The 84,835-nt window shown below is 65.9% G+C and carries 74 protein-coding genes, 2 pseudogenes and 1 riboswitch; of the genes and pseudogenes, 20 read left to right on the forward strand and 56 right to left on the reverse strand.

Features of this window, described 5'->3' with window-relative positions:
• The 4 genes from LQV16_RS04020 to LQV16_RS04035 form a co-directional block, all read right to left on the reverse strand.
• A partial coding sequence (locus tag LQV16_RS04020) for a site-specific integrase (RefSeq protein ID WP_229992715.1) occupies positions 1 to 214 on the reverse strand: 214 nt, incomplete at its 3' end.
• Between the two features lie 117 nt (positions 215 to 331).
• On the reverse strand, positions 332 to 1,519 hold the full coding sequence (dprA, locus tag LQV16_RS04025; protein ID WP_229992652.1) for a DNA-processing protein DprA: 1,188 nt from the start codon (positions 1,517 to 1,519) through the stop codon (positions 332 to 334).
• Positions 1,520 to 1,566: 47 nt separating this feature from the next.
• On the reverse strand, positions 1,567 to 3,114 hold the full coding sequence (locus LQV16_RS04030) for a YifB family Mg chelatase-like AAA ATPase (protein ID WP_229992653.1): 1,548 nt from the start codon (positions 3,112 to 3,114) through the stop codon (positions 1,567 to 1,569).
• On the reverse strand, positions 3,115 to 3,471 hold the full coding sequence (locus LQV16_RS04035) for a YraN family protein (protein WP_229992654.1): 357 nt from the start codon (positions 3,469 to 3,471) through the stop codon (positions 3,115 to 3,117).
• A gap of 50 nt (positions 3,472 to 3,521) precedes the next feature.
• On the opposite strand from LQV16_RS04035, the gene LQV16_RS04040 reads away from it, so the two are divergent.
• A complete protein-coding gene (locus tag LQV16_RS04040) occupies positions 3,522 to 4,016 on the forward strand; it encodes a hypothetical protein (protein WP_229992655.1) in 495 nt (164 codons plus the stop codon).
• On the forward strand, positions 4,013 to 4,441 hold the full coding sequence (locus LQV16_RS04045) for an HAD domain-containing protein (protein WP_229992656.1): 429 nt from the start codon (positions 4,013 to 4,015) through the stop codon (positions 4,439 to 4,441). Before LQV16_RS04040 ends, LQV16_RS04045 begins: the two co-directional genes overlap by 4 nt.
• A 472-nt stretch (positions 4,442 to 4,913) precedes the next feature.
• Here LQV16_RS04045 and LQV16_RS04050 read toward each other — a convergent pair whose 3' ends face one another.
• The 13 genes from LQV16_RS04050 to LQV16_RS04110 form a co-directional block, all read right to left on the reverse strand.
• Positions 4,914 to 5,240: a DUF2469 domain-containing protein gene (locus LQV16_RS04050; protein ID WP_018773443.1), complete on the reverse strand. Its 327-nt coding sequence runs from the start codon at positions 5,238 to 5,240 to the stop codon at positions 4,914 to 4,916.
• A 96-nt stretch (positions 5,241 to 5,336) separates the two neighbouring features.
• Positions 5,337 to 6,002 carry a ribonuclease HII gene (locus LQV16_RS04055; protein ID WP_229992657.1) on the reverse strand — a complete coding sequence of 222 codons (666 nt, stop codon included), beginning with the start codon at positions 6,000 to 6,002 and terminating at the stop codon, positions 5,337 to 5,339.
• Positions 6,003 to 6,012: 10 nt separating this feature from the next.
• Positions 6,013 to 6,990: a signal peptidase I gene (gene lepB, locus LQV16_RS04060; RefSeq protein WP_229992658.1), complete on the reverse strand. Its 978-nt coding sequence runs from the start codon at positions 6,988 to 6,990 to the stop codon at positions 6,013 to 6,015.
• Positions 6,991 to 7,671, reverse strand: coding sequence for a signal peptidase I (gene lepB / locus LQV16_RS04065; protein WP_229992659.1), 681 nt, complete (start codon positions 7,669 to 7,671; stop codon positions 6,991 to 6,993).
• A gap of 130 nt (positions 7,672 to 7,801) precedes the next feature.
• Positions 7,802 to 8,161, reverse strand: coding sequence for a 50S ribosomal protein L19 (rplS, locus tag LQV16_RS04070; protein WP_090578701.1), 360 nt, complete (start codon positions 8,159 to 8,161; stop codon positions 7,802 to 7,804).
• A 235-nt stretch (positions 8,162 to 8,396) separates the two neighbouring features.
• Entirely contained in the window at positions 8,397 to 9,209 is an 813-nt protein-coding gene (gene trmD / locus LQV16_RS04075) for a tRNA (guanosine(37)-N1)-methyltransferase TrmD (protein WP_229992660.1), read from the reverse strand.
• Positions 9,210 to 9,767, reverse strand: a complete 558-nt coding sequence (gene rimM / locus LQV16_RS04080; protein ID WP_229992661.1) for a ribosome maturation factor RimM — start codon at positions 9,765 to 9,767, stop codon at positions 9,210 to 9,212.
• A gap of 122 nt (positions 9,768 to 9,889) precedes the next feature.
• On the reverse strand, positions 9,890 to 10,132 hold the full coding sequence (locus LQV16_RS04085; RefSeq protein ID WP_079554798.1) for an RNA-binding protein: 243 nt from the start codon (positions 10,130 to 10,132) through the stop codon (positions 9,890 to 9,892).
• A gap of 1 nt (position 10,133) precedes the next feature.
• Positions 10,134 to 10,559 (reverse strand): 30S ribosomal protein S16, encoded by a 426-nt coding sequence (rpsP, locus tag LQV16_RS04090; protein ID WP_026266438.1) that lies wholly within the window; start codon positions 10,557 to 10,559, stop codon positions 10,134 to 10,136.
• A gap of 218 nt (positions 10,560 to 10,777) precedes the next feature.
• Positions 10,778 to 11,215 carry a hypothetical protein gene (locus LQV16_RS04095; RefSeq protein WP_229992662.1) on the reverse strand — a complete coding sequence of 146 codons (438 nt, stop codon included), beginning with the start codon at positions 11,213 to 11,215 and terminating at the stop codon, positions 10,778 to 10,780.
• Positions 11,216 to 11,698: 483 nt separating this feature from the next.
• Positions 11,699 to 12,574: a VOC family protein gene (locus LQV16_RS04100; protein WP_229992663.1), complete on the reverse strand. Its 876-nt coding sequence runs from the start codon at positions 12,572 to 12,574 to the stop codon at positions 11,699 to 11,701.
• 82 nt (positions 12,575 to 12,656) lie between these two features.
• Positions 12,657 to 13,739 (reverse strand): amidohydrolase family protein, encoded by a 1,083-nt coding sequence (locus LQV16_RS04105; protein WP_229992664.1) that lies wholly within the window; start codon positions 13,737 to 13,739, stop codon positions 12,657 to 12,659.
• Positions 13,736 to 14,242: a GNAT family N-acetyltransferase gene (locus tag LQV16_RS04110; protein ID WP_229992665.1), complete on the reverse strand. Its 507-nt coding sequence runs from the start codon at positions 14,240 to 14,242 to the stop codon at positions 13,736 to 13,738. Before LQV16_RS04110 ends, LQV16_RS04105 begins: the two co-directional genes overlap by 4 nt.
• A 74-nt stretch (positions 14,243 to 14,316) precedes the next feature.
• A riboswitch (TPP riboswitch) is annotated at positions 14,317 to 14,425 on the forward strand.
• On the opposite strand from LQV16_RS04110, the gene thiC reads away from it, so the two are divergent.
• A complete protein-coding gene (gene thiC / locus LQV16_RS04115) occupies positions 14,421 to 16,256 on the forward strand; it encodes a phosphomethylpyrimidine synthase ThiC (RefSeq protein ID WP_290369323.1) in 1,836 nt (611 codons plus the stop codon). (Overlaps the previous riboswitch by 5 nt.)
• Here the strand turns inward: thiC and LQV16_RS04120 are convergent.
• The gene (locus LQV16_RS04120; protein WP_229992666.1) at positions 16,253 to 16,987 is read right to left on the reverse strand and encodes an alpha/beta hydrolase; all 735 of its coding nucleotides are present in this window, start codon (positions 16,985 to 16,987) and stop codon (positions 16,253 to 16,255) included. The two genes, thiC and LQV16_RS04120, sit on opposite strands and share 4 nt — an antisense overlap.
• Positions 16,988 to 17,057: 70 nt before the next feature.
• Positions 17,058 to 18,641, reverse strand: coding sequence for a signal recognition particle protein (ffh, locus tag LQV16_RS04125; protein ID WP_229992667.1), 1,584 nt, complete (start codon positions 18,639 to 18,641; stop codon positions 17,058 to 17,060).
• Between the two features lie 152 nt (positions 18,642 to 18,793).
• Between ffh and LQV16_RS04130 the strand changes: the two genes are divergently transcribed.
• On the forward strand, positions 18,794 to 20,182 hold the full coding sequence (locus LQV16_RS04130; protein ID WP_229992668.1) for a glucose-6-phosphate dehydrogenase: 1,389 nt from the start codon (positions 18,794 to 18,796) through the stop codon (positions 20,180 to 20,182).
• A 126-nt stretch (positions 20,183 to 20,308) separates the two neighbouring features.
• Here the strand turns inward: LQV16_RS04130 and LQV16_RS04135 are convergent, their stop codons facing one another.
• Together LQV16_RS04135 and LQV16_RS04140 are read right to left on the reverse strand one after the other, a co-directional pair.
• On the reverse strand, positions 20,309 to 20,647 hold the full coding sequence (locus LQV16_RS04135) for a P-II family nitrogen regulator (RefSeq protein WP_028276847.1): 339 nt from the start codon (positions 20,645 to 20,647) through the stop codon (positions 20,309 to 20,311).
• A complete protein-coding gene (locus tag LQV16_RS04140; RefSeq protein WP_229992669.1) occupies positions 20,644 to 22,011 on the reverse strand; it encodes an ammonium transporter in 1,368 nt (455 codons plus the stop codon). The genes LQV16_RS04135 and LQV16_RS04140 overlap by 4 nt, the downstream gene beginning before the upstream one ends.
• 250 nt (positions 22,012 to 22,261) lie before the next feature.
• Between LQV16_RS04140 and LQV16_RS04145 the strand changes: the two genes are divergently transcribed.
• Together LQV16_RS04145 and LQV16_RS04150 are read left to right on the forward strand one after the other, a co-directional pair.
• Entirely contained in the window at positions 22,262 to 23,512 is a 1,251-nt protein-coding gene (locus LQV16_RS04145) for an MFS transporter (RefSeq protein WP_229992670.1), read from the forward strand.
• A 271-nt stretch (positions 23,513 to 23,783) separates the two neighbouring features.
• Positions 23,784 to 25,388, forward strand: coding sequence for a hypothetical protein (locus LQV16_RS04150; RefSeq protein WP_229992671.1), 1,605 nt, complete (start codon positions 23,784 to 23,786; stop codon positions 25,386 to 25,388).
• Between the two features lie 281 nt (positions 25,389 to 25,669).
• On the opposite strand, the gene LQV16_RS04155 is transcribed toward LQV16_RS04150, so the two are convergent.
• Positions 25,670 to 25,906, reverse strand: coding sequence for a hypothetical protein (locus tag LQV16_RS04155; protein WP_229992672.1), 237 nt, complete (start codon positions 25,904 to 25,906; stop codon positions 25,670 to 25,672).
• A 275-nt stretch (positions 25,907 to 26,181) separates the two neighbouring features.
• On the opposite strand from LQV16_RS04155, the gene LQV16_RS04160 reads away from it, so the two are divergent.
• Positions 26,182 to 27,012 carry an SDR family oxidoreductase gene (locus tag LQV16_RS04160; RefSeq protein ID WP_229992673.1) on the forward strand — a complete coding sequence of 277 codons (831 nt, stop codon included), beginning with the start codon at positions 26,182 to 26,184 and terminating at the stop codon, positions 27,010 to 27,012.
• Between the two features lie 126 nt (positions 27,013 to 27,138).
• On the opposite strand, the gene ftsY is transcribed toward LQV16_RS04160, so the two are convergent.
• From ftsY to coaD, 7 genes are all read right to left on the reverse strand, one after another.
• Positions 27,139 to 28,350, reverse strand: coding sequence for a signal recognition particle-docking protein FtsY (gene ftsY / locus LQV16_RS04165; RefSeq protein ID WP_229992674.1), 1,212 nt, complete (start codon positions 28,348 to 28,350; stop codon positions 27,139 to 27,141).
• Positions 28,351 to 28,436: 86 nt separating this feature from the next.
• Complete coding sequence (gene smc / locus LQV16_RS04170) at positions 28,437 to 32,072, reverse strand: chromosome segregation protein SMC (RefSeq protein WP_229992675.1); 3,636 nt, start codon at positions 32,070 to 32,072, stop codon at positions 28,437 to 28,439.
• A gap of 98 nt (positions 32,073 to 32,170) precedes the next feature.
• A complete protein-coding gene (gene mutM, locus LQV16_RS04175) occupies positions 32,171 to 33,160 on the reverse strand; it encodes a bifunctional DNA-formamidopyrimidine glycosylase/DNA-(apurinic or apyrimidinic site) lyase (RefSeq protein WP_229992676.1) in 990 nt (329 codons plus the stop codon).
• Between the two features lie 9 nt (positions 33,161 to 33,169).
• Entirely contained in the window at positions 33,170 to 33,892 is a 723-nt protein-coding gene (gene rnc, locus LQV16_RS04180; RefSeq protein ID WP_229992677.1) for a ribonuclease III, read from the reverse strand.
• Positions 33,893 to 33,913: 21 nt separating this feature from the next.
• On the reverse strand, positions 33,914 to 34,117 hold the full coding sequence (rpmF, locus tag LQV16_RS04185) for a 50S ribosomal protein L32 (protein ID WP_056738282.1): 204 nt from the start codon (positions 34,115 to 34,117) through the stop codon (positions 33,914 to 33,916).
• 36 nt (positions 34,118 to 34,153) lie between these two features.
• Positions 34,154 to 34,678 (reverse strand): YceD family protein, encoded by a 525-nt coding sequence (locus LQV16_RS04190; protein WP_229992678.1) that lies wholly within the window; start codon positions 34,676 to 34,678, stop codon positions 34,154 to 34,156.
• A 173-nt stretch (positions 34,679 to 34,851) separates the two neighbouring features.
• Positions 34,852 to 35,352 (reverse strand): pantetheine-phosphate adenylyltransferase, encoded by a 501-nt coding sequence (gene coaD / locus LQV16_RS04195; protein ID WP_229992679.1) that lies wholly within the window; start codon positions 35,350 to 35,352, stop codon positions 34,852 to 34,854.
• 48 nt (positions 35,353 to 35,400) lie between these two features.
• Here coaD and LQV16_RS04200 point away from each other — a divergent pair, with 48 nt between their 5' ends.
• Both LQV16_RS04200 and LQV16_RS04205 read left to right on the forward strand, forming a co-directional pair.
• Positions 35,401 to 36,612: an aminotransferase class I/II-fold pyridoxal phosphate-dependent enzyme gene (locus tag LQV16_RS04200; RefSeq protein ID WP_229992680.1), complete on the forward strand. Its 1,212-nt coding sequence runs from the start codon at positions 35,401 to 35,403 to the stop codon at positions 36,610 to 36,612.
• 2 nt (positions 36,613 to 36,614) lie between these two features.
• The gene (locus LQV16_RS04205) at positions 36,615 to 37,400 is read left to right on the forward strand and encodes a fused MFS/spermidine synthase (protein WP_229992681.1); all 786 of its coding nucleotides are present in this window, start codon (positions 36,615 to 36,617) and stop codon (positions 37,398 to 37,400) included.
• Here LQV16_RS04205 and rsmD read toward each other — a convergent pair.
• The 5 genes from rsmD to LQV16_RS04230 form a co-directional block, all read right to left on the reverse strand.
• Entirely contained in the window at positions 37,397 to 38,023 is a 627-nt protein-coding gene (rsmD, locus tag LQV16_RS04210) for a 16S rRNA (guanine(966)-N(2))-methyltransferase RsmD (RefSeq protein WP_229992682.1), read from the reverse strand. The genes LQV16_RS04205 and rsmD overlap by 4 nt on opposite strands.
• A 30-nt stretch (positions 38,024 to 38,053) precedes the next feature.
• Positions 38,054 to 40,282, reverse strand: a complete 2,229-nt coding sequence (locus tag LQV16_RS04215; protein WP_229992683.1) for an ATP-dependent DNA helicase RecG — start codon at positions 40,280 to 40,282, stop codon at positions 38,054 to 38,056.
• The gene (locus tag LQV16_RS04220; RefSeq protein ID WP_229992717.1) at positions 40,272 to 41,336 is read right to left on the reverse strand and encodes a DAK2 domain-containing protein; all 1,065 of its coding nucleotides are present in this window, start codon (positions 41,334 to 41,336) and stop codon (positions 40,272 to 40,274) included. The genes LQV16_RS04215 and LQV16_RS04220 overlap by 11 nt, the downstream gene beginning before the upstream one ends.
• A 22-nt stretch (positions 41,337 to 41,358) precedes the next feature.
• Positions 41,359 to 42,414 (reverse strand): thiamine-phosphate kinase, encoded by a 1,056-nt coding sequence (gene thiL, locus LQV16_RS04225; protein WP_229992684.1) that lies wholly within the window; start codon positions 42,412 to 42,414, stop codon positions 41,359 to 41,361.
• An 81-nt stretch (positions 42,415 to 42,495) separates the two neighbouring features.
• Complete coding sequence (locus tag LQV16_RS04230; protein ID WP_229992685.1) at positions 42,496 to 45,111, reverse strand: hypothetical protein; 2,616 nt, start codon at positions 45,109 to 45,111, stop codon at positions 42,496 to 42,498.
• 210 nt (positions 45,112 to 45,321) lie between these two features.
• Here LQV16_RS04230 and LQV16_RS04235 point away from each other — a divergent pair, with 210 nt between their 5' ends.
• From LQV16_RS04235 to LQV16_RS04260, 6 genes are all read left to right on the forward strand, one after another.
• Positions 45,322 to 45,897, forward strand: coding sequence for a YdcF family protein (locus LQV16_RS04235; RefSeq protein ID WP_229992686.1), 576 nt, complete (start codon positions 45,322 to 45,324; stop codon positions 45,895 to 45,897).
• Positions 45,898 to 45,973: 76 nt separating this feature from the next.
• Positions 45,974 to 46,354: a hypothetical protein gene (locus tag LQV16_RS04240; protein WP_229992687.1), complete on the forward strand. Its 381-nt coding sequence runs from the start codon at positions 45,974 to 45,976 to the stop codon at positions 46,352 to 46,354.
• 50 nt (positions 46,355 to 46,404) lie between these two features.
• The gene (gene wecB, locus LQV16_RS04245) at positions 46,405 to 47,550 is read left to right on the forward strand and encodes a UDP-N-acetylglucosamine 2-epimerase (non-hydrolyzing) (RefSeq protein ID WP_229992688.1); all 1,146 of its coding nucleotides are present in this window, start codon (positions 46,405 to 46,407) and stop codon (positions 47,548 to 47,550) included.
• A gap of 91 nt (positions 47,551 to 47,641) precedes the next feature.
• Positions 47,642 to 48,514, forward strand: a complete 873-nt coding sequence (locus LQV16_RS04250) for a glycosyl hydrolase (RefSeq protein WP_229992689.1) — start codon at positions 47,642 to 47,644, stop codon at positions 48,512 to 48,514.
• 229 nt (positions 48,515 to 48,743) lie between these two features.
• Complete coding sequence (locus LQV16_RS04255) at positions 48,744 to 49,574, forward strand: glycosyl hydrolase (protein ID WP_229992690.1); 831 nt, start codon at positions 48,744 to 48,746, stop codon at positions 49,572 to 49,574.
• 511 nt (positions 49,575 to 50,085) lie between these two features.
• Positions 50,086 to 50,349 carry a transposase gene (locus LQV16_RS04260; protein WP_229992691.1) on the forward strand — a complete coding sequence of 88 codons (264 nt, stop codon included), beginning with the start codon at positions 50,086 to 50,088 and terminating at the stop codon, positions 50,347 to 50,349.
• 113 nt (positions 50,350 to 50,462) lie between these two features.
• On the opposite strand, the gene LQV16_RS04265 is transcribed toward LQV16_RS04260, so the two are convergent.
• Together LQV16_RS04265 and LQV16_RS04270 are read right to left on the reverse strand one after the other, a co-directional pair.
• Positions 50,463 to 51,005, reverse strand: coding sequence for a hypothetical protein (locus LQV16_RS04265; protein ID WP_229992692.1), 543 nt, complete (start codon positions 51,003 to 51,005; stop codon positions 50,463 to 50,465).
• Positions 51,006 to 51,059: 54 nt separating this feature from the next.
• Positions 51,060 to 52,733, reverse strand: coding sequence for a sialate O-acetylesterase (locus LQV16_RS04270; RefSeq protein ID WP_229992693.1), 1,674 nt, complete (start codon positions 52,731 to 52,733; stop codon positions 51,060 to 51,062).
• A 249-nt stretch (positions 52,734 to 52,982) separates the two neighbouring features.
• On the opposite strand from LQV16_RS04270, the pseudogene LQV16_RS04275 reads away from it, so the two are divergent.
• Positions 52,983 to 53,886, forward strand: a pseudogene (locus LQV16_RS04275) (transposase); the annotation flags it as partial.
• A 213-nt stretch (positions 53,887 to 54,099) separates the two neighbouring features.
• Here the strand turns inward: LQV16_RS04275 and LQV16_RS04280 are convergent.
• Together LQV16_RS04280 and LQV16_RS04285 are read right to left on the reverse strand one after the other, a co-directional pair.
• On the reverse strand, positions 54,100 to 55,449 hold the full coding sequence (locus LQV16_RS04280) for a UDP-glucose/GDP-mannose dehydrogenase family protein (protein ID WP_290369324.1): 1,350 nt from the start codon (positions 55,447 to 55,449) through the stop codon (positions 54,100 to 54,102).
• A 424-nt stretch (positions 55,450 to 55,873) separates the two neighbouring features.
• Entirely contained in the window at positions 55,874 to 56,788 is a 915-nt protein-coding gene (locus LQV16_RS04285) for a hypothetical protein (protein WP_229992694.1), read from the reverse strand.
• Positions 56,789 to 57,373: 585 nt separating this feature from the next.
• On the opposite strand from LQV16_RS04285, the pseudogene LQV16_RS04290 reads away from it, so the two are divergent.
• Positions 57,374 to 57,532: pseudogene (locus tag LQV16_RS04290) on the forward strand (IS481 family transposase); the annotation flags it as partial.
• On the opposite strand, the gene LQV16_RS04295 reads toward LQV16_RS04290, so the two are convergent.
• Positions 57,524 to 58,897 carry an ATP-grasp fold amidoligase family protein gene (locus LQV16_RS04295; protein ID WP_229992695.1) on the reverse strand — a complete coding sequence of 458 codons (1,374 nt, stop codon included), beginning with the start codon at positions 58,895 to 58,897 and terminating at the stop codon, positions 57,524 to 57,526. The pseudogene LQV16_RS04290 and the gene LQV16_RS04295 overlap by 9 nt on opposite strands.
• A 266-nt stretch (positions 58,898 to 59,163) precedes the next feature.
• Here LQV16_RS04295 and LQV16_RS04300 point away from each other — a divergent pair, with 266 nt between their 5' ends.
• Positions 59,164 to 60,516: a hypothetical protein gene (locus LQV16_RS04300; protein ID WP_229992696.1), complete on the forward strand. Its 1,353-nt coding sequence runs from the start codon at positions 59,164 to 59,166 to the stop codon at positions 60,514 to 60,516.
• A 91-nt stretch (positions 60,517 to 60,607) separates the two neighbouring features.
• Here LQV16_RS04300 and LQV16_RS04305 read toward each other — a convergent pair whose 3' ends face one another.
• From LQV16_RS04305 to LQV16_RS04365, 13 genes are all read right to left on the reverse strand, one after another.
• Positions 60,608 to 61,723: a hypothetical protein gene (locus LQV16_RS04305; protein WP_229992697.1), complete on the reverse strand. Its 1,116-nt coding sequence runs from the start codon at positions 61,721 to 61,723 to the stop codon at positions 60,608 to 60,610.
• 47 nt (positions 61,724 to 61,770) lie between these two features.
• On the reverse strand, positions 61,771 to 64,785 hold the full coding sequence (locus LQV16_RS04310) for a glycosyltransferase (RefSeq protein WP_229992698.1): 3,015 nt from the start codon (positions 64,783 to 64,785) through the stop codon (positions 61,771 to 61,773).
• 228 nt (positions 64,786 to 65,013) lie between these two features.
• Positions 65,014 to 65,925, reverse strand: coding sequence for a hypothetical protein (locus LQV16_RS04315; RefSeq protein WP_229992699.1), 912 nt, complete (start codon positions 65,923 to 65,925; stop codon positions 65,014 to 65,016).
• On the reverse strand, positions 65,922 to 68,216 hold the full coding sequence (locus tag LQV16_RS04320; protein ID WP_229992700.1) for a glycosyltransferase family A protein: 2,295 nt from the start codon (positions 68,214 to 68,216) through the stop codon (positions 65,922 to 65,924). The genes LQV16_RS04315 and LQV16_RS04320 overlap by 4 nt, the downstream gene beginning before the upstream one ends.
• Positions 68,217 to 68,228: 12 nt before the next feature.
• Positions 68,229 to 70,151: a glycosyltransferase gene (locus tag LQV16_RS04325; protein WP_229992701.1), complete on the reverse strand. Its 1,923-nt coding sequence runs from the start codon at positions 70,149 to 70,151 to the stop codon at positions 68,229 to 68,231.
• 4 nt (positions 70,152 to 70,155) lie between these two features.
• The gene (locus LQV16_RS04330) at positions 70,156 to 70,971 is read right to left on the reverse strand and encodes a hypothetical protein (RefSeq protein ID WP_229992702.1); all 816 of its coding nucleotides are present in this window, start codon (positions 70,969 to 70,971) and stop codon (positions 70,156 to 70,158) included.
• A 13-nt stretch (positions 70,972 to 70,984) separates the two neighbouring features.
• Positions 70,985 to 72,295, reverse strand: a complete 1,311-nt coding sequence (wecC, locus tag LQV16_RS04335) for a UDP-N-acetyl-D-mannosamine dehydrogenase (RefSeq protein ID WP_290369325.1) — start codon at positions 72,293 to 72,295, stop codon at positions 70,985 to 70,987.
• A gap of 6 nt (positions 72,296 to 72,301) precedes the next feature.
• Positions 72,302 to 74,224: a glycosyltransferase gene (locus LQV16_RS04340; RefSeq protein ID WP_229992703.1), complete on the reverse strand. Its 1,923-nt coding sequence runs from the start codon at positions 74,222 to 74,224 to the stop codon at positions 72,302 to 72,304.
• Positions 74,225 to 74,227: 3 nt separating this feature from the next.
• Entirely contained in the window at positions 74,228 to 75,118 is an 891-nt protein-coding gene (locus LQV16_RS04345; RefSeq protein WP_229992704.1) for an ABC transporter ATP-binding protein, read from the reverse strand.
• The gene (locus tag LQV16_RS04350; protein WP_229992705.1) at positions 75,105 to 75,998 is read right to left on the reverse strand and encodes an ABC transporter permease; all 894 of its coding nucleotides are present in this window, start codon (positions 75,996 to 75,998) and stop codon (positions 75,105 to 75,107) included. The genes LQV16_RS04345 and LQV16_RS04350 overlap by 14 nt, the downstream gene beginning before the upstream one ends.
• The gene (locus tag LQV16_RS04355; RefSeq protein WP_229992706.1) at positions 75,995 to 77,734 is read right to left on the reverse strand and encodes a glycosyltransferase; all 1,740 of its coding nucleotides are present in this window, start codon (positions 77,732 to 77,734) and stop codon (positions 75,995 to 75,997) included. The genes LQV16_RS04350 and LQV16_RS04355 overlap by 4 nt, the downstream gene beginning before the upstream one ends.
• Positions 77,731 to 78,990: a glycosyltransferase family 4 protein gene (locus tag LQV16_RS04360; RefSeq protein ID WP_229992707.1), complete on the reverse strand. Its 1,260-nt coding sequence runs from the start codon at positions 78,988 to 78,990 to the stop codon at positions 77,731 to 77,733. Before LQV16_RS04360 ends, LQV16_RS04355 begins: the two co-directional genes overlap by 4 nt.
• 5 nt (positions 78,991 to 78,995) lie before the next feature.
• The gene (locus LQV16_RS04365; protein ID WP_229992708.1) at positions 78,996 to 79,238 is read right to left on the reverse strand and encodes a hypothetical protein; all 243 of its coding nucleotides are present in this window, start codon (positions 79,236 to 79,238) and stop codon (positions 78,996 to 78,998) included.
• Between the two features lie 70 nt (positions 79,239 to 79,308).
• On the opposite strand from LQV16_RS04365, the gene LQV16_RS04370 reads away from it, so the two are divergent.
• Positions 79,309 to 79,548: a hypothetical protein gene (locus LQV16_RS04370; protein ID WP_229992709.1), complete on the forward strand. Its 240-nt coding sequence runs from the start codon at positions 79,309 to 79,311 to the stop codon at positions 79,546 to 79,548.
• A 289-nt stretch (positions 79,549 to 79,837) separates the two neighbouring features.
• Positions 79,838 to 80,338 (forward strand): DUF3515 family protein, encoded by a 501-nt coding sequence (locus LQV16_RS04375; protein WP_229992710.1) that lies wholly within the window; start codon positions 79,838 to 79,840, stop codon positions 80,336 to 80,338.
• Between the two features lie 2 nt (positions 80,339 to 80,340).
• Here the strand turns inward: LQV16_RS04375 and LQV16_RS04380 are convergent, their stop codons facing one another.
• The 4 genes from LQV16_RS04380 to murA are packed head-to-tail and all read right to left on the reverse strand — an operon-like array spanning position 80,341 to position 84,636.
• On the reverse strand, positions 80,341 to 81,486 hold the full coding sequence (locus tag LQV16_RS04380) for a D-alanine--D-alanine ligase family protein (protein ID WP_229992711.1): 1,146 nt from the start codon (positions 81,484 to 81,486) through the stop codon (positions 80,341 to 80,343).
• A 2-nt stretch (positions 81,487 to 81,488) separates the two neighbouring features.
• A complete protein-coding gene (locus LQV16_RS04385) occupies positions 81,489 to 82,556 on the reverse strand; it encodes an NAD(P)H-dependent glycerol-3-phosphate dehydrogenase (protein WP_229992712.1) in 1,068 nt (355 codons plus the stop codon).
• Positions 82,553 to 83,299 carry a lysophospholipid acyltransferase family protein gene (locus LQV16_RS04390; RefSeq protein WP_229992713.1) on the reverse strand — a complete coding sequence of 249 codons (747 nt, stop codon included), beginning with the start codon at positions 83,297 to 83,299 and terminating at the stop codon, positions 82,553 to 82,555. Before LQV16_RS04390 ends, LQV16_RS04385 begins: the two co-directional genes overlap by 4 nt.
• An 11-nt stretch (positions 83,300 to 83,310) precedes the next feature.
• Entirely contained in the window at positions 83,311 to 84,636 is a 1,326-nt protein-coding gene (murA, locus tag LQV16_RS04395) for a UDP-N-acetylglucosamine 1-carboxyvinyltransferase (RefSeq protein WP_229992714.1), read from the reverse strand.
• Positions 84,637 to 84,835: the final 199 nt, after the last annotated feature.

The following is an 84,835-nucleotide window of genomic DNA, read 5'->3' on the forward strand; positions in this document are numbered from 1 at the left end:
GGGCCAGGGTGGCGCGGGACTTGCCGGACTCGCTCTGGGCGCCGAGCCAGCGCCGGAGGGTCCCAAGCTCCAGCCCGGCAAGATCCTGGACCCCCTCGGTCGCGGCGTGCGCCAGCAGGCTTTCGACGTCGGAGAGATAGGCCCGGACGGTATGGGCGGACCGGCCCCGCTCCGCTTCCAGGTAGCGGCCGAAGCGTGCGGCGGCGCCGTCCAGCGAGGTGGGCAGCGCGGCGGGGGGATCCTGTGTAGGCACCCTCCTACTGTGGCAGTATTCCCGGGGCATTCAAGGAGCCGGTCGGCGAGCCGCGCCTTCCCGGCGGCGCTCATCACCTCAGTCCGCTTTCCCGGAGCGTTTCCAGCCGCCGTGCCGGGATTCGGCCAGGCCCAGCAGCCCCAGCCTGCCAAGCCCGGCGCGGACTGAGTCCGGGCCCAGACCGGCCACCGTGGCCAGCTTCTCGACCGAGCTGGTGGTGCGCAGCGGCAGGGCATCGAGCAGGATCAGGTCCTCCAGGGTCAGGCCGTCGTGGGCCTCAGCCCGGCCTGCCTTGTCCGGGGGCACCCCCTCGCCGCTCGGGGAGGCGAGTTCGGCGATTTCCCCGGCATCCGTGACGCACACGGCCCCGCCTTCGCGCAGGAGCCGGTGGCAGCCGGCGGAGTTGGCGCTGTGGATGGATCCGGGCACGGCGCCCACGGCCCGGCCCAGGCTTTCGGCATGGTGGGCGGTGTTGAGGGCGCCGGAGCGCCACCGGGCCTCGACGACGACCGTTACAGAGGCCAATGCCGCAATGAGGCGGTTGCGCTGCAGGAACCGGTAGCGGGTGGGCGCGGACCCGGGCGGGACCTCGGCCAAGACCGCGCCGTGGTCCGCCACGGCCCGGAGTAAGTCCTCGTTGCCGGACGGGTAGAAGCGGTCCACTCCCCCGGCCATGACGGCAATGGTGGGCACGCCGCCCGTGCTTCCGGCCAGGGCCGCCCTGTGGGCGTGGGCGTCAATCCCGTAGGCACCGCCGGAGACGATCGTGAAGCCGCGCTGGGCCAGCGAGTACGCGAGATCGCCCGTCACCGATGCCCCGTAGCTGGTGCTGTCCCGGGAGCCCACCAGAGCAATGGACCGGGCCGCCGGGGGCAGCTCCTGTTCCACTCCGCGCCACCACAGGCACAGGGGTTCCTTGAGTTCGAGGTCCGCCAGCTGCCGCGGCCACAAGTCGTCTGTGGGAATGAGGATCCGTCCGCCGAGCCGCTGCATGGTGGCCAGGTCCCGCTCCGGTGCTAGGTCGGGCACGCGCGGGGCCCAACGCTTCAGCGCCTCCGTGAGCCCTGACCAGCCCCCACCGGAGCCGCTGTCCGACAGGATTCCGGTCATCTCCTGCTCAAGCTCGGGACCGGCTGCGAGCCGGCCGCTGGCAATCCGCAGGGCGTCCTGCGTTCCCGCGGCCCGCACGAGTGCCAGCGCCGCCGCGTCCTGCGGCTCGAATAGTCGGGACAGGGCGGCCCGGGCTGTTCGTTCGTCATCGATCATGGTGGTTCCTTTCGCGTGGCTACGGGTGCTGATTCGCGCCGGCAGGCTCAGGGTGAGGCCGCGGCGGCCTGGCGGAGGCCCAGCGCCCGCCCGACGTCGTCCCCGTCCGGAACGTCGCGCCGGGAGAGGTCCGCAAGGGTCCAGGCGAGGCGCAGCACGCGGTCGTAGCCGCGTGCGGTCAGCACACCGCGCTCCAGCGCGTAGTCCAGGATGCGGGTGGTGGGGGCATCGAGCCGCAGGGCCCCACGGAGCAGCCGCCCCGGCACCTGCGCGTTGGTTTCCATCCCGAACGGCAGCAGCCGGTCCAGCTGACGGCTCCGGGCCGCCCGGACCCGTTCCGCGATGCTGGCGGTTCCCTCCTCGGCTGTAGGCTGGCCGAATCCGGCCAGCGACACCCGCTCGACTTCGAGCTGGATATCGACCCGGTCCAACAGGGGCCCGGACATCCGGGCCTGGTACCGGCGGCGCATGGTGGGGGTGCAGATGCAGTCCACCCCTTTGCCGGTTGCCTTCCCGCACGGACAGGGGTTGGCTGCGAGGACCAGCTGAAATCGGGCGGGATAGGCCGCTGACCCGGCCGAGCGGTGGATGACCAGCTCACCGCTTTCCAGCGGCTGCCGCAGGGCGTCCAGGACGCCGCGGTCATACTCCGGGGCTTCGTCCAGGAAGAGCACTCCGCGGTGTGCACGGGACGCTGCCCCGGGCCGCGGCAGCCCGGACCCGCCACCGATGATGGCCACAGCGGTCGCGGTGTGGTGCGGGTTCTCGTAGGGTGGCCGGCGCAGCAGCTGCACAGAGCCCGACGGCAAAGAACACAGCGAGTGGATGGCGGTGACCTCCATGGCCTCGGTGTCGCCCAGATCCGGGAGCAGGCCGGGCAGCCGCTCGGCGAGCATAGTCTTCCCGGCGCCCGGCGGTCCGGTCAGCAGCAAGTGGTGGGCACCGGCAGCTGCCACTTCCAGGGCGCGCCGCGCCGCGGCCTGGCCGGAGACATCGCACATGTCCGGCGCCAGGGCGGGACCGCTGCCTGTATCGGGGCTGTCGGAGTCCTCGGACCCGGGCTCGAAGTCGAGGGCAAGGTCCTGCGGGTCCGCGCCGCAGTCGAAGGCGAGCCGGGCCAGGGTGGCATAGCCCCGGACCTGCGCGCCGGGGACGAGCTCGGCCTCCGCCACGTTGGCCCGGGCCACGACGACCTCGGGGTAGCCGGCCCGTACCGCGGCCATCACGGCCGGAAGGATGCCCCGCACGGGCCGCAGCCGGCCGTCCAGGCCGAGTTCGGCGATGAAGACGGTGCGCCCCGTGGGCCGGATGTCGTTCGCCGCGAGCAGCACCGCCATGGCGATGGCGAGGTCGAAGCCCGAGCCGCGTTTGGGCAGGGACGCCGGGATGAGGTTGGCCGTAATTTTCCGACGGCTCAGCGGGATCCCCGAGTTCTGGGCCGCGGAGCGGATCCGTTCCTTGGCCTCGTTCAGTGAGGCGTCCGGCAGGCCAAGGATCACAAAGGCCGGCAGGGTCTGGCCGATGTCGGCCTCGACCTCGACGATGTAGCCGTTGAGGCCCACGAGCGCGACCGAATAGGTCCGGCCCAAGCCCATCTACCCCACACCCCTGAGGTGCTCGACGTCGGGCTCGCCGATGCCGTCGTCCAGCACGGCGATCACGTCCACGCGGCACAGTGGGGCGCGCAGCCCCTGGGCACGACACCACGCCGACGCGAGCCGGTGGAGCCTGGCCAGCTTGTCCGCGCCCACGGCTTCAAAGGGGTGGCCGTAGGCGAGGGACTTGCGGGTTTTCACCTCGGCGATGACCACGGCTTCGCCATCAAACGCGACAATGTCGATCTCACCCTCAGGGCAGCGCCAGTTCCGCTCCACGATCTGCATGCCGTGGGCTTGAAGGTAATCCGCCGCGAGGTCCTCCCCGTGGCGGCCGAGCACGTCCTTAGCTCTCATACCTCCAGCATGGCGGGCCGCCAAGGACGGGCAGAGGGCACACTTTTGCTATGTGGAAAAACCCATGGCCCGGTCGCGGCGGAGGAAAGGTCGCAGCGTTACCGGAGTATGAAGCACCGACTTGGAACAAGGAACGTGCACCCGGCTCCCTGGCGAATCAAGACATGGCGTACCAGAGTCTGAACGGCAACGCCAAGGGCTACTCACGACACAGGCGGTTCGCCATCAACCCGGTCGCGGCCTATCCATTCAAGACGATTCAGCACGAGCTGAGCCACATCGTCCACGGTCACACAACTGACGAGAAGCTGGCAGAGTACGGCAATCACCGTGGGATCTTCCAGTTCGAAGCCGAGGGGTCGGCCTACCTAATCATGAACAAGTCAGGGGCGACTGATCAGTTCGACGCCGACGAGAGCCGTCACTACGTCCAGTCTTGGCTACAGGGAAATAAGCCAGACGAGAAGCGTATCCGCAGGGTGTTCAGCACTGCTGATCGCATAATCAAGGCAGGACGAGAAGAACCGCAGGAGAAACAGGAATGAAAGTACTTTTCCTCGATATTGATGGAGTCGTCAACCGCGTGGGTACGCGACAGAGCTTTCACGGCTTCATGGGCATCGATCCGTTCCTGGCGTCCAGGGTCAGCAAGATCATCCTCGACACTGACGCAGCCGTTGTTCTTACGTCCACATGGCGGATCTTCAAAGACGGCCGGGAAGAGGTCGACCGACACGTCTACAAGACCTTTGACGTGACTCCGACGGCAGACACAGGTTTTCGTGGCGAGGAGGTGAAGATGTGGCTGGACCAGCATCCAGAAGTTACGCGGTATGCCATTATCGATGATGACTCAGACTTCTATGCCGATCAGCCCCTGTTCAAGACCGCCTGGCAGACGGGAATCACCGACGAGATTGCGCAGCAGGTAACCGAATATCTAAACAGGGAGGAGAGAGCCAATGAGTGAACGTCTACCAGCCAACGAAGAGAACCTTATGATCAACTTCAGGACGTGCTGGAGCGAGTTAAATAGCCCCTACGTGACTTGCTCAACGTTGGGGACCTGGACAACCCTGACGAGCTGCGAGCTGCGAGCTGCCATACAGCTCTGCGAGCAACAACCGACCGCCATGTACGTCGTCAGCCTCGAGGGCTTCGCGTCACACCTTGAGGACATGCCGCGCTTGTCAGTCCGCGACATCGAGTCAGTCGCTCTGATGAGGACGGAAACGTCTACTTCATCAAAAAAGCTCATGAATAAATAGCAGATTGCTTCATAACGCTGCGCAATTGATGGGGGTTCTGCCACTGCCCACACTCGTCACCCGGGCGGCGGAAGGCGGTATCTATCTGGGCCCGGGTGCATTGCCCTGGACCGCATCGGGAAACCCTGCTGCGGCACCCAGGGGCTAGGAAGCCCGAAAACTAGGAAGCCAGGGTCAGTTGCCCAGGTCTTCGACCTTGGGCAGGGCGAGCTCCTCGCTGCGCGGCAGTTCCTCGACGTTGACGTCCTTGAACGTGATGACGCGGACGCTCTTGACGAAGCGGGCGGAACGGTAGACGTCCCACACCCAGGCGTCCTGCAGGGTCAGATCGAAGTAGACCTCGCCGTCGGCGCTGCGGGCCTGCAGGTCAACATGGTTGGCAAGGTAGAAACGCCGTTCGGTCTCGACCACATAGCTGAACAGCCCGACGACGTCGCGGTATTCGCGGTAGAGCTGTAGCTCCATGTCGGTCTCATAGTTTTCAAGGTCCTCGGCACTCATGGTTCCATCTTGCACCATCCGGCGTCGGCCGCGCGCCACCGCGCGCCCCAGAGAGGCACAGAGAGGCACAGCGTGCCACGGGCCGGCGCCCGCAGGCTAGAGCAGCTGCCAGCTGACCCGGTGGTACGGCGTGGGACCGGCGGTCCGCAGCGCTTCCTTGTGCGCCGCGGTGCCGTAGCCCTTGTTCTCGTCCCAGCCGTAGGCCGGGTATTGGGTGTGCAGCTCGCACATCATCGCATCGCGCTCGACCTTCGCAATGATGCTGGCCGCGGCGACGCTGAGGCACTGCATGTCGGCTTTGACCAGCGTGTGCACCGGGGCGTCGCAGCCGGGTTCGGCGGGGGCGTCGTCAAAGAGTGAGGGCTGGAGATCGGGCGAGAGCCAGTTGTGGCTGCCGTCCAGCAGGACAACCTCGGGCCTGATGCCGGCGGCGAGCACCGCGAACCAGGCCCGGTTCCCGGCCAGCCGGAGGGCGGCGATGATTCCGAGTTCGTCAATCTCGTTCGCGGAGGCATGTCCCACGGCGGAGGCGACGCTCCAGTCCCGGACCAGCGGCACCAGCCGCTCCCGGTCCGCGACCTTGAGCAGCTTGCTGTCCCGGACATCGGCCAGGAGCTTCTGCTGTTGCAGGTCGACGACGGCGATCCCCACGCTGACGGGGCCGGCGAGGGCACCGCGGCCCACCTCGTCGATACCCGCGAGAAGCCGGGCGCCGGAGCTGCGGAAGCGGCGTTCGTAGTCGAGGGTGGGGGCGACTGACATGAAGGGCGGCTTACTTTCCGGTCGGGGCGGGCACGCTGCTGAAGACGCCCGGATAGTTGTCCAGCACCGACATCCTGTTCAGCGGCCACGCTATGACGGCGGCTTTGCCTTCGATGTCGGACTCGTTGACGAAGCCGCCGTTGGTGTCCATATGGGCGCGTGAATCCGCGGAGTGGTTGCGGTTGTCGCCCATGACCCAGACCTTGCCCGCGGGCACGACGACGTCGAAGTCGCGGACCTGGGGAGTCTCGACGGAATTGATGTACTTCTCATCAAGCGGCGCGCCGTTGACGGTGAGCTGTCCGCCGGCGTCGCAGCAGACCACGTGATCCCCGGGGAGCCCGATCACGCGCTTGACCAGGTGCTGTTCCGAGTTGTCCGGAAGCAGACCGACGAACGTCAGCCCGTCCTGAACCCAGGTGAACGGGCCCTTCGTCTTCTGGGCTGCGGGGGCCAGCCAGCCCTGGCTGTCCCGGAACACCACCACGTCCCCGCGTTGGAGCGCCATGGGCTCCGGCACGAGGAGGTTGACGAAGATGCGGTCGTTCACGTCGAGGGTGTTGACCATGGATTCGGACGGGATGTAGAAGGCCCGGAACAGGAAGGTCTTGATCAGGAAGGACAGCACGATCGCCACGATGACCACCGTGGCAACCTCCTTCAGCCACAGGAAGAGCGGGCTGCGCCCTTCACGGGCCCTGGCCTTCCTGGCCCGGCGGGAGGACGCATCTGCGTGGGCGGGACCGGCTGTCCGGTCCCTGTCGCCCCGATCAGCCCGCCGCGCCCCGGCACTGCCGTCCTGCGACGCCGGCGCCGGCACAACAGCCGGCGCCGCGGCCTCCGCACCAGCGTGCTCGTCCGCGACCTGTGCCTGCGGCAGCCGGGTGGTGGGCTGCTCCGCCGGCTCGTCCCCGGGGATCGCCGAGGCGGCAACCCGGGGTCGGTCCTGGCCCTGCGGATCAGGAGTGCGCGGTTCGGTTTCGGGCATCTACTGTCCGTTCGTCGTCGTCGTTGTCGCAGCCGGTTCGGGCCGCGCTACTGCTGCAAATCTATCAAGCGGCCAGATGATCTGTACCGGTCTGCCAATGACGCGTTCGAGCGGCACCATGCCGCCGCCGGGGGCACCGAGGAGGCTCCGGGAATCGGCCGACATGGAGCGGTGGTCCCCCATGAGCCAGAGCCGTCCGGCCGGCACCTCAACAGCGAACTTCATATCGCTCGGGGTGTCCCCCGGATACAAGTACGGTTCCGCAACTTGCTGACCGTTGACTGTGAGCCGGCCGCCGGCATCGCAACAAACCACGCGGTCACCGGGCAGTCCGATGACGCGCTTGACATACGTGGTGTCGCTGCCCGCGAGGCCGAGCCAGCGTCCGGCTTCGGCGAGAGCATCCACCACGGGGCCGTTGCCGCTGTTGAGCGGGGCGAAGGAGCCGCGGCCGTCAAAGACGACGACGTCCCCCCTGTCCAGGGGTTCAGCCTGGAAGCCGGCCCGTGCCACCAGGATCCGGTCCCCGGTGTGAAGGAGCGGTTCCATGGACGCGGACGGGATGAAGAAGATGTCCAGCCACAATGAGCGGACCACGGCGCTGATGGCCACGGCGAGCACCAGGGCCAGCAACGCAAAACGCCAGCCCGGTTTCCTGGGCTGGCGTTTTGGCTGTTCCATGTTCCGTATCCCTTGGCGCTGTAGTGAACTAAATTGCGCTGTTGCGGATAGCTCCGGCGCCGCACTAGCTGACGCACCGGGTACGGTCCGTGGACCCGCGGTGGAAGCCTGTCGTGGAAGTCGAAAGGACTTACTTGGCGGGCTGGAAGTCGCGCTTTTCCTTGATCTTCGCGGCCTTACCACGCAGGTTACGCATGTAGTAAAGCTTGGCGCGGCGCACGTCACCCTTGGAGACGAGCTCGATCTTGTCGATGATCGGGGAGTGCACCGGGAAGGTACGCTCCACGCCGACACCGAAGGAGACCTTGCGGACGGTGAAGGTTTCGCGGACGCCATCGCCGTGGCGGCCCAGGACGAAGCCCTGGAATACCTGGACGCGGGAGTTCTTGCCTTCGATGATGTTCACGTGAACCTTGATGGTGTCACCCGCGCGGAACTCGGGAACATCGGTGCGCAGCGAGGCTGCATCTACGGAATCGAGGATATGCATTGATCCACTCCTGGTGAACGCCACAGGTCACTCACGTTGGGTTACGGCGGCCAAGCCCGGGGGCATGTGCCGCCCGGAAATTTCCGCCGAAAGTTTGTCAATCCGGCCCTGTCAGGAATAGACGGGACCGGGGTGCCGGGCTGTTGGCAGCGCTCCCCCTGTGGCAGGTTCGCAACCCAGCAGGCACAAGGACTAATTTTGCCACATTTTGTGCGGGTTAGCCCAATCCCGGCGGTTAGGCGTCGGGACGGCGCACCAGGTGGCCGTCGACGACGTCGTACCCCAGGTCAGCGAACGCCGTGCGGTCCGCGCGCGGCAGCCTGCCGGCGTCGAACTCCACCAGGAGGTCGGGGCGGCGTTCGGCGGTGCGCCGGTACTGCTCGTGCCGGCGCCACTGGGCGATCTTGCCGTGGTTGCCGCTCAGCAGCACCGCCGGGACGTCCCGGTCCCGCCAGCTGGAGGGCTTGGTGTAGACGGGGTACTCGAGCAGCCCGTCCGAGTGGGACTCCTCGACCAGGGACTCGGGGTTGCCGACGACGCCGGGCAGCAGCCGCCCGATGGCCTCAACCATGGCCAGCACGGCGACTTCGCCGCCGTTGAGGACGTAGTCCCCCAGGCTCATCGGGCGCACCGTGAAGTGGTCCGCGGCCCATTCCAGGACGCGTTCGTCGATGCCTTCATAGCGTCCGCAGGCGAACACCAGCTGCTCTTCCTCGGCCAGTTCGTGCGCGGTGGCCTGGGTGAAGCGCTCCCCCGCCGGCGACGGGACAATCAGGACCGGCTTGCCGGCAGAATCCGGCACGCCGGCGTCTTCGGACCGCCCGGCGGCCACGGCGGTGAGGGCCTGCGCCCACGGCTCGGGCTTCATGACCATGCCGGCGCCGCCGCCGTAGGGGGTGTCATCGACCGTCCGGTGCCGGTCGGTGGTGAACTCACGCAGGTCGTGGACCTTGAGGTCCAGCAGGCCGTCCTGGCGGGCCTTGCCGATCAGCGACAGTTCCAGCGGGGCCAGGTACTCCGGAAAGATGCTGACGACGTCGATTCTCATCTACGCGTTGCCCTGCTCATCGAGGTTGTGCTGGTCGGGGGCCTCGTCGGTGTTGACCTCGAACAGCCCGGGCGGCGGGGTGACGAGGACGTACTTTTCACCCACGTTGACCTCGGGCACAATCTGCTCGACGAACGGGATCAGGACTTCCTTGCCGTCGGTCGTGGTGACCACCAGCAGGTCCTGGACGGGCAGCGTGTGCAGTCCCGAGACCTTGCCGACCACGCTGGCGCCCACCCGGACGTCCAGGCCCACGAGCTCGTGCTCGTACCAGCCCTCGTCGTCGTCGGCGGCGCCGATTTCTTCGGTTTCGATGAACAGCTTCGCGCCGCGCAGGGTCTCGGCCTCGTTGCGGGTTTCGATCTCATCGAAGGCCAGCAACAGGATGTCCTTGTTCCAGCGCGCGCTGAACACCGTCAGCGGCCCGGCGGAGACGGGTTCCACGATGAACTGCGTGCCGGGAACAAAACGGTCGCCGGGCGCGTCGGTGAGCACCTGGACGGTCACTTCGCCGCGGATGCCGTGGGGCTTGCCGATTCGTGCCACCTGGAGCTGCATCTGTTCCTCTGTTCGGGGTTGGTGATTCTGTAAGTCTGTTGCGTAACGACGGGAAAACAGTCCGGCCCCTCCACCATTATCTGGTGAAGGGGCCGGACTCAAGACAAGTAGTGCTGAAAGCGTTACCGGCGGCGGTCGGTGTCGACGACGTCGACCCTGACCTGCTCGCCGTCCGCCAGCGCCGCAACCACAGTGCGCAATGCGCGTGCGGTCCGGCCCTGCCGGCCGATCACCCGTCCGAGGTCGTCCTGATGAACGCGCACCTCAAGGGTTTCCCCGCGGCGGTTGTTCTTCGCACTGACCTTGACGTCCTCGGGGCTGTCAACAATCCCGCGGACCAGGTGTTCGAGCGCTTCTGCCAGCAATTTACTCAGCCTCGGTGGTCTCTGCTTCGGCGGCGTCGGCGGGAGCCTCGGCAGCTTCATCCTTCTTGGCCTTCTTGGTGATGGCTTCCGGGATGATCACGGAACCCTTTTCCGGGGTAACGAAGGCAGCCTTGGGAGCCTTGGTCTTCAAGGTTCCCTCCTGGCCCGGGAGACCCTTGAACTTCTGCCAGTCACCGGTGATCTTCAGGATCGCGGCAACCTGCTCGGACGGCTGTGCGCCGACGCCGAGCCAGTACTGGGCACGGTCCGTGTCGACCTCGATGTACGAGGGCTCTTCGGTCGGGTGGTACTTGCCGATCTCTTCAATAGCACGGCCATCACGCTTGGAGCGTGAGTCCATGACGACGATGCGGTAGTACGGTGCGCGCATCTTACCGAAGCGCTTAAGGCGAATCTTTACGGCCACTTTTGTGGTCACTCCTGTTTCTGAAACGGGGTCGAGCCCGGCGTTCTGCACCCGTGGGGCGGGCCGTACTTGGGGGTTCTAAAGGACAAGATCCAGACGCGGAGAGAGGGGCCACGCAGATCGAGTACCTGTTCATTGTGCCAGAACACCGGCAGGATTTCGACTTGACGCGGGTCCGGCGCGCCAGCACGCCCCCTGGTCGCGGCGATCCAGGCCGGTCAGGACGTCCAGACGTAGAGGCCGGACCTGGTGGCGGGGTCGACTCCAGCGGCGAGCTCGGCGATCCGGCGGACATAGCCCCGCGCCTCGTCCGGGCCGAAGGGCATGTCCTCCTCGGCGGCCCAGTTGGCCGCGACGTCCTCGAGGACGTCGCCCTCCCCTTCGGTTTCATAGCTGAGCAGTTCCGCCAGCGTGCGGACCATCGCGGCGGGGACGCCGAGCAGCGAGTCGCTGGCCACGTCAACCATGGCCAGCTCGTAATCCGCGCCCGGGGCGTGCACGGCCACTCCGGCGAGGTCTCCCAGCCGCTCCACCTCAAAGTCACTAATCTCCGGGATGCGGACTGCCCCCGGCGCGGCCGGCCCGCCGCCTTCGAGTGCGCCGGCGCGCTTGAGGGCTTCTTCGTGGGTGGACACAAAGAGTTCGGTGAATCCCATGCAGCTTGTCCTTAGGGTTCGGCGGTACGCGGACCGCTGTTTTCGGCGTCGCTTCAGCCTAGCGTGCCTTTAGCGCACGGCGACGCTGGTGGACATGCCCTCCGTAACCGTGCCGGATGTCGCCATACTTGGTCCCACCCGTGGGCATGCCCTCCCCGGAGCGTGAGCACTGGACATATGGCAGCTATGTCCGTTCCCGGCTGCGACCGGTGGACATACCCAGCGGTCCTGAGGGCGACCAGTGGACATGTCCTCCTCCAGCCCGGGAAACCCAGCCCATCCGGCTGCGACCGATGGACACGTTCCGAAGTCCCGCCAACGAACAGTGGAAATGCCCTCCCCCGACGGTGAGCAATGGACATAAGGCAGCCATGTCCATTCCCGGCCGCGACCGATGGACATGTTCCGAAGTCCCGCCAACGAACGTTGGGCATGTCCAGTGGGGAGCTATGAAGGCTGGACATGCCCAGCGAACAGCGTGCCTTAGCGCACGGCGACGCGGATCCGGTTGCGCCACGGGTCCTCGAAGCGCAGCTCGGCGCCGGTGTGGTGCGAATCGACGCCGGCGACCTTAAGCCGGTCGGCCAGGCCTGCGACGTCGTCACCGGACGGCACTTCGATGAGGACTTCACCCAGGCCCAACGTGTCGCGCCGGGGACCCGCGCCGCGGCTGTTCCAGACGTTCATGGCCATGTGGTGGTGGTAGCCGCCGGCAGAGACGAACAGTGCCTGGCCGTGCCAGCCCGCGGTCTTCTCGAATCCGAGGGTGCCGACGTAGAACTCTTGCGCGGAATGAACGTCGCCCACTTGCAGGTGGACGTGCCCGACGCCGGCGGCGGCCTCGCGCTGGCCGGTCACGGATTCTTCGGTCAGGAACTGCTGCAGGTAACGCTGCGGCGGCAGGGCCAGGCTGTCCATGACGACGTTCTTGCCCTCCCACGACCAGGCTTCCCGCGGCCGGTCCCAGTACAGCTCGATGCCGTTGCCCTCGGGGTCGTTGAAGTAGAACGCCTCGCTGACAAGGTGGTCCGCGCTGCCCGTGAAGGACTGGGGCTCATACTGGGCCGCGGTGGCCACGGTAGCCGCCAGGGAGTGCTGGTCCTCGAAGAGCAGGGCGGTGTGGAAGAGCCCGGCCTCGCCGCGGGAGGGAATGTTCAGGCCGGGGGCGGGCGCCAGGTGGACCAGCGGCTTGCGCTTGCGTCCGAGGTAGAGGCCGCCGTCCTGTTCGGCCACAATTTCCAGGCCGAGGGCCCGCTGGTAGTAATCGGTCATGAGCTTCATGTCGCCGACCTTGAGCATCACGGTGCCCATGCTGAGTTCGGCCGGAAGGAGATCCTGGGTGCTGGATTCTTGGGTCATCGAAACGCTCCGGTGTCTTGCGGCCACCGGGTATCGGCGACCTTTCGTATAGGGTTAAATTACTTGAAGCTTCAATTTATTCCTAACGGATGAAGTGCCCCCTCAGCACAATGTGCTGTAGGCCCGCGAGGGTGCCGAGGTGCTGCCGGGGGTCTTCGGCGCATACCAGGACGTCGGCGCTGGCCCCTTCGGCGATGCCGTCCGCGCCGAGCCACGTCCTCGCGGACCAGGCCGCCGCGTCGAGGGCGGCTGCTGCGGGCAGGCCGGCGGCGTGCAGGGCATGGATCTCGTCCACGATCCGGCCGTGCCTGATCACGCTGCCGGCGTCGGTGCCGGCATAGATGGCCACCCCGGCCTCGTAGGCTTCGAGGACCCGTTCAGCCCGCCGTTCCCACAGCGAGCGCATGTGGGCGGCGTAGCGGGGGAACTTGGCCTCCGCCCGCGTGGCGATGTCCGGGAACGTGGCGATGTTGATCAGAGTGGGCACGATCGGGACGCCTTGGTCGAGGAAGCGCGGCAGGTGCCGGGGCAGCAGCCCGGTGCCGTGCTCGATGCAGTCGATCCCGGCGTCGAGCATGTCATCCAGGGTGTCTTCGGCGAAGCAGTGCGCGGTGACCCGGGCCCCTTCATCGTGGGCGGCCTGGACGGCGTCCTTGACCGTCCGGGCGGGAAAGCTGGCCGCCAGGTCGCCGGCGTCGCGGTCGATCCAGTCCCCCACGAGCTTGACCCAGCCGTCGCCCGCGCGGGCCTGCTTCCGCACCGCCTCTACGAGATCCTCCGGCTGGACCTCGATGGCCAGGCCCGGCAGGTAGCGCCGGGTCCTGGCGAGGTGCCGGCCGGAGCGGATGATCCGGGGAAGGTCCGCCCGCTGCTGGAGCCAGCGGGTGTCGTGGACCGCGCCGGCATCTCGGACCAGCAGCGTCCCGGCGTCCCGGTCCGCCAGGGCCTGGGATTCGGCGGTGTCCTCGGAAACGTCCCCGCCCGGGCCCAGGCCGATGTGGCAGTGTGCGTCCACGAACCCGGGAATGACCCAGCCGTCCAGCACGGTCTCCGGCGCGGCTGCCGGGCGGCGGAAGGTCAGCAGTCCGTCCACCGACCAAAGTCCGCGGCGTTCCTGGTCCGCGGCCGTGAGGATGGGGCCGCTGAATTCGATGATGCCGGTCATGGCCTAAGCCTAATCCGCATGACGACCCGCCGGCCCAGATCATCCAGCCCCAGCTGCGCTTCGTGCACCCGCAGGGCAGCCAACGCCTGGCCCGGCTGGGCGAATTCCTCGAAACCGCAGCTCGCGTAAAACGGCCCATTGAACGGAATGTCCGCGAAGGTGCTAAGCGTCATCGATAAACAGCCACGACTCCGGGCCGCATCGATGGCCGCCTCCACCACGGACCGGCCGATCCCCCGCCCGCCGAAGTCCGGCTGCACGGAGAGTTGCTCCAGGTGGGCCTGGCCGCCGAGTTCGTCAACGCGGGCAAATCCTACGGGCGGGTTTCCGGCGACAAGTATGAAGCGCGGCTCGACCGGCGTCGTCAACGCCGGAGCCGGGAGCGCCTGGTCCCCCGGCTCCGCTTCGAGGATGCGGTCTGCTGCGGCCTCGAGAACCGGCAGCGCCGGAAGGTCTTCCGGCGTCGCCGTCCTGATCCGGGCCGCGGCCCCGGGCACAGTCACAATGCCAAGCTAACACCGCGGTCCGCCGGCCGCGTCATACTCCACAGCCGTCGACAGGCACGTGGTAGCTTCGTCTACGACCACACGGGTGCCCCCTGCAGGGGCTGAGATCGGGCTGACGCAGCCTGCGACCGTTGAACCTGTCCGGGTAATGCCGGCGAAGGAAGTGAGTATTTTCGTGAATACCCAATTGACCCAGCACAGCCCTGCCCAAATCGAGCCCGTCCAAATTGAGTCAGCCCAAAATGAGCCTGCAGCCGCCACGCAGTCGCTGAAGTCCCACTCGCTGGCCTTCACCACGGACCCGGACCATGGCATCCGCGTCCCGGTGACCGAGATTGCCCTGGAACCCTCACCGGGCGGCGTCGGGAACGCACCCTTCCGGGTCTACCGCACCGCCGGCCCCGGCAGCGATCCGGTCCGCGGGCTGGAGCCCTTCCGGGCATCCTGGATTGAGGCCAGGGCGGACACCGAAACCTACGCCGGCCGGGAACGGGAGCTGCTCGACGACGGCAAGTCGGCGGTGCGCCGGGGTGCGGCGTCGGCCGAGTGGCGGGGCGGCCGGCCGGTGCCGCGGCGCGCCGTTGAGGGCAAGACCGTCACGCAGATGCGCTACGCCCGGGACGGTGTCATCACCCAGGAAATGCGGTTCGTCGCGCTGCGGGAGAACTGCGATGTGGAGCTGGTCCGCAGCGAGGTGGCCGCGGGGCGGGCGATCATTCCCAACAACGTCAACCACCCCGAATCCGAGCCGATGATCATCGGCAAGGCGTTCCTGGTGAAAATCAACGCCAATATCGGCAACTCCGCCGTGACCAGTTCCATCGCCGAGGAGGTGGACAAACTCCAGTGGGCCACCCAGTGGGGCGCGGACACGGTCATGGACCTCTCCACCGGGGACGACATCCACACGACACGCGAATGGATCATCCGCAACTCCCCCGTCCCCATCGGCACGGTCCCGATCTACCAGGCGCTGGAGAAGGTCAACGGTGAGGCGAATGCCCTGACCTGGGAGATCTTCCGGGACACCGTGATCGAGCAGTGCGAGCAGGGCGTGGACTACATGACCATCCACGCCGGGGTGCTGCTGCGCTACGTGCCCCTGACAGCCAACCGGGTCACCGGCATCGTCTCCCGCGGCGGCTCCATCATGGCCGGCTGGTGCCTGGCGCACCACCAGGAGAACTTCCTCTACACCCACTTCGACGAGCTGTGCGAGATCTTCGCGAAGTACGACGTCGCGTTCTCCCTGGGTGACGGGCTGCGGCCCGGCGCGACGGCGGATGCCAACGACGCGGCGCAGTTCGCCGAGCTGGACACGCTGGCCGAGCTCACGCAGCGGGCCTGGGAGTTCGATGTGCAGGTCATGGTGGAGGGCCCGGGACATGTGCCCTTCCACCTCGTCCGGGAAAACGTGGAGCGCCAGCAGGAACTCTGCAAGGGCGCCCCGTTCTATACGCTCGGGCCGCTGGTCACCGATATCGCACCGGGGTATGACCACATCACCTCGGCGATCGGCGCCACGGAGATTGCCCGCTTCGGCACCGCCATGCTCTGCTACGTGACACCCAAGGAACACCTCGGGCTGCCGAACAAGGACGACGTGAAGACGGGCGTGATCACCTACAAGATCGCGGCCCACGCCGCCGACCTCGCCAAGGGCCACCCCGGCGCCCACGAACGCGACGATGCCCTGTCCAAGGCGCGGTTTGAGTTCCGCTGGCGGGACCAGTTCGCGCTGTCCCTGGACCCGGTGACGGCGGAGGCCTTCCACGATGAGACGCTTCCCGCGGAGCCGGCCAAGACAGCCCACTTCTGCTCGATGTGCGGTCCCAAGTTCTGCTCGATGCGGATCAGCCAGGACATCCGGGACGAATACGGTTCAGCTGATTCGCAGGCGGCCCTGGCGCAGATGGCGGCCGGAATGCAGGCGAAGAGCAATGAGTTCCTCGCCTCGGGCGGCAAGGTCTACCTGCCGGAACCGGCCGTAGGCGAACCTGCAGCCTCCTAGGACGCCCGGGCGTGCTGGTGCCGGCTAACCTCGGCGATGTACGAGCGGATGGCCCGGTCCCCCTCGGCTGAATCCTGGGGCCGGTGCCCTCCCGGCGCCGTGCGGTGCAGGGCGCCGGTCTCGCGCAGGTAGCCGGCGATTTCCTCATACAGCGGTTCCCAGCCTCCGGTCAGGACCAGCGTCGGCACGCCCGGCACGATCTGCAGCGGGGCTTCCCACGGCGGCGCCTGCAGGCGGAGCCGGCGCGCCGCCCGGAGGGCCTCCGGCGTCGTGGCCCCCGGGGCGTCGGCCGCAAACGCGCGGCGGATGAACTCCCGCTGGAAGTCGTCGTCGCTGAGGTTGTGCCGGACGTCGAAGAGCGGCTGCATGAGCGCCCGGTGCGCAGCGGTGGCGGGAAGCTCCGCGGTCAGGGACAGGCAGGCCGGTTCCACCAGGGTGAGCGACTGGACGAGGTCGGGCCGCTCGACGGCAGCCATCATCGCGGCGATCGCGCCCTGCGAATGGGCCACCACATGGCCGCCGGCCTCGCCGCGGCCGTCGTCTGCCAGCGACGCGAGCACAATTGCGGCGTCGGCGGCGAAGTTGGATTCGAGGGGTTCCGCGACGGCGTCAAACCCGTGCCGCCGCAGGAACAGGGCGTCGTAGTCCAGCGCCATTCCGTGCTGCTTTGGCCACGCGGCGGCACCGAAGCTGCCATCCCCGTGGACGAAGACTACGCGCTGCTTGAACATTGTCTAACCCTATGGCACTTCAGTGCTGATGCCGCCGGCGACACAGTCCCGGCGGCATTAGCAGCTGCGGCTACTTGCTGCCGCCGAGGAACTTGTCGAAGCCCTTGGGCAAATTCAGCTGGGACGGATCGAAGTCGCCGCCCTGCTGGCCGAACGATGCCCCGGTGGGCAGGGCCTTGGAGCCGGCGGCACGCCGGGCCTCGGCGTCGCGCAGTTCCTGCGCTGCCTTGGCCGGGTTGCCGGAGCGGGCCTTCTTCTTGGGCGCGGGCTTGGCTCCCTTGCGCGCCCCGCCGCCCATGCCGGGCATCCCCGGCATTCCGGGCATCCCGCCGCCGGCGGCCATCTTCTTCATCATCTTCTGGGCCTGGGCAAAGCGCTCCAGCAGTCCGTTGACCTCGGAGACGTGCACGCCGGAACCGCGGGCAATGCGGGCCCGGCGGGAGCCGTTGATGATCTTCGGAGCAACGCGCTCGTGCGGGGTCATGGACCGGACAATGGCCTCAACACGGTCGATCTCGCGCTCGTCGAACTGCTCCAGCTGCTGGCGGATGTTCTGCGCGCCCGGCATCATCATGAGCATTTTCTTCATGGAGCCCATGTTGCGGATCTGCTGCATCTGGGCGAGGAAGTCATCCAGGGTGAAGTCTTCCTGGTCGGCGAACTTCTTCGCCATCCGGGCGGCTTCATCCTTGTCCCAGGACTTCTCGGCCTGCTCGATCAGGGTGAGGACGTCACCCATGTCGAGAATGCGCGAGGCCATGCGGTCCGGGTGGAAGAGCTCGAAGTCGTCCACGCCTTCGCCGGTGGACGCGAACATGACCGGCTTGCCGGTGACCGATGCGACGGAGAGCGCGGCACCGCCGCGGGCGTCGCCGTCGAGCTTGGAGAGCACGATGCCGGTGAAGTTGACGCCCTCGTCGAAGGCCACGGCCGTGTTGACGGCGTCCTGGCCGATCATGGAGTCGATCACGAACAGGACTTCGTTCGGGACGATCGCGCGGCGGATCTGGCGCGCCTGCTCCATCATGTCGGCGTCGACGCCGAGACGGCCGGCGGTGTCCACGATCACGACGTCGTGGAGGGTGCGCTTGGCTTCCTCGACGCCGTCACGGGCGACGGCGACCGGGTCGCCGGCAGGGTGGTCCAGCTCGGTGGACGTGGCGCCTGGGTGCGGGGCGAAAACGGGCACGCCGGCGCGCTGGCCGACCACCTGCAGCTGGGTGACGGCGTTGGGGCGCTGGAGGTCGCAGGCCACCAGCATGGGGCTGTGGCCCTGGGACTTGAGCCACTTGGCGAGCTTGCCGGCCAGGGTGGTCTTGCCGGCGCCCTGCAGGCCGGCCAGCATGATGATGGTGGGTCCGGTCTTGGCGAGGCGGATCCGGCGGGTCTCGCCGCCGAGGATCTCCACGAGCTCCTCGTTGACGATCTTGACGATCTGCTGGCTCGGGTTCAGCGCCCCGGAAACCTCGGCGCCGAGGGCACGCTCGCGCACGCGGCCGGTGAACTCCCGGACCACGGGCACGGCGACATCGGCGTCCAGGAGGGCACGCCGGATCTCGCGGACTGTGGCGTCAACGTCCGCCTCGGTCAGGCGGCCTTTGCCACGCAGATTCTTGAAGGTTGCTGTCAACCGGTCAGAGAGTGAATTGAACACGCGCCGTGCACTTCTTTCAGTGGATCTACAGGTGGCGGCCGGTGCGGCACGCCAGCGTCGCGACTGGTGTTCGCCTGGACGAACCGCCTCGACAACAGGACTCGACTATCTAGGGTACCAAGATGCGCCTTCAAGATGGCATGCTGGCTTAGGTGACCAGCCAAACAACTGTAAAAACCCTGCTCATCCTGGGCGCCTCGGGCGATCTGACGGGCAGGCTCCTGTTGCCAGGGCTGGCCCGCCTGGTGGCCCGGGGCCGCGCCGACGGCCTCACCCTGGCCGGAGCGGGATCGGACCCCTGGACGCCGGAGCAGTGGCTGGGCCGGATCGAGGAGTCCTTTGCGGACGAGAACTCCCGGGCCGATGCCCACGGCAAGCGGGAGCTCAAGCGGATCCGCCAGGAGAGCAGCTACCACCAAATCGATGTCACGGCCAAAGGCCAGCTCGCCGGGCTGCTGGCGCAGATGGAGGGCCCCGTGGCCATCTACTTCGCCCTGCCGCCGCGTGTCAGCCAGCGCGCGTGCGAGGCGCTGGCTCCCGAGGACGTGCCCGCCGGCACCCGGCTGGTCATGGAGAAGCCGTTCGGCTCGGATGAGCAGTCCGCGCAGCATCTGAACAAGACACTGGCCGCGCTGGTCCCGGAGGACCACATCCATCGGGTGGACCACTTCCTCGGCAAGGCAACCGTCCTGAACATCCTTGGCCTGCGCTTCGCGAACACGTTCCTGGAGCCGGTGTGGAACCGGCAGCACGTCGAAAAGATCGAGATCATTTTCGACGAGGACCTCGCTCTCGAAGGACGCGCCCGCTACTACGACGGCGCCGGCGCCCTCCGCGACATGATCCAGAGCCATCTGCTTCAGATCATGGCCCTCATGGCAATCGAGCCGCCCGCGTCCGTGGACGAACGCGACCTCCGCGATGCCGTGGCCACCGTGCTGCGGGCCAGCAGAATCAAGGCCCCGTACCGCCAAAACACCCGCCGGGCACGGTACACCGCCGGTTCGATCAACAGCCGGAAAATCCCGGACTATGCCCGGGAGGAGGGCGTGGACGCGTCCAGGGGCACCGAGACCCTCGCCGAGGTGCAGGTGGAGATCGACAACTGGCGCTGGCAGGGCGTGCCGTTCATCCTGCGCTCGGGCAAGGCGCTGGGCAAAAAACGCAAGGAGGCCGTGGTGACCTTCCGGCCGGTGCCGCACCTGCCGAAGGGGTTCACCGGCGTGGACGCCCCCAACCAGCTGCGGATCGGTTTTGGCCCGGACACCCTGCAGTTCGACGTCGACGTGAACGGCCCGGGCGATGTGCTGAGCCTGGACCGGGCCACGTTGCAGGCGGAGCTGAGCTCTTCCGAGCTCCTCCCCTACGGTGAAGTGCTGGAGGGCGTCCTGACCGGCGATCCGCTGCTCTCGGTGCGGGCGGACACCGCCGAGGACTGCTGGCGCATCCTGGCGCCCGTGCTGAAGTCCTGGACCGCCGGACATGTCCCGCTGGAGGAATATCAGGCCGGAACCCCTGGACCGGAGGGCTGGCCGGCGTAGCACTGGCGCAGCGCCGGCGAGGCAACAGGGACGACAAAAGCGGGCCGGATGCCTCTCAGGCATCCGGCCCGCTGTGTCAGTGCCGCTGTGTCAGTACCGGCTTCGGTAGTGCGGAGCGGGGAGCAGCTAGATCGCTGCCGAACCGCGCTCTCCCGTGCGGACCCTGACAGCCTCGAACACATCCATCGTCCAGACCTTGCCGTCGCCGGCCCGGCCGGTGTTCGAACTGGCGATGATGACATCCAGGATGTCGTCCGCCTGTTCGTCGGTGGCCAGGACTTCTACCCGGATCTTGGGCAGGAGGTCCACGTTGTACTCGGCCCCGCGGTACACCTCGGTGTAGCCGCGCTGCCGGCCGTAGCCGCTGGCCGCGCTGACCGTGAGGCCCTGCACGCCGTAGGCCTCCAGGCCCTCGCGAATAGCCTCAAGCTTTTCCGGACGGACGATTGCCGTGATCAGTTTCATGCCCCCACACTTTCCTTACCCGTTGCGTTCTGCTTGCCGTTGGACGCGGCGTCCACCGGCACTTCGGCGACTGCCTCTTCGCCCATCGGCTTGCCGGTGATCAGTTCGTGCAGCGGCTGGAAACTGCCGCCGTGCCCGCCGACGCCGAACTCGTAGGCGGTCTCTGCGTGCAGGCTCAGGTCCACACCGACGACTTCCTGTTCCTGGGAGACACGGAAGCCCATGAGCTTGTGGACCGGGAAGGCGATGATGAACGTCATCACGGCGGTGAAGACGATGGCCATCAGTGCCGCGAGGCTCTGGGCGACCAGCTGCGTGGTGCCGCCGCCGTAGAACAGGCCCGCAGCGCCCTGGGTCGGGGTGGCGAGGAAGCCGATTGCCACAGTCCCGATAACACCGGCGACGAGGTGGACGCCGACGACGTCGAGCGAGTCGTCGTAGCCGAACTTGAACTTCAGGCCGACGGCGAGCGCGGAGGCCACACCGGCAGCGACGCCGAGGGCGATCGCACCCAACGGGGAGACGTTGGCGCAAGCCGGGGTGATGGCGACCAGGCCGGCCACCACGCCGGAGGCGGCACCGAGGGAGGTCGGGTGGCCGTCGCGGAAGCGTTCCACCGCGAGCCAGCCGAGCATGGCGGCGGCCGGGGCGGCCAGGGTGTTGATCCAGATCAGGCCGGCCTGCTCCACAGTGGCAGCGGCACCGGCGTTGAAGCCGAACCAGCCGAACCACAGGATTGCAGCGCCGAGCATGACGAACGGAATGTTGTGCGGGCGGTGGTTCGGGTCCTTGCCGAAGCCCTTGCGGTTACCGATGATCAGGACCAGGATCAGGCCCGCGACACCGGCGTTGATGTGGACCACGGTGCCGCCGGCGAAGTCGATGACCGGCGCGAACGTCTGGCCGAACCAGCCACTGGCGGAGAAGAGTCCGCCGCCCCAGACCATGAAGGCCAGCGGCGCGTAGACGAGGGTGGCCCAGATGGGGGTGAAGACCACCCAGGCGGAGAACTTGGCGCGGTCGGCGACCGCGCCGGAGATCAGGGCCACCGTGATGATGGCGAAGGTGGCCGCGTAGCCAACCTTGAGCAGATCAGCCGGTTCGGTGAAGCCGTGCAGGCCAAAGTGGCTGAACGGGTTGGCGAAGATCTGGTAGAAGTTGTCTTCGTTGCTGGTGGCCATCGAGGCGCCCCACAGGACCCACATGATGCTCACGGTTCCAATGGCGACGAAGCTCATCATCATCATGTTCAAGGCCGACTTGGCGCGAGTCATGCCGCCGTAGAAGAATGCCAGGCCCGGGGTCATGAACAGCACGAGTGCCGCGGCGACCAGGAGCCAAACGAGACCTGCGGTGAGTTCCATGGTCTACGTCCTCTCTTGCAATAGGTGCGGAGTAGTCCGCCGGTCCCAACGCATTATTTGCGTTCTACATCGAGTTTCGCGGGGCCGTGTTTCGCTGGCGGAGGATTTACATTGCCGGGTTGTTACAAGAACCTCCCGGACGTAAATGGTGCATCTCACACTTGTTACGGTTATGTTTCATCGAATCAATTCCGCGCTTGAAGGACCCCGCCGCCAGCCGGCCCCGCATCTGCCCAAGGACGAACGCATCATGAGCAAAACCTCCCGCCCCGGCGGCGAAGCCGCAGCCAAGGCGCCCGCGCCGGCCCCGGGGCGTTCCCGGCTGCCGCGGGACATCAAGGTGATGCTGGTGGCGGCCTTCCTGATCGCGATCGGCTTTGGCCTCGTCGCACCGGTGCTTCCCCAGTTCGCCACCACGTTCGACGTCGGCGCGACGGCGGCAGCCGTGATCGTGAGCATCTTCGCGTTCATGCGGCTCGTTTTCGCCCCGGCGGGCGGCGCCCTGATCGTGAAGCTGGGCGAACGGCCCGTCTACGTGGCCGGGCTGCTGATCGTGGCTGCGTCGACGGCCGCCTGCGCTTTCGCCCAGGACTACTGGCAATTGCTGGTCTTCCGGGGCCTGGGCGGGGCCGGTTCGGTGATGTTCACTGTGGCGTCCATGGCACTCGTGGTCCGGCTCGCGCCGCCGGAAAGCCGCGGCCGGGTCTCGGGGGCCTATGCCTCCGCCTTCCTGATCGGAAACGTCTGCGGCCCGATCGTCGGCGGGCTGCTCGCCAATTTCGGCCTGCGGGTGCCGTTCCTGGCCTACGCGGCGGCCCTGGTGCTGGCGGCCCTCGTGGTGCAGACCCAGCTCAGCCATGTCCCGGCCGCCGCCCGGCAGCCCGGCGCCACGGCTCCGGCGATGGAACTCCGCGACGCGCTGCGGGACAGCGCCTACCGGGCCGGCCTGTTTTCGAGCTTTGCCAACGGCTGGGCCACCTTCGGGGTGCGGATGGCCACAGTGCCGCTCTTCGCCGTCGTGGCGCTCGGCGCGGGTCCGGAATCGGCCGGTTGGGCCCTGGCGGTTTTCGCGGGCGGAAACGCGGTGGCGCTGACGTTCTCCGGCCGGCTCGCGGACAGCCTTGGCCGCAAGCCGCTCCTACTCGCCGGGCTGCTGGTCACTGGCACTGCCACGGCGGCCATCGGATTCACGCACCAGCTGCCCTGGTTCCTGCTCGCCTCCGCTTGCGCCGGGATCGGTTCCGGCCTGCTGGGACCGGCCCAGCAGGCCGCGATCGCCGATGTGATCGGCAACGAGCGCTCCGGTGGCCGCGTCCTGGCCGTCTTCCAGATGGCCTCAGACAGCGGCGCGATCGTCGGGCCGGTGGTGGCAGGGCTGCTGGCGGACCGCCTGGGCTACGGCTGGGCCTTCGGGGTCACCGGCGGCATGCTGTTGGCCGCCGCCGCAGTGTGGTTGCCGGCCCGCGAAACGTTCGCCCGGCCGGCAGCAAAGAGCGCCTGACCTGCGGCGTTGCCGCCGCCGGTCCGCCGCGCGTGCAGTCCTGTCAATGACCTTGTCCAGGACCCTCCCCGGACTTGGCCCGGGACCGTGACCGGGACCCCGTTCAGGACCTACCGGTCAGCGCAGGCCGTCACCCTTGGCTAAGCTGGGGGCACGTGCCACAATCTTCCGGAGGTAATCCCCCATGGCCAGATTCGACTCTTCCCTAGGAAAAGCCGATAGCCCCGACCCCGCCGATCCAACGAACACGGGGAAAAGAAAGCGCGCACGGATGGTTGCCGGCGCCGGAATCGTCGCCGTCGTCGCAGCAACGGCCGTCCTGATTCCCCTCGCGCTCGGCTCCCCGACGCCGGCCCCGCCGGCCGCTTCCAAGACCGCCCAGTCGGCGGCACCGGCGCCCACCGCGGCTGAGGTGGGCCCCCCTGTCACCTATTACGCGCAGCCGGGCCCGCCGGCCGGGTCACCGCTGGAGAAGGTTGAGCCCCTCAACGTCGACGTCTCCAACGACCTCGTGGGCACCTCCCTGAACAAGGGCCTGACCGGAATCTCCCTCGAGGCCACGGATCTGGCCGATCCGGACCTCAGCAGCGACAACGCGTCGATGGTCAAGCTCCTGAAGGAGATCGACCAGCCCGTCCTGCGCTTCGGCGGCAACGCCGTGGACCGCCGCTTCTTCTGGACCTCCACCGGCGAGGGTGTCCCCTCCGACTACAAGGGAGACAAGACCCACCCGGTCAAGGCCGTGGGCCCGGCAGACCTTGCCCGGCTCAAGACCCTGCTTGAGGCCGGCGACGCCAAGGTCAGCCTCACGGTGGACCTGGGCCACTACAACCCGGCCCGGGCAGCGGACATGGTCAAAAACGCCTCGGAGATCTTCGGCGACCGGCTGCTCAGCATCACGGTGGGCAACGAGCCCAACGGCTTCGTCTTCAACGACGTCAAGACCGGCAGTGGCTACAGCCTGGAGCAGTACGTCCGGGAACTGAAGGACTACGCCAACGCGATCTATGCCGTGGCCCCCAACGTGCCCATCTCCGGCCCGGGCGCCTACGACCAGAAGTGGTGGCAGCCCTTCGTCGATGCGGACATCCCGCAGAAGAAGATCCTGACGTTCCACAACTACCCGCTCTACAGCTGTGACGGCAGTGATCCCAAGGGCTCGCCCACCATTGCCAACCTGATGAGCCAACTGATGCACGACCGTGCCGCCGACTACCAGCAGTCTGCCCTCAAGGTCGGCCAGGCAGCGGGCCTGGAGACCTGGCTCCCGGAGACCGGGATCGCGGCCTGCCCGGGCTCGAACGAGACCTCGCGCACGCATGCCTCGGCGCTGTGGGCGGCTGATTATGCCCTCAACGCCGCCCAGCTGGGCATTACCCGGATCGGTTTCCACAGCTCGCTGCTCACATGCAAGGGCGGCCCGCCCCTGTCCGCCATCTGCAGTGCCGGCGCCTACCCGTCCGGCAACGGCCAGATGTCCGGCCGTGCCAACTTCTTCGGCATCTCCATGGTGGCCGAGCTCGAGGCCGGCAAGTTCATGAAACTGAACAGCGCAGGAGGCGGGCTGGCCTTCAGCTACGCGCTGCAGAACGCGGACGGCAGCACGAGTGTCGTGATCGTGAATGAAAACGACCCCGAAAAGGCCGCGCAGACTCTCGTCACCCTGAACCTGCCGGGCAGGCCGGTAACCGGGACCATGACGCAGCTCAGCGGCCCCAGCTACTCAGCCGAGGACCAGACCGTCATCGACGGCGCCAAGACCGAGCCCAAGCCCCTCGCCCAGCGCGCCACGGTTCCCGGCTTCGCGTACAAGTCCCCGGCGCAGCAGTTCAAGCTGACCGCCGGAACAGTGACGGTCCTGAACTTCAAGTACTAGCCGCTTGACGTACTAGCCCGTCCCAGCGGCAAAAGAGAGTGCCCCGGTCCTGTCCGTCGGTTCCAGCGGTCATTGCAACACCCAGAATTCTTGGGAGTTGCAATGACCGTGTCGTGTTTAACGAAGATTTCTCAAGCCACTGCCTCAGTCGACGACTTCGCGCCGGGAGAGGCGCACCTCCTCAATGTCCAGGTCGGCCTGCACTTGGCGGAGCACGGTGTCGTCGATCCGGCGTTCGTCGCGGAGCCGGACGACGGATGCTCGTTTGCGGGCGAGCAGCCTCAGGCGCAGGGCGGCAGAAAGACCAGCAGCACAACCTCCGGGGGCAGGTGGACTTCCCGGAGCGAGGGGAGGAATCCGGCTTCTGCCGCTGTGGCGTCGCCGTAGGCGGAGCCCTGGGTGAAGATGACCGCATCGATGCCGGCGACCGCGTCCGCGAGAGTCGCCGCCCGGGTCAGCTCGCCCACAACCTTCAGTGCGGCGGCGTCGAACCGGCCTGCGCGGGATGCGCCGCGCACGAGAGCCCGCCGAGTGTTGCCGCGGGGGGACCTGCCAGTACGTGGATCAACGGGCACTTCCTCACCCGGGTGATGCGCGATTAGCTGGATAGAGAGGCGCATGAGAGTGGGCGGGCCAGAACGGCCCTGTACCTCCCGTCGGCTTTCCGACGCTGGTCCCGGACCACACCGGCCCGCCGGCGCCGTCACCCGGGTTCACACGAACCGCTCCCGTTCCCCCACACGAAAATCTGGTGTCTCGACAAGCCGCACACCAGCAGAAGGAAACACAGAATATGAACAAGGAAACTGCAGTCCTCATCGGCACCGGCAGCATTGGTCTCGCGATCGTCCGACGCGCCGGCGTCGGCCGCACCATCCTGCTGGCCGATTACAACGAGACGACCATGACTACTGTCGCCGAGCAGCTCCGAAACGAAGGCTACGACGTGGCTACCCAGGTCACCGACGTCTCCGACCGCGCCGCGGTGGCCGCTCTGGCCGACGCGGCCGCGGCGATGGGACCGGTCACCCGCGTGGTGCACGCAGCCGGCGTCTCACCCGTTCAGGCGACGACTCAGAGGGTCCTGGAAGTCGACCTGCTCGGCACCGCGCTCGTCCTCGAAGAATTCGGCCGCGTCATCGCGTCCGGGGGCTCCGGCGTCGTCATCTCCAGCATGGCCGGTCACATGGGCGACGGATTTCCGCACGAGGTCGAGCGTGCGTGGGCCTTCACCCCGGCGTCGGACCTGCTGGCCCTGGCGTCCTTGGCGCCCGCGGCAGCGGGGACCTCCCGGGATGCGTACATCCTGGCCAAGCGTGCCAATACGGTGCGCGTGCAGGCCGCGGCTGTCACCTGGGGAGAGCGCGGAGCACGCGTTAATTCAATAAGTCCCGGCATTATCTCCACGCCGCTGGCCCAGGAAGAAATGGCCGGTCCTGACGGCGACGGCTACCGCCACATGATCGCGACGTCGGCTGCCGGGCGCATCGGCACCCCCACCGACGTCGCCGAAGCGGGAGCCCTCCTGCTGGGGCCAGAGGGCGGCTTCATTACCGGAGCCGACCTCCTGATCGATGGCGGCGTCATCGCCGCCATGCGCGCGGAAGAGGCGCGGCAGAGTTAAGCGGCAGAGTTAACAGGACGCAGCGGCCCGGAGGATCCGTAGACGAGCACGTCGCCCCGGAACTCAATGCCCGCCCACGCAAAACGCCCGGCTGGGATTCCCCAGCCGGGCGTTGGCGTGATCGTGTCAGTTCAGCAGTGCGTCCACGAATCCTTCGGCGTCGAACGGTGCGAGGTCGTCCGCGCCTTCGCCCAGGCCGATCAGCTTGACCGGGACGCCGAGGGACTTCTGGATGGCGACGACGATCCCGCCCTTGGCGGTGCCGTCCAGCTTGGTCAGGACGATCCCGGTGATGTTCACGACCTCGGAGAACACCCGGGCCTGGTTGAGTCCGTTCTGGCCGGTGGTGGCGTCCAGGACCAGCAGCACCTCGTCCACCTCGGCAAGCTTCTCGATGACCCGCTTGACCTTGCTGAGCTCGTCCATGAGGCCCACCTTGTTCTGCAGGCGCCCCGCGGTGTCGATCATGACGACGTCGACTTCCTGGTCGATGCCGGCCTGGACCGCTTCGTAGGCCACCGAGGCCGGGTCCGCGCCGTGGACGTCGGACTTGACGGTGGGGACCCCGACGCGCTGGCCCCACGTGGCGAGCTGTTCGGAGGCCGCGGCGCGGAAGGTGTCGGCGGCGCCCAGCAGCACGTCCTTGTCCTCGGCCACGAGCACGCGGGCGAGCTTGCCCACGGTGGTGGTCTTGCCGACGCCGTTCACGCCGACCACCAGCACGACGGCGGGCTTGTCGGCGTGGCGCTGGACGTTCAGGCTGCGGTCCATGGTGGGGTCCACGAGCTTGATGAGTTCCTCGCGGAGCAGGGCCTTGACGTGCTCGGGGTCCCGGGTGCCGATCACCTTGACGCGTTCGCGGAGCGCGTCCACGAGCTGCATGGTCGGTTCGGTGCCGAGGTCGGCCAGCAGGAGGGTTTCCTCGACTTCATCCCAGACGTTTTCGTCGATCTTGTCGGCCGAGAGCAGGGCCAGCAGGCCTTTGCCCAGGACGTTGTTGGACTTGACCAGCCGCTCGCGCAGCCGGGCGAGGCGTCCGGCCACCGGCAGCGGGGTTTCCACCGGCACAGTTTCCAGGCCGGCGGCGTTGTCCGGCACCTCGACCGCTGGTTGTTCGAGCTCGACGGCGTCCGGCGAGGTTCTTGCCGGTGCCGGCGCCGACGCGGGACGGTCCTCCACAAGGGTTCCGGCTCCCGGGGCCTGCACGGGGTCGTTTGCGTCACGCGTGCCTGAATAGGTCTCGGCGTTCTTCCGGGTCTTCATGAGCACCGGGATCAGCACACCAATGACCACCAGGACAGCGAGAATGGGCAGAATAATGGGGAGGATGTCGTTCACTCCCCTAGCTTCTCACAAACCCCAAATGGGCCGTGGCCAGCGTTTTCGTTACACCCGGGCCGCCGCCCCGCCCAGATCTCCGCTGTCTAGACCTCCGCGCCCAGCCGCTGGCTGATCACCGTGGAGACGCCGTCGCCGCGCATTGTGACGCCGTAGAGGGCGTCGGCGACTTCCATGGTGCGCTTCTGGTGCGTGATGACAATCAGCTGGCTGGATTCGCGGAGCTCTTCGAAGATGGTGATGAGCCTGCCCAGGTTGGTGTCATCGAGCGCGGCCTCGACCTCGTCCATGACGTAGAAGGGCGAGGGCCGTGCCTTGAAGATCGCCACCAGCAGCGCCACCGCCGTCAGGGAACGCTCGCCGCCGGAGAGCAGCGAGAGCCGCTTGATTTTCTTGCCGGCAGGGCGGGCTTCCACTTCGATCCCGGTGGTGAGCATGTCGGAGGGGTCCGTCAGGACCAGCCGGCCCTCGCCTCCGGGAAACAGCCGGGCGAAAACGCGGACAAACTGCCGCGAGGTGTCTTCGAATGCCTCGGCGAAGACCTTCTGGACGCGGTCGTCGACTTCCTTGATGATGTCCAGCAGGTCCCTGCGGCTGGACTTCAGGTCCTCGAGCTGGGTGCTGAGGAACTGGTGGCGCTCCTCGAGCGCGGCGAACTCCTCGAGCGCCAGCGGGTTGACCTTGCCGAGGGCCGCAAGGTCGCGTTCGGCGCGTTTGAGCCGTTTTTCCTGCTCCGCCCGGACGAAGGGCTTGCCCTCGGAAATCTCGCGGCCGGCCTCGTCCACCGGGGCGCGCAGGGCGGCCCATTTGTCCGCCGAGTCCTCGGCCGGCACCGGAACGGGCCGGTCCGGACCGTAATCGGCCACGAGTTGCTCTGCGGTCAGGCCGAGCTCCTCCACGCTCTTCAGTTCCAGGGCCTCAATCCGAAGCCTCTGCTGGGTGCGGGCGAGCTCGTCGCGGTGCACGGAGTCGGTGAGCTCGGCCAGTTCGCGGGCCAGGGCGTCGTTGCCGCTGCGGACCCCGGCAAGCTCACGGTCCATCGCGTCCCTGCGTTCCTCGGCGCTGTCCCGCTCCCGGCGGGCCAGCTCCACGGAGACGTCGATGAACCCGATGATGTGCTGCACGGCGACGGCGACGGCGGCGGCGCGCCGGGCCTGGAGCCGGCGGCGGCGGGCGCGTTCCGCGGCTTCCTCGCGGGCGCGGCGTTCGGTGGCGGCGGCCCGTTCCAGCGAGGCCGCCCGGTTGCGGGTGGCCGTGAGCTGTTCCTCGGCGCTGCGCAGGGCGAGCCTGGCTTCCATCTCGGCCGTGCGGGCCAGCGAGGCGGCCAGGGCCAGGGCGTCGCGGCGCTCCGGGGAGGGTTCCTGCTCCGCGGGGGCTTCGGTGGCCGCGGCGAGCCGTGCCGCCACCGCTTCCAGGGCATCTTGTTCGCTGACAATCTGGGCCTCGGCCCTGGCCAGGGACGCGGCCAGGCGCTCACTTTCCCCGACGGCGCTGCGCAGCACCGCGTTCAGATGGCCCAGGCGTTCGGCGACGGCCGCGAGTTTCGCGTCGGAGTCGTGGAGTTTTGCGAGGGCCGCGTCCGCCCGGTCCTGGGCTTCGGCGCGCCGGGTCCGGGCGGCGGAGAGGGCGAAGCGGTTGCGTTCGAGCCCGGCGGTGACGGCGGCCAGCCTCGCGGCGGCGTCGTCAACGGCGGCCTGGACTTCCAGCAGCGACGGCGCCGACGCGGAACCGCCGGTCACGGTCAGCACAGTAAAGACGTCCCCGGCCCGGGTCACGGCGGTGAGCCCGGGGCTCGCGGCGATCAGCTGCGCCGCGGCATCCAGATCCTCGACGACGGCGACGCCGGCCAGCAGGGCAGCCAGCGGCAGGCCGGCAGCGTCCGGACCCGCAGCCGAAACCAGCTCCGCGGCCCAGCGCGCGCCCGCGGGAAGCGTGCTCCCGCCGGCTAATGCATCGGCCGACAGCGCACCGGCCAACAGCGGCGAGGGCCCGGCCGGAACGCCGGCGAGCAGCAGCGCGGCGCGGCCGGCGTCGTCCTCGCGCAGCAGCCGCACGGCGGCGGCGGCCGTCTCCTGGTCCCGGACCACCACGGCGTCGGACGCGCTGCCGAGTGCGGCGGCGACGGCGGCCTCGAATCCGGCCTCCACGGTGATCATGGACGCCAAGGGTCCCAGCACTCCGGCGGCCAGGACCCCTGCGGCGGCGCCGAGCACGTGCCCGGAGCCGTCCTTGCGGTTCAGGCCGAGCTGGAGGGCATCGCGGCGGGCCATGAGGGCGCCGCGTTCCCGCTCGCCGTCGCGCTCGGCCGCCTTCAGGGCGTCAATTTCGGCGATGACCGTGTCGAGGGCAACGCTTGCGGCCTCGTAGTCGGCGTCGAGCGATTCCTCGCCGTCCTCGACGCCAGCCACCTGCGTCTCCAGGGCTGTGAACTCACTGTGCGCGTGCCGGCGGCGTTCCTCGCCGGCCTTTTGCGATTCGCGGAGGCGTCCGAGCTCGGACTGGGCCGACTCGACACGGGAGCGTGCCGCGCCGACCTGCCCTGCGAGCTTTGCCAGGCCTTCACGACGGTCCGCGGCGGCCCGGAGCAGGGCCGCGAGCCGCTTGTCCTCGGCGGCGGCGGCCTGTTCGGCCTTATGCTTGGCGGCTGTCGCGGCGGCCAGGGCCTCCGTCCGGTCCAGGATCTGCCGTTCCAGGCCGGCCTGCTCGTCGCGGACGCGGGCGGCCTGCTGCTCCAGCTGGTCCGGATCCCGGCCGGTGTCCGGCACCACGTCCGCTGCGCCGAGCAGCCGGCGGCGCTCCTCGGCGAGCGAGCCGAGCGAGCGGAGCCGTTCGCGCCCGGTGGAGAGCGAGTACCAGTTCTCCCGCGCCGCGTTCAGCGTTGGCGTGGCCTCGGCGGCGAGCCGTTCGAGGACCGCCTGGCGCTGCCGTCCAGCCTCGAGGTCGCGTTCGACGACGCCGCGGCGGGCCTTGAGCGCCGATTCATCCGCGACGTCCTTGGCCAGCGCGGACTGCAGCTGGACGAGGTCGTCCGCCAGGAGGCGTGAGCGGGCGTCGCGGACCTCGAACTGGACGCTCTGGGCGCGCCGGGCAACTTCGGCCTGCTTTCCCAGCGGGGTCAGTTGCCGCCGGATTTCGCCGGTGAGATCGCTGAGCCGGGACAGGTTGGCCTGCATGGCCTCGAGTTTGCGGACCGTCTTTTCCTTGCGGCGGCGGTGTTTGAGGATGCCGGCGGCCTCTTCGATGAAGCCGCGCCGATCCTCGGGGGTGGCGTGCAGGACCTTGTCCAGCTGGCCCTGGCCCACAATCACGTGCATCTCGCGGCCAAGGCCGGAGTCGGAGAGCAGCTCCTGGATATCGAGCAGCCGGCAGCCGGCGCCGTTGATGGCGTATTCCGAGCCGCCGGTCCGGAACAGGGTCCGCGAGATCGTCACCTCGCTGTATTCGATCGGCAGGGCGCCGTCGCTGTTGTCGATGGTCAGCGAGACATGGGCCCGGCCCAGGGGCGGCCGGCCCGAGGTGCCCGCGAAGATCACGTCCTCCATCTTGCCGCCGCGGAGGGTTTTGGCGCCCTGTTCGCCCATGACCCACGCCAGCGCGTCCACGACGTTGGATTTGCCCGAACCGTTGGGGCCCACCACGGCGGTGACGCCCGGTTCGAATTCAAATGTCGTCGCTGAGGCGAACGACTTGAATCCCCGGACGGTCAGACTCTTCAGATGCAAGGTGCTTCGGCTCTCTTCGGTGGCGGCAGCGGGTGCTTTCCAGCCCTAAATCTACCTGTGTTACCGCGGAAGTCCGGGGATTTAGCGGCCGCCCAAGCTTACCAGCGGCCGTTCCGGGGGCGGGGCTGGCAGACGGGACAGGTGTACGAGGAACGGTTCATGAACTGTTCCCGCCTCAGCAGGCTGACCCGGCCGGCGGCCGCGCAGCGCTTGCATTCCTGGCCCTCCCGGCCGTAGGCGTTCAGGGAGCGGTCAAAGTACCCGGAGGCGCCGTTGACGTTGACGTAGAGCGAATCGAAGCTTGTGCCTCCGGCGGCCAGCGCATCCGTCATGACCTCGCGGGCAGCGTCGAGGAGCCGCAGCGCGTCGGCACGGCGCAGGGTGTCGGTGGGCCGGGCATAGTGCAGCTGCGCCTTCCAGAGGGCCTCGTCAGCGTAGATGTTGCCGATCCCGGAGACCAGGCCCTGGTCCAGCAGCGCCCGCTTGAGCCCGGTCTTGCGTGCCCGCAGGCGCCGGTAGAAGGCCTCGAAGGAAAACCAGGGGTCCAGCGGGTCCCGGGCAATGTGCGAGGCTTCCTCGGCGATGAGCGGCAGCGGTGTTTCGGCGAGGCCGCCTGGGCCGCCGTCGTCAGTGGGGATCAGCGAGGTGAGGAACAGGCCGCCGAAGATGCGCTGGTCCACGAACCGGAGCTGTGCGGGCATGCCGTCGGCGGGGCTGAGCCGCAGCCTGACCTTGAGGTGTTTTTCGTCCGGAACGCCGGGGTCCTGCATCAGCAGCTGGCCGGACATGCCCAGGTGGGCCATGAGTGCGACGGCGGGGGCCGGCTCTGCGTCCGGGACCGGCTCCCCAGACAGGACACTGCTCCCGGACGGGGCGGGCGTGTCCGCCAGCGGCATCCAGAGGAATTTGCCGCGGCGGACCACGTCCAGCACCCGGGCACCCTCAAGGTTGCCGGCAAAGTCTTCCGGCCCCAGGGCGTGCCGGCGCAGGGAGCGCGGGTCCAGCACATCGACAGAGGTGATGGTCCGGCCCCGCACCCAGCTCACCAGGCCGCGCCGGACCACCTCGACCTCGGGCAGTTCAGGCAACGCGGCCGCCTAGCTGCCGGTCTGGGGCTGCAGCTGTTGCGGATCAGGCGTGGAGGGGGCGGTCAGCCGGCGCCAGGCATCGGCGGCGGCTTCCTGCTCGGCTTCCTTCTTGGAGTTGCCGGTGCCGGTGCCATAGTCGGTTCCACCGATCCGCAGCACTGCCTCGAATGTCCGGGCATGGTCCGGCCCGGAGCCGTCAACGGCGTAGTTGATGGTTCCGAGCTGCCGGCTGGCCGCCAGCTCCTGGATACTCGTCTTCCAGTCGGTACCGGCGCCGAGGGCGGCGGCGTCCTTCAACAGCGGGCCGACCAGCCGCATGACCAGCTGCCGGGCCGTCTCGATGTCGTTGGAGACGTAGGTGGCGCCGATCAGCGCCTCCATGGTGTCCGCCAGGATGGACGCCTTGTTCTTGCCCTCGGTGAGCTTCTCGCCCTGTCCGAGGTAGATGTATTCGCCCAGCCCGATGCTGCGGCCGATGCCGGCCAGCGCCCGGGTGCTGACGACGGCGGAGCGGCGCTTGGCCAGGTCGCCTTCGGGCAGCGTGGGGTTGTCACGGTACAGCGCGTCCGTCACGGAGAAGCCCAGGATGGAGTCGCCCAGGAACTCGAGCCGTTCGTTGGTGGGAATGCCGCCGTTTTCGTAGGCGTAGGAACGGTGTGTGAGCGCAAGACGAAGCGTCCCGGCGTCAATAGTGACACCGAGACGCTTCAGAAGCTCTTCAGTTGAAGACATCTTTTTCAGCCTGTCGGCGGATTAGACGTCTGCGACCTTGCGGCCCTTGTATTCAAGGAACAGCGCGGTGCCAGCCGAGTCGGTAACGACCTTTGCCTGGTGCGGCAGGCTGTAAACAACCTGGCCGTTCTCTACGGTCTTCACCAGGTGGGGGGCAGTTGCCTTCCACTGGGAGCGGCGGGCGCGGGTATTCGAGCGAGACATTTTCCGCTTCGGGACAGCCACGGCTAACTCATTTCTCTCTAGAAAAACACTTACAAATCAGTTTTGCCGGTCAGGCTTAGCCAAGTCAGCCAGGGCGGCCCAGCGAGGATCTACGACCTCGTGGTGATGCCCCGGCTCGTCTTCCAGGCGTACTCCACATTCGGAGCAAAGGCCCTGGCAGTCTTCCCGGCACACCGGCTGGAACGGCAGTATGGTGACAACTGCGTCCCGCAACACCGGCTCAAGATCGATCAGATCGTGCTCGACTCGACGTTGCTCTTCTTCGTCTTCCTCGTCGGAGAACACAGCGTCCTCGTAGAAGAAAAGTTCTTGCACATCGACCTCTTGGTCATACGCAAGGGGATCCAGGCATCGGCCGCATTCGCCAGTTACTTCAACGAGCGCGGTTCCTGATACCAGAATTCCTTCGTGTACGGCCTCAAGCCGCAGGTCCAGCTCGATATCCGAGCCTTCCTGCACGCCAATGAGCGCCACACCAAGATCACTTGGCGCGGGTACATGTTCCGTCAGCGTTCGCATGCTTCCCGGACTGCGTCCGAGGTCCTTGACGTCGAACGCCAAGGGCGAACTAGCATCTCGTTTAATGAGAACTCCTGTTGAACATATGACCGACGTACTATCTTAGCCTGAACTTCCGGACGGACTCAAACCGGGGCGCGCCGGCGGTTCACACCACAAGCGGCCTTGGATTCGGGCCACGCAACCGGCAGCAGGCCGCCGAGTACCGGTCAAGCTTACACTTTGCGCGCCCGGTTCTGGACCGGCTCGCCCGGAGCCAGCCGTTTCAGCACGGACCGGGGAACAAAGTCCGAGACGTCCCCGCCGAGGGCGAAGACCTCTTTGATGAGGGTGGAGGACAGGTGCAGGTAGTGGCTTTCCGCGGGCAGGAACACCGTCTCGACGCCGGTCAGCTGCCGGTTCATCGTGGCCATCGGCAGTTCGTAGTCGAAGTCCGAGGACGAGCGCAAGCCCTTGACGATCGCGGACACGCCACGCTGGCGGCAGTACTCGGCCAGCAGCCCCTCCCCCACGGGTTCCACGACGATGCCGCGCAGGGACGCAAACGTTTCCTGGGCCATGTCGATCCGCTCCTCCAGGGTGAAGCGGTACTTCTTGGTGTAGTTCGTGGACACGGCCACGATCACCTCGTCGAAGAGGCCCGCGGCACGCGCGATGACTTCCAGGTGTCCATTGTGAATGGGGTCAAAAGAGCCAGGGCAAACAGCGCGTCTCATGCTCCGAACCTACCGTATCCGCGCCGCAGGCCGGGATACCATGGCTGAATGTCCCAGCTCCCTCCCCAGTTCCCGTGGCAGCGCGCCGCGACCGGCGCCAACCTGCTCTCCCCCGACGGTTCGCTGGGCGTCACGATCTTCGAGGAGATGACCACCCTTGCGCTCAGCACGGGCGCCATCAACCTCGGCCAGGGCTTCCCGGACGAGGACGGCCCCGTCGAGATCAAGGAGGCCGCCCAGGCCGCCATCGCCGCCGGCGCCAACCAGTATGCGCCCGGCAAGGGCATCCTGCCGCTGCGGGAGGCGATCGCAGTCCATCAGGAGCGGTTCTACGGGCTCACCCCCGATCCCCAGACCGAGATCATCGTCACCACCGGCGCCACAGAGGCCATCGCCGCCTCGCTGCTCGCGCTGGTCGGTCCGGGAGACGAGGTGCTCACGTTTGAGCCGTTCTACGACTCCTACGGCGCCATCATCGGGCTCGCCGGCGCCACGCACGTTACCGCCCCGCTCCTGGCCCCGGATTTCATGCCGGACCTGGCCGCGCTCGAGGCCGCGTTCAATAACCGCACCAAGGTGGTGCTGGTCAACAATCCGCACAACCCGACCGGCGCGGTGTTCCCCCGCGAGGTGCTTGCGCGCGTCGTCGAACTGGCCGCGAAATACGACGCCGTCATCATCACCGACGAAGTGTACGAGCACCTGACCTTCGGTGTGCAGCACATCCCGCTGGCCACCCTGCCCGGTGCCGCCGAGCGCACGCTGACCATTTCCTCGGCCGGGAAGACGTTCTCCTTCACCGGCTGGAAGATCGGCTGGCTCTCCGGGCCGGAGCACCTCGTGGCCGCCGCCCGGACCGTCAAGCAGTTCCTGAGCTACAGTTCCGGCACGCCCTTCCAGGCCGCGATCGCGGTGGGGCTGGGGCTCCCGGACGAGTTCTACGCCGGCATTGCCGACACGCTCCGGTACAAGCGCGACGTCCTCAGCGAGGGACTCCGCGCAGCCGGCCTGGACGTCCTGACGCCGCAGGGCACTTACTTCGTGAACGTGGACACCTCTCCGCTGGGGATCACCGATTCCGTGGAGCTGGCCCGCAGGCTCCCGGCCCTGGTGGGCGTCGCCGCGATCCCGGTGCCGGTCTTCTGCCACGCCGAGGGCGCCGAGCGCACCCGCAGCCTGCTCCGCTTCGCTTTCTGCAAGCAGCTGCACGTGCTGGAAGAGGCGGCCGAGCGGCTGGCGACCTTGCGCGACAGGCTTTGAGCATGGCCGGGCAGCCACCCGGAGCCTCGCGGTTCCTGCGGACCACCGGGCAGCATGCCACGATCGAACCGGATCCCTTTACCGACGGCGGCGTCGTGCTGAGCATCGGCGGCGCCGAGCAGTCCCACGTCAACCTGGCTGATCCCGCGGACATCTTCTACGAGTACCTGCGCAGGATCGGGCATGTGGTGGACCTCGCCGCCCCGTGGGGCGAGCCCATCAGCGCCCTGCACCTGGGCGCGGGCGCCCTGACGCTGGCCCGCTACATCCAGGCCACCCGGCCCGGCTCGGTCCAGTATGCGGTTGAGCTGGAGCGGGAACTGCTGGACTTCGTGCTGGCGCAGCTGCCCCTGCCGGAGGGAACGCAGCTGCACACGGTGATCGGCGACGCCCGCGACGCCCTCGCCGGGCTTCCGGCGGAACTGCGCTTCGACGTCGTGATCCTGGACATCTTCTCGGGGCCCGAGGCGCCCGAACACATCGCGTGCACCGAGTTCTACCAGGAGGCGGCCGCCCGGCTGACACCGCGCGGGGTCTTGATTGTCAACGTGGGCGACGAACCCGGGCTGACCCTGGTCCGGAGCCAGGCCGCGGCCATGCGCCGGGCCATGGCCGACGTCTCGGCCTTCGCCGAGGCCGGCATGTTCACCGGCCGGTACCCCGGGAACATCATCCTGACCGGGACGCAGGGCCCGTGGCCGTCGGTCTGGACGGCGGCCCTCACGGCGCGCGGTCCGCATCCGGCCAGGCTGCTCGCCGGCGTCGAACTGGACGTGCTGGCCGGTTAGTCCCCGACCTCTAAATCCACGCCGTCCACGGATTCGACCCCGGTTTCCACGGCTTCCACACCGGGCTCGGCGAACCACAGCCGGGTTTCGCCGTACTTCTTCTCGGCAAACCGTTCCATGCCCTCGGGCCATGCCGGCTCGGGGGTCCGGGATGAGCGTTCCACCACCACGACGGCCCCCTCGCCCAGGTGCGGCACCAGCTTGGCCAGCACGGCAGCCAGGGCCGGCTCGTCCAGGGGGTAGGGCGGGTCCAGAAACACCAGGTCCCAGCGCGCGGCCTCAGCGGTCCGGTCCAGGAAGGATTCGACCTTGGAACGGTGCACGGAGACCACCTTGCGGCCCGTGACGGTGTTGACCAGGTCCGCGTTGCGCTGGCAGACGGCGCTGGCCTTGGCATCGAACTCGACCAGATCCACAGAGTCGGCGCCGCGGCTGCCGCTCTCCACACCCAGCGAGCCGGATCCCGCGTACAAATCCAGCACACGCGCACCGGCAATGACATCGAAGGCGTCCAGCCGGGAGAACAGCGCTTCCTTGACCCGGTCCGTCGTGGGCCGCGTCAGGCTCCCGGGGACGCTGGTCAGCGTCGTTCCGCCGGCCGCGCCCGAGATGATACGGCTCATGGGCGCGCCACCGTCGGCGCCTGGATTCTGTTAGCCGCGTTCAAGGAACGCCTCCTTCTCGGGGTTCAAATATTCGTCGATCGCGGCCGCGAGCCCGGGCTGGCCCGCCAGTGAGGGATCGGCGGCCACGATCCGCTGGGCGTCCTGCCGGGCCCGGGCGATCACGTCCTCGTGTTCCAGGACGCGCAGCAGCTTAAGGGTGGAGCGCCCGCCGGACTGCGAGGCACCCAGGATGTCGCCTTCGCGGCGCAGCTTGAGGTCCTCCTGGGACAGTTCGAAGCCGTCGGTGGTGGCCGCCACGGCATCGAGCCGGCGCCGGCTCGGATGGCCCGGCTCCAGGGTGGTGACCAGCAGGCAGGTCCCGGGCAGCCCGCCGCGGCCCACCCGGCCGCGCAGCTGGTGGAGCTGGGAGATGCCAAAGCGGTCCGCGTCCAGAATGACCATGAGCGTGGCGTTGTGCACGTCCACGCCGACTTCAATCACGGTGGTGGAGACGAGCACTTTGGTCTGATTGGCCGTGAAGGAGGCCATGGTCTCGGACTTCAGCACCGGGTCCTGCCGGCCGTGCAGCGGCGCCACAGCCACCCCGGCGAGGGCCGGCTCGTCCTGGAGGTGCTCCACGACACCGGTGACGGAGGCGAGTTCGCGTGAGCCGTTCTCGCCTTCGAGGTCCGCGGCGGACGGTTCGGCCTCGCCCGGGGTGAAGTCGCCGTCGTCGTCCGCGCCGATCTTGGGGCAGACCACGTAGACCTGGTGCCCGGCGTCGATCTCCTCCCGCGAACGGGACCAGATGCGCGTGGCCCACCCCGGGTGTTCCGCGAGTCCCACCACATGCGTGGAGATCGGGGCGCGGCCGGCGGGGAGCTCATCCAGCACGGAGGTTTCGAGGTCTCCGAACACGGTCATGGCCACAGTCCGGGGAATCGGCGTGGCGGTCATGACCAGCAGGTGCGGCGGTTTGCTGGCCTTGGCCCGGAGGGCGTCGCGCTGTTCAACGCCGAAGCGGTGCTGCTCGTCCACCACAATCAGGCCGAGGTCGTAGAAGGACACGTTCTCGCTCAGCAGAGCGTGGGTGCCGATCACGATTCCCGCCGTTCCGGAGGCCGCGTCCAGCATGGCCTGCCTCCGCGCCGCGGTGGGCATGGAACCGGTGAGGAGGGTGACCTGGACCGCGTCCGGGCCGAACCCGCCGAGCATCCCGTCCCGGGAAAGCGGTCCGAGCGTGCGCCGGATGGATTCATAGTGCTGGGCGGCGAGGACCTCCGTGGGGGCCAGCAGGGCAGCCTGTCCCCCGGCGTCCACCACCTGCAGCATGGCGCGCAGGGCCACGATCGTCTTGCCGGAGCCCACCTCGCCCTGGAGCAGCCGGTTCATTGGCGAGTCCTGGGCGAGCTCGTCGGAGAGCGTCTTGCCGACGGCGGCCTGGCCGGCGGTCAGCGTGAACGGCAACTGGCGGTCGAACGCGGGCAGCAGCCCGTCCAGTGCCGGACGGCGGGCCGTTGCTTCCTCGGCGGCGAGTTGGGCACGGCGGCGGGCCAGGGCCGACTGGAGCACCAGGGCTTCCTGGTAGCGGAACCTGTCGCGGGCGCGCTGGAAGTCCGCCGGGGTTTGCGGGGCGTGGATCAGCCGGTACGCGTCGGCGACCGGCAGGAACTTCTCCCGCGCCGCGATCTCCGCCGGCAGCGGGTCACCGAGGGTTTCGAGCTCCACGGTGTCCAGCAGCGTCGAGATGACCTTCTGGATGGACCAGCTGGTGAGCTTGGCCGTGGCCGGGTACACCGGGATCGGCATGGCGGCGAGCTTCTCCGGGTCGATGCCGGGGGTGTCGGGGTCCTCGTCGAGCAGCAGGAAATCGGGGTTGGTCAGGCCGAGGGATCCGCCGTAGCGGGTGACCTTGCCGGAAAACATGGCGCGCCGGCCCGGCTGCAGCTCAGCCTTGGCCCGGAACCCGTTGAAAAAGCTGACCTTGAGCGTGCCCGGCAGCCTGCCGCCGGCGTCGTCGGAGATCACGACGTCGGTGAGGGAGCCGCGCCGGGCGCGCATGGGCCGGGTGCTGTTGGAGACCACCCGGGCGATCAGCGTCACTTCCTCGTCCAGAGGAACCTCGCTGATGGGTGTCAGCTCGCCGCGGCTGAGGTAGCGGCGGGGGAAGTAGTTCAGGAGCCCGCCGACAGTGGTGATGCCGAGGTGTTTTTCGATGACAGCCGCGGAGCGCTTGCCGATGCGGCGTTCCAGGCCCAGTTCAAGTTCAGCGTGCATGTCCGTCGGGGTTTCGGGTTTCGGCGGCAATTGCGGGCGCATCGAAGGCGGCAACAGTGGCGGCCCGCGGGTCCGGATCGCGCGGCACGGCGAGCTCGCTCACGGAAATTTCCGTGGGCTCACCCAGGGAACGGATCAGCGCGACGGCGGGTTCGGCATCCAGGACGTGGACGTGGACGCGCCAGCGGTAGTGCCCGGCGGCGTCCGCAGCGCCGCCGACCTGGCTCATGATCACCGAGTCGCCCATTTCGTCGAGCCGTTGGCGCATCATGGCGGCGTCCAGCGGGGACAGGGAAATGGTGCACATGACTTCGACGCCTTCGTCGCGCGGCATGCCGACGTGGATATGCGGGTCCTGGACGTCGTAGCCGTGCAGGCCGTCCAGCAGTTCGCTCTGGAGCTCCTCGCCCAGCACGGCGGAGCGGAGGCAGTCCAGGATCAGGAGCATGCCCACACCGCCGGCGTCCACGACGTGGGCGGCATGCAGGGCATCGAGCTGGTCCTCCGTGCGCACCACGGCGGCCAGGGCTGCCTCGACGGCAGCATCCAGGGCCAGGCCGAGGGTCTGGTTGCTGTCATCGCCGTCGTGCGCGGAGTCGACGGCGGCCGCGGCCCGGGCGGCGGCTTCCATGACGGAGAGCATGGTGCCCGGCACGGGATCACTCAGCGCGGACCAGGCCCGGATCTGGGCCCGGTTCAGGGCCGCGGCCAGCAGCGGTGAGCTGATCCGGGTGTGCCCGGCCAGCGGTTCGGCGGCGGCGGCGAGGAAGACGGCAAACAGGGTTCCCGAGTTGCCGCGGGCCTGTTCCATGGCCACCTGGCCGGCCTGCGCCAGGACGGCGCCGACGTCGTGCGGGTTCGCGGCGGCGTGCGTGGACTGGCCAGTGGCCGTGCCACTGTCGACGACGGCGTCCGCGGCGTGGGCCGCGGCGCGGACGGTCAGGTAGAGGTTGGTGCCGGTGTCGCCGTCGGCCACGGGAAAGATGTTGATGGCGTTCAGGCGGTCGCTATGGTTGCCGAGCGTGGTTTCCGCCTTGCCCAACCACCGCTTCATCGCTTGCGCGTTGGCGGCAATCTTAGTCTGCAAAGTGATCCCATCCCACAGCGTCAGCGGGCCTGCCCGCGATCGTTACTCCCGTGCTTTCGGTTGGTGCAGGGGCCTCTACCGAGCCTATCGCAGTGAACCCGGGAGGGAGTTGAACCCCTGCGGGGAAAGTGGCCAGCAGTCCGTGGTCTTCGCCGCCGCCGAGGACCCAGGACATCGGGTCTGCTCCCAACAGCTCCGACGCCGGCAGCAGCGCAACGGCCAGCTCCTTCAGGGCGGCGGCTTCCAGGTTCAGCACCGCGTGGCTCGCGGCCGCCATGCGGTTTCCGTCCCGGACCAGGCCGTCCGAAATGTCCATCATGGCCGACGCGCCGGCCTCACGCGCCAACGGGCCGGCCGCGAGCGGCGGCTGCGGGCGGCACTGGGTGTCCATGAGGGAGCGCTGCCCGGCGGTCAGATCCCCCATGGGGACGTCCGACTCCAGCAGCGCCAGCCCGGCTGCGGCCCGGCCCACTGTTCCAGCCAAGGCCACGGTGTCTCCCGGCCGGGCCCCGGAACGCAGCACGGGCGCCATGCCGTCAAGGGTCCCCAGGATGGCCACGCTGACTGCCAGTTCGCGGCCGCGGCCGAGGTCGCCGCCGGCCACGGCGCAGGCCGGAGCGCCCAGCTCCCTGATCCCGGCCATGAGGCCGTCCGCGAAATCCTCCACCCAGGACACAAGGGTCTCAGGCGGCATCGTCAGGCTGACCACAAGTGACGTGGCCCGGGCGCCCATGGCATTGATGTCGCTGAGGTTTTGCGCCGCGGCCTTCCAGCCGACGTCGTACCCGCTGGTGCGGTAGCCGTTGTTCCATTCCAGCCGGAAGTCCTGGTCCGCCACCTGGGTGTCGATGCTCAGCACGGTCCGACCGTCCGGCGCGGCGACAATCGCTGCGTCGTCCCCCGGGCCCAGCAGCAGGTACGTCGCCGCAGCCGGGCCGCCGGTGGGCTCAGCGTTGGTGAGCCGCGGGAAGATGCGCGCCAGCAACTGGGACTCCGAGAGCCCGGCAACGGTCAATGCGGTGTCCGCCCGCAGGGGTTGGGGCACGGCAGTAACAGGGACAGGAGTTGCAGGCACAGGAGAGTCAGGCACAGTTTCAGGCACAGCCCTACGCTACCGCGAGGGGAGTTAGTACGTAGCCTTGAGGCAGCCGAAGTGGGTGTTGCCGGACGACAGCCCTGCTACGCCCAGACCCCACGCGCACACGGTGTATACGCCGCGTCTGGTCACCGGAATGACAATCCGGTAGCCGTGGTTGCCGCTGATCTTCATAACCGAGTTGACGTCCGCCCTGTACCGGCTGGCCACATAGGCGGTGCCTTTCGTGGTGCCGTCGGGGGACGTGACGTAGAGGTGGACGGGAATGTTCGCCCGGGTCATGCCGGGGTCCACTCCCCAGCCGCTGGCCACCAGCGCCGATCCCGTTCCGCCCAGCTGGACCTTGACGGACTCCAGGTAACCGATCGGCGCGGGGGTGGCCGCAACGCGCACGGTGGTGCAGCCCAGGAGGCTGTTGCCCAACGGGAAGATGCTGACGGCAATTCCGTAGGCGCAGATCTTGTAGCTGCCCGGCGTCTTGACGGGCAGCGCCACCCGGTAGCCGTGGTTTCCGGTGGTCCCCATGACCTGATTGACGTCCGCGCGCGCCCGGTTGGCCGTGTAGGCGGAGCTCCTGGTCACTCCGTTAGGGTCGGTGACGTAGAGGTGCACCGGGATGGAGGCTGCCGGCGTTCCGGGGTCCAGGCTCCATCCGCTGACCGTGATGGTCGCCGTCGGCGCGTCCGTCTTGACGACGGTGCTCTCCAGGAAGCCGGCCGGCGCCGGTGTTGCCCGCGGCGTCAGGGATTTGCAGCCCAGGAGGCTGTTGCCCTGGCTCAGCGGGGTGACGGCCAGGCCGTAGGCGCACACTTTGTACTGTCCGCTCATGGTCACGGGGATGTCCGAGGTGAAGCCGTGGTTTCCGGTCACGGACATCACCGTGTTGACGTCAGGGCGGCTCTTGTTGGCGGTGATGGCCTTCGTCGTCGCCTTGCCCGCCGGATCCGTCACGTACAGGTGGACCGGGATGGACGCGGTGGGCGTCCCGGGATCGTAGCTCCAGCCCGTCGCCCGCAGAACTGTCACCCCGCTGACCCTGGTGAGTGCCATCGACTCGAGGTAACCGGCCGTGGGCGCCGACCCGGCCAGGGTCAGGGACCGGCAGCCCAGATCCACGGTTTCGACACTGCCCAGGGCGTACACGCAGACCTTATATACGCCGGCGGTGGTCAGGTTGAAGGAGCGGCTGAACCCGTGGTTGCCGGTCACCTGCATGATCTGGTTGACGTCCGGGCGGGCCTGATTGGCCGCCACGGCGTAGCCCGTGGCACTACCGCCGGGCGGCGTCACATAGATGTGGACCGTGGACGATTCTGAGGACTTGGCGGAGTCGTAGGCCCAGCCGGCGACGTGCAGGCGGGCCGTGGTGCCGGACTTGGTGATGGCCATGGACTCGACGTAACCCTTGGCGGGCGCCCCGGGCGGGCGGATGGTTACGGTGGCCGAGGTGTCGCTGACCGAATCGATGCTCACCTTTGTACCGGCGTGCGTGCTAAACGTCTGCCCGGCCTGCCAGGCCTGGGTGTTGCTGTAGTAGCCGTTGAAAGCGGTTGCGCGGGTATCGGGCGGGAGCAGGATCGAGGAGTTTCCTCCGCCCTGCTGGGTGATCTTCACGCCGCGGTTTCCGGCCTGCGCAATCACCGCGTCATAGCCCACGGCAGTCCGGAGCTCGAGGTAGTACACCTCGCCGGACTTCGGATCCGTGAACTTCACCGCACGGTTCGCGTCGTCGCCGGCCCAGGGTTTGAGCGTCACCCGGCGGGGTCCGGACACGGTGCCGAGGTTGGTGATTTCGTTCCCGTTGCCGAACCGGCCCATCTCCCACAGGCTGGCGCTGATTTCCGGCATCATGTCCCAGTGCGAGATCCCCATCAGGTCCAGGTTGTCGCCGTAGGTCTTGATGCTGCAAGTGGGATCGGCAAACCCGGCGAAGGGTCCGGAGGCCACGTCCATGGCCCCGCTGCCGCACACCAGGCTGTTGGCGTGGTCCATGCCCAGGGCATGCCCGAACTCATGGGTCAGCACGGGGGTGGTCAGCCGGCTGTTCTGCGGCATCAGGATGCGCCCGCCTGTGGTGCCGTTGCTGTAGGTCATGCCGGCGGTGCCGTTGCTCAGGTACGCGCCCGGGATGAAGATCACCAGGGCGGTGTAGGAGCTCTGCGTCCAGCCCAGTTCCTGGGAAACTGTCTCCACGATCTGCGCCGGCGACTGAGTGGACTTCGCGGCGGACCTGTGTAGATGGCGTGAGGAGGTCAGGGCGATGTCCACGCGGCTCGAGGTGGCGTGTGCCCAGTAGCGGTTGGCCGCGCTGAGCGAGGCCTTCGCCGCGGCCATCGGCACTGCCGCGTCCGTCTCGGCTGCCGATTTGTCGGCCAGCTGCACCGTCACGAGGGTGGTCTTCAAGGTCCCCGCCATGGGCGCGCTCACGTAGGTGTATTCGCTCCTGGCCCTGTTGGCCGGCGGCTCGGGCCGGACAAAGTCATCCACCACCTGCCCCTGGGGGCTCGGGTCCGACACCGCCGGGATGGCACCGGCGGACACCTGCGCGGCGGTCGGTACCTCTACAGCGGCCCCAGCGGCCTGGGGCAAGTATGCTGCCAGCATCACGGCGGCAATCACGGTTGCCGCTATGTTCAGTTTTCGCATAAATTGCTCGCTTAGGGTGGGACCTCAGGCGGTGACCTGTTGGTGGGAGCGACGGAAGATGCCTATAGCATAAACGCCAATTCCCGTCTGTCACCCCAATAACTTTGATCCCTTGAATCACAACTGCATCACGCATTGTTATTGCCAAGTTTTTGCGCAGGACCGACACACCATTTCGCCACCTGAAAACCGCGTGCCAAACTCTAAGCCGTGCCTTCTTCCGTCGCCGCGGTGAATACCGCCACCCGCAGGGTGCTCGCCTTCGCCGTCGGCGGCCTCCTGCTGTGGCTCATCATCGCCGTTCAACTCTTCGTCAACGTGGATCCGCTCAGCGTGCACCGGACGGACGCCATCATCATGCTGGGCGGCGCGGCCACCGAACGCCTTCCCGTGGCCCGTCAGATCCAGTCCGAATCTCACATTCCGGTCCTGGTGATCTCGCACACGGACACGTTAGGCAACCGTGCGGCGGATGAGGCATGCAATTCAGCTGCCTTTCCGAACCCAACCGTCATCTGCTTCCGGCCCCCGGACCTGGACACGAGGGGGGAAGCGCGGGCTATCTCCCGGCTGATCGAGGCCAACGGCTGGAAGTCCGTCACGGTTGTGACCTCCAGCTACCACATCACCCGTGCGGGGCGGCTGATCGGACAGTGCACGACGGCGGATGTACAGATGGTTGCCTCGCATCCGGACCTGGATCCAGGCCAATGGATCCGGCGGTTTGTGGTCGAAACCGGAGGCCTATTGGACGTTTCCCTCAGGCCCGAATGCGTCAATCAGTGAGCGGAAATGTAACAATTGAACCTCATCCGGTTGAACTGGTCAGCCGGTTCGGGCATCTGACCGACGCGAGGAGGACATGCTGGAACACTCTCCCGACGGCCCTCCGACGCTGGTGGCCGCACCACGACACCTGCGCCGGCGGCGCATGCACACGGAGATCCCGGACGCCCTCCTGGTGCCCGGAGCGGAGCCGCTTCCGCTCACGGATCCGCCGGCCGAGGCGCCGGCTGCCGACGGCCAGGACGCTGCAACTCAGGCTGCCGACGGCCAGGACGCTGCAACTCAGGCTGCCGACGGCCAGGACGCTGCAAGCCAGGCTGCCGCAATCCAGGAAAAAGAATCCCAGCAGCTCGTCCGTGACATGCAGAAACGGCGCAAACGGCGGGTGGCCCTCCTGTTCGTTCTCTTTGTCGCCATCGCCGTGCCGGCAATCGTGCTGGCCCTGCTGCTCGGCTGAATCCGAGCCATTAACTCTTCCAACCGCTCGCACACCTTTGGGGAATAACCATGCACAGCATCATGCCGATCTTCGGAACCAGACCGGAAGCCATCAAGATGGCGCCGATCGTCAGCGCGCTGCAGGAGTCCCCGCTCTTCCGGTGCATCGTGACGGTCACGGGGCAGCACCGCGAAATGCTGGACCAGGTCAACGAACTGTTCGGCATTGTTCCGGACCATGACCTCAACATCCTGCAGCAGGGGCAATCCCTGTCGGCCATCATGACGCGGACCATTGACGGGCTCGAAAAACTCTTCGCTGTCACCCGTCCGGACGCCGTCGTGGTCCAGGGCGATACCACCACCTCCACGGCCGCCGCCATCGCGGCGTTCTACCACGGCATCCCGGTGGTGCACGTCGAGGCCGGGCTGCGCAGCGGTGACCTGCTCTCGCCGTTCCCCGAGGAAGCCAACCGTAAGATCACAAGCCAGATCACCCGCCTGCACCTGGCACCGACCTCCACCAGCCGGGAAAACCTGCTGCGGGAAGGCATCAGCCCGCAGGACATCGTGGTGACTGGGAACACAGTAATTGATGCCCTCCTCGCCACCGTGGACAAGCGGCTTCCCTTCACGGACCCCCGGCTGGAAGCGCTGGCCGCCAGCGACCGCCGGGTCCTGCTGGTCACCACGCACCGGCGCGAAAACCAGGGCGAATCCATGCGCAGGGTGGGACGGGCGCTCGCGCGGATCGCCGACGCCGAACCGGACCTCGTGATCGTGCTGCCCGCCCACAAGAATCCCGTGGTGCGTGAGGCAGTGCTTCCCGCGCTGGAGGGCAAGCCCAACGTGCTGGTGACGGAGCCGCTGGCCTACGGCGAATTCACCCGGATGCTTTCGCAGGCGCACATCGTCCTGACGGACTCCGGCGGAGTGCAGGAGGAGGCCCCCAGCCTCGGCAAGCCGGTCCTGGTGATGCGGGAGAACACGGAACGGCCCGAGGCCCTTGAAGCCGGCACCGTGAAGCTGATCGGCACCGACGAAGAGCGGATTGTTGCCGAGGTGACCCGCCTCCTGCACGATTCCTCGCACTTCGCGTCCATGGCAAACGCAGTGAATCCCTACGGCGACGGCAAGGCCGCCCCCCGGACGGTGGCAGCCATCGAAGAGCTGCTCGGCGTCGGCTACCGGACGGCGGAGTTCAGCGGGGCGTAGGCGGTGGCCAAATCGTGAAACAATGAAGCTCCCGGGGAGGGAGTGCTCACCCCCGCGCGCAGCCGAGAGAAAAGTGAAAGTGGACGTGAGCATGGACCGCAGGGACTTCTTCCGACTGTCGTTGGCGGCCTCTGCCGCCGCCACGCTGGCCTCTTGTACGCCGGAACCTAACGACGTCGGCCAGCCACCAATCACCAGCCAGCCACCAACCAGCAGCCGTCCCACGCCGGCGGGGGCCCGCAAGGGCGTGGGCCTTGCCGTGGGCAAGAAGTACGGCATCCAGCAGCTCGACGCCTTGGATGTGAACTGGTTCTACACATGGGGCGCCTCATATCCCGCAGCCCGCCCCACGCAGGATTTTGTGCCGATGATCTGGGGCAAGGAAAGTGTCCGCCAGAACGCGGTCGCAGAGGTACAGTACGAACTCGAGCTGACCCGGGCCGCGGAACTGCTTGGCTTCAATGAGCCCGACCATCCCGAGCAGGCAGACATGAAAGTGTCCTCGGCCATCAAGTATTGGCCCGAGCTCGAGGCATCCGGGCTGCGGCTGGGCTCGCCGGCGCCCGTTCAGGCACTGGGCGACTGGCTCAAGGAGTTCATGGATGAAGCGTCCTCGAAGGATCTCAGGGTGGACTTCATCACTATGCACTCCTACCCTTCCCCGGACTCCGAGTCCTTCCTGAACAGCGTCCAGGAGCTCTACGACCGGTACGAAAAGCCCATCTGGATCACCGAATACGCCGTCGCGGACTGGAAAGCCTCCGAAAAGTCGCCCACGCGCTACACCGAAAAAGAGATCATGGCGTTCATGAGCGAAACGGCCGCAGGGCTCCGCCAGATGCCGTTCGTGGAGCGCTTTGCCTGGAAGACCCGGGCCGAAGGGGACCCCATCATGGGCGCCTCGGCCCTGTTCCGCAAGGACGGATCGCTCTCCCCCACAGGCGAGCTCTACAAGTCCCTGTAGGGGGCGCGCCGCGCCCGGGACGCCAACATCCGACGCCGTGGTGAGGCTCACCGTCCACTGAGAAAACCTTGCGTTTTTCCTGCGCTTACCCGGGAGTTTCCTGTGTGTTTTCCGTGCTAGGTTTGCTCGAGCTTGAGTGCCGGGGGAGTTGATGCACGTCGCCCGTGGTGCCGGCTAACAATCTGGTCCCTACCGAGAGCGACTCATGGAACGCCGTAAGTTTCTTACCATGCCCTTGGCAGCTATGGCCGCCCCGGGGGCTCTGCTGGCTGCCAACGCGGCAACCGCCGAAGCGGTTGTGAGCGTCCCTTCCATCACCACGCCCGCCAACACCTTGAAGGGTTTCGGGCATGGCGGCAAGGACGCTTTGGCGCTCCAGCAAATCAAGAGCCTCAACCTGAAATGGCACTACACCTGGGGTTCGCACCCTAACGTGACCACCACCCCTGCCTTCGTGCCCATGATCAAGAGCGCCAAGACGATGCTGGAGCAGGACGCCCTTGGCTATGTCACACGCCAGTTGGCCGAAACGAAGGCCACGCACCTGCTCGGCTTCAACGAACCCGACGTCGTGGCACAGGCGAACATGAGCGTGGACCAGGCCATCAGCCTTTGGCCCAAGCTTCAGGCAACGGGCCTACGGCTCGGCTCCCCTGCCACGACCAGTCCGAGCAGCACCTGGTTGGCGGCTTTCATGGCGAAGGCAAAGACGAGAGGCCTCCGCGTAGACTTCATGACCACCCACATCTATGCCTGGCCCCGGGCGGACGACTTCCTGAACAAGCTCACCATGATGCACGAGAAGTACGGGAAGCCGATCTGGGTCACCGAATACGCGGTGGCGGACTGGGACGCCACCGCGTCCAGGCCCTGCAAGTACTCCCGCGCCCAGACAGAGGACTTCATGCGGGCCACCGTAGCCGGAATGCGTGCGCTCCCCTTCGTGGAACGCTTTGCCTGGAAGACCCGCCCAGCAGGCGACATCAAGATGGGATGCTCCACCCTGTTCAACGCGAACGGCACCCTCACCAGCACCGGACGCCTCTACGCGGCGCTGTAAGGCTCTGTAGAGCCTCCCAACAGCGTTCCGGGCCTTGCGGACCTTGGAGCGGCTGCTCTAGCCAAGGAGGCCCCACCGGAGATTTATCCGGTAGGGCCTCCCTCATGTTCGAAGTTGCCGTGCGGTGGAAATATACGGGCAGACTGCTTCGAAGGCACTGGCCGGCCGTTATCGCGGGGGCGCTCCTGCAGCGCCGGCTTGGTGTAATCCGGTGCCTCCGGCCGGGGGCGGCGTTGGCGGGCCTGAACCCGGTCGATGATGTCCTTATCCGGACAGGCAGGCAAGGGCAGGAGCCTAAGGAGCCGGGGCCATCTGTTTCACAGCGTCCGTGGGTTGCCATTAGCAGCTCCCTTGGCCTGACGCCTTCTCGGGGGTGCGATGGCAGTGTCACATGTGAGGTTTGGGAGGTCGAATCAGGGCCCTACTGGGTTCGTTCTGGCCCGGTATCTGCGTGCTGCGGGCATCAACTGCGTCGTTGCGGCGTCCTCGAAACTGCTGCCCCGGGGACCGCGTGAAAACCGACCGCCGCGACGCCCGCGTGTTGGCCGAAATGCTCGCGGTCGGCTCGGTCACCGAGGTCCGCATCCCGGATCCGGACGAAGAAGCACTGCGGGACCTGTCACGGCTGCGCTCCGGCACGGCCGGGGACCTCGCGCACGCCCGCCAGCACTTTGACGAACCGGCACTGCAGTTCACCTACGACGCCGACGTCGAACAGGCCGGAACTGCTCACCGCGCACCCCAGATTCCCCGTGCCATCACGGAGGACCCCTAGAAACCGCCCAGGGGCCGCGGGCCTGCCGACAGTGAACATTCCCGCCGCCGGCGGGATAGTGGTCAGTGGCCGGAACGTCCCGATCCCCGTCGCTACGGGCAACAGCTGACCAGCTAGCCAGCAATGGATGAGGTGTTACCCAACGCGGGACAGTAGATGCTCAGGGCAAGGTTCTCGATTTCAAGCGAAGACCCCTCGAGCGGGGGCTTGTAGCCGTCGAAGCGCCGCTGGCAAGCCTCCGCAGCCCGACCGTAGAACGTCTCGGCCTGCTCGGGAGGGACGTTAGAGCTCAGGCCCGAGCCGTCCATTTTCTCGTGGAACAGGGCTTCCTTGTCAGCGGAATGCCACTGCTTTGCAAGCTCGATAATCTTCGCTGAGTCCGCGGGCGTCGCCTTCGTGTAGTCTCCGGTGAAGTGGACCTTGCCCTCGGCGAGTTGGTTGGGAATGGCGGTCGGCGGCAGTTGCCCCGGAGGCAGCGCCGCGTCCGGGACCACGGCCGAGTCCGTGGATTCGGCCGCGGTCCCCGGCGGCGGCGCTGACGCCGTCGTGGCAGCCGGGCTTTCCGGGGCCGAATTGGTGCCCTGAGACTGACCGGTGCATCCAGTAAGCCCAAAGAGGCCGATTAATGCTACAGCAGTGAGTAGTGAAACCTTCATGGTTGTTTCCCTGGTTCGTTGATCTGAAAACGCGAAGCGGCGTACGGCCGCGCGCTACCCCGCCACTTTAGTGCCAGTGGACTCTTTGGTGACCGTGGAGTAGCCGGTCTTGGAGCCTGTGACCTTGACGGTGATGGTCCTCCCCGCGTCACCAGTGCGGACCTTATAGGTGGAAGCTGTGGCATCACTGATCAGAACGTGCGAGCGGTACCAACGGTACGTCAGCGTCACCGGCGCAGGTCCCCAGGCGCCGGGCACGGCCGTCAGGGTGGACCCTAGCGCCGCGGTGCCCGTGATCTTGGGAATCGGCGTGGCGAGAGTGCCCTTGGCGATGGTAGCGGTGGCGGGGGACGTCTTGGAGGCCGTGTTGAAGGCAGTCTTGGAGCCAGTGACCTTCACGGTGATGGTCCTGCCCGCATCACCGGAGCGCAGCTTGTACGTGGCACTGCTGGCATCGCTGATCAACGTACCGGACCGGTACCACTTGTAAGTCAAGGTCACCGGCGCCGGGCCCCAGGTTCCGGGCACGGCGGTCAGGGTGGACCCGACCTTCCGGGTGCCGGCAATCGTCGGCGTGGGAGCCGCGAGGGTGCCCTTGACGATCGAAGCCGTGGCGGCAGATGTCTTGGAGACCGTCGGGTAGCCGGACTTGGAACCGGTGACCTTCACGGTGATCGTCGCACCCAGATCACCGGCGACAGGAGTGTAGGCGGCGCCGATGGCGCCGCTAATCGCGGTCCCCGAGCGGTACCACTGGTACGCCAGGGTCACCGGCGCCGGGCGCCAGCCGCCAGGCACCGCTGTCAGAATGGCCCCGACCTTCGCCGAACCTTGGATCGACGGCATCTGAGCGTTCAGGGAGCCGTTGTCGACGACGGCGGCGGCGGTGGCCTGCTGGTATCCGGATAGGTAGTTTTTGCCCAGGAATTCGACGCCGGTCCGGGAAAAGTGGATTATGTCGCCAGTATTCGTGCCGCCAGCCATGGCCGCGGCAAATCCGGTGTACGGAACCCGCGACGGGGTTTCCCGGTGCGATCTGTCGACGTTGAGCCGGACCGGATCTGCTGCGATTCCCTCAGGTGCCATTTGCCCCACCACGACGGGGAGGTTCGGGACCGCCAACTGGGACCGGAAGTAAGCAATGACTGTATCCAGCCTGGCATTGTAGCCGGAAGTGGTCAGCGTCGCGTTGTTTTCCCCCTGGTGCCAGAGGACGCCCTTGAGCTCAACCGTACGACCGGACGCCTTGGCCGCCGCGATGCCTTCGAGGGTCTGTTTTACCGCCAGCGCGGAAAGATCGAGTTCCGGGGCGGAGGCCGCGCCGGGAATCCACGTGAGGGTGGACGCGGCAGTGGTGAATCCCGTGCCGCCGTGCGCCGCCGGGATGAGCAGCACCCCGACGTTGCCGGGCTGGGTCTTCAAGTACTCACGGGCAAGAGTTGTGGCCGGCGAAAGCCCGGTCGCGATGTCGTGCATGTCCAGGGGCACACCCGCCTTCTGAAGCTCGCGGTCACTCGCGCCAAACTCAAAAATCCGAGGGTCCGCGGGGTCATCCGTGCTACCGGCGGGCAGGCCCCGCCCGGACATATTCGACTGCCCCGCCGCCAGGAACACATGCAGGACGGTGAGCGTCTCCGCTGCCCGCGCAGGCGCCACGCCCGCGAGCATCAGGGCAGTAACCGCCAGGCCGACCAGCAGCCCTCGAATCCCGCTCGCCAAATTCCTCATTACGGATCCCCATTCCGTCAATGGGCGGCGCACCACCCGAACCTGCAAAGACGCAGAACCCTTAACCCTAGCCCTAAAACACCCTGCCCTGTCCGCGGTTGACGGTCGAGTCGCCGATTAGTTCCTTTCTGCGGTGTCCCTGAGTCTAGATCGGTGACGGAAACCACCGGCACCTATATGCCCTGCTAGTCATTGCATTGGTGGTCGGCCTGATCTTCGGAGGGCGGCCGCCGCCGAGGTCAATACATCTCGACGGTGACCAGATGGGCGTCGACCAAAAACGAGGTTCTGGCCTTGCGCGGGCATCTGCTGTGTGAGCAAGTGACGCTGGTGGTGATGGAAGCCACCAGCGACTATTGGAAGCAGTTCTATTTCCTGCTGGAGGACGGGCTGAACGTGATGCTTACGAACGCCCAACAGGTAAGGAACATGCCCGGGCGCAAGACCGACGTCTCGGACGCGGCGTGGCTGGCCCAGCTCGGCGCGTTCGGACTCGTGCGTGCCTCGTTCGTGCCGCCCGAGCCCGTCCGTCAGCTCCGGGACCTGACACGCACGCGCACGATGTCCATCCGGCAGCGCGGCAGTGAGATCCAGCGCCTGGAGAAGCTGCTGGAAGACGCCGGGATCAAGCTGTGTTCCGTGGCCACGGATCTGACAGGTGTCTCCTCCAGGGCGATGCTGGGGACCCTCATTGAGGGCCAGGGGATCCGGCCGTACTGGCCGATCTTGCCGTCTACAGCCTGCGAACGAAGATTCCCGCCCTGACCGAAGCACTCAACGGAAGATTCAACGCCCACCATGCGTTCCTGGCCGGACTGCACCTGAACATCATTGACGGACACACCCTGGCCATAGAACAGCTCAGAGCCTGGACTGAAGCAGTCCTGGCACCCTTCGGCCCGGGACCTGCCGGTGTACTTCGGCGCCAAATACCGGCGCCTCGCGGCCAGACGGGGACCCATGAAAGCCCTTGTAGCCGTCGAACATGCAATACTTACCGCGGTCTGGAACATGCTCAGGACCGGGGAACTCTACAGGGCCCCGGACCCGACTACTACACCCGCCTGCAACCGGCCAAAACGCGGGCACGCGCAGCCAGCTCGAATCCATGGGTTTCACGGTCACCATCGAACCCACACAACAAACCGCCTGACCGACCCCTTGGGCGGCCCGATACATACTCGCCCACGCCGTCGCACACCATCCGCGGTCACCTTAATTTTCGTGGGAGCCTTGACACTGCAGTCACCAAAAAGACTCGCCAACACCCCCGTCACCGCGACCGGCGGGCATAGACGAACGTCCCCCGGAACCAAAACTCCAGGAGCCGTTCATCTATGCCTCTTGACAACCGAACCTACATAAATCAGTTGGCGGAAGCGGCCAGGTCCAGCAGTTCGCTCTTGTGGCCGAGCGAGACGATGTCCCAGCCGGCAGCGCTCCACTTGTCGTGGTCCAGGACGTTGCGTCCGTCGAAAATGCGCTTGCGCGAAACCGCAGCAGAGAGTTCCGCAGGATCGACGTTCACGAACTCGGTCCATTCCGTCAGCACCATGACCAGGTCGGCGTCAGCCGCTGCCGTGGCGAGCGAATCGACGTAGTTCAGGCGCGGGTACCGTTTGCCGGCGTTGGCGTTCGCAGCGGGGTCGTAGACGCTGACGTCCGCTCCGCTGTTGAAGAGCCTGGCCGCCACGTCGAGGGCCGGTGAATCGCGGACGTCGTCGCTGTTGGGCTTGAACGCGACGCCGAGGACGGCAATGCGCTTGCCCTCGAGCGAGCCGAGCAACGTTTCGGCAACGTGGACCGCACGGTCACGACGGCGGAGGTTTACTTCGTCGATTTCGTTCAGGAACCGCATGGTGCTGTCCAGGCCGAGCTCGGAGACCCGGGCCTGGAGCGCGCGGATGTCCTTGGGCAGGCAGCCGCCGCCGAAGCCGATGCCGGCGTTGAGGAAGCGGCGGCCGATCCGGGCGTCGAGGCCGATAGCATCCGCCAGGGTGCGGATGTTGCCGCCAACGGTCTCGGTGACCTCGGAGAAGGCGTTGATGAAGGAGATCTTGGTCGCAAGGAACGCGTTTGCAGCGACCTTGACCAGTTCCGCCGTCTCGAAGTCCGTGGCGATGAACGGGGTGTCGCGGCTGATGGCGTCGGCGTAGACCTCACGCAGGGTGGTCTCGGCAGCGTCGGAGTCAGAGCCGATAACCAGGCGGTCCGGACGCAGGGTGTCCTCCACGGCGAAGCCTTCCCGCAGGAACTCGGGGTTCCAGGCGAAGTTGACCTGAACGCCGTCGCGCGATTCTTCGGCGACGAGGCCCTTCAGGCGACGTGCTGAGCCAACCGGAACGGTGGACTTGCCGACGATCAGGGAGTCCTTCGTGGCGGCACGTGCAATCGCTGTCACGGACGCGTCAACGTAGGTCATGTCGGCAGCGTGCTCGCCGGCCCGCTGAGGGGTACCGACGGCAATGAAGTGCACGTCACCGAAGGCGCCGGCTTCTTCGAACGAGGTAGTGAAGCGCAGGCGGCCGGATTCTGTGTGCTTGCGCAGCAGTTCGGGCAGGCCAGGTTCGTGGATGGGTAGTTCGCCTCGGCTGAGGCTATCGATCTTCTCTTTGTCGACGTCGACACCCAGAACTTCGAATCCGAGTTCCGCCATGCATGCCGCATGGGTCGCGCCGAGGTATCCCGTACCGATCACGGTTAGTCGTAGTGTCACTAGTCCCCCAGTAGCCGCAGTTGATTTCTTTGCCTTGGGCGCCAAACAGCGCAACCAAACGCGTCCACTATATAACTGTTGCTCGCGATATCCGATTTCAGTTCGCCACCGTGACCAACGTCATCCCTCTACAACTGGTGTCGCGCACTTGAAGGCCGGATGTCTTGAGTACTGACGCATGATGCTCGCGGGTCTCGATTCCCAAATGGCCGCGGACATTGACTTTCCGACGACAGAGCAAGGCCTGCTGACGACGAGCGGCGCCGGGCTGGGCGGTGGAAGCGCTGGTCCGCTTAGCGGCTCCCAAGCCCGACAGGACGTCAATCCACGTCCACGGTGCCGCTGGATCATCACGGAACGACCAATCACGGAACGATGGACTTCGGGCCCTAATCAGCTTGCTCTGATGTGCTGAGCCCAGAGGCTATACGTAGAGGACGCTACTTATGTCGCAATAGTTCGATCTTCTGTTGATGTTGTGACCCCAGAACCCACCGCCATTCTTGTGGTGGGTCTCGGTAAGTTCGCCGTAGAAGCCCTCTAGCAGATCGTTGAAAGTCGGAATCACGTCGACGGAACGGAGCCCTGCGAAGAAATCAGCCTTTTTCTCCTGAGGATTCAACCAATTACCGCCGCGCCCCTGATCCACCTGTCCCACGGAGAGCTCGTATTGACGCCTCTGCGCGGCCCTCTCCAAGGACATTTCTTGATCCACACTTCTCAGATGGAGCAAACCCAAAGACGTCTCGTACGCAAAGTCCTCGCGAGATCGGTGCAGCCCAGCACCGAATTCACTGCGGGCCTTCCAGATTACGGGCTTTGTGTACCCGGAGGCGAAGAATCCGTAGCCGCGCTGCAATTCAATGTCCTGAGACGGATCAAAAGGCGCCTCTTTCTCCGTGTGCTGGACAATTTCGAAGCCGATTGGCGCGGTTATCCCGTCCAAGGACTGCAGCTTGGGCAACACTTCATCGGCGCCGATCCCCAAGCCGACGAGCAATTCGTCGCAGTCCGTTGCTACGACGATGTCATAGCAGTGCAACAACATCTTGGCAAAGCCGGACATCGCCATCGCCTTGAAGTCGTCGTCAAAGGGCACTGGGGGGATACTGACAAAATTGAGGTTTACACCGTTGTAGCCGGGGCTATTGGCCAGAGACTCCGACAGCGATGGGCTGGAGGCGTGGTCGATCACGTAAAAGGCCGCTTCTGGACAGATGCGAAGCCCGTTTTTTACCCACGCCTCAAGCAGGATGGTCTCATCCCGTGCCATCGTAAGGAAGGCAATGGGAGCCTGGCGGCTTCTCGCCGGCCAAAACTCAAGGCGAAAATCCGCCATTCTAAACTCCACTCGATAGTGATCCAGGCAGATGCTGAATAAGATCAACGACAGTCGCCCTCGCTTCTGAGGGTGTGCGCGGTCGAGGCCCCCAACAGCATAGAACAACTCAAGTGGCTTCCGTACTTTCGCCGTCGCCTCGGGCTGCAGCACCCGTGCGTCGTCGCGCGCCCGCTTTGCAGCGACCGGTGTGAAGGGCTTCCTGGCGCCGTGATGGGCAATCGATTCGTTGAGATAGGCTGAATCGCCCTATTAATGTCCGAGGCTGCGAAGCAGAGGGGTGAGCGGCCACACGGAGCGCGATGCGTTTAGAACCAGGACGACGGCTCAAATCCAGTATGACCAGGATGAAGGAGCCGCAGTGAAGGAATCGGCTCGATTTCGTAGAATCCGACGCACAGTTCGAGGCCGGCGGTACGGCCGTGCTGATCGAGAGGATTCCACCAAGATTAATGGGTCTGAGTCGGGAGTCCATCAAGCGGCGGTCGGTCCCTCTCCTCAAGTACCGAGCAGTGCAACACAAACTAGTCATCGCCAGGATCGCCAGGTGCGCAGCCCAGCCCAGCCCCGCCCAAGCCGGAAGGCTGGGCCTACCGGCAGCCGTTCACATCCAATCAGGCCCGCGCTGATGCCCTGCAGCCATGGCTAGACGTCTACCACATCCACCGGCCCCACAGCAGCCTCGGAGGCAACCCACAAATCAGCAGGTGCAACCAAACTACTGACTGTGTACATCTAGGCTGACGCGTGCGCCGCCTCATATCCGGCCACAACCCGCCGGGCATGTTCGTAACCTCCGTCTGCCAAGGCCTTGAGAGTTTCCAGCGCGGACTGGTCACCCGAACTCAACCGCACCTCCGCCGCCCGCGAGGTGTGCCACGGGTTGCCCGCTGATCGCTCATCATGGAAGGCGGTTGCGGCTTCCTCAAACTCAGCCAATCGCCGCGTTCCATAGAAGTGCTTACCGCCGCGTCGGACGGCGGCCTGAATGTTAAATGCCTGGCTGCCATCGCCGCTGAGGTGGCCGATGACGTAGGCCGCCAGGCTAAAGACGGCCTTTGTAGAATCCTGCACCAGCAGAGCGGGCAGGAGTTGTGCATAGCGGGCATCGCCCTGTGACGCGCCGCCGGAGAGCCTCGCCACGAGGTGCTCGTCGGCCACTATCGTCGCGTTCGGCGACAGATCCTGCCGGAACTTGTCGAGGTCGATATCAAACCCGGACAAGGCTGCAGCACGACCAGTCAACATGGCAGCATCGAGGGCCCGGATGATGCGTTCGCTGTAGCGGAGCATGCCTGTGTCGTCGCCGCCGGAGGCGAAGGTGAACTCGCCGAAGACGGGACCGTTGGGCCCGTCGTAACAATCCACCTTAACAAACCGGGTTTCGAGGTTCAGCGACAATGTCGACGCCATTTCCAGCATCGCCCCCGCGAACCGTGGGAGGACGTGCTGCTCCGGCAGCCATCGATTCTCATCAATCGAATAGTCCTTCCCGAGCTCGAGCGGGATAAATGCCCCGTCGAACAGGGCAACCCGCGGCGGGGACACATTCCGGTCGATTTGGGTGATGTGGCTGACCTGTCCCCGGAAGGCATAGATCTTATAGTCCAACGGAACGGGCTTGCCTGCCGGCAATGACGGAATGCATTCCTCAGCGAGCCAGTAATCAGGCGCGGCACCCACTGCCTTGATGTCGGCGGCAGCGAGGACCTTCATCCTCAACAGGTCGAGGTAGGAGCCTTCGCCGAGCTTCTCAAGCACGTAGACACCGGAAGCCGAATGGCGGTTCGGCTGCTTGATCACGAGCCTGTCCCCGAACAGCTCCCCCGCTGCCAAGGCCTCGGCCGCGCTGCTTGTCCGCGCATACCGCGGGACGGCATATCCGGCCTGCTCAACGTACTTGTAGGCCGTTTCCTTGTCGTCCAGTTCCCACGGTACGGGATCCAGCCCAGGATCGTTTCGCTGGTTGAACCTCTGGCGCATCAGCCCCAGGAACGAAATCCCGTCCATGTGCAGTTCCTTCCCTAACTCTTCGCGCGTGGGCGGACATTGTTTGCCGACCGCCGTTCGGTGGAGTGTCAACCGGCACTCTGCGCTGAGTGCGGTCATCATAATCTCCCCGCGATCTAGCGGTGGCGGAGCACCCAATCGGAGTTCTTGACGGAATTGACCCATCAGAGTGTCGGCGTGATCTCATCGCATATCCTACGCTGGCGGCGGACATGCTGCGTACGCTCCCGGCGGGGACAGCCGGGAAGGCCCTGGAGGCCCAGCATCTGAAGGCATACTGGCCTCGACCACGGCCCGCGACACCCGGCGAGTAGCGCGCCCTTGGTGTGGAAGAATCGAGTCCAGAAAACAGTGATGAGGGAAAAATGCTCAAAGGCTACGTCGATTCAATCTCACCGAACAAGCGGTCGCTCACTGGCTGGGTTCAAGTAGGAGAGGGCGGTGAAGACCCGGATCTCTGGCTCGATCTCGACGGCGAACAGGTTGGAAAAGCTGTCTTCGGTGCCGAACGCGCGGACGTCCGTTCCGCTCTGGGGCTGGCCAACAAGTCCTTCACCCTGACTCTCGAGACACCTGTCCAGAGTCAGAACGTCCTGGCGAAGGCTCACCAAGTAGCTGCGGTGGCCGACGGCGTGAGGAGTTTCATTCCGCTGGGTGGCAGCGCCTACCACCAGATGCTGGCAGATTTCGTCCGGGCCTCGGCCGCCAACGTCAGGGGTGCGCGCGAGGTGATACTTGATGCCCTCGAAGTCAACGAACTCAAGCTCTCAAAGCACTTCGCGGAAGTGAGGGAGTCGTCGGAGGCAGGCGAACTCTCCTACCTTGGATTTCCGGTCGGGTTGCGGTCCAGTGACGACGTCGGACAGATTGGCAAGGACGGCCACCTATTCCTGACGGGCGGCAGCAACGCGCTGCGAGACCAGTACAGGGCGCCCGAAGACGCGGCGGAGGAGGCCCTGCTGGAAAAAAGGGCCACTATGTGGGCCTCGGCGATCCGCACCAACAGCGAGGTGCTGGACGATCTGGGAATCCCGTTCCTTCAGGTCGTCATACCCGAGAAGTTGACGGCCCTGCGGCACCTCGCCCCGCTGGCAATAACTGGCCCGACCCCGCTGTACCGTCGCCTCGATGAACTCATGGCGAATGAGCCCAACTACGTGAGTTTCCTGAGCATGTTCGAGGGCTGGTCGGGTGATATCGGAGCTTGGCAGCGGAACGACACTCATTGTTCCCCGGCCGGCACGTTGGCAATGGCACGTGCACTTCTGGATCGGCTCCCCGGCTGCGATCCAGCCATTCTTGACGGAGTCGAACTGACGGGAACCATATACCGCAACGGCGATCTGGCGCCGAAGTTCTTCGATATCCCGCTCTGGGACAAGCAGCAAATTCCTGCCCCTGGAACACTGGGTGATCCAGAAATCGAACTCGCGTTCTCTCATAGTCCGGGAAATTTCGTCGGCTCGCACAACGTCTGGACTAACGAGAGCGCGCCGATCAAGAAAAAGGTGGTTGTCTTTGGCAACTCATTCTTCGGTAGCGTGACGAGCCCAACCCGGTTGAGCTGGTGGTTCGCCCGTCTCTTCAGCGAATACCACCTGAAGTGGGAAAACACCGTCGACATGGACTACGTGCGGGACGTCCGTCCTGACTATGTCATCGCGCAGTCAATCGAGCGGTTCCTGGTACGGCCACCGAGGATCCCAGGCACGAGCTAGCGGCATAACCGAAGACCCCGGCAGATTCAGTCTGCCGGGGTCTTCGGTTACCGTCGCGAAAGACGTAAGTCCTCTCGTGCTGCCCCAGGGCTTACTTCTGGCTTCCGGCAAGTCGTTGGGTTGCCCGGAGCCAGTTCCGCACGTAGTGTCCGACCAGGTTCTGCTGCCGCGAATGCGCACTCGCCTCTGCTCCTTCCAGCGTCGAAGGCGCCGCCGGGCGTTCGTCCAATGTCAACAACACTTCCTGAAGAGCAGTCGACAGCGTGAATCTCGACAGGTCCCCGGACTTCAACTCGACCGCAAAGTCGGTCGCTGCTTCAATGCCGCTGGCCAGTTCGGTTGCGATATCTTCCGGACTCTTGACTGCGAAGCCCCTGCCCGAAAAGTTATGGAATTCCGCCACGGCAAAGTTTTCAGCATCCAGCCAGCCAGGGCCACCGAACTTGTCGTAGCAATATACCGGCACACCGGCCAGCATCGCGTACTGTACCGTCTTGCCAATTGTCACCACCCCGTCCAGCGCAGCAAGCGTCTCGGGCGTGACGCGGGCGGCGACCGAGTTGGCCACATCGCCACTGCCAATGGGCAAAAAATCCACTCCGGCCGGCGGGTCTTCCAGCACCTTACCCAGCTCGCCAGGGACATGGTTAGAAACGACGCCGATCAACTGCTTCCTGCCCCGGCTCGGCTTGCCCGCCGCTCCGAAGGCATCAGGGGCGGGGTTGGCAAATACCTTCATCCGGGCCGGGTCAAACGCCTCTGCCGCCCCGTCTGCGAGATGCGCCTCCAAGGTCTCTGCAGAGTTGTAGACGTGCAAGCCCGCAAGCTTGGCCTCCACGACTGCTGACCACGACGATTCCAGAGGGTGGGCAGACGACATGTGATTGAACACAAACGCCGTCACGCCCGGATTCTGGAGGAGCCACTGAGGGACGATCTGGTGATGGATCCATGCCAGTTGCGGCGGATCGCTCTCTAGCACCTTTGAAAGCTGGTCGTCGTCGATGTCGAAGTAGGAAATATTGGCGCGGTCGGTCAAATGCGACAGTACCGGCCTGCCAGCGCTCCATGTTCCGATGGTTACCTTGGAGCCCGCAGCAGCAAAATGCTCCGCGAGCTCCAAAGTGACCATTTCCGAACCGCCGTAACTTACCAAGTGAGCTTGGGAAATAAAGACGTGGGAAAGCGGCGATGTGCTGTTATTCATGTGCGGGTCTCTCAGTTGGTTCCCGTTGCCTTGGCGAACAGTCGTATCTACAGGGCAGGCGTGCTGTCGTTGTCGGCACCATCCGACACTGATTTCCGGTGCGCCCGGGCTGCCTCCAGCAGGGTCTCGGCACGCTTGTCAAAGTTGTGTTCGTCGCGGATCATCTGGCTGATAGCAGCCATCTCCGAATCATCGGGGAAGCCGCTCGGATCAGCCAGAATTTCGGCAAGCTGCTCGAGCGAAGCATATGTCCGGACGGCGCCCTTGAAGATCTCGTCGATACCGTCCACGTCGTCACTGATCACCCTCGCACCGGAGGCCACGGCATCGTAGAGGCGGTTGTTGGCGAAGCCCCACCTTGCCATGTCTTCAAAATGATCGTTGAGGACAATTGTGGACGAGTTGTAGACAGCAGCAAGGTCATCGTTGTCGATGAAATCGGCCACCACCAATTCTGCCGGGATGAACTGCTCCCACCGGGGGCCCCACACACTGACATTTTGGCCAAGGCCAACACAATCGGCGACGATCTTGCGCCCAATTGGTTTTCGCGGGCCCCCCACGAAAGTCAGGTCGAACTGGGGGCTTCCCTCAGTCGCCGCCGTCGGGTGGAATCGCTTCGGATTCGTGGCCTGAGGCAGGTAATGGGCTTCGATCCCCCACTCGCTGCGGACATACTCGCACCAGATTCCGGACGCCCCGAAAATGAGGTCGAACTCAAGGAGTTCTTCTTTGGCAATCAAGTCCGGCCGGCTGATCGCCCACAGGATATTTGTCTTTCCTGGCTGAGGATCGCAGCGGTGCAGGCCGCGAATGACCACCACAACATCGTCCAGGTGATTGGAGGGCCGCGCGAGGGCTGCGGCCCTGTCGACCACAACCTCCTGGCCGCGGGCAGTGAGTGCCTCTGCAAGGTCCGCCGCATACGGAACGTCGCCCCAGCGGTCTCCGCCGACACTGAACTCAGCGCCGATCTTGATCGCCCATCGCAGACGCTCCGCCGGATCCGACCCGGAGGTCTGCCTGACGACTACCGGCGCCGCAGGCTGGAGCCTCGGGTTTCGTGGCGCAGTGAACGCAACGACGTCCAGGCCAATGTCACGGTAGTGGGCTTCAACCGGCCGCGCAGGCTCCTTGGATGCACTCAGCCAATCCGCATCCGCGGCGGACAAGGAAGGGTGCTCCGCATAAGCATCCGCCGAATGGTCTACTGCGACCGCTGCGCCCTCCACGACGAACTCCCCTGCCCCGGAGTTGCCGAGCCTCCGCAGAAAATCGGTCACTGCCGCTTCGCCGGCAAAGATCGTATTGAATCGTCCTAGCCGTTCGAACGCCTCCCTTCGCACCACAAAGGCGGCTGGTGCCAACTCGTCAACCACCCTGCCGCCGTGGCGCCGGGCATCGGCAATGTTCAAGCCCCGGAACAAGGGGACGGCGAGGCTGTTGCGGTGCGCAACAGCGCCAGCGGAGACGACGACTCCAGCGGGATCGGTCAACAGGGGCTGTGCCGCAACGACGGATGGATGGTCAAGCTGTTCCAGGAGCTTGTCTAGGGCACCGGCGCGAAATTCGACATTTTCCTTGGCGAACAGTAGGTTCGCTCCGTCAGCGTGGACGGAACCAATGTTGTAGGCGATCGCTTCCGTGTAGCGTCGCGGCAGCTTGATGTATTTTAAGCCGGACAGGCCAGCGAGAGCGGCCCGCAGGCGCAGCGAAGTGCGGAAGCCCTGGACCTCGTCGAGCACAACCAGTTCGACCAAGTCGGCGTCGACAGTTTCCTGGATCCGGCGAACATTCCGGATCGCCTGGTCGATGTTCTCCGTGATGCGCATTATTACCGACAGGGAAGGAACCCTCACCCGTTCCGGAACAGAATCAGGAACAAACCGCCCTTGAACGTTCTTGCCCAGTACCGCGTATTCCCAGTTCCCGGACTCCTTGCGGGTGATTCTGTCATCGTTGTCGTCGTCTACGTAATCGCAACCGATAAAGGGGAAGTACTCGATGCTGGTCGTCTCGGTAATCCGAAGGACGAGGTCATAGTCAACCCAGCGGCGCAGAGAGTTGTCGAAACCGCCCAACTCCCGGATAAAGGACGTCCGCACCACGAGAACATTGAGATCCACGTAGTTGCGCACCAAGAGTTGATCAGCCGTGATGGGTTGGCCGGTGAATTCCAGCCGGCCGTTCAGCATGCGTACGGCAGAGTAGCCCGCCTGGCCGCCGCTGGCAATGAGCCCGGCATGCATGTTCCTAAGAAAATCCGGTCGCCAGGTGTTGTCGGAATCCAGGAAGGCCAAGAAATCTCCCCGGGCCTCCTCGATACCCCGGTTTCGGGCTGCGCAGACTCCCAGGTGATCCGCCTCAATCAAGCGGATTCGGCTGTCCAGAAGTGCGTACGCGCGCACGACGTCCCGCGTCCCATCGGTACTGCCGTCGTCGACTACGATGAGTTCCCACGCCTTGAGGCTCTGCTGGCGTACCGACTCGATGGCATCCAGAATCGCAGTTTCCCGGTTCCAAGCAGGCATGACGATGCTCACTACCGGTGCCGACCCATTTGACGCCAAAGGTACATGTTTGACGCTCTGAAGCCATTCCTTCTCCGTCACTTCGGACCACGTAGGGAGGCGCAGCGGTTTCTTGCCAACCTCGTAAGTCTTGGCCGTCAGGGCGTGGGCAATAACGATCGCCCTTACTGCCGGCCAAGCCGGGGCTGAGCCGGGCAGCTTGTCTGGAACGGGCAGGGCTCGTGCCTTACCGGGACGGTACCGTGACAGCAGCACGGAACCCGCTGTGCCAGATTCGTCGAGTCCAGCGGGGTCAAAAAGCCAAGACCACGGGTGCTCGCGCGACTCCGGGCTCCGCAGGTAGGCCAGCAGGGACTCGACATCGCCGGTCTTGTAACGGTCCCGAACGGGCGCCGGAAACATCCCAAGATCAAACAATGGATGGAAGCTAAGTCCAGCCTTCATGCCATATTGAACGAAGTGACGTGCAGCCGCCGTCTTCGAGACGAAGTCCCTCCCGCACTCTGCGGCGTAGTACTCGGCGTCGAACACTTCCGTTTTGATCAGCCGCAGGCTGCGGGCTGAAATGGGGTCAAGGACTTGGCTCGAGGCGTTCATTAGTCACGTTTCCTTAGTCTGTTGCAAACTTAGCTGGCGTGCCGTCCGGCGGCAGCATCATCAATCTGGCTCCAACTCGCCGCCCGTGATCCGGACAGCGAGCCGTCGTCAGCCGGCCTCATCGACGCTGACCACGGTTATTGCGGGGCTTCTACGCGAATCTCATTTCCCGTCGTCGGCGAGGACCCCGAGCTCCTCACCGAAGAACGCCTTGTGCGCATCCCGGACGTTACTGCGGAAGCGTCCGCGGGACGGCGGTTCGTGCCCTTCCTGAAGCTCCTGCGGCACGAAGTTAATGCGGCCGGATTCGTCCAGTCCGCCCAGGACGGGATCCACGCCGCGCGCTTCGGCGAAGGGGGTGTAGTGCTTCTCGAAGTGCGAGGCATCAAGGGTGTTCTGCACATACCAGACGAAGTTCCGGTCCCGCGTGTTTGAGTAGAGGTGCCGAAGGTCCAGCCGCATGCGGTTGTTCTCTTCCATGCTGTCGTAGCTCTCGAACTCGGGAAAGCAGACCCTGGAGAAGGTCCGAACGGCCTGCCGCTCGTAGTCCCCCACTCGGGTTTGCGGCGAGAAGCAAACAGCCAGGGAACCGCTGATCTGCCGGGAGATGGCCAATGATGCGAAGCCGCCGCCGCTGGAGCCGGTCAGCAGGATTCGCTCGTATCCTGCGACCGCTGCAATCTCTTTGATCAGCTCTGCCACGTCCGAGGTTAGGTCCTGTGCTTCATTGCCGACGTACCACGCCAGCGGAATGCTGCTGCTGAGGTTCAGGCTGGAATCTGCGATAAAGAGCTGGGCGGCGTCAATGGATGCCAGCGACTTCCGCCATTCAAAGCGCGGGAGCTGGTACTTGGACCGCTGCAGTGAGCCGTGGAAAGTGACGATCAGAGTCTTCGACACTCTGGGCGCGTACAGTGCCACGATATCGAGCGGACCGCCGGAAGCAGCCGGGACCACGAATTCATACGGCTCCGCCGCATTGTGGTCAATCTCGCTGGCCGAGGCGATGCGGCGGATCTCTACATTGTTCCGCTCATCCCAAGCCGTTTCCTGGGTGGTGTTTTGCAAATTCACGGAGCCTCTCCTGCTTCAAAAGCGCCCACATTGGAGCCTGTCAGTGCCAGCGGAGCTTCCTCCGCCGGGGTGTCGGGAATTGTCAGCGTGTCCGGCTGCGCCACGTGGTCGCCGATGGACTTTTGTCCGTGCCCGGACTGCGTGATGATCCGCAGTGTCCGTTCATTGAGCGGAATCCACCGTATGGGGCCGCCAAACACGGCCAACAGGTTGCGTTCCACAGTCCCGACCTCGTACTTGTGTTCATCCGTTTCCCAGTTATAGGGCGGCTCGTCTGTCCACACAGACACTCGTTCCGCCGCATGCCCGCTGCGCAACTCGCGGCTGTACTGGAACGCGGTGGGATCGTAGACGTTGACCGCGGCAGACTGCACACGGTCCGTAACCTCCACCCGGACAAGACGCCCGTCATGGAAAGCCTCCATGACCTCGTCAGAGAATGACCGGTCGATGGCGGCCGTGTGAAGAATGCTCGGGTAGTGCATGAGTCCAACCCGCTGCCCCTTTCCGACCGCAGACGCCAGATGTTCCAGCATCAGCACGCCCACGAGGGAATCAGCGCCGAAATCGCCGACAAGCAGGATATCAAGTTCCAGGTCCTGCTGCTTCGCACCCGCCGGCAGGAACCGGGACGGTGCCGGGAACACCCGCTCGGCAAGCGGGAAGTCCAGGTAGCCGGAGTGTTCGCCCGCCTTGATCCTCTTGTGCCAGTGCTCGTAAGAGTCACGGTAGGACACGCGGTCCGGCGACCTGTAGCCGAGGCGGAAATCTTCCATGGAAAGGTTCGAGGCGCCGACGAGGGACAGCGTCAAGGGCGCCTCGCTTACCTCGAAGGGCTCCTCGCTATTGACGAGGGCCTGGTAGCGGAGAATGAACTCCGTGTCGGCGGCTTTGCGGACGGAATCCCAGTGACCCAAGTGCTCCCGGATGGTGGGAGTGTGGAACATTGTGGATACGTGGGCCGGCGTGATGAAGGCTCCGCGCCATCCGCGGTAGTGGAAGAAAAGGTCTTCGTCCGCGCGCGTCCAGGGAGCGGACACGAGTCTTCCGTCGGTCTGCTCCTGTGACCCCCGGACCAAGAGGGCGATCTTCTGCGGGTGCTGCCAGTCGTCGCCGTCGAAAATCGTCATGAACTCGCCCTGGGCCATGGAGTAGCCAATATTGCGCGACGTGTAGGCACCTGCGTTGGGCTCGTTGAGCACCACCTTGATGCGCCCGTCCACTGCCGGCCATTTGTTGAGCCGTTCGGCCGCATCCCCGCCGGAACCGTCGTCAACGATGATGATTTCGATGTTGCGGTAGCTCTGGTCGACGGCCGACTGAATCGCGAGATCCGTGTACTCGTCCGGCTTGTAGACGGGCATGACAATGCTGACGAGAGGTCCGTCCGTGACCGGTGCCGGCGCTTCCGCCTGCAGGCGGAGGAAGGCCGGGGCGGTACCTTCGGCCAGCGAAAGCCGGGACAGCCCCGCCAGCTGGTAGATGTCGTTGATTTCGGCGAGCCACTCGTCGACATCGACTGAATTGTCCTTGAACGGGTTGGCTGCGTTGGCCCGGTAGAGGTGGAGGTCGTTGGAGTTCATTTCGTCGGCCTTGTAGAGGCCCTGAAGCCGAATTACTTCCTCCCCCTGCCCGGTCCGGGCTAAGGCGTCAAGGAAGAACTCCCCGCGCCGCTTTTCCCGGAACGGCTTGGCTCCGAGTCGCTGAAAGACGTACTTGTACAGCGTGGCTGCGTTGAGGATGTCGTCCTGGAGGATGTTCTGCCGGAAGCAGAGGTCGCCCAAGTGCAGCAGCACGGAGCGCGGTGTCTTGTCCAGGACGGGCTTTACGCTGCGACGGGTCTTCCCCCCGATCCGGTACATTTCCAGGGCTACGGCCATGTCCCGCCAGCCCCATTGGCCGGTGGTTGCCGTGGCGACCAAGATATCGCGGCCGTCAACGGAACGCAGCTTGGTGAGGCGCTGGGCAAGCCGCGCCTCCGGGATGCGGGAGCGTGCACCCCACTCGACAAGGGCACCGGGGCGTGTGTCCTGCTGAACCGGAGCGGGCTTTGCCAGTGCGGCAGATGCCCGCTTCGCCGCCCGCCGGGACGCCTTCAGCAGACGGTCCACGTAGAGCGCGCCGACGGCCAGCGCGGCCGCGAAGACCAGCACCAGCAGGCCTAGGAGCCACGGGTTGCGTGCGTATGCAGCCACCACTACCAAGGCAAGGAGGACGGCGAACGCGGCGGCGGCCACCTTTTTCTTCGGGGACAGCCGCGCAATTCTGCGGAGAGCTTGTTGAAATTTCATTCCCTGAGCCTTCTAAGTATGCGAGTGAGTAGTAAGTGCGGATTGAGCCGGGACTGGAACTGGCACCCGGGCGAAGTGGCTGCGCATGGAACCCAGCCGCGCTCCGGAAGGTGAGCTCGGAACAGCGTCGATCTGCGGCGGCGGCTGGAATCCGTCCCACTGTTCGGCCACACTCTGTAAGAAGATGCTGTCTTCCGGATTCCAGGTATGGCCGCCGTGCGAATCCGCCCCGGAGTGGCGGTGCATCATGTAATTCTGCCCGTGGGAGCGGTAGATGAGTCCCCCGGAGGCCTGGACTGCTTGTAGGAGGCAGCGGTCAACGGCGCGATGGACGGGCCGCCATCCTCCCAGCTGACGCAGCTCATCCCTGCCGAGCATTATAGTGCCGCCCGCGACGTGGTCCGAATATTGCTCCCCGAGTGGGGGCCTGCGCGTGGTGATGTCCAGGCTCTCCAGGTAAACGAACTCAACCTGCGCGCCCACCAGGGTGGCGCCGCTGAATTCCTTGGCGTGGACGAGGTCGCGCAGGTGGTGCGGGCCGTACCAGTCGTCGTCGTCCATCTTGCAGACGAGATCGCCGCTGGCGGCGCGCACGCCGGCGTTCAGCACGTCGCCAAAAATCATGTCGGCCGGAACGGTGCGCACCTGCAGCTCGCCGGAAAACGCCTCGACGGCGCGCCGGACCTCGGGCAGGTCGGTGTCGAACCCGTGCAGCACCACCACCACTTCCAGTGCCTCCCAGCTCTGGCGTGTCAGCTGGTCCAGGGCGGATACCAGCTTCTCGGGCCGGCGGGTGGCCAGCACCACGCTCACGGAGGGCACGGGAAGCAGCGGCTTGCCGAGCTGGCCCAGCAGAGTGTTCCAGACGGCCCGCGGGCTGTAGAGGTCCAAGGCCGTCCGTCGAAGCTCGATCGACTTCGATTCCCGCAGCACCCGGGGGTCGCCGGCGTCGAAGGCCTGAATGCGGTCCACCAGCTGCTCGCCGAGCAGGGACCGGACGGGGGCAGGCAACGCCGTCGTCAAGAGGGGCACGCCCGCGACGGCCAGCTGGCTCAGGCGCCGCGCCAGCTGCCAGTCCAGGCCGCCAAAGAGGTCTCCATCAACCTCAACGTAGTTGTGCTCCCGGAGGGCCGCGAGATCGGCTTCGCTCAGCTCTCCCCGGCGGCCGAGCTCGATCGGCCGGAGTGCCCGCGTCGCCTTATCCGGGTACGGCAGGAATCCCAGGGGAGACACGACGGCGGTGTCAACAGGGGGCAGTACCGTCCCCGGCGGAGTCCAGACCGGCGGTGTGACACGTAAGGGCTGGTCCGAGGCTTGCTCGCTGAGCTGCTGGGTGAGCTCGCCGGGTCCGATCAGCACGTCGACGGAATAGATGTCATCCGGCTCGGGCTGCAGGAGCTCTTCGGTCATGAAGCTGCCGAGTGCGTCGCCGGCGAGCCAGGCGGTGGCGGCGGGATCGGTGATGCCGACCCGCAGTCCGCCCAGCACCGGCCGCGGCGCGGCAGGCGAACAGCAGCCCAAGGCGGCGAGGGCCGCAGCATGCACATTCACCCATTTGCCGCCTTCGACCACCACTGCGAAACCGAGCCCCGGCACGGTCATGGCGGATGTGCCGGCCTTGACCTGGAGGCTGCGCGGAGTCCAGACCGGCAGGTCGGCGGCCGGGAAGAGCCCGCGGATGACCAGTACGAAGCGTTGCGCCCGTCCCTCGCTGCGGAACAAGGGAAGCAGCATCCGAGCCTCAGAGAGCGATTGCGTCTGCACAACGTAGTTGTCCCACCACAATTGATCAGCAGGAAGGGCATGATCCCAGTCGGCCCCGCTCCGGGGATCGCGGTGCTCCCAGTCCGTGCGGGCGTAGTCCAGCCCGAGGTCCAACGCCAGCTGCGCCATGGAGTGGTCTGCGGAGCCGACCGCGACGCTCTTGATCTGCATGCTGCTAGCTCCCCGCCCGGCCTGTGCGGGCCTTGAGCCGGCCAAGGATATAGGCCGGGCCCTTGCGGGCAATAGCGCGGGCACGCGAGACGCCGCGGTTCGGGGCAAGCCCCTGCTCCAGGCGGCGGCGCTCGATTTCGGACTTCCTCAGACGGGCCTCCAGCAGGCGGATCTTCTGCTCATAGTCCAGGCGCGTGGCGCTGTCGGCCAGGTCCCGGACCACGATATTCAGGTCAAGGGTTGCCGCGGCGCCCTTGCGCAGGTGCAGTTTGGGCTTGGGCCGCCGGAAATCGTGCAGGCCCAGGGCGCTGCCGGAAACCCAGCGTTCGCCACCGGCGCTGCGCGCGGACTTCTCCGGGTCGCCGGCTTCCGACAGCTCCCGAAGGGTCGCCGTCTGCCACAGTTCGATTGCGCCCGGCTGCCCGTCCACCAGGGCCCTGAGGACCATAGCCTGGGTCTGGCGCAGGGTGTCGATCATGGCTTCCAGTGAGTGCAGGCCCAGGGCCGTTCCGGCGCTGAGCACCAGCGTGTAGGCGGACTCGGCAAGCTGTTGTCCGTCAGCCCGGAGAAACGAAAAGCGGCGGTCGGTGGAGAGCCAGTCTTCCAGCTTGGGCCGGCTGCCGTCCTCGACCAGAATGTCGACGGCGAAGTCCTGGCAAGCAGAGCCGAAAAGCGAGGCGACGGTTCCAGCAACTTCCAGATCCGTAGCCTTCGCGGCCCGGATCAGGATCCGGACAAGCGGGGTCTCGCGCCGCGGCGTGTGCAGGGCCTTGAGTGCAAAGCCGGCATGGCGCAGCTCTTCCTCAATGGACGCTGACACGGCGTGGCTTCCCCTATCCACCGACGCTGGCCCCTACGGGCGTGTGCGGCCGGCTGGCGTCCGCGGGCTCCTGCTGGTTCCAAATGCCCTTGGTATCGATGACGAGTTTTCCTTCGAGGGACAGGGCGTCCAGGGTCAGGAATTCATCGTGGTCCACCAGGAGCATCACGAGGTCCGCAGCGGCGACGGCTTCCTCCATGCCGTGGAGCCTGGCGAGGCCGGATGCTGCCAGCGCCGTCGGGAGTTCCTCGACGTTCGGGTCAACCACCAGGATGGCGCTGTCAGGCAGCTGCCGGACGAGTTCCTGGACGATCGTCACCGACGGCGACTCGCGGACGTCGTCGATGTTGGCCTTGAAGGCCAGGCCGAGGACAGCCACGGTGGCGCCCGGCTGGTCGGCCAGTGTCTGCACTGCCTGCCGGACCACGTGGTACGGCTTGGAGTCGTTGACTTCGCGGGCCGTCCGGATCAGGGCGGAGTGCTCCGGGACGGCGTCGACGATGAACCAGGGATCAACCGCGATGCAGTGTCCGCCCACGCCGGGGCCGGGGCGAAGAACGTTCACGCGCGGGTGATGGTTCGCCAGCTCGATCAGCTTCCAGACGTCGATGCCCAAGTTGTCGCAAATCAGTGAGAGCTCGTTGGCGAAGGCGATGTTGACGTCGCGGAAGGTGTTTTCCACCAGCTTGGTCATTTCAGCGGTGGTGGCATCCGTGAGCAGGATTTCACCCTGGCAGATCACCTCGTACAGCCGCTTGGCCAGCTGGGCGCCCTCTTCGGTGAGGCCTCCTATCACGCGGTCGTTGGTGACCATTTCGACCATGATCCGGCCCGGCAGAACGCGCTCCGGCGAGTGCACAATGTGGACATGGTTTAGTCCGGGACCCGCTTCGAGGGACAGGTCCGGCCGCAGTTCCATGAGGTAGGTGCCGAGGCGTTCGGTGGTGCCTGGAGGCGACGTCGATTCCAGGACCACGAGTTCGCCGCCGCGGAGCTTGGGCGCGAGGGCCTCAAGGGCGCTGCGGAGGTAGGAGAGGTCGGCGCCGTTGCCCTCCGCCAGCGGGGTGGGCACGGCAATGATGAACGCGTCGGCCACAGGCACGGTGGACATGGCGACGAGGTTGCCCAGGCTGACCGCACCTGAGACCACCACACCCATATCGGGTTCCACAAAGGGAACCTCTCCCCGGTTGACGGCGTCGACGGTCGACTGCTTCACATCGACGCCGGCTACGCGCTTGCCTTTGGCGGCAAAGCTGGCCGCGGTGGGCAGGCCGATGTAGCCAAGTCCGATGACGGCAACATCAAAAATCGTCTCGTCCATGTTTCCCTAAACTAAAATATGGTCTTCGGGTGAACCGAAGAACTGAATCTTTGAAGTAGCCAAAAGCTCTTCATTGGTGATGGGCCAGGTGTGCGACGACACGTTGGCGCCGCGCATCTGGCAGTAGTTAAAACGGTCCGCCGAGTAGATCCGGGCTCCCGACTCGACAATGTCGGTCAGGAAGCGCGAGTCCTCTCCACGTTGCAGCTGCTGGAACGGAAAGCGCCTGAACGTGTCAGTGGCGGCGAAAATTGTAGGTCCGGAGACTGCTTCCACGTAACGGTGTTCCAATTGCGGGTTGCGCAGGATCGTAGCACCAGCTCCGGCCAGATGCATGTAATGCGCCCGCTTTCCCACCACCTCGGCCTCGGAATACATCATGGCGTGGACCTGGTCGCCCAGGTACAGGGGGCTGTAGATGTCGTCGTCGTCCCATTTGGTGGCGAACCGGCCGTCGGCACGCGCCACGACGGCGTTGAGGCACTCACCGAGCACCGTTTGCTGCGGCTCATGCAGGACCACGGTGTCCGCGATGCCGGCCAGCTGGGACTTGCGGCGGAACGCGGCTTCGTCTATTTCAAAACCGTGGGCCAGGTACACGAGCTGGACATCGACGCCCTGCTGGGCGGCCACCCCGGCAATGACATGCTCGAGTTGCTGCGGGCGGAAACTTGAAACGAGGACAGAGATCTGGGCGCGGGGTGCCGGGGCGGCCAGCGAGGGCCGTGCCGCAGCGGCGATGGACTGTGCCCGGTGGCTGAATGTATGCTCCGCCCAGATTCTGCGCTGGGCCTTGTGGACGAGGCGCTGGGCATAGTCCGGGTTTGCGGTCAGTGCCCTCAGCAGGTGCGCGGCGTCTTCGCGATTGTCCGCCGTGGGGATTTCCCGCTCCGGGAAGAACTCCGTGATGGCCGCGCTGGGGGTCGAGACAACGCAGGAGCCAGCCGCGGTGATCTCGAAAATCCGCCGGGCGCACATCGACGGCGAGTCCGTGACGGAGTTGACGTTGAGGAACACCTTGTACGCCTTGTAGGCGGTCAGCATCTGTTTGTAGGACAGAGACCCCACAACGTGCTTCTTGAGGATTCCGGGGAACTGATACTGCGGCTGCCTGCCCAGCTGCCGCGAAAAGATCTCAAAACCGGGGCGTTTGCCCGCGGTCGCGTCAACGGCTGCACCCAGCAGGTACTCCATCTGGCGCCGGCGGTCCTCGTATTTGTGCGCAAAATACATTCCGGCGAAGGCGATCTCGCGGGCGTGCCAGCCGTGCCGGGGCCGGGCCGGGTTGTGGATGCGGGGCTGCGCGGCGAAGGGCAGCACGGAAATCCGGCTGTGGCCCAGGTCCTCCCGATAGCTGGGCAGCATGTTGGCATCGGTCGTGAAGACGTGATCGAACAGTTTCGCGGCGGGCAGGAAGTCCTCGTAGTGCGGCGGGTCTTCCTTGTTCCAGAACACCGCCGGGACTCCGGAGACCCGACATCCGTCAACGAGCTCGCGGAAGACCGCCGAAGGGCCGGCGGGGCCGGTGATCTTGCCCCGCCAGAGCCCTGCGTTGCCTGCCCACGCGGATTCGACGACGACGAAGTCCAGCGCCTCGTCGCGCAGCTGCTGCGCCCAGCCGTCGGGCCTGAGCGCCACGACGGTCCACTCGGCGGCGAACGCCGCCGCGGAAAAGTCATCCATGATTATGCCCACGCGCAGCTGCGGATTCCGCGGCTGCGCAACTCCAACAGCAGCTTCCCTGAAGATCAGGTGGCGGCCGCGTCCGATTCCGCGCCAGGCGCCTTCCGCGCCGCGGACACCGGCCAGGCTGGCCTCGTCACGCTCGGCCGTGCTGCGGTGCAGGTAGCTCTTGACCTGTCCCATGCCGCCTTGGCGGGCGTGCCACAGCGCGCGGCGCCAGTAGGCCGTCTTGTCTCGAAAACTCATTCTCTACCTGGACCGCTTCCAGCCGTTGGGAAGCAGGGTGGTGCGCATTTCGGGGAGGCTTGCCATCAGCTCAGCCCGGATCTTGCGGCCGTAGTCTGCGTTGCCCTCGTTGATGCGCCAGATGAAGTTCCGGTATTCCTTGGCAACTTCGTCGGGCGTTCCGTCCATGATGAAATCGCCCTTATCGATCCAAAGGGCGCGGTTGCACATGGACGTAATGGTGGAAAGGCTGTGGCTGACCACGAACACGGTTCCGGCCTGGCTGGTCACGTGCTCCATCCGCTTCTTGGAGCGCTCCTTGAACTGGGCATCGCCGGTGTTGAGGGCTTCGTCGATCAGCAGGATCTCGGGATCAACTGCCGCGGCGATGGCGAAGCGGAGGCGCGCGCCCATGCCAGAGGAATAGGAATTCATCGGGTGGTAGACCTCGTGCTCCAACCCGGACATCTCCACAATGTCATCGAACTTGGCATCGATTTCTGCGTGGCTCATGCCCATGGCAAGGCAGCCGAGCCGGATGTTCTGGGCACCCGAAATGGAGCTGATCAGGGCCGCGTTGACGCCCAGGAGGATGGGGTTGCTCGCGGCATAGACAGTGCCGGAGTCCGGGATGATCAGCCCGGCCAGAACCTTCATGAGGGTGCTCTTGCCTGAGCCGTTGCGGCCAATGACGCCAATTGAATCGCTCTGATTGGCCACGAAGGAAATCTTGCTCAATGCCGTGGTGCGTACCACGCTGTCGCCACGGCGCGGCGTGCGAAGTTTCTTGAGGAACGAAGTCCGGGCGTTGGTCCGCCCGGGAGTCTGGTTCTTCGTCCGGTAGACGACCGAAATGTCGTCAACTACCACTGTTGGCTCCGCGATGTGGCCGATTGTCATGTCAGACACGTCCATAGCTTTCCTCTCCGCGCCAGAAGACAAACAGTCCGGCGGCGACCGATCCCAGCGCCCAGAGACCCAGAACGGCCCACGCCCGCCAGGACGGTGTTGTGTCGTAAAGTAACGAGTCGCGAATGATCTTGATGACCTGGAACACGGGGTTGACGTCCATCATGGTGCGCATGATGGGGTACTGGTCGAACCTGGTCTCAGCAAAGAAGACTGCCGAGGCATACATCCAGAAGCGCACAACGAAAGAGATCAGCATGCTCAGGTCCGGGATTTTCAGGATCAACGGTGCCAGCAACATGCCGATCCCTAGATTAAATAAGAATTGAAGCAGGATCGCGGGGACAATCAGGAGCCACCGCCACGTGATCTCCTCGGCCGGTGCCGTGAAGATGATGAAGAGCAGCATGACGATCGTCACGGGAACGTTGGAGATCAGTTCCCGAACGTTGAGGGCAATGGGCAGTGCCGCCCGGGGGAACTGGAAGGCCCGGATCATGGACGTATTACTGGTCAGAGATTTAGCCCCGCCCAGGACGGACCGCGTGGTCATCTGGAAGGTAAAGACGCCAATGATCAGGTAGCCGACAAAATTGTCAATGCCCTTGCTGGTGCCTAAGAGCAAACCAAAGATTAGGTAGAAACTGAGTCCGCTCAGTAAGGGCGTCAGAACCAGCCAGGCAGTTCCCAGGTGGGTCTTGTCGTGCTCGCTCTGGACCCGCGCGCGGGCGTCGAAGAAGATGAAACTCCGGCGGTCCCATAGCTGGACCAGATAGTCCAGGAAGTCGGGCCGCTGCCCCACTTTGCTCAATCGGACAAGGTTTACGGGCACAGAGACGGTGGGCGTCTTGGTCTCTTCCGCCCGGCTCTGTTCTTTGGTGCTCATCTGATGGTTACTCCCAGCATTTCCAACTCTCTTGCCAGGGCAACCGCGTTGGCGGCCCATGTTCTCTCCCGCAGCACTCGCCCCCGGCTGGCAGCGCCAAGCGCTGCCGCCAGCGGTGCATCCGAGAGCAGTTCCCGGACCGCTGCAGCGAACGATGCAGGGTCTCCGGCAGTCGCAAGGCGGCCGGTTACGCGGTCCTCGACGATTTCCGCCAATGCAGGCAAGTCGCTGGCAACAACCGGCCGGGCAGATGCCATGGCCTCCACGGGCTTGAGCGGTGTCACGGAACGCGTCACCTCCAGGTCCTTGCGCGGCACAACGAATACATCCAGCGCTTGATGGTACAGGGCTGTCTGACTCCGGGGCACGCGGCCCGTAAAGACAATGCGATCGGCATATCCGCTCCGCTGCGCCTGAATCTGCAGCGAAGGCATGGACGAACCGTCTCCGACAATCAGGAGACGGAGCTGAGGCATGTCCTCAGCCAGCAGCAAAAACGCGGCGAGGAGGTCCTCTATGCCTTCATAGGGTACCAAGCTGCTCACTGTGCCGATAAATTGTCCGTCTTCTGCGAGACCGATCTCACGCCGGGCGCTGGCCTTATCCAGGGGCTCGGACAGGAAGTTCCCGCCGACAGCGTTAGGGGCAATGATTACCCTATTTTCGGGGATTCTGGCAGCAACAATGTTCGCCTTCATGGCCGTCCCGAGGGTCAGCACGAGGTCCGCATCCTGCATGACCTCCGCTTCCCGGCTCTGAAACAGCCGGTACTTCTCGCTGTTGCGGGCCTCCGGCCCGCGTGTGGAGGCCCAAGTGTCGGCCAGTTGGCCGCGGACCTCATAGACCCAGGGTATCCCGAGGGCCTCGGCCACGGCCCGCACCACCAGACCGTTGACGTAATGCGTGGTGGTGTGCAGCACGCTCGGCTTGAACACCAGGGCCACGGCGAGCAGTTCTTCCGCCTGCTGCTGCAGCCGGGCATCAATGGTGTGTGCCATCTTGGCGGGCAGGAGCCGCTGGTAACGGATTCCGTCCACGGTGTCCATGGTTTTCGCGAGGAGCTTCCCCACCTGAACGGGATAGCCCATCCTGGTGACCGCCAGCACATCCCATCCGGCCTCCTGTTGCGCCAGCAGGGTGGAGTGGGAGCGCTGGGCGTAGCCGCTGGCTGTGTGGGGCAGCGAGTTCGTCAGCAGATGAAGGATCCGACCGGGCACCGGTGCGTAGGGGCGGCGCTCCAGCGACGGCGATGCGTTCGTCAGGATCGCCGCCTCGGCCGCCAGACGGGCGCGTTGCCGCAGTCCCGCAGCTCCAGAGCCGTCGAGTGCCGCAACAGCTTCGCTGACGTCGCCGTCGTACCAGAGACGCCGCGCCCGGGCCTGCTTCACATGCTGCGCCGTGCCGGCCTTGGCAAGGAGGACGTCCGACACCGCCGGGAGGTTCGCTGCGAGGGCGACGTCGGCCAGGCGGCGCGCCCGGTCCCCCTCGACGGGTCCGTCGGCAGCGAGGCGCAGCCGGCGTTCGACGTCGGCCTCGTCCCCGGCGGCGAGTGCCGCGAACATCACGGCCGCCGAGGTGGAGTTTTTCGGGGCCCAGCGGCAGAGGCACTTCGCGAGGGGAAGCACGGCCGAGGGCAGCCTGCGCGAAAGCTGCAGGAACAAGATGACGGGATCATCAGTCAGGTGCTGGCGGACCACGCTCTGGGCCAGCCGGACGTTGTTGAGCAGCTGCATCATCGGCTCTCGCGGGTTTCCGCGAGCAGTTCGGTGATGAGTTCCATATAGCGGCCGGCGAGCTGCTCGTATTCGGCGTGCGCTTTGACCCACTGGCGGCTGTCGCCGTTGCGGACCAGGCGGCCGCGGTCGGCAGCCAGTTCGCGCCACAAAGCGGCCAGCTCTTCGGGATTGCTTGCCACGATGTCGCCGGCCTCGGCGTCCGAGACGATTCTCGCGGCTTCGCCACGCACCACGGCAGTGATGTGCCGGCCGATCGCCAGAACCTCATAGGTCTTGGACGGCACGGTGGTCTCGAAGGATTTCCAGTCGTCCCGCAAAGAGACGATGCAGGTGTCCGCCGACGAGTAGCGTTCCAGCATGGCGGCCCCGGTCAGGGGCGGGTGGAACGTGACAGGAGCTTTCAGCTCACGTGCCAGCTTCTCCAGCGCCGGCCTCTGGGTCCCGTGGCCCACCATGTGCAGGTGCATCGATTCCCCCACCAGGGCACTCGCGAGGATGGCGACGTCGAGTTTCTGACTCTCGCCGTGGTTCCCCAGATACAAGGCCTCGAATACGTCCCTTTTCTGTTCCGGGGGCCCAACCACCGGGATGGAGTCAAGGTTCACGCCGTTGCTGACGGTTGCCACGTTGCGGACACCGCGGGAGCGCAACGTCGCCGCGAACCCTTCGGTCACTGTAACCACAAGGTCCGCCCGGTGCTGGACGAAGTCCACCACGTGCTCCACAACGCTCTTGACACTGCCTTGGACGAGCCGGGCGTCGCGGGCCAGGTCCGGCCAGGCATCCCGCATTTCCACGATCAGGGGGACGCGGCGCAATTTTGCCACGGCATAGCCGGCAGCAAGCGAGGGCAGGCCGGGGGCCGTGACAATAACGACGTCGGGCTTGCGGACCATCATTCCGGCGGGGACCGACAAAAAGGCCGAAAAGCACTGGTCAAGCAGCCGCGCGGCACGGGAGTTGCCGTGGCGCAGGTAGGGGACGTGAAGAATCTTTTCGGTGAACTGGCCGTTGCGCTGCCGGAATGGCCTGCCAGCCATCCAGCGCGGGAGTGCCCGCCGCCCGAAGGGGTAGTGCGCCACCGGAGTCACGACATCGACGCCCCAACCTGAGTGGGAGAACTCCTTGATCATGGCGGTCCAGCGGCGCTGTGGAGGACTCTGTTCGGGCCAGTAGGAGTGCGTGATCAGCGTGATCTGCAGGCTGTCATTCACGGACTTAGGCGAAATCGACTCCACGAGGGCTTCATCCTGCATGGATGTCAGGACTTACCGGTCCGGGGTACGCCGGTAGCCTTTTTCGATCCAATGAACCGGAAGTAGGCAAAGCCCATGCCCAGCAGGACCAGCACGGTGATGGCCTGGACGGCCAGGGGGCTGCCCGTAGCGACGGCTACTGCAGCCTGGACTTCAGGTTTCACCATCACCGGAGGTTTGGTGGGGGTGGCGATGACGGCGGGAGCCGTAGACGGCGCCGGCGTCGGAGTGGGCGTCGGTGTCTCCACTGGGACTTCCTGCACAGGAGCCGGGACGACGGGTGCCGGGGCGACGGGTGCAACGACAGGCGGCGTTTCAATGACGGGCGCAGGCGCCACGACGGGCGGAGCCGCCGGCACCACGGGCGGAACCACTGGCGTAGGAACGATCACTGGCTCGCTCGGTACCGGCGACGGCTCGTCCGCGGGCTTGGTCGGCGAAGGCGACGGCGTATCTGTTGACGGCGGCTTGGTCGAGCCCGTCTTGGTGGGCGTCGGCGCCGGAGTGGGCGTCACCACCACCGTTGCAGGGGCGGTAGGCCCGGTTTCCTCGGCGTAAGCGGCTGTCGCCGTGGCCACGACTGAGGCGGCAAGGAGCAAAGCTCCCAGCCCGGTGCGTATGGATTTATTTCGGCTGCACGACGTCATCGACAGTCCCTCCCCCACAGTGCGAGATTGAATCAGGTGTGCGTTATGCGGCCAACACTAACGTCATTGTCGGCAGAGCCCCAGTGGTGCACGAGGTCCCAGTCTACTCGAAGGTAAGAGTCAGGCTGTTCATTTGTGATGCTACCCGCACTCAGGAAACTGTGGCCGCAGCGCCACGCGGACCGGGTTAAGCTGGATGAATGCTCCAGTTCAGCCGCCGTATTTCCGCCCGCATTGCCCTGGTTGCGGCGGCCGCCGCAACCGGCTTGTCCTTGACGTCATGCTCCCCGGTGGTGGACGTAACACCCGCCAAGGATGCCGCGAACGCGGCCTGCGCGCCTATGATGCTGGCCCTACCGGACGCAATCGGCGATGCCAAGCTGCGCAAGACCAATGCCCAGGCCACGGCGGCCTGGGGCGATCCGTCCGCAGTGATCCTTCGCTGCGGGGTCAACGTTCCGGGACCCACAACGGACCGCTGCGTCAGCGTCAACGGCGTCGACTGGGTCATCAAGGAAGGCAGCCCCGTGTGGACGCTGACCACGTTCGGCCGGGAACCGGCGACGGAGATCCTGATGGATCCGGACAAGATCAGTTCGGCCACCGTGCTGGCAGACCTCTCCTCCGCCGCGGTGAAGATCCCAGCAACCCGGAACTGCGTGGGCCAGGAGGACCTGCAGAACCTGCCGACTAGCAAATAGAGCTAGCGCAGGCCGGTCTTGCGGTGCAGGGCGAGGTGGATCAGCTCGTCAATAAGCTCGGCATAGCCCAGCCCTGAGGCCTTCCACATCTGCGGGTACATGCTCTTGGGCGTAAACCCGGGCATGGTGTTGATCTCGTTGATAATCAGTTCGCCATCAGGGGTGTAGAAGAAGTCGACCCGGCTCAGTCCCTCACCGCCGACGGCGTCGAAGGCGACAGCCGCCAGTTCCCGGACCCGGGTGATCGCTTCCTCGGGGAGGTCGGCCGGGCAGCTGAGCGCGGCGGCGTCGTCCACATATTTGGCGTTGAAGTCATAAAATTCGTGCCCGCCGCCGGCGACGGAAATCTCGCCGGGCATGGATGTGCGGGGAGCATCGGTCCCCCGGCCCTCCAACACGGCGCATTCAATTTCGCGTCCCGTGATGCCGGCCTCGATGACCAGCTTGGGATCGTGCTCGCGGGCGGTCTCTATTGCGGCGTCCAGGCCCTCGATGGAATCCACCTTGGAGATGCCCATGGAGGACCCTGCCCGGGCCGGCTTGACGAACACGGGGAAGCCGAGCTGGTCCACGCGCTTGCGGACGGTCTCCGGATCGTTGCGCCACTGCCGGTCGGTGACGGCGATGTAGGGTCCCACGTGGAGCCCGGCCGCTTCAAAGACCACCTTCATGAAGTGCTTGTCCATGCCGACCGCGGACGCCAGCACGCCGGCACCCACGTAGCGGGTGTCGGACAGTTCCAGGAGGCCCTGGATGGTTCCGTCTTCGCCGAAGGGCCCGTGCAGCAGCGGGAACACGACGTCGACGGCGCCGAGCTCCTCTGGGACCGTGTTCGGGGAGGCGACGATCAGCTGGTGCTCGCCGCCGATCTCGGCCAGGGCCACGGTCTGAGCCGACGGCGCCACCTCGGGCAGCGACGACGCCGAGAGTGACCACTCGTTGGTCTCGGCGGAGGCCAGAACCCACTGGCCGGTCTTGGCGATCCCGATCGGGATGACGTCGTACTTGTCCTTGTCGATGGCGCCCATGACACCGGCTGCTGTCACGCAGCTCACGGCATGCTCGCTGGAGCGGCCGCCGAACAGCACCGCCACTCGGGGTTTGGACTGGCCCGTACGGCCTTCTGTGGTCATGTTGTTCTCTGACACTCTCAGTAATCGCCTTCGGGTTTCAGGTCCCGGGACAGCAGCAGCGGACCCAGTTCGTCTACGGACAATTTACCGCCCAGCACAGCGACGACGGCTGCCGTGATGGGCATGTCGACGCCGAGCTTTCCGGCAAGTTCGTGGACCGCCTGGCTGGACTTGATGCCTTCGGCCGTTTGCTTCATTTCGGCAGTGACCTGCTCGAGGGTCAGCCCCTTGCCGAGCAGCCTGCCTGCCGTGTGGTTTCGGGACAGCGGGGAGGAACATGTGGCCACCAGATCACCCAGGCCGGCGAGTCCCGCCATGGTCCGGGCTTCGCCGCCCAGGGCGAGTGTCAACCGGGATGTTTCCGCGAGGCCCCGGGTGATGACCGAGGCCTTGGTGTTGTCCCCCATCTGCTTGCCCTCGCAGATTCCTACGGCCAGGGCGATGACGTTCTTGACGATCCCGCCGATTTCGACGCCGACAACATCGTTCGTGGTGTACGGGCGGAAGTAGGGCGCGGTGCAGCTGCGGGCAATCCAGCCGGCCGTGACCGGATCCGTGCAGGCCACCACGGACGCAGTTGGCTCTTCCCGGGCGATCTCCATGGCCAGATTGGGGCCTGAGACTACGGCGACACGGTTGGCCGGAAGGTCAAGCTCCGCGCAAATGACCTCGCTCATGCGCGCATCCGTGTGGAGTTCGAGGCCCTTCATGAGGGACACCACGACGGCGCCGGGCGCCAGCATGTCCTTCCACGCCTTCAGTTGCGGCCGCAGGGTCTGCGCCGGAACGGCCAGGATGACGACTTCGGCGCCGGCCAGGACCTCGGCGACGTCGGTGGATGCAGTAATGCTGGACGGCAGCGTGATGCCCTTAAGGTACTGCTCATTGCGGTGCTCGGTATTGATCTGGTCGACGACTTCCGGGCGCCGGCCCCAGAGGCGGATGGTTCGTTCGACGCCGGAGGCCGTGGCGGCGTCGGCCACGACCTTGGCGAAGGTAGTACCCCAGGAGCCAGCCCCTAGGACGGCAACGGTGGTGGCGGATTCGGATCCGCGGCCGGTCGCCGTCGTAAAATCCGCCGTCACGCTGTGACGTCCGGGTCAATGCGGCCGTGCGTGGGCTGATTGTGGGCCGCCGGGTCCCAGCGCTGCGCGGGCGGCTGTTCGCCGCGCAGTTCCGCCAGGAGGCCGGTAATGGCGTCCATGATGACATTCGTGGCGGCCGTGAGCGTTGCTTTGTCCAGCGGGCGGCCCGCAAAGGCGCTCAGGTCCACTGGATTCCCGACCACCAGGCGGGAGGTCTTGCGGGGGAAGATGTAGAAACGCTTCGCATACCGCGGGAAGACCTCTTGGGCACCCCAATGGGCGATGGGAACCACGGGAATACCGCTCTCCAGCGCCATGCGCGCGGCACCCGTGTGCCCCTTCATCGGCCAGAGTGCCGGGTCCCTGGTGAGGGTTCCCTCGGGGTAGATGATGATCGCCCCGCCCTCGTTCACGATCTCCTTGGCCAGCTGCAGCGAACGGTTCGCTCCCGCCGTCGAGCGTTCCACCGGGATCTGCTTGGTGTTCCGCAGGACAGCGCCCAGCACTGGCACGTTGAAGAGGCCGGCTTTGGCGAGGAAGTGCGGCATCCGTTTCTGGTTATAGAGCATGTGCCCCACCACCAGCGGGTCGATCTCCGTGCAGTGGTTGGGCGCGGCGATGAAGCCCCCGGCGGGCAGCTTTTCGAGGCCTTCCCACTTCTTGTTCATCAGCAGGTTCATCACTGGCCGGATGATCCCGGCGACCGTCACAAACGTGGCGTGGCTCTTGGCCGATTCCTTCACTTCGGTCCCCGCTACTTGGCCGACGTGATGTCGAAATCGGCGCCGAGGCCCGCGAGCTTCTCAGTGAAGCGCTCGTAGCCGCGGTTGATGATGTCGATTCCGGTGACGCGGGAGGTGCCGGTGGCGGCCAGGGCGGCGATGAGATGGCTGAATCCGCCGCGCAGGTCCGGGACGTCGATATCGGTGCCCTTGAGCTGCGCCGGTCCGGAGATTACGGCCGAGTGCAGGAAGTTGCGCTGGCCAAAGCGGCACGGCACGCTGCCGAGGCATTCGCGGTGGACCTGGATGTTGGCGCCCATGCGGATCAGTGCATCGGTGAAGCCGAACCGGTTCTCATACACGGTCTCGTGGACGATCGAGACGCCCTCGGCCTGGGTCAGGGCGACGATGAGGGGCTGCTGCCAGTCCGTCATGAAGCCGGGGTGCACGTCCGTTTCGAGCACCAGCGGGTTGAGCTTGCCGCCGCGGTGGTAGAAGCGGATGCCGTCGTCGCCGATGTCCATTCCGCCGCCGACCTTGCGGTAGGTGTTAAGGAAGGTCATCATGTCGCGCTGTGTGGCGCCTTCGACAAAGATGTCGCCGCGGGTGACCAGGGCAGCGGATGCCCAGGAGGCTGACTCGTTGCGGTCCGAGAGGGCCCGGTGGTTGTAGCCGCCCAGGTCCCGGACGCCTTCAATCCGGATGGTGCGGTCAGTCTGGACGCTGATGATCGCGCCCATTTTCTGCAGCACCGCGATGAGGTCCACGATTTCCGGCTCGGTGGCCGCGCCGGAGAGTTCGGTGATGCCCTCGGCGCGCGTGGCGCTCAGCAGGACCTGCTCGGTGGCGCCGACGGACGGGTAGGGCAGGACAATCTTGGCGCCCTTGAGCCCATTGGGCGCGGAGATGTGGATGCCGCCTGGACGCTTTTCCACCACGGCACCGAACTGGCGCAGGACATTGAGGTGGTAGTCGATCGGACGGTCGCCGATCTTGCACCCGCCCAGATCGGGGATGAAGGCCTCACCGATGGCGTGGATCAGTGGCCCGCACAGCAGGATCGGGATGCGCGAATCGCCGGCGTGGGCGTCGATGGCCGTGCTGGAGGCGGTCTTGGCGCCCTTCGGGTCAAGCGTCAGATCGCCGGTCACGGGGTCCTTGTCGACCCTGACGCCGTGGAGCTGAAGCAGGCTCGTGACAACCTCGACGTCCTTAATTTCAGGCACGTTGCGCAACACCGATGGCTCGTTGCCCAGAAGGGCAGCGACCATGGCCTTGGGGACAAGATTCTTGGCCCCGCGAACGGTGACGCGACCAGTTAGCGGGACGCCTCCGCGGATTGTCAGAACACTACTCATATACCGGTTTCCTCACGACTACTCGCCCCCAAATCCTTACAAAGGCTCCAGCTAAGCATAGGAGCATCCGTTACCGATCTGAAATACGGAGCGGTGCAAGATACCCGTCCAGGGCGCGGTGAGCACGGAAAATGGCGTGCAGCCGGGCCGCTGATGTGGCTGAGGGGCTGGACGGGGGCAGGCTGGCTTTCGACTGCTG

Origin of the sequence: Arthrobacter sp. Bi26 (genome assembly GCF_918697925.1) — a bacterium.
Classification (GTDB): domain Bacteria; phylum Actinomycetota; class Actinomycetes; order Actinomycetales; family Micrococcaceae; genus Arthrobacter.

What these genes read in the sequence shown, in the direction of transcription:
- LQV16_RS04270 (WP_229992693.1), bottom strand. Translation starts at nt 52,733, where the DNA reads ATGAGGAATTTGGCGAGCGGGATTCGAGGGCTGCTGGTCGGCCTGGCG.
- murA (WP_229992714.1), bottom strand. Translation starts at nt 84,636, where the DNA reads ATGAGTAGTGTTCTGACAATCCGCGGAGGCGTCCCGCTAACTGGTCGC.
- rsmD (WP_229992682.1), bottom strand. Translation starts at nt 38,023, where the DNA reads ATGAGCCGTATCATCTCGGGCGCGGCCGGCGGAACGACGCTGACCAGC.
- LQV16_RS04215 (WP_229992683.1), bottom strand. Translation starts at nt 40,282, where the DNA reads ATGCACGCTGAACTTGAACTGGGCCTGGAACGCCGCATCGGCAAGCGC.
- LQV16_RS04355 (WP_229992706.1), bottom strand. Translation starts at nt 77,734, where the DNA reads ATGATGCAGCTGCTCAACAACGTCCGGCTGGCCCAGAGCGTGGTCCGC.
- LQV16_RS04030 (WP_229992653.1), bottom strand. Translation starts at nt 3,114, where the DNA reads ATGGGCTTGGGCCGGACCTATTCGGTCGCGCTCGTGGGCCTCAACGGC.
- LQV16_RS04340 (WP_229992703.1), bottom strand. Translation starts at nt 74,224, where the DNA reads ATGAGTTTTCGAGACAAGACGGCCTACTGGCGCCGCGCGCTGTGGCAC.
- LQV16_RS04120 (WP_229992666.1), bottom strand. Translation starts at nt 16,987, where the DNA reads ATGTTCAAGCAGCGCGTAGTCTTCGTCCACGGGGATGGCAGCTTCGGT.
- coaD (WP_229992679.1), bottom strand. Translation starts at nt 35,352, where the DNA reads ATGAGACGCGCTGTTTGCCCTGGCTCTTTTGACCCCATTCACAATGGA.
- lepB (WP_229992659.1), bottom strand. Translation starts at nt 7,671, where the DNA reads ATGGAACAGCCAAAACGCCAGCCCAGGAAACCGGGCTGGCGTTTTGCG.
- LQV16_RS04050 (WP_018773443.1), bottom strand. Translation starts at nt 5,240, where the DNA reads ATGAGTGCCGAGGACCTTGAAAACTATGAGACCGACATGGAGCTACAG.
- LQV16_RS04095 (WP_229992662.1), bottom strand. Translation starts at nt 11,215, where the DNA reads ATGGGATTCACCGAACTCTTTGTGTCCACCCACGAAGAAGCCCTCAAG.
- LQV16_RS04140 (WP_229992669.1), bottom strand. Translation starts at nt 22,011, where the DNA reads ATGGAACTCACCGCAGGTCTCGTTTGGCTCCTGGTCGCCGCGGCACTC.
- LQV16_RS04255 (WP_229992690.1), top strand. Translation starts at nt 48,744, where the DNA reads ATGCCCTTGGCAGCTATGGCCGCCCCGGGGGCTCTGCTGGCTGCCAAC.
- LQV16_RS04220 (WP_229992717.1), bottom strand. Translation starts at nt 41,336, where the DNA reads ATGAAGCGGTGGTTGGGCAAGGCGGAAACCACGCTCGGCAACCATAGC.
- LQV16_RS04295 (WP_229992695.1), bottom strand. Translation starts at nt 58,897, where the DNA reads ATGACCGCACTCAGCGCAGAGTGCCGGTTGACACTCCACCGAACGGCG.
- lepB (WP_229992658.1), bottom strand. Translation starts at nt 6,990, where the DNA reads ATGCCCGAAACCGAACCGCGCACTCCTGATCCGCAGGGCCAGGACCGA.
- LQV16_RS04160 (WP_229992673.1), top strand. Translation starts at nt 26,182, where the DNA reads ATGAACAAGGAAACTGCAGTCCTCATCGGCACCGGCAGCATTGGTCTC.
- LQV16_RS04035 (WP_229992654.1), bottom strand. Translation starts at nt 3,471, where the DNA reads ATGAGAGCTAAGGACGTGCTCGGCCGCCACGGGGAGGACCTCGCGGCG.
- LQV16_RS04370 (WP_229992709.1), top strand. Translation starts at nt 79,309, where the DNA reads ATGACGGGCGCAGGCGCCACGACGGGCGGAGCCGCCGGCACCACGGGC.
- rplS (WP_090578701.1), bottom strand. Translation starts at nt 8,161, where the DNA reads ATGCATATCCTCGATTCCGTAGATGCAGCCTCGCTGCGCACCGATGTT.
- LQV16_RS04265 (WP_229992692.1), bottom strand. Translation starts at nt 51,005, where the DNA reads ATGAAGGTTTCACTACTCACTGCTGTAGCATTAATCGGCCTCTTTGGG.
- LQV16_RS04045 (WP_229992656.1), top strand. Translation starts at nt 4,013, where the DNA reads ATGAAAGTACTTTTCCTCGATATTGATGGAGTCGTCAACCGCGTGGGT.
- trmD (WP_229992660.1), bottom strand. Translation starts at nt 9,209, where the DNA reads ATGAGAATCGACGTCGTCAGCATCTTTCCGGAGTACCTGGCCCCGCTG.
- rnc (WP_229992677.1), bottom strand. Translation starts at nt 33,892, where the DNA reads ATGTCTTCAACTGAAGAGCTTCTGAAGCGTCTCGGTGTCACTATTGAC.
- LQV16_RS04230 (WP_229992685.1), bottom strand. Translation starts at nt 45,111, where the DNA reads ATGCGAAAACTGAACATAGCGGCAACCGTGATTGCCGCCGTGATGCTG.
- LQV16_RS04325 (WP_229992701.1), bottom strand. Translation starts at nt 70,151, where the DNA reads ATGCAGATCAAGAGCGTCGCGGTCGGCTCCGCAGACCACTCCATGGCG.
- LQV16_RS04320 (WP_229992700.1), bottom strand. Translation starts at nt 68,216, where the DNA reads ATGAAATTTCAACAAGCTCTCCGCAGAATTGCGCGGCTGTCCCCGAAG.
- dprA (WP_229992652.1), bottom strand. Translation starts at nt 1,519, where the DNA reads ATGATCGATGACGAACGAACAGCCCGGGCCGCCCTGTCCCGACTATTC.
- LQV16_RS04055 (WP_229992657.1), bottom strand. Translation starts at nt 6,002, where the DNA reads ATGTCAGTCGCCCCCACCCTCGACTACGAACGCCGCTTCCGCAGCTCC.
- LQV16_RS04240 (WP_229992687.1), top strand. Translation starts at nt 45,974, where the DNA reads ATGCTGGAACACTCTCCCGACGGCCCTCCGACGCTGGTGGCCGCACCA.
- LQV16_RS04360 (WP_229992707.1), bottom strand. Translation starts at nt 78,990, where the DNA reads ATGCAGGATGAAGCCCTCGTGGAGTCGATTTCGCCTAAGTCCGTGAAT.
- LQV16_RS04150 (WP_229992671.1), top strand. Translation starts at nt 23,784, where the DNA reads ATGGTTGCCGGCGCCGGAATCGTCGCCGTCGTCGCAGCAACGGCCGTC.
- LQV16_RS04250 (WP_229992689.1), top strand. Translation starts at nt 47,642, where the DNA reads ATGGACCGCAGGGACTTCTTCCGACTGTCGTTGGCGGCCTCTGCCGCC.
- LQV16_RS04345 (WP_229992704.1), bottom strand. Translation starts at nt 75,118, where the DNA reads ATGGACGTGTCTGACATGACAATCGGCCACATCGCGGAGCCAACAGTG.
- LQV16_RS04100 (WP_229992663.1), bottom strand. Translation starts at nt 12,574, where the DNA reads ATGACCCAAGAATCCAGCACCCAGGATCTCCTTCCGGCCGAACTCAGC.
- LQV16_RS04105 (WP_229992664.1), bottom strand. Translation starts at nt 13,739, where the DNA reads ATGACCGGCATCATCGAATTCAGCGGCCCCATCCTCACGGCCGCGGAC.
- LQV16_RS04040 (WP_229992655.1), top strand. Translation starts at nt 3,522, where the DNA reads ATGTGGAAAAACCCATGGCCCGGTCGCGGCGGAGGAAAGGTCGCAGCG.
- LQV16_RS04300 (WP_229992696.1), top strand. Translation starts at nt 59,164, where the DNA reads ATGCTCAAAGGCTACGTCGATTCAATCTCACCGAACAAGCGGTCGCTC.
- LQV16_RS04375 (WP_229992710.1), top strand. Translation starts at nt 79,838, where the DNA reads ATGCTCCAGTTCAGCCGCCGTATTTCCGCCCGCATTGCCCTGGTTGCG.
- LQV16_RS04350 (WP_229992705.1), bottom strand. Translation starts at nt 75,998, where the DNA reads ATGAGCACCAAAGAACAGAGCCGGGCGGAAGAGACCAAGACGCCCACC.
- rimM (WP_229992661.1), bottom strand. Translation starts at nt 9,767, where the DNA reads ATGCAGCTCCAGGTGGCACGAATCGGCAAGCCCCACGGCATCCGCGGC.
- LQV16_RS04305 (WP_229992697.1), bottom strand. Translation starts at nt 61,723, where the DNA reads ATGAATAACAGCACATCGCCGCTTTCCCACGTCTTTATTTCCCAAGCT.
- LQV16_RS04135 (WP_028276847.1), bottom strand. Translation starts at nt 20,647, where the DNA reads ATGAAACTGATCACGGCAATCGTCCGTCCGGAAAAGCTTGAGGCTATT.
- wecC (WP_290369325.1), bottom strand. Translation starts at nt 72,295, where the DNA reads ATGGACGAGACGATTTTTGATGTTGCCGTCATCGGACTTGGCTACATC.
- LQV16_RS04200 (WP_229992680.1), top strand. Translation starts at nt 35,401, where the DNA reads ATGTCCCAGCTCCCTCCCCAGTTCCCGTGGCAGCGCGCCGCGACCGGC.
- LQV16_RS04205 (WP_229992681.1), top strand. Translation starts at nt 36,615, where the DNA reads ATGGCCGGGCAGCCACCCGGAGCCTCGCGGTTCCTGCGGACCACCGGG.
- LQV16_RS04145 (WP_229992670.1), top strand. Translation starts at nt 22,262, where the DNA reads ATGAGCAAAACCTCCCGCCCCGGCGGCGAAGCCGCAGCCAAGGCGCCC.
- wecB (WP_229992688.1), top strand. Translation starts at nt 46,405, where the DNA reads ATGCACAGCATCATGCCGATCTTCGGAACCAGACCGGAAGCCATCAAG.
- LQV16_RS04285 (WP_229992694.1), bottom strand. Translation starts at nt 56,788, where the DNA reads ATGGCGGATTTTCGCCTTGAGTTTTGGCCGGCGAGAAGCCGCCAGGCT.